Annotated in this window: 99 protein-coding genes and 1 tRNA gene (2 of these 100 running past the window's edge); 43 read left to right on the forward strand and 57 right to left on the reverse strand. The window is 69.8% G+C overall.

Features of this window, described 5'->3' with window-relative positions; genetic code table 11:
- From qcrB to ctaE, 4 genes are all read right to left on the reverse strand, one after another.
- Positions 1-34: the 5' portion of a cytochrome bc1 complex cytochrome b subunit gene (gene qcrB / locus O2L52_RS13145; RefSeq protein WP_270115989.1), read on the reverse strand. The gene continues 1553 nt to the left of window position 1, outside the view; only the first 34 of its 1587 coding nucleotides appear in the window; it begins with the start codon at positions 32-34; its stop codon lies off the left edge, out of view.
- Complete coding sequence (qcrA, locus tag O2L52_RS13150; protein ID WP_270115990.1) at positions 31-1146, reverse strand: cytochrome bc1 complex Rieske iron-sulfur subunit; 1116 nt, start codon at positions 1144-1146, stop codon at positions 31-33. Before qcrA ends, qcrB begins: the two co-directional genes overlap by 4 nt.
- Positions 1143-1952 carry a cytochrome bc1 complex diheme cytochrome c subunit gene (qcrC, locus tag O2L52_RS13155; RefSeq protein WP_270115991.1) on the reverse strand — a complete coding sequence of 270 codons (810 nt, stop codon included), beginning with the start codon at positions 1950-1952 and terminating at the stop codon, positions 1143-1145. Before qcrC ends, qcrA begins: the two co-directional genes overlap by 4 nt.
- Before the next feature lie 197 nt (positions 1953-2149).
- Complete coding sequence (ctaE, locus tag O2L52_RS13160) at positions 2150-2764, reverse strand: aa3-type cytochrome oxidase subunit III (protein WP_270115992.1); 615 nt, start codon at positions 2762-2764, stop codon at positions 2150-2152.
- Positions 2765-3028: 264 nt separating this feature from the next.
- Between ctaE and O2L52_RS13165 the strand changes: the two genes are divergently transcribed.
- Complete coding sequence (locus tag O2L52_RS13165; protein WP_344473138.1) at positions 3029-3388, forward strand: hypothetical protein; 360 nt, start codon at positions 3029-3031, stop codon at positions 3386-3388.
- Between the two features lie 21 nt (positions 3389-3409).
- Positions 3410-4471, forward strand: a complete 1062-nt coding sequence (gene trpD / locus O2L52_RS13170) for an anthranilate phosphoribosyltransferase (RefSeq protein ID WP_270115994.1) — start codon at positions 3410-3412, stop codon at positions 4469-4471.
- A gap of 181 nt (positions 4472-4652) precedes the next feature.
- On the opposite strand, the gene O2L52_RS13175 is transcribed toward trpD, so the two are convergent.
- The 3 genes from O2L52_RS13175 to O2L52_RS13185 all read right to left on the reverse strand — a co-directional run bounded on the left by O2L52_RS13175 (position 4653) and on the right by O2L52_RS13185 (position 7749).
- Positions 4653-5435, reverse strand: a complete 783-nt coding sequence (locus O2L52_RS13175; RefSeq protein ID WP_270115996.1) for a zinc ribbon domain-containing protein — start codon at positions 5433-5435, stop codon at positions 4653-4655.
- A gap of 1 nt (position 5436) precedes the next feature.
- Complete coding sequence (locus O2L52_RS13180) at positions 5437-6261, reverse strand: Nif3-like dinuclear metal center hexameric protein (RefSeq protein WP_270115997.1); 825 nt, start codon at positions 6259-6261, stop codon at positions 5437-5439.
- A gap of 177 nt (positions 6262-6438) precedes the next feature.
- On the reverse strand, positions 6439-7749 hold the full coding sequence (locus tag O2L52_RS13185) for a helix-turn-helix domain-containing protein (RefSeq protein WP_309299875.1): 1311 nt from the start codon (positions 7747-7749) through the stop codon (positions 6439-6441).
- A gap of 422 nt (positions 7750-8171) precedes the next feature.
- On the opposite strand from O2L52_RS13185, the gene O2L52_RS13190 reads away from it, so the two are divergent.
- The gene (locus O2L52_RS13190) at positions 8172-8417 is read left to right on the forward strand and encodes a hypothetical protein (protein ID WP_270115999.1); all 246 of its coding nucleotides are present in this window, start codon (positions 8172-8174) and stop codon (positions 8415-8417) included.
- 61 nt (positions 8418-8478) lie between these two features.
- Here O2L52_RS13190 and O2L52_RS13195 read toward each other — a convergent pair whose 3' ends face one another.
- Entirely contained in the window at positions 8479-9273 is a 795-nt protein-coding gene (locus O2L52_RS13195) for a metallophosphoesterase (RefSeq protein ID WP_270116000.1), read from the reverse strand.
- 222 nt (positions 9274-9495) lie between these two features.
- Here O2L52_RS13195 and O2L52_RS13200 point away from each other — a divergent pair, with 222 nt between their 5' ends.
- On the forward strand, positions 9496-11535 hold the full coding sequence (locus O2L52_RS13200) for a M3 family metallopeptidase (protein WP_270116002.1): 2040 nt from the start codon (positions 9496-9498) through the stop codon (positions 11533-11535).
- A gap of 226 nt (positions 11536-11761) precedes the next feature.
- On the opposite strand, the gene O2L52_RS13205 is transcribed toward O2L52_RS13200, so the two are convergent.
- The 6 genes from O2L52_RS13205 to O2L52_RS13230 all read right to left on the reverse strand — a co-directional run bounded on the left by O2L52_RS13205 (position 11762) and on the right by O2L52_RS13230 (position 20345).
- Positions 11762-13465 (reverse strand): stealth family protein, encoded by a 1704-nt coding sequence (locus O2L52_RS13205; protein ID WP_270116003.1) that lies wholly within the window; start codon positions 13463-13465, stop codon positions 11762-11764.
- A gap of 233 nt (positions 13466-13698) precedes the next feature.
- Positions 13699-14340 carry a 2'-5' RNA ligase family protein gene (locus O2L52_RS13210; RefSeq protein WP_270116004.1) on the reverse strand — a complete coding sequence of 214 codons (642 nt, stop codon included), beginning with the start codon at positions 14338-14340 and terminating at the stop codon, positions 13699-13701.
- A 116-nt stretch (positions 14341-14456) separates the two neighbouring features.
- Positions 14457-16151, reverse strand: coding sequence for a thiol reductant ABC exporter subunit CydC (gene cydC, locus O2L52_RS13215; RefSeq protein ID WP_270116005.1), 1695 nt, complete (start codon positions 16149-16151; stop codon positions 14457-14459).
- Positions 16148-17908, reverse strand: a complete 1761-nt coding sequence (gene cydD / locus O2L52_RS13220; RefSeq protein ID WP_270116007.1) for a thiol reductant ABC exporter subunit CydD — start codon at positions 17906-17908, stop codon at positions 16148-16150. Before cydD ends, cydC begins: the two co-directional genes overlap by 4 nt.
- Complete coding sequence (gene cydB, locus O2L52_RS13225) at positions 17905-18903, reverse strand: cytochrome d ubiquinol oxidase subunit II (protein WP_270116009.1); 999 nt, start codon at positions 18901-18903, stop codon at positions 17905-17907. Before cydB ends, cydD begins: the two co-directional genes overlap by 4 nt.
- Before the next feature lie 35 nt (positions 18904-18938).
- A complete protein-coding gene (locus O2L52_RS13230) occupies positions 18939-20345 on the reverse strand; it encodes a cytochrome ubiquinol oxidase subunit I (RefSeq protein ID WP_270116011.1) in 1407 nt (468 codons plus the stop codon).
- Positions 20346-20492: 147 nt separating this feature from the next.
- On the opposite strand from O2L52_RS13230, the gene proC reads away from it, so the two are divergent.
- A complete protein-coding gene (gene proC / locus O2L52_RS13235) occupies positions 20493-21299 on the forward strand; it encodes a pyrroline-5-carboxylate reductase (protein ID WP_270116013.1) in 807 nt (268 codons plus the stop codon).
- Positions 21300-21329: 30 nt separating this feature from the next.
- Positions 21330-21809: a GNAT family N-acetyltransferase gene (locus tag O2L52_RS13240; RefSeq protein ID WP_270116014.1), complete on the forward strand. Its 480-nt coding sequence runs from the start codon at positions 21330-21332 to the stop codon at positions 21807-21809.
- 179 nt (positions 21810-21988) lie between these two features.
- Here O2L52_RS13240 and O2L52_RS13245 read toward each other — a convergent pair whose 3' ends face one another.
- The 5 genes from O2L52_RS13245 to O2L52_RS13265 form a co-directional block, all read right to left on the reverse strand.
- Positions 21989-23590: an endo-1,4-beta-xylanase gene (locus tag O2L52_RS13245; RefSeq protein WP_270116015.1), complete on the reverse strand. Its 1602-nt coding sequence runs from the start codon at positions 23588-23590 to the stop codon at positions 21989-21991.
- Between the two features lie 290 nt (positions 23591-23880).
- On the reverse strand, positions 23881-24363 hold the full coding sequence (gene bfr, locus O2L52_RS13250; protein ID WP_270116017.1) for a bacterioferritin: 483 nt from the start codon (positions 24361-24363) through the stop codon (positions 23881-23883).
- A 191-nt stretch (positions 24364-24554) separates the two neighbouring features.
- Positions 24555-24740 carry a (2Fe-2S)-binding protein gene (locus tag O2L52_RS13255; RefSeq protein ID WP_270116018.1) on the reverse strand — a complete coding sequence of 62 codons (186 nt, stop codon included), beginning with the start codon at positions 24738-24740 and terminating at the stop codon, positions 24555-24557.
- A gap of 123 nt (positions 24741-24863) precedes the next feature.
- Positions 24864-25871 (reverse strand): threonine aldolase family protein, encoded by a 1008-nt coding sequence (locus tag O2L52_RS13260; RefSeq protein WP_344473140.1) that lies wholly within the window; start codon positions 25869-25871, stop codon positions 24864-24866.
- A gap of 39 nt (positions 25872-25910) precedes the next feature.
- The gene (locus tag O2L52_RS13265; protein ID WP_270116021.1) at positions 25911-26465 is read right to left on the reverse strand and encodes a TetR/AcrR family transcriptional regulator; all 555 of its coding nucleotides are present in this window, start codon (positions 26463-26465) and stop codon (positions 25911-25913) included.
- An 83-nt stretch (positions 26466-26548) separates the two neighbouring features.
- Here O2L52_RS13265 and O2L52_RS13270 point away from each other — a divergent pair, with 83 nt between their 5' ends.
- The gene (locus O2L52_RS13270) at positions 26549-27811 is read left to right on the forward strand and encodes an MFS transporter (protein WP_270116023.1); all 1263 of its coding nucleotides are present in this window, start codon (positions 26549-26551) and stop codon (positions 27809-27811) included.
- Between the two features lie 42 nt (positions 27812-27853).
- On the opposite strand, the gene O2L52_RS13275 is transcribed toward O2L52_RS13270, so the two are convergent.
- The gene (locus O2L52_RS13275; RefSeq protein WP_270116025.1) at positions 27854-28864 is read right to left on the reverse strand and encodes a TY-Chap domain-containing protein; all 1011 of its coding nucleotides are present in this window, start codon (positions 28862-28864) and stop codon (positions 27854-27856) included.
- Positions 28865-28975: 111 nt separating this feature from the next.
- Between O2L52_RS13275 and O2L52_RS13280 the strand changes: the two genes are divergently transcribed.
- The 4 genes from O2L52_RS13280 (at position 28976) to O2L52_RS13295 (ending at position 31153) form a co-directional block, all read left to right on the forward strand.
- Positions 28976-29659, forward strand: a complete 684-nt coding sequence (locus tag O2L52_RS13280) for a DUF3159 domain-containing protein (protein ID WP_344472999.1) — start codon at positions 28976-28978, stop codon at positions 29657-29659.
- A 103-nt stretch (positions 29660-29762) separates the two neighbouring features.
- Complete coding sequence (locus tag O2L52_RS13285) at positions 29763-30443, forward strand: Crp/Fnr family transcriptional regulator (protein ID WP_270116027.1); 681 nt, start codon at positions 29763-29765, stop codon at positions 30441-30443.
- A gap of 21 nt (positions 30444-30464) precedes the next feature.
- Positions 30465-30656, forward strand: a complete 192-nt coding sequence (locus O2L52_RS13290) for a hypothetical protein (protein ID WP_270116029.1) — start codon at positions 30465-30467, stop codon at positions 30654-30656.
- Positions 30653-31153 (forward strand): hypothetical protein, encoded by a 501-nt coding sequence (locus tag O2L52_RS13295; protein WP_270116031.1) that lies wholly within the window; start codon positions 30653-30655, stop codon positions 31151-31153. Before O2L52_RS13290 ends, O2L52_RS13295 begins: the two co-directional genes overlap by 4 nt.
- An 11-nt stretch (positions 31154-31164) precedes the next feature.
- On the opposite strand, the gene O2L52_RS13300 is transcribed toward O2L52_RS13295, so the two are convergent.
- Both O2L52_RS13300 and O2L52_RS13305 read right to left on the reverse strand, forming a co-directional pair.
- Positions 31165-33150: a beta-galactosidase gene (locus tag O2L52_RS13300; RefSeq protein ID WP_270116032.1), complete on the reverse strand. Its 1986-nt coding sequence runs from the start codon at positions 33148-33150 to the stop codon at positions 31165-31167.
- Between the two features lie 117 nt (positions 33151-33267).
- The gene (locus O2L52_RS13305) at positions 33268-33780 is read right to left on the reverse strand and encodes a hypothetical protein (protein WP_270116033.1); all 513 of its coding nucleotides are present in this window, start codon (positions 33778-33780) and stop codon (positions 33268-33270) included.
- A gap of 130 nt (positions 33781-33910) precedes the next feature.
- Here O2L52_RS13305 and O2L52_RS13310 point away from each other — a divergent pair, with 130 nt between their 5' ends.
- On the forward strand, positions 33911-34366 hold the full coding sequence (locus tag O2L52_RS13310; RefSeq protein ID WP_270116034.1) for a hypothetical protein: 456 nt from the start codon (positions 33911-33913) through the stop codon (positions 34364-34366).
- On the opposite strand, the gene O2L52_RS13315 is transcribed toward O2L52_RS13310, so the two are convergent.
- Positions 34363-35274 carry a 2-hydroxyacid dehydrogenase gene (locus O2L52_RS13315; RefSeq protein WP_344473142.1) on the reverse strand — a complete coding sequence of 304 codons (912 nt, stop codon included), beginning with the start codon at positions 35272-35274 and terminating at the stop codon, positions 34363-34365. The genes O2L52_RS13310 and O2L52_RS13315 overlap by 4 nt on opposite strands.
- Positions 35275-35427: 153 nt before the next feature.
- Here O2L52_RS13315 and O2L52_RS13320 point away from each other — a divergent pair, with 153 nt between their 5' ends.
- From O2L52_RS13320 to O2L52_RS13340, 5 genes are all read left to right on the forward strand, one after another.
- Complete coding sequence (locus O2L52_RS13320; RefSeq protein ID WP_270116037.1) at positions 35428-36579, forward strand: PQQ-dependent sugar dehydrogenase; 1152 nt, start codon at positions 35428-35430, stop codon at positions 36577-36579.
- A gap of 42 nt (positions 36580-36621) precedes the next feature.
- Positions 36622-38199, forward strand: a complete 1578-nt coding sequence (locus O2L52_RS13325; protein ID WP_270116038.1) for a metallophosphoesterase family protein — start codon at positions 36622-36624, stop codon at positions 38197-38199.
- Positions 38200-38307: 108 nt separating this feature from the next.
- Positions 38308-39159 (forward strand): polyphosphate polymerase domain-containing protein, encoded by an 852-nt coding sequence (locus tag O2L52_RS13330; protein ID WP_270116039.1) that lies wholly within the window; start codon positions 38308-38310, stop codon positions 39157-39159.
- Positions 39160-39178: 19 nt separating this feature from the next.
- A complete protein-coding gene (locus tag O2L52_RS13335; protein ID WP_270116040.1) occupies positions 39179-39862 on the forward strand; it encodes a DUF4956 domain-containing protein in 684 nt (227 codons plus the stop codon).
- Between the two features lie 2 nt (positions 39863-39864).
- On the forward strand, positions 39865-41463 hold the full coding sequence (locus O2L52_RS13340; protein ID WP_270116041.1) for a CotH kinase family protein: 1599 nt from the start codon (positions 39865-39867) through the stop codon (positions 41461-41463).
- 130 nt (positions 41464-41593) lie between these two features.
- On the opposite strand, the gene mgtE is transcribed toward O2L52_RS13340, so the two are convergent.
- The 6 genes from mgtE to O2L52_RS13370 all read right to left on the reverse strand — a co-directional run bounded on the left by mgtE (position 41594) and on the right by O2L52_RS13370 (position 50592).
- Entirely contained in the window at positions 41594-42940 is a 1347-nt protein-coding gene (gene mgtE / locus O2L52_RS13345; RefSeq protein WP_270116042.1) for a magnesium transporter, read from the reverse strand.
- Positions 42941-43280: 340 nt separating this feature from the next.
- Positions 43281-44768: an Asp-tRNA(Asn)/Glu-tRNA(Gln) amidotransferase subunit GatB gene (gene gatB / locus O2L52_RS13350; RefSeq protein ID WP_270116043.1), complete on the reverse strand. Its 1488-nt coding sequence runs from the start codon at positions 44766-44768 to the stop codon at positions 43281-43283.
- Positions 44769-44772: 4 nt separating this feature from the next.
- The gene (gene gatA, locus O2L52_RS13355) at positions 44773-46239 is read right to left on the reverse strand and encodes an Asp-tRNA(Asn)/Glu-tRNA(Gln) amidotransferase subunit GatA (RefSeq protein WP_373897071.1); all 1467 of its coding nucleotides are present in this window, start codon (positions 46237-46239) and stop codon (positions 44773-44775) included.
- A gap of 41 nt (positions 46240-46280) precedes the next feature.
- Complete coding sequence (gene gatC / locus O2L52_RS13360) at positions 46281-46580, reverse strand: Asp-tRNA(Asn)/Glu-tRNA(Gln) amidotransferase subunit GatC (RefSeq protein WP_270116045.1); 300 nt, start codon at positions 46578-46580, stop codon at positions 46281-46283.
- 353 nt (positions 46581-46933) lie between these two features.
- Positions 46934-48841 (reverse strand): ABC transporter ATP-binding protein, encoded by a 1908-nt coding sequence (locus tag O2L52_RS13365; protein ID WP_270116047.1) that lies wholly within the window; start codon positions 48839-48841, stop codon positions 46934-46936.
- Entirely contained in the window at positions 48838-50592 is a 1755-nt protein-coding gene (locus O2L52_RS13370; RefSeq protein WP_270116048.1) for an ABC transporter ATP-binding protein, read from the reverse strand. Before O2L52_RS13370 ends, O2L52_RS13365 begins: the two co-directional genes overlap by 4 nt.
- 378 nt (positions 50593-50970) lie before the next feature.
- Between O2L52_RS13370 and O2L52_RS13375 the strand changes: the two genes are divergently transcribed.
- Positions 50971-51558, forward strand: a complete 588-nt coding sequence (locus O2L52_RS13375; protein ID WP_270116050.1) for an alpha/beta fold hydrolase — start codon at positions 50971-50973, stop codon at positions 51556-51558.
- A gap of 12 nt (positions 51559-51570) precedes the next feature.
- Here the strand turns inward: O2L52_RS13375 and O2L52_RS13380 are convergent, their stop codons facing one another.
- A complete protein-coding gene (locus O2L52_RS13380) occupies positions 51571-52356 on the reverse strand; it encodes a helix-turn-helix domain-containing protein (RefSeq protein ID WP_270116052.1) in 786 nt (261 codons plus the stop codon).
- Positions 52357-52482: 126 nt separating this feature from the next.
- Here O2L52_RS13380 and O2L52_RS13385 point away from each other — a divergent pair, with 126 nt between their 5' ends.
- A complete protein-coding gene (locus tag O2L52_RS13385) occupies positions 52483-52848 on the forward strand; it encodes a nuclear transport factor 2 family protein (RefSeq protein ID WP_270116054.1) in 366 nt (121 codons plus the stop codon).
- 38 nt (positions 52849-52886) lie between these two features.
- Here the strand turns inward: O2L52_RS13385 and O2L52_RS13390 are convergent, their stop codons facing one another.
- From O2L52_RS13390 to O2L52_RS13440, 11 genes are all read right to left on the reverse strand, one after another.
- On the reverse strand, positions 52887-53660 hold the full coding sequence (locus O2L52_RS13390; protein ID WP_270116055.1) for a protein phosphatase 2C domain-containing protein: 774 nt from the start codon (positions 53658-53660) through the stop codon (positions 52887-52889).
- Positions 53661-53684: 24 nt separating this feature from the next.
- Positions 53685-55475: an ABC transporter ATP-binding protein gene (locus O2L52_RS13395; RefSeq protein ID WP_270116056.1), complete on the reverse strand. Its 1791-nt coding sequence runs from the start codon at positions 55473-55475 to the stop codon at positions 53685-53687.
- Entirely contained in the window at positions 55472-57163 is a 1692-nt protein-coding gene (locus tag O2L52_RS13400) for an ABC transporter transmembrane domain-containing protein (protein WP_270116058.1), read from the reverse strand. The genes O2L52_RS13395 and O2L52_RS13400 overlap by 4 nt, the downstream gene beginning before the upstream one ends.
- Before the next feature lie 105 nt (positions 57164-57268).
- A complete protein-coding gene (locus O2L52_RS13405) occupies positions 57269-58357 on the reverse strand; it encodes a DNA-binding transcriptional response regulator (protein ID WP_270116060.1) in 1089 nt (362 codons plus the stop codon).
- An 84-nt stretch (positions 58358-58441) separates the two neighbouring features.
- A complete protein-coding gene (erm, locus tag O2L52_RS13410) occupies positions 58442-59260 on the reverse strand; it encodes an ErmE/ErmH/ErmO/ErmR family 23S rRNA (adenine(2058)-N(6))-methyltransferase (RefSeq protein WP_270116061.1) in 819 nt (272 codons plus the stop codon).
- Between the two features lie 196 nt (positions 59261-59456).
- On the reverse strand, positions 59457-61001 hold the full coding sequence (locus O2L52_RS13415; RefSeq protein ID WP_270116062.1) for a sodium/solute symporter: 1545 nt from the start codon (positions 60999-61001) through the stop codon (positions 59457-59459).
- Positions 61001-61351 carry a hypothetical protein gene (locus O2L52_RS13420; protein ID WP_270116064.1) on the reverse strand — a complete coding sequence of 117 codons (351 nt, stop codon included), beginning with the start codon at positions 61349-61351 and terminating at the stop codon, positions 61001-61003. Before O2L52_RS13420 ends, O2L52_RS13415 begins: the two co-directional genes overlap by 1 nt.
- A complete protein-coding gene (locus O2L52_RS13425; protein ID WP_270116065.1) occupies positions 61348-62097 on the reverse strand; it encodes a LytR/AlgR family response regulator transcription factor in 750 nt (249 codons plus the stop codon). Before O2L52_RS13425 ends, O2L52_RS13420 begins: the two co-directional genes overlap by 4 nt.
- 355 nt (positions 62098-62452) lie before the next feature.
- Entirely contained in the window at positions 62453-63448 is a 996-nt protein-coding gene (locus O2L52_RS13430; protein WP_344473148.1) for a sensor histidine kinase, read from the reverse strand.
- 161 nt (positions 63449-63609) lie between these two features.
- A complete protein-coding gene (locus tag O2L52_RS13435; protein ID WP_270116068.1) occupies positions 63610-65289 on the reverse strand; it encodes a solute symporter family protein in 1680 nt (559 codons plus the stop codon).
- Positions 65289-65645, reverse strand: coding sequence for a DUF485 domain-containing protein (locus O2L52_RS13440; RefSeq protein WP_270116069.1), 357 nt, complete (start codon positions 65643-65645; stop codon positions 65289-65291). Before O2L52_RS13440 ends, O2L52_RS13435 begins: the two co-directional genes overlap by 1 nt.
- Before the next feature lie 303 nt (positions 65646-65948).
- Here O2L52_RS13440 and O2L52_RS13445 point away from each other — a divergent pair, with 303 nt between their 5' ends.
- A complete protein-coding gene (locus O2L52_RS13445; RefSeq protein WP_270116070.1) occupies positions 65949-66365 on the forward strand; it encodes a VOC family protein in 417 nt (138 codons plus the stop codon).
- A gap of 130 nt (positions 66366-66495) precedes the next feature.
- Here O2L52_RS13445 and O2L52_RS13450 read toward each other — a convergent pair whose 3' ends face one another.
- From O2L52_RS13450 to O2L52_RS13470, 5 genes are all read right to left on the reverse strand, one after another.
- Positions 66496-68037: an MFS transporter gene (locus O2L52_RS13450; protein ID WP_270116072.1), complete on the reverse strand. Its 1542-nt coding sequence runs from the start codon at positions 68035-68037 to the stop codon at positions 66496-66498.
- A 392-nt stretch (positions 68038-68429) separates the two neighbouring features.
- A complete protein-coding gene (locus O2L52_RS13455; RefSeq protein WP_270116073.1) occupies positions 68430-68894 on the reverse strand; it encodes a MarR family winged helix-turn-helix transcriptional regulator in 465 nt (154 codons plus the stop codon).
- 60 nt (positions 68895-68954) lie between these two features.
- The gene (locus O2L52_RS13460; RefSeq protein WP_270116075.1) at positions 68955-70520 is read right to left on the reverse strand and encodes an FAD-dependent monooxygenase; all 1566 of its coding nucleotides are present in this window, start codon (positions 70518-70520) and stop codon (positions 68955-68957) included.
- A gap of 53 nt (positions 70521-70573) precedes the next feature.
- Entirely contained in the window at positions 70574-71893 is a 1320-nt protein-coding gene (locus tag O2L52_RS13465; protein WP_270116077.1) for a DMT family transporter, read from the reverse strand.
- Positions 71890-72729 (reverse strand): SDR family NAD(P)-dependent oxidoreductase, encoded by an 840-nt coding sequence (locus tag O2L52_RS13470; RefSeq protein WP_270116078.1) that lies wholly within the window; start codon positions 72727-72729, stop codon positions 71890-71892. Before O2L52_RS13470 ends, O2L52_RS13465 begins: the two co-directional genes overlap by 4 nt.
- Before the next feature lie 135 nt (positions 72730-72864).
- On the opposite strand from O2L52_RS13470, the gene O2L52_RS13475 reads away from it, so the two are divergent.
- Positions 72865-73440, forward strand: a complete 576-nt coding sequence (locus O2L52_RS13475; protein ID WP_270116079.1) for a TetR/AcrR family transcriptional regulator — start codon at positions 72865-72867, stop codon at positions 73438-73440.
- Positions 73441-73604: 164 nt separating this feature from the next.
- On the opposite strand, the gene O2L52_RS13480 is transcribed toward O2L52_RS13475, so the two are convergent.
- Positions 73605-74009, reverse strand: a complete 405-nt coding sequence (locus O2L52_RS13480) for a hypothetical protein (protein WP_270116080.1) — start codon at positions 74007-74009, stop codon at positions 73605-73607.
- Between the two features lie 176 nt (positions 74010-74185).
- Complete coding sequence (locus tag O2L52_RS13485; protein WP_270116082.1) at positions 74186-74941, reverse strand: SDR family NAD(P)-dependent oxidoreductase; 756 nt, start codon at positions 74939-74941, stop codon at positions 74186-74188.
- A gap of 85 nt (positions 74942-75026) precedes the next feature.
- Here O2L52_RS13485 and O2L52_RS13490 point away from each other — a divergent pair, with 85 nt between their 5' ends.
- On the forward strand, positions 75027-75620 hold the full coding sequence (locus tag O2L52_RS13490; RefSeq protein WP_270116083.1) for a TetR/AcrR family transcriptional regulator: 594 nt from the start codon (positions 75027-75029) through the stop codon (positions 75618-75620).
- A 100-nt stretch (positions 75621-75720) separates the two neighbouring features.
- Here the strand turns inward: O2L52_RS13490 and O2L52_RS13495 are convergent, their stop codons facing one another.
- Together O2L52_RS13495 and O2L52_RS13500 are read right to left on the reverse strand one after the other, a co-directional pair.
- Positions 75721-76365: a dihydrofolate reductase family protein gene (locus O2L52_RS13495; protein ID WP_270116084.1), complete on the reverse strand. Its 645-nt coding sequence runs from the start codon at positions 76363-76365 to the stop codon at positions 75721-75723.
- Positions 76366-76545: 180 nt separating this feature from the next.
- Positions 76546-76989, reverse strand: coding sequence for a GNAT family N-acetyltransferase (locus O2L52_RS13500; protein WP_270116085.1), 444 nt, complete (start codon positions 76987-76989; stop codon positions 76546-76548).
- 184 nt (positions 76990-77173) lie between these two features.
- On the opposite strand from O2L52_RS13500, the gene O2L52_RS13505 reads away from it, so the two are divergent.
- Together O2L52_RS13505 and O2L52_RS13510 are read left to right on the forward strand one after the other, a co-directional pair.
- Positions 77174-78238, forward strand: coding sequence for a patatin-like phospholipase family protein (locus tag O2L52_RS13505; RefSeq protein ID WP_270116086.1), 1065 nt, complete (start codon positions 77174-77176; stop codon positions 78236-78238).
- Positions 78219-80603, forward strand: a complete 2385-nt coding sequence (locus O2L52_RS13510; protein WP_270116088.1) for a protein kinase domain-containing protein — start codon at positions 78219-78221, stop codon at positions 80601-80603. Before O2L52_RS13505 ends, O2L52_RS13510 begins: the two co-directional genes overlap by 20 nt.
- Before the next feature lie 17 nt (positions 80604-80620).
- Here O2L52_RS13510 and O2L52_RS13515 read toward each other — a convergent pair whose 3' ends face one another.
- Positions 80621-80992, reverse strand: a complete 372-nt coding sequence (locus O2L52_RS13515; protein WP_270116089.1) for a DUF5319 family protein — start codon at positions 80990-80992, stop codon at positions 80621-80623.
- 160 nt (positions 80993-81152) lie between these two features.
- Between O2L52_RS13515 and O2L52_RS13520 the strand changes: the two genes are divergently transcribed.
- The 3 genes from O2L52_RS13520 to O2L52_RS13530 all read left to right on the forward strand — a co-directional run bounded on the left by O2L52_RS13520 (position 81153) and on the right by O2L52_RS13530 (position 84269).
- Positions 81153-81344 (forward strand): hypothetical protein, encoded by a 192-nt coding sequence (locus tag O2L52_RS13520; RefSeq protein WP_270116090.1) that lies wholly within the window; start codon positions 81153-81155, stop codon positions 81342-81344.
- 288 nt (positions 81345-81632) lie between these two features.
- Positions 81633-83123, forward strand: a complete 1491-nt coding sequence (gene guaB / locus O2L52_RS13525; protein ID WP_270116091.1) for an IMP dehydrogenase — start codon at positions 81633-81635, stop codon at positions 83121-83123.
- Between the two features lie 24 nt (positions 83124-83147).
- Positions 83148-84269 carry a GuaB3 family IMP dehydrogenase-related protein gene (locus O2L52_RS13530; protein ID WP_270116093.1) on the forward strand — a complete coding sequence of 374 codons (1122 nt, stop codon included), beginning with the start codon at positions 83148-83150 and terminating at the stop codon, positions 84267-84269.
- A gap of 64 nt (positions 84270-84333) precedes the next feature.
- Here the strand turns inward: O2L52_RS13530 and O2L52_RS13535 are convergent, their stop codons facing one another.
- From O2L52_RS13535 to O2L52_RS13545, 3 genes are all read right to left on the reverse strand, one after another.
- A complete protein-coding gene (locus O2L52_RS13535) occupies positions 84334-85596 on the reverse strand; it encodes an ATP-binding protein (protein WP_270116095.1) in 1263 nt (420 codons plus the stop codon).
- Positions 85597-85692: 96 nt separating this feature from the next.
- A complete protein-coding gene (locus O2L52_RS13540; RefSeq protein ID WP_270116097.1) occupies positions 85693-86262 on the reverse strand; it encodes a hypothetical protein in 570 nt (189 codons plus the stop codon).
- Entirely contained in the window at positions 86259-87326 is a 1068-nt protein-coding gene (locus O2L52_RS13545; protein WP_270116099.1) for a hypothetical protein, read from the reverse strand. The genes O2L52_RS13540 and O2L52_RS13545 overlap by 4 nt, the downstream gene beginning before the upstream one ends.
- A gap of 298 nt (positions 87327-87624) precedes the next feature.
- On the opposite strand from O2L52_RS13545, the gene O2L52_RS13550 reads away from it, so the two are divergent.
- Both O2L52_RS13550 and O2L52_RS13555 read left to right on the forward strand, forming a co-directional pair.
- Complete coding sequence (locus tag O2L52_RS13550; RefSeq protein ID WP_425554169.1) at positions 87625-91026, forward strand: adenylate/guanylate cyclase domain-containing protein; 3402 nt, start codon at positions 87625-87627, stop codon at positions 91024-91026.
- 551 nt (positions 91027-91577) lie between these two features.
- Positions 91578-93467 carry a serine/threonine-protein kinase gene (locus O2L52_RS13555; RefSeq protein WP_270116102.1) on the forward strand — a complete coding sequence of 630 codons (1890 nt, stop codon included), beginning with the start codon at positions 91578-91580 and terminating at the stop codon, positions 93465-93467.
- 109 nt (positions 93468-93576) lie between these two features.
- Here O2L52_RS13555 and O2L52_RS13560 read toward each other — a convergent pair whose 3' ends face one another.
- Together O2L52_RS13560 and O2L52_RS13565 are read right to left on the reverse strand one after the other, a co-directional pair.
- On the reverse strand, positions 93577-94572 hold the full coding sequence (locus tag O2L52_RS13560; protein WP_270116103.1) for a ribonucleotide-diphosphate reductase subunit beta: 996 nt from the start codon (positions 94570-94572) through the stop codon (positions 93577-93579).
- Between the two features lie 103 nt (positions 94573-94675).
- Positions 94676-97042: a ribonucleoside-diphosphate reductase subunit alpha gene (locus O2L52_RS13565; protein WP_270116106.1), complete on the reverse strand. Its 2367-nt coding sequence runs from the start codon at positions 97040-97042 to the stop codon at positions 94676-94678.
- A 362-nt stretch (positions 97043-97404) separates the two neighbouring features.
- Between O2L52_RS13565 and O2L52_RS13570 the strand changes: the two genes are divergently transcribed.
- Positions 97405-97477 (forward strand) — tRNA-Arg (locus tag O2L52_RS13570).
- A 54-nt stretch (positions 97478-97531) separates the two neighbouring features.
- Here the strand turns inward: O2L52_RS13570 and O2L52_RS13575 are convergent.
- Positions 97532-97849 (reverse strand): DUF3817 domain-containing protein, encoded by a 318-nt coding sequence (locus tag O2L52_RS13575; protein WP_270116107.1) that lies wholly within the window; start codon positions 97847-97849, stop codon positions 97532-97534.
- Between the two features lie 211 nt (positions 97850-98060).
- On the opposite strand from O2L52_RS13575, the gene O2L52_RS13580 reads away from it, so the two are divergent.
- The 13 genes from O2L52_RS13580 to O2L52_RS13640 all read left to right on the forward strand — a co-directional run.
- Positions 98061-98717 carry an LppX_LprAFG lipoprotein gene (locus O2L52_RS13580; protein ID WP_270116108.1) on the forward strand — a complete coding sequence of 219 codons (657 nt, stop codon included), beginning with the start codon at positions 98061-98063 and terminating at the stop codon, positions 98715-98717.
- A 4-nt stretch (positions 98718-98721) separates the two neighbouring features.
- Positions 98722-100209 (forward strand): MFS transporter, encoded by a 1488-nt coding sequence (locus O2L52_RS13585; protein WP_270116109.1) that lies wholly within the window; start codon positions 98722-98724, stop codon positions 100207-100209.
- A 10-nt stretch (positions 100210-100219) separates the two neighbouring features.
- On the forward strand, positions 100220-100510 hold the full coding sequence (locus O2L52_RS13590) for a GNAT family N-acetyltransferase (protein WP_270116110.1): 291 nt from the start codon (positions 100220-100222) through the stop codon (positions 100508-100510).
- A gap of 155 nt (positions 100511-100665) precedes the next feature.
- On the forward strand, positions 100666-101172 hold the full coding sequence (locus O2L52_RS13595) for a histidine phosphatase family protein (protein ID WP_270116111.1): 507 nt from the start codon (positions 100666-100668) through the stop codon (positions 101170-101172).
- A 92-nt stretch (positions 101173-101264) separates the two neighbouring features.
- Entirely contained in the window at positions 101265-103286 is a 2022-nt protein-coding gene (locus O2L52_RS13600; RefSeq protein WP_270116112.1) for a HelD family protein, read from the forward strand.
- A gap of 124 nt (positions 103287-103410) precedes the next feature.
- Positions 103411-105099 carry an ABC transporter family substrate-binding protein gene (locus tag O2L52_RS13605; protein WP_270116113.1) on the forward strand — a complete coding sequence of 563 codons (1689 nt, stop codon included), beginning with the start codon at positions 103411-103413 and terminating at the stop codon, positions 105097-105099.
- Between the two features lie 241 nt (positions 105100-105340).
- Positions 105341-107041, forward strand: coding sequence for an ABC transporter substrate-binding protein (locus O2L52_RS13610; RefSeq protein ID WP_270116114.1), 1701 nt, complete (start codon positions 105341-105343; stop codon positions 107039-107041).
- A 360-nt stretch (positions 107042-107401) separates the two neighbouring features.
- Positions 107402-109099 (forward strand): ABC transporter substrate-binding protein, encoded by a 1698-nt coding sequence (locus O2L52_RS13615; RefSeq protein ID WP_270116115.1) that lies wholly within the window; start codon positions 107402-107404, stop codon positions 109097-109099.
- A gap of 453 nt (positions 109100-109552) precedes the next feature.
- Positions 109553-111286, forward strand: a complete 1734-nt coding sequence (locus O2L52_RS13620) for an ABC transporter family substrate-binding protein (protein WP_270116116.1) — start codon at positions 109553-109555, stop codon at positions 111284-111286.
- Positions 111287-111483: 197 nt separating this feature from the next.
- Positions 111484-112509: an ABC transporter permease gene (locus tag O2L52_RS13625; RefSeq protein WP_270116117.1), complete on the forward strand. Its 1026-nt coding sequence runs from the start codon at positions 111484-111486 to the stop codon at positions 112507-112509.
- Positions 112502-113413 carry an ABC transporter permease gene (locus O2L52_RS13630; protein WP_270116118.1) on the forward strand — a complete coding sequence of 304 codons (912 nt, stop codon included), beginning with the start codon at positions 112502-112504 and terminating at the stop codon, positions 113411-113413. Before O2L52_RS13625 ends, O2L52_RS13630 begins: the two co-directional genes overlap by 8 nt.
- Positions 113414-113415: 2 nt before the next feature.
- Positions 113416-114561, forward strand: a complete 1146-nt coding sequence (locus O2L52_RS13635; RefSeq protein WP_270116119.1) for an ABC transporter ATP-binding protein — start codon at positions 113416-113418, stop codon at positions 114559-114561.
- Between the two features lie 5 nt (positions 114562-114566).
- Positions 114567-115343 carry the 5' portion of an ABC transporter ATP-binding protein gene (locus O2L52_RS13640; protein ID WP_270116322.1) on the forward strand. The gene runs 258 nt beyond the window's last position, so 777 of the gene's 1035 nt are visible here — the first part of the coding sequence; the start codon lies at positions 114567-114569; its stop codon lies beyond the right edge, outside the window.

Genomic DNA, 115343 nt, shown 5'->3' on the forward strand with positions numbered 1-115343 from the left:
GCAGGCTGTCACTCGTGCCTTTGCGGCGTTTCACTTCTCATCCTCCTCGGGGAGGGACGGGCGGTTCCAGAACGCCGGCCCCGGGGGCACCAGGAAGTCCGACTTCGCGATGAAGAAGCCTTCTTCGTCAACCGTGAACGGCAGCATGGGCAGGTGCCGGGTCGCCGGTCCGAAGACCGGGGCGGCGTTGTCCACCACGTTGAACTGCGACTGGTGGCACGGGCACAGCAGGCGCTGGCTCTGCTGCTCGTAGAGGCTGGTCGGGCAGCCGACGTGGGTGCAGATCTTCGAGTAGGCCACGAAGTTGCCCCACAGCGCGTCGACGTCCTGGTACATCGGGTACAGGTTCTTGCGCAGGATCTCGGCGTCCGCGTCGCGCAGGTGGATCAGCAGGACGGGCGAGGTCGGGTACTGGTTCGTCGCGCCGTGGTCGATGGCCGGGTAGACGGTGATCTGACCGCCGACCGAGACCATGTCCGGGCGCACCATGGCGCCGTCCCGCATCATGAAGCGGATCGGCTCGCCGTCGTTGTGCCGCTCGGCGTTCCACCCGGTGACGGTGAGCATGTCGCCCGGGTCCTTGATGAGCGCGCCCAGCGGGGCGATCGCGGCCAGGCCCAGCGGTGCGGCGCCCAGGAGGGCGGCCTTCACCAGGAACGGCCGGCGCTTGAGGCCGATGTCCTCGACCATGTTGTCCACCGTGGCCTCGGCGATCTTGCGGTCGTCCGAAGAGGACCCGCCGTCGTGGCGGTCCTGCACGAGCTCCTCGACCGGCAAGAGCTTCTTCGCCCAGGTGAGCACGCCCACGGCGAAGAAGAGCAGCGAGAGGCCCAGGCAGGTGCCGAGCACCGGCGTGTACCAGGTCTGGAGGTCGCGCCAGGTGGCGGCGCCCTCGTACTCCCAGGGCCACCAGATGTACGCCACCACGAACGCGGTCGCGAACAGGCCAGAGAACAGGAACAGGCCGCCGACGATGCGCTCCATGCGCTTCTCGGCCTTCGTCCCCGGCTTGGCGAAGCGCGGCTCGTAGTGAATGATCTCGATGTCGTCGCGACGCAGGCCCTCGGTGTAGACCTCGAAGCGGCTGAGCTTCGGGTTGCTCAGGTCGACCGGTTCGGGCGGGTTGCTGTCGTTGTGGGCACTCACGATTTACCTGCAATCCAGAGCGTGGTCAGCAGGAGCGCGGTCATGCCGACCAGGAAGATGGCCAGTCCTTCGGTGGCCGGTCCGAAACGGCCGAGAGTGAACACCCCGCCCGGGTCCTTGTCGTCGTTCACCAGGTACTGGGCGTACGCGATGAGCTCGGCCTTCTGCTCCGGCGTGAGCTCGTTGTCGGCGAAGACCGGCATGTTCTGCGGACCGGTGAGCATCGCCTGGTAGATCTCCTCGTTGCTGACGCCTTCCAGGGACGGCGCGTGCGCGCCCGAGGAGAGGGCGCCGCCGCCGCCGGCGTAGCCGTGGCAGGAGGAGCAGTTCACGCGGTAGAGCTCGCCGCCCGCGGCCACGTCGGCCTCTTCGACCATCGCGTCGAGGTCGTCGGGAGTGCCGGCACCGCCGCCGAGGTACTCGATGTAGGCACCGAGCCACTCGGCCTCTTCCTCGGTGAAGACCGGGTACTCCGTGCTGGGGGCCTGCGCGCCCTGCGCGGCCATCGGCATGCGGCCGGTGTTCACCTGGAACTCGACGGCTGCGGAGCCGACGCCGATGAGGCTCGGTCCGCGCCCTTCGACGCCCTCGCCGTTATCGCCGTGGCAGGAGATGCAGCTGGTGTCGTAGAGCTCCTGGCCCTTGACGGCCTCGGAGTCGATCGCGTTGGACTCGGCCTCCTGCGCGTACAGGCTCGGGGAGAACGCCGAGTAGAGCCCTCCGACGATGACCAGTGCGCCGGTGAACCTGGCCAGCGCGCCGAGGCGCTTGCGCCAGCCTCGCCGGCGTTTCGCTGATGCAGCCACGGTTGTTGCCTCACCTTTATCTAGCTCTCGGACCGGACCGGGCCCGTTGTGGTCCCGGTTCGGCCGGCGGCCGCCTCCGGGGGGCGGCCGTCGCATTTCTCGGATGCGGCTCCGGTAGGACCGGAGCCTGACTTGCCTTGGGTCGGTTCAAATGCCGCTTTTGTTCGCGGGAGTGAACCGGCCGGAGTGTTTCAGTTTCAGTACTGGGCCATCGGAAGGAAGTAGATCACGGCGAACAGCGCGATCCAGACCACGTCGACGAAGTGCCAGTAGTAGGACACCACGATGGACGCGGTGGCCTGGGCGGGGCTGAAGCGTCCCATCGTCGTGCGGATCAGGTAGACGATGAACGCGATGAGGCCGCCGGTCACGTGGAGTCCGTGGAAGCCGGTGGTCAGGAAGAACATCGTCCAGTAGCCGTCGGCCGAGATCGAGTGGCCTTCGGTGACCAGGTTCCGGTACTCGTTCACCTGGCCGAGGACGAAGACGAGTCCCATCACGAACGTGACCGCGAACCAGAGTCGCAGCTTGTAGACGTCGCCCCGCTCAGCGGCGAAGACGCCCAGCTGGCAGGTGACCGACGAGGCCACGAGGATCACGGTGAACACCAGCGCGTACGGGATCTCGAGGTGGTGGTAGCCCTCCTCGTACATCGCGGGCGCGGCGGCCTGGATGGAGAAGTACATCGCGAACAGGCCCGCAAAGAACATCAGTTCGCTGCTCAACCACACGATGGTGCCGACACTGACGACGTTGGGCCGCGTCAGTGAGTGGATACGGCTGGGGTCGATAGTTGCTTCGGCGGCAGTCACGCGCACATTATTACGGTCCGGCGGGCCCAAGCTGCGCATGGGGTGTGTTTTTCGCGCGTGTCGCGCGGTTGTAGGCTCCCAGCCTTCTCACACCGTGTGCCCAGGTCATTCGCGGTTGGGCCAATGTGGGCACTCGCTTCAGGGGAAGTGGCCGCGCCGCTCTTCCCATTTCAGTGTGGCCGGTTTAATATGCGAGGCGTGACTACCTCAACGTCTGAGTACGCGGTCCTGCTGTACAGCCATCGACCCGCGGTCATCGAGCAGATGCGCTCGGCGATCGGCGAGGAGCCGGTGGAGGGGGTGAAGATCGAGTACGCCGTCGCGGGCGAGTACGACGAGGCGGTGGCGCTGATCGACAAGTTCGCCGTGGACCTGGTGCTGCTCGACGGCGAGGCGCAGCCCGCGGGGGGGCTGGGGATCGCCCGGCAGCTGCGGGACGAGTTCGACGAGCCGCCGACGCTGGCGGTCGTGGTGGCGCGGGCCGCGGACCGGTGGCTGGCGGCGTGGTCGCGGGCGGATGCGGTGCTCATGCACCCCCTCAACCCCGTGACGACAGGGCAGACGGTAGTAGACTTGCTGGTCAGCCGCGCAGCAGGCGTGGCACCGGCGCAGCGCGCCGCCTGACCTCCCTCTCCTGGAGTCCTTATGTCTAGTGCGACCTGGCCTGACGTCCTCGGGCGCCTTTCCAACGGCGACCACCTCGATGAGGCCAGCGCGGACTGGGCGATGGCCGAGATCATGGCGGGCAACGCCGATCCGGCCCAGTTGGCGGCGTTCGCGGTGCTCCTGCGCTCAAAGGGTGAGACGCCCGAGGAGATCGGGGCCATTGCGGGCCGGATGCTGGCGGAGACGACCCGGCTGGACCTCTCGGACCTGGGCGTGGCGGTCGACATCGTGGGCACCGGCGGCGACGGCTCGAACTCGGTGAACATCTCGACGATGGCGGCGATCGTGGTCGCGGCCGCGGGTGTGCCCGTGATCAAGCACGGGAACCGCTCGGCGTCGTCGAACGTGGGTTCGGCGGATCTGCTCGAGGCGCTGGGCGTGGACCTGGAGGCGACGGCCGAGCGGGTCGAGGCCTCGGTGCGGGAGATCGGGATCGGGTTCGCCTTCGCGCGGACCTTCCACCCCGGGATGCGGCACGCGGGACCGGTGCGCGCGGCGCTAGGCATTCCCACGGTGTTCAACCTGCTGGGGCCGCTGACGAACCCGGGCCAGCCGGCGGCGGGCCTGATCGGCTGCGCGGACCCGGTGAAGGCGCCGCTCATGGCGCAGGTGTTCGCGGCGCGGGGCGCTTCGGTGTTCGTGGTGCGCGGGGACGACGGCCTGGACGAGATCTCGACGTCGGCGACGACCTCGGAGTGGATCGTGTCGGGCGGGCGGGTCTCGCAGGGTTCGATCGACATCGAGGAGTTCGGTCTGGTGCAGGCCGGGCCGGAGGCGCTGCGCGGCGGCGACATCGTGTTCAACACGGCGGTGGCGCGCGAGGTGTTCGCGGGCGGGAACCGGCCGGTGCGCGACGCGGTGCTCATCAACGCGGCGGCGGCCTTGGCGTCGCGGCAGGGTTTGATCGACGGCGTCGACCTGCACGACATCAAGACCCGCAAGGGCCTCCTGGAGTCGAACCTCGTCCTGGCCGCGAAGGCCATCGACGAGGGCAAGGCGACCGAGCTGATCGAGCGCTGGGCCGAGTTCAGCAAGTCGTGATGTGAACAGGTTCCCTCTGAAGGCGTGAGCCGGGAGGGGCTTGTTCTGTCGGACCCGTTGCGTAGGTTCAAGACAAGGGGTCCCCCTGGGGGGACATATCGGTTATTTCCGAAATGTAGTGAATTGCAAACGTCAAGGGCGGGAGGCGCATTGCGCCTCCCGCCCTTTCGCATGCCTGGGGCTACGTGTACTTCTTGAGCTCTTCCTCGGAGCCGAGGGTGGTCGGCTTCGATTGGGGCAGTTCGGTTCTGATGAGGATGCAGTTGCACTCCTCGCAGCGGATGACCTCGTCGATCGGGGCGGACTTGATCGGGATCATGTCCGCCGGCGACTTCTCGAGCCGGCAGGAGCCGCAGCGGCGGCCGACGAGTTCGGCGGCCGCGATCGGCTGCTTGGCGTGGATGCGCTCGTAGAGCTCCACGAGCCGGTCGGGGATGTTGATCGCGAGGGCCTCGCGCGTGGAGGTCGCGTCCGCGGTCTCGGCGTCGATCTCGCCGAGCTGGCGTCCGCGGTCGGCCTCGGCGTCGGCGAGGACCTGGCGCGACTCCTCGACCTGGCGGCGGACCTCGCCGAGTTCGGATTCGAGGACCTCGCGGCGCTCCATGAGCTCGAGCTGGTCGTCCTCGAGGGTCCCCTGGCGCCGGGCCAGCGACTCGAGTTCGCTCTGCAGCCCTTCGAGCTCCTTGGACGTGGCGGCCCCGGAGGCCATGCGGGTGCGGTCGGAGTCGGCGCGCTTGGTCACGAGCTCGACTTCGCGTTCGACGCGCTCGATGTCGCGGTCGAGGTCGGCGAGGTCGCCCGTCAGGTTCGCGGCCTTGTCGGCGAGGGCGCGCTGGCGCTGCACGGCGGTCGCGTAGACCGGGTCGGCGTCGAGCTTCTTGCGGCGCTGGCCCAGCTGGGTGAGCTGGGTGTCGACCGCCTGGAGTTCGAGCAGTCGGCGCTGATCGAAAAGGTCGGCTTTCAACCTAGTTCACCCCGGTTTTCTGGTGGATGGTCCACGGATCGGTGTCGAGGTCGGAGACGAGGACGTCGTCGACCAGACGGGACAGTTGCTCGGCAACGATATCGAGCCACGGTCGCTCGGTGGCCCAGTGGGCGGCGTCGATGAGTGCCGGGCCGCTCCGGGCGAGGTGCTCGCTGGCCGGATGGTGGCGCAGATCGGCGGTCAGGTAGGCGTTCGCGCCGGCCGCGGCGGCGTCCGCGAGGTACGAGTCGCCCGCGCCGCCGCAGACGGCGACGGTGCTGATGAGCTGCCCGCCCTCCCCTGCGGCGCGGACCCCGCTGACAGTGGGCGGCAGGGTCTTCGCGGCGTGCGCGACCAGCGCGTCGAGGGTGAGCGGTGCGGGCAGGCGGCCGATGCGGCCGATGCCGCGGCCGGAGCCCTCGTGCTCGGCGGCGGTGAGGGCGCGGAGGGGCCTGAGGTCGACGAGGCCGAGCCGGTCGGCGAGGGCGTCCGAGACCCCGGGGTTGGCGACGTCCGCGTTCGTGTGGGCCACGTAGAGGCCCATGCCGGATTCGATGAGGGTGTGGACGAGGTCGCCCTTGTAGTCGGCGGCGGGGTCGAGGCTGGAGACGCCGCGCAGGAGGAGGGGGTGGTGGGCGACGATGAGGTCGCAGTCGTTCTCGATGGCCTCGATGACGGTGGCGGGCACGACGTCCACGACGCACAGGATCCGGCGGACAGAGTTGCCGCCGCGGCCGCAGACGAGTCCCACCCGGTCCCAGTCCTCGGCCCAGCGGCGCGGGTACAGGTCGTCGAGTGCAGCGGTGATCTCGCTGAGCGTGCGCATCTTTGGAGTTTAGGACGGTGTCCGGAGCTCGAGCAGCGTGGCTCCGGACACCGCCTCAACACACCTTTCGGGTGCGGCCGATAGCGGAGGGGGTGTTGGCGGGCCCCGGGCGAGTCGGTATCCGAGTCCGTTCGCTTGCTCGCAAGGCGGAAGGGGCTCTGAATACCGGTGTTGTATTCAGAGGTCCGACAACGCAGCGAGCGGGCGAACGGGCCGGATAGCGGCCGCCTGGGGCCCGCCAGGGCCCCCTAAGTTGAGGGCGCCGACCTCCTCCGCGAGGCGGCGCAGGTCCTGGGCGGGTTCGCCCTTCGTGCGGTGCAGGATCTGGTCGATGAGCTCGATCGCGACCGGGCGGCACCGGACCTCGGCCGGGGCGTGGCGGTCGGCCGTCACCAGGTGGCGGCTCGCCCGTTCCATGTCCCCCACCTGGACGCACGCCCGCGTCATGTCGAGGTGGTGGTGCGCGCGCCGCTCGGCCACGAGGTCGGCCAGCGCGGCGGGCGGGATGCGGTCGTGGACGGCGAGGGCGTCGCTGCCTTCGCCGAGTTCGACGAACGCGGCGGCGCGGTGGAGCAGGACGTTGGTCGGTCCGAAGGACGTGTAGTAGTAGTTGGCGTCGCGGCCGAGGATGTTGGCGGCGCGGGAGGCGCTGTCGAGCAGGTCCTCGCTGGTGGTGCTGTCGCCGGCGAGTGCGGCGGCCATGGCGCCTTGGAGCAGGAGCGCGCCGTAGACGCTGATCTGCGCGGGTGTGGAGTTCTCGCCGCCGGTCTCGGAGATGAGGCCGTGGGCGACTTGGACGTTGAGGTCGAGTGCGGCCTGGTGGCGTCCGAGTGCCCTGAGCGCGTTGGAGACCCGGGTCGTGGCGATGCCGGCGAGGAGCGGGTCGTTGCCGCGGTTGGCGGCGGAGATGGCGCGGTCGGCGGCGAGCCAGGCGAGCTGGGCCTCCCCGAGTTTGCGCAGGACGGTGGAGGCGATCTGGTAGACCTGCGTCATGAGTTCGGCGGCGTCGGCGCTGGTGCCGCCGACGGGCCGGTCCTCGGCGACGGGCGTGTCGCGCAGGAGCTGGATGAGGGAGCGGGCGACGACCGGGTAGTGGCCTTTCTCGAAGGCGAGCCAGCAGTAGTTGACGGATCCGCGGAGTTCGGGGATCGGGGTGGATTCGATCGGGGCGGCTTCGAGGAAGCGGCCGAGTCGTTCGTAGCGTTCGAGGGACTGGCGGATGGATTCGACCTCGACCTGGTCGAGGCAGCCGCCGAGTCCGGGCCGGCGTTTGGGTTCGCGGCCGAGCAGCTGCCCGGCATCGATGCTGAGGGCTTCGGCGAGTTCGGTGATGACCGAGTACTTGTCGAGGCGGCGGACGCCGCGTTCGATCTTGTCGACCCAGCTCTTGGACTTGCCGATGCGGTCGGCGAAGACCTGCTGGGACATGCCTCGGCGTTGTCGCCAGTAGGCGACGCGCCGCCCCATGGGTTGCGTTTCGGACTCCATGTCAGACCCCACCGTCTATAGGAGTTGGTGTGCGGATTGTCGTGTCGTGCGGTGCAATGCGGTTGTGGCGGCCGTTCCTCCGGCCATGAGTCACGGCCGCCGTGTCGGAGCGCTGCGGGCGGTCGTCAGCTGTGCTCGGTTGTCTTGACCCCGCACGTCCGGTCCTCTTGGAGCGGTGCTCTGTGGAGGCTCGGGTTTGTCGCCTTTGGCGTTCCGACACTAACTGTTTACCGTCTTTTCCCTTCCGGCACAACGGCCGCCAGCTGCCAAGATGACGCTGCGCTTGAAGCCGCTTACAGTCTTGCTCGGTCGCGGCGGTCACTAGCCGGTTATCTGGGGTTATGCCGGGTTTCGGTCGCCCGAACGCGGGAAATCTGCACATGCAACGTGTCGATTCAAGGGCCTGCATCGTTGTGTCAGATATGAGACACAACCGAGTCATCGCGCGCCGCGAACATCGGCGCGCCTTCCGCAGGGCATTCCTGACGGCCGCCTTCGCCACCGCGGCGGCGGCCGCACTGGGGTACGCGATCGCCTTCTCACCGCTCGCCGGGTGGGTGACGATGGGCCTCGCGGCCGCCGTCGCCGCGACCCTCTGGGCGGAGTCGCGCGCCGGCCGGGCCGCCACGGCCCCGCCGGTCACTCCCATCTACTTCATCAAGGAATAGGCCGGGCGCACGGGCAGCGGCGGCCGCACCACCAGGCGGCCGCCGCGTCCCGGTCCATGCACTAGTTGAGCCGGACCACCAGGCACTTGCCGCCCTGGTAGACGCCGCCGTCGACGTTGAGCACCAGCCCGTCGCAGTAGCGGCGGGCCTGCGTCACCTGGCTGGGCGCGAGATCGGTCGTGTCGGGGATCGTCGAATGGCCGTGCACGAGCTCCTCGCCGCCGAACGAGCGGAGCATCCCGCGCACCCGCGCGGGCCCGTCGGGGCCCATGAACTCGTGGCGGCGGGTCAGCTCCCGGAACAGCTGCCACCACTCCTCGGGCTCGTCGGCGGCCATGATCGCGCGGACGGCCGCGTTCACCGCCTCCTCGCTGCGGCCGTAGCCCAGGTACGACTCGGTGTCGGCGTGCACGAGGAGCACGTTCCCGGCGACGTGGACGACGCGCCGCGTCTCGAGCCACTTCACCTCGTCGTCGGTGAGGTCGCCCAGCTCGTCCTCGAAGCCGCCGTTGAGGACCCACCAGTGGAGGAACTGGCGGTCCTGGCCGTCCACGTCGGTGAAGGCGACGTCGCCGAAGCGGCGCGAGCCGAGCAGCAGCACCTCGTGGTTGCCTATGAGGGTGTCCACGTGGCCGCCCTCGGCGGCCGCCTGCCCGGCGAGCCGGCGCAGCAGCCGCACGACCGCCACGCCCTCCTCACCGCGGTCGAAGAGGTCGCCGAGTATCCACAGGCGAGCATCGCCGCCGGTCCACTTGGCGTCCTCGTCCACCAGTCCCCGGCCTCGCAGCGACTCGACGAGCGCGTCGTAATGGCCGTGGATGTCGCTGGCCACGTATAGCGGACTGGTTTCAGACATGGGCTCGATATTAATCCTGCGGGGGGACGTTCGGTGAAGTTGCGGGCCGCTCTGTTCGCGGAACTCCGCCGCCCGGCGGGCCGCCGGCCCTATCGCGCTTGCCGGACGGCTAGTGCCCGGAATAGGATTCGGCCACCGCCATTCGTTCGGCGGCACCGCCGGTGCGCCCGCCAACGGGCGCGCCGTCCGCCGCTACACCCAGCGCCGCAGCGAGGAGCCTCAGTGACCGAGAACCCGTTCCTGTCCCCATCCGACCTCCCCTACCAGCTCCCGCCGTTCGCGGCGGTCGCGAACGAGCACTACCTGCCCGCGTTCGAGCAGGGCATGGCCGAGCAGCTCGAGGCCGTCGACGCCATCGCCAACGACGCGGAGGCGCCGACCTTCGCGAACACCGTGGTGGCCCTGGAGCGGTCCGGCCTCGGCACGCTCAAGCGGGTCGCCCTCGTGTTCTTCAACAAGAACTCCTCGGACACCGACGACGACCTGAACGCGATCGAGTCCGAGATCAGCCCGAAGCTCGCCGCGCACGCGGACAAGATCCTGCTGAACCCGGCGCTGTTCGCGCGCATCGAGGCGGTCTGGGAGCAGCGCGGGCAGCTCGGCCTGGACGAGCAGGACGAGCGGCTGCTGGAGCGGTACAGGACCGAGTTCGTGCGCGGCGGCGCCGCGCTCGACGCCGACGGGAAGGCGCGGCTCTCGGCGATCAACACCGAACTGGCCGAACTCGCCTCCAAGTTCAACCAGCAGATCCTCAGCGACATCAACGACGCGGCCGTGCACGTCACCGACCGTGCGGAGCTCGACGGGCTCGGCGAGGACCAGATCGGGGCCGCCGCGTCGGCCGCGAAGGAGCGCGGCATCGAGGGCTGGCTCATCACGCAGTCGAACTTCTCGCGCCACCCGCTCCTGGAGGACCTCAAGGACCGGGGCCTGCGCGAGCGGCTGTACAAGGCCACGATCGGGCGCGGCGCCGGGAACGCCGAGACGCTGCTGCGGATGGTGCGCCTGCGCGCCGAGAAGGCGCAGCTGCTCGGCTTCGAGCACTTCGCCGCGTACATCGCCGCGGACCAGACCGCCGGGAACGCCGGGATCATCGCCGAGCGCCTCGCCGGGCTCGCCGAGGCCTCGGTGCGCAACGCGCGCCGCGAGGCCGCGGAGCTGCAGGAGGTCATCGACGCCGACGGCGGCGGCTTCGAGCTGGCCGCGTGGGACTGGTCGTTCTATGCGAAGCAGGTGCGCCAGGCCAAGTTCGGCTTCGACGCCGAAGCGCTGAAGCCGTACCTCGAACTCGACCGGGTCCTCGTCGACGGCGTCTTCCACGCCGCCGAGAAGGAGTTCGGGCTGACCTTCGAGGAGCGGAAGGACCTGGAGGGCTACCACCCCGAGGCCCGTGTCTGGGAGGTCTTCGACAGCGGAGAACCGCTCGGCCTGTTCGTGGGCGACTTCTTCACCCGCGACTCGAAGAAGGGCGGCGCGTGGATGAACCCGCTCGTCGTCCAGTCCGAGCTCACCGGCGACAAGCCCGTGGTGGTCAACAACCTCAACATCGTCAAGCCCTCCGAAGGGCAGCCCGCGCTGGTCACCGTCGACAACGTGACGACGCTGTTCCACGAGTTCGGGCACGCCCTCCACGGCCTGCTCTCGGCCTGCCGCTACCCGAAGACCTCGATGACCTCGACGCCGCGCGACTTCGTGGAGTACCCGTCGCAGGTCAACGAGATGTGGGAGGACTGGCCGGAGGTCACCGCGAACTACATGCGCCACTACGAGACCGGTGAGGCCGCCCCGGCCGAGCTGATCGCGCAGTGGAAGGCCGCCGGGAAGTTCGGCGAGGGCTTCGCGTCGACCGAGTACCTGGGCGCGGCCCTGCTCGACCAGGCCTGGCACCGGCTCACTCCCGATGAGGTGCCGGACGGCGGCGACGACCCGTTCGCGGTCGTGGAGGCGTTCGAGCGCAAGGCGCTCGAGGACGCCGGGATCTACATGCCCGAGATCGCCCCGCGCTACCGCTCGGGCTACTTCGCGCACATCTCGATCGGCTACGCCGCCGGGTACTACTCGTACATCTGGTCCGAGATCCTCGACGCCGACACGGTGGAGTGGTTCAAGGAGCAGGGCGGCCTGACCCGCGAGAACGGCGACCACTTCCGCGCGACCCTGCTCAGCAAGGGCGGTTCGATCGACCCGATGGAGTCCTACCGCCGCTTCCGCGGCCGCGACGCCGTGATCGACCCGCTGCTGGAGCGGCGCGGGCTGCGCTGAGCGGCGGACTCGTAAGTGCGGCGGAGCCGTGCTCACCGGTCCAAAAGCGGCACGCGAAGGGCCCGAAGCAATCCGCTTCGGGCCCTTCGCATTTCCGACTTATCCGATATATCCCCTTAGGGGACCCCTGATTGACCTGTACGCGACGGGTACCACACGCACCGTTCGCGAGCGGTCTTCACTAACCCGCACGACCACCCCCGTGGTCGTGCGGGTCTTTGCCCGCCTAGAACGCCATGGCCTTCTCCCAAGGCGAGGGCACCGGGAAGTACGCCTCGAGGAAGCGCCGCATCATGTTCGAGCGCTCCTCCGCCAGGCCCTCGGGCAGGCCGGCGTCGTTGATGCAGAACGTGTCGCGGTCTCGCCGCTCCAGGAGCAGCTCGAGCCGCTCCGCCACGTCGGGCATCCCCAGCTCCACGTAGGCATCCTGCGCCTCGCCGTGGACCGCGCGGCCGGTGAAGCACGCGTAGTAGTGCTGGAGGGTCACCGTCGAGACGTCCGTGACGTTCCGGAAGGCGCTCTGCGCGGTCCGCGCCAGGTCCTCCTCGAACTCCTTCTCGACCTCCGCGAGCACGCTGCGCTGCAGCGGGTACGGCACGTGCTTCATCATCCGCGAGATGGTCCGCCCGAAGGCCCGCTCCAGCAGCGCCCGGTCGTTCTTGAACGCCGCGTTCGGGGGCGAGTCGGCCGTGCTCACCGGGTCCATCCCGATGAACGTCTGCGCCGGGAAGAACCGCGCGATCCCGCTCGGCTCGAAGAACAGGCGCGGGTCGACCGGCTTGCCGACGAACATGTCGTCGTTGAAGTACAGGAAGTGCTCCGAGAGCCCCTCGATGCGGTGCAGCTGCGTCTCGATCGCGTGCGAGTTGAAGGTGGGCAGGCAGTCCGGGTCGTCGAAGAGGTCCCGGTGGTCCACCACGGTGATCCCCGGGGCGTCCGCGTCGAGCCAGTGCGGGCGCTGCCGGTCGGTCACCAGGTACACGTGCCGCACCCACGGCGCGTTGAGGTGCAGGGAGCGCAGCGAGAACCGCAGCTCCTCGCGGTCGTGGAAGCGGGCCGCGTTCGCCGACTCGGCGTGGTACGGCGACTGGTCGGCCTCGGCGCGGCGGCGCAGCCACGCGTGGTCGGCGCCGTCCACCCAGGTGTACACGACGTCGATCGGGAACTCGACGAGGTCGAGCCCGGGCCGGGAGAACTCCGGCCGGGTCGAGACGCGCGGCAGGTCGGCGCGCGGCCCGGCCGCCAGCGCCGTGAAGAGGCGCCCGGGTGCTGAGACCCGGGCGCCGTCGTCGCGGACGACGGGACTGATGCGGTTGTGCCTGGGGGCCAGGAGGTGGCCGTCGCCGGTGCCGGTCCAGAACTCGACGTCGCAGCCGCTGTCGGCGCCGAAGAGGAGGTCGCGCCCGGCGTCGGTCCACAGCCAGGAGGCGCGGACGAGCGGCACGTCGCCCATGTCGGCGCTGCGGGCCCACTGCGGGCGGTTGAGCCCGAGCTCTGATTCGCGGAAGGCCGGTTCGGGCACCGAGAGGCGCCCGCCGGTGGCGTCGCAGAGGATCGCGAGGGCGGTGCACACGCGCTGCCGGTCGGCGGCGTTGACGGCGAGGACGGGGCGGGTGAGGCTGAAGCCGGGCACGGCGAAGTGGTCGACGCCGGCGGCGGTGAGGATCGCGGTGACGATCTCGAGGTTGCGGCGCCAGACTTCGAGCGGCGTGGGTTCGGCGAGCGTGTACGCGGGGCGGATCTCGCCCTGGTGCAGGAGGTGGGCGACGTCGAGGTCGGTGAAGTACCCGTACGGTTCGGTGGCCTCGGTGCGGGCCTTCCCGAACGGGGGTTCGACTGGTCGGGGGTGGGTGAGTTCCGCCGCTTCGTCAAACGGGGGAAGGAATTCCGTAGCTCGGGTTGCGATGCGACGGTCATTGTCTGCGAACAAATCGACACCTCCTGACACGTACGGCGTGCGCCGTTGCGGGGTGGACCGGGACTGGTACCGGCAGGGTGAAGGCAGGTCGTCGCTGACCACGCCTGAACGTCACGTGGCCGGACATTGACACTGTTACCAACAGTAGGCCACATGCCAGTGACAGAATGGTGTCAGATTCGCTTCCGGTGCGTCAACCGCAACGGGCGCCGCCTGAGGCGACGCCCGTTCACAGATTGAGTTCCTTACTCCCCCAAGGGGATTCGGGCGATGTGTTCCCAGGTGTAGGTGGAGGCGTCCTCGGATTGGATGACTCGGACGAGATCCACTGCACTGACGGTGATTTCGGTCCTACCTGGTCGAACGTCGCGAAGCTTGTTCTGGATGGCGCCGCGGCGCGGGTGGACCTCGACGTCGGCGGACCGGTAGGAGAGCGAGACGTGCCCGGGGCCGCCGCAGGGGCGGCCGTGGTCGCCCTCGACGATGTCGTTGACGGCGTCCACGCAGGCGTCGACCAGCCTGCGGAACGAGGTGTCGGGGAACGTGTCGAGCATGATCGCGCCGGTCGCGGCGAGCGCCGGGCCGATGGTCAGGGGGAAGGGCCCGATCTCGGCGGTCTTCTCGCGGAGCCGGTTGACGAGCTTCTCGCGGGTGGAGTCGTCGATCGTCGCGGCGTCGCACTCGACGGAGGCGATGGTGGCGTGGAGCCATTCGAGCGGGACGTGGCGGTCGCCGTCGGCCCGGTCGATGACCTCGCGGTAGGACTCGGCGACGGCCTTGACCTGGTCGAGGTCGGTCAGGTACACGTGGAGTTTGGTCCAACCCTCGGGCCAGCGCTGCCCCGAGTGCGGGGGCTTGGGTCCGGTTGCGGGTGCAGATGTGTTCACTGCTGCATCAATGCCTTAGCGCGAATCAGGTGTGACGGCGCCCGGGCGGGCGCCGTCGGTCGTTTCCACCGGCACGTCGTTCGAAGCACGCATCCTGGTAGCACCGTTCCGGGAGTCTACCCAGGGGGAGCCACGCCCAATAGCCGGTTGTCCGGCGCGTCACGTCGCGGAGTCGGGACCGGGCCGCGCAGGTGCACGACGCGGTCGACGACGCCTTCGGGCAGCGGCCGGTGGGTGATGATGATCGTGGTCTTGCCTTCAAGAGCGGCGGCGGCCGTGCGGAGTACGCGTTCGGCGGTGGCGGCGTCGAGGTGCGCGTCGGGTTCGTCGAGGACGAGCACTTCGCGGTCGGCGAGGAGGCAGCGGGCCAGGGCGATGCGGCCGCGTTCGCCGCCGGAGACGGCGCGGCCGTGCTCGCCCAGGCGGGTCTGGAGGCCGTCGGGCAGGGCCTCGAGCCAGTCGCGGAGGCCGGCCCAGCGGAGGGCGCGGGCGAGGTCCCCGTCGTCGGCGCCGGGCCGGGCGAGGCGCAGGTTCTCGGCGAGCGTGGTGTCGAAGACGTGGGCGTCCTGCGAGCACAGGCCGACGGTGCGGCGGATGTCGTCGCCGTCGTACTCGGCGAGTTCGACGCCGCCGAAGCGGAGGGTCCCCTCGTAGGGCAGGAAGCCCATGAGGGCGGCGGCGAGCGTTGACTTGCCGGAGCCGGACGGGCCCATGACGGCGACGCGCTCGCCGGGCTGGACGGTGAGGTCGAAGCCATGGAGTGCGGGCTCCTCGGCGCCGGGCCAGGTGACGGAGAGCCGCTTGATCTCGATGAACGGCGGCCCGCCGAGCGGGTTCGGTTCGTACTCCATGGGTTCGGCCGGGTCGGGGCGCGGCTCCGGAGCCTGGGTGATCTCCAGGAGGCGGCGGCCGCAGGCCTTGGCGACGGCGGTCTGCTGGGCGGCGGCGGGCAGTGCGAGCACGGGCTCGAACGCGGCGAGCGGGACGAGCGCGACGACGGCGAGCAGGACGCCGTCGAGGGTGCCCGCGGCGACGGCCGGGATGCCGGTGGCGAGCGCGCCGGTGACGGCGGCCGCGAGGGCGAGGAGCCCGGCGGCCTCGCCGAGTCCGGCGGTCCAGGCGATGCGGGCGTGGGCGCGGCGCAGCCGGTCGTCGCCTTCCAGGACGTGCTCGAGCGCCGCGGCGTCGGTGCCGGCGGCGACGAGCTCTTCGCGGCCGTGCAGGAGGGCGCGCACGCCTTCGGTGAGGTCGCCGCGGGCGCTCGCGGTGGCGCGCACCGCGTACCGGGAGGTCCAGGTCGCCAGCGCGGGGCCGGCGAGTGCGGCGGCGAGCAGGCAGGCGGCGAGGACGGCCCCGGCGGCGGGCAGGAGCGCGGTCTGCAGGACGACCGCGCAGACGGCGACGATGACCGCGGAGGCCAGCGGCAGCGCGCCGCGCAGCCACCGGTCCCCCACGCCGTCCACGTCGTCGACGAGGCGGGCCTGGAGGTCGCCGGAGCGCCACACGGGGACGCCGGCGGGGGCGAGGCGCACGAGCTTGCGCCACACGGCGATCCGCAGCCGTTCGAGGCCGCGGAAGGCCGCATCGTGCGAGACGAGGCGTTCGGTGTAGCGGAGCACGCCGCGGCTGATGCCGAAGAGCCGCACCGAGGTGATGGCGACCATCAGGTACAGGATCGGCGGCTGCTCCCAGGCGCGCGAGATCAGGTAGCCGGAGACGGCCAGGAGCGCGAGGGCGCTGAGCTGCGCCAGGGCGCCGAGTGTCGCGCCGAGGCCGAGCCTCAGGGCGATCGTGTTGCGTACGAAGCTCACCAGTCCACCTCTCTGTCGGCGATCGCGCGCACCGCGGGGCGGTGGGAGGCGATCAGGACGGTCCGCTGGTCGCGGTAGGGCGCGAAGGAGTCGAGGACGGCCTGCTCGGTGTCGGAGTCGAGGTGCGCGGTCGGCTCGTCGAGGAGGAGCACCGGCGGGTCGAGCAGGTCGACGCGGAGCAGGAAGCGGGCCAGGCCGACCCGGGCGGCCTCGCCGGCGGAGAGCCCGGAGCCGTCGGCGGCGACGGTGCGGGTAGCGGCGGGCGCGTGGGCGGCCGCGATCGCCTTGGCCACGGCGGGATCAGAGGCCCCATCGGGAACGGCGAGGCGCACGTTCTCGGCGACCGTGCCGTCGATGAGGACCGGCCGCTGCGGGAGCCACGCGATCGAGCGGCGCACTGCGGCGAGGTCGAGGTCGGTCAGTTCGGCGTCGTCGAACGCGATCGAACCGGAGACGGGCTGCCGGAAGCCGACGAGCGCCGCCATGAGGGTCGACTTCCCGGCGCCGGAGCGCGCGGTAAGGACCGTGGTCTGCCCGGCCGGGACCGTCAGGCTCAGCTCGGGGAGGGGCTGGCGTCCCGGGTACGCGAAGACGGTGCGGCGGAACATGATCGTGGGGGCGCGGCCCAGCGGCGTCCGCATGGTGCGGGACGCGGTGATCGCGGCGGAGCCGGGCTTGGTCTCCGGGCCGGGCGTGCTGCCCCGGCCGGACCAGCGTGCCAGTGCCGAGGCGGCCGTACCGGTCGTGTCCGGTTCGGAGGCGGTCTCGGCGTGCTCGGGGGTGTCGCCGAGGATCGCGAAGACCTGCTCCGCTGCGGCGAGCCCTTCGGCGCTGGCGTGGTAGTGCGCGCCCACATTGCGCAGCGGCAGGTACGCCTCGGGGGCGAGGATGAGGACCAGCAGTGCGGTCTTGAGCCCGGCTTCGCCGGTGAGGCCGCCTTCGACGAGGTCGACGCCCACGGTGACGGCCACGACCGCGACGGACAGGCTCGCGGCGAGTTCGAGGACGAGCGCCGAGCAGAACGCCACGCGCAGCAGCGACATCGAGCGGCGCCGGTACGAGCCGGTCGTGACCTCGATGGCCCCCGCCTGCTTGGCGGCGCGGCCGAAGGCCTTGAGCGTCGGGAGTCCGGCCACGAGGTCCGCGAAGTGGTGCGCGAGGTGGGAGGTGGCCTCCCACTGGCGTTCGGCGCGCGAGCGCGTGTACAGGCCGATGAGGATGCCGAACAGGGGGATCAGCGGCAGGGTGAGCAGCACGATGAGCGCGGCGGGCGGGTAGGCGATGAGCATGACCGCGAGCACGCCGACCGGTACGACCACGGCGAGCACGAGCTGCGGCAGGTAGCGCGCGAAGTAGCCGTCGAGCGCGTCGATCCCGCGCACCAGCAGCGCGGCGGTCCGGCCGGTGTGGTGCTTGCCCGAGGGCAGTCGCATGAGCTGCTCGAGCGCTTGGCGGCGCAGCCCGGACTTGACGCCCGCGCTCGCGCGGTGCGCGGCGGCCTCCTGCACGGAGGCCAGGAGCGCCCGCAGGGCGAGCACGATCGCGAGGGCGATGAGCTGCGGCGCCAGGGAATCGAGGCTGCGGCCGCCGGCGAACGCGCCCGCGATGAGGCTCGCGGTGAGCCAGGCGCCGGCGACGACACACGCGGTGCGGGCGGCCCCGAGCGCGGCGCAGACGCCGATGAAGACCGCGGCCCCGCGGGCGCGGTGGAGGAGGCGCCGGTCGACGCCTGCGGGTTTCGGTGCGAGGGTCGTCATGCGACCGGGATCCTCTCGACGATGACGCGCTGGCGGAAGACCCAGTAGGTCCACCCCTGGTACAGCAGGATGAGCGGCAGGAATATGACGGCGGCCCAGGTCATGATCCCGAGCGTCTTGTGCGTCGCGGCGGCGTTCTCGTGCGTGAGGCTGTTCGCCGTATCCGAAGTGGACGGCAGCACGTTCGGCCACAGGGCGCAGAACAGCGCCGTCGAGGCGAGCGCGATCGTCAGGGCGGTGGCCGCGAACGCCCAGCCGCCGCGGCCGGTGAAGTCGAGCGCGAGGCCCGCCGCCAGCGCGATCACCGCCAGGACGATGAGCACCAGCGTGGTCCAGTTCCCGTGCGCGACCTGCGTCCACACCAGGAACGCCAGCGCCGGGACCGCCGTCGCGGCCCCGAGCTTCAGGCCGAGCGCGCGGGCGCGTTCGGCGAGGTCCCCGGTGGTGCGCAGGTGCAGGAAGTACGCGCCGTGCGTGGCGAAGAGCAGCAGCGTGGTCAGGCCCCCGAGGAGCGCGTACCCGTTGAGCAGGCCCCAGATCGAGCCGGTGTAGTCGAAGTTCGCGTCCAGCGGCACGCCGTGCACGAGGTTGGCGACCACGACGCCCCAGCAGAACGCGGGGATCGTCGAGCCGATGATGAGGCAGAGGTCCCAGTTGCGCCGCCACCGGTCGGTGTCGCCCTTGCCGCGGTACTCGAAGGCGGTGCCGCGGATGATGAGGCCGACGAGGATCGCGAAGAGCAGCAGGTAGAACCCGGAGAAGAGGCTCGCGTACCAGTGCGGGAACGCCGCGAACATGGCTCCGCCGGCGGTGATGACCCAGACCTCGTTGCCGTCCCAGACCGGGCCGATCGTGTTGATGAGCGCGCGCCGCTCCCGCTCCTCGCGGCCGAGCACCGGCAGGAGCATCCCCACCCCGAAGTCGAAGCCCTCGAGGATGAAGTACCCGGTGAACAGGACCGCGATGGCGATGAACCAGATCGTCGTCAAATCCATGCTGTGTTCCCCAAAACAATGCCCTCAGTGGACGGTCAGTAGGCGAAGGCCATCGGCTGGTCGGGGTCGTCGGAGGGGCTGGAGGTCGCCAGCGCGCCCTCCTCGTCCGGCGGTCCCGCCTTGGCGTACTTCAGGAACAGCTTCAACGCGACCACCGCCAGCACCAGGTAGACGAGGGTGAAGCCGATGAACGAGACCGCGACCGTGGGCACGCCGACGCGCGGCGAGACCGCCTCGCTCGTCTCGTAGAGGCTGAACACCACCCATGGCTGGCGGCCCATCTCGGTGAAGATCCAACCCGCGGAGTTCGCGAGGAACGGCGTCACGGCCATCCACATCGCCACCGGCCAGAACAGGCGGTGCTGCGGCATGCGCCCGCGGCGCGTGCACCACCAGACGATGATCGCCATGGCGACCGCGAGCATCCCGAAGCCGATCATCGCCCGGAAGGACCAGTACGTGAGCGGGATGTACGGCGCGTACTCCCCCGGCCCGTACAGGGCCTGGTACTGGGCGTTCAGGTCGTTGATGCCCTGCACCTCGCCGTTGAACGAGCCGGTGGCGAGGAACGAGAGGAGGCCGGGGATCTCGATGATCGGCGTGCCGTGGCTGCCGTCGAGCGAGCCGATGGTGAGCACGGAGAACGGCGCGTTGTACGTGGTCTGGTAGAGCGCTTCGGCGGCGGCCATCTTCATCGGCTGCGTCGCGGTCATGACCTTCCCGAGCGAGTCGCCCGAGAGCACCAGGCCGAGCCCGCCCACGAGCGTGGTGAGGATGCCCAGGCGCATCGCGGGCCGGTGCACGTCCAGGTCGCGGCGGTGCATGAAGTGGTAGCCGGAGACGGCGACGACGATGGTGCCGGCGGTGAGCCAGGAGGCGAAGATCGTGTGCGGGAACGCGGCGAGCGCCACCGGGTTGGTGAGGACGGCGCCGAAGTCGGTGAGCTCGGCGCGGCCGGCGGTCTCGTTGAGCTGGTAGCCGACCGGGTTCTGCATGAACGCGTTCGCGGCGAGGATGAAGTAGGCGCTGGCGAGGGTGCCGAAGGCGACGAGCCAGATGCAGGCGAGGTGGAGGCCGGGCTTGAGGCGGTCCCAGCCGAAGATCCACACGCCGATGAACGTCGACTCGAGGAAGAACGCCACGAGGGCCTCGAACGCGAGCGGCGCGCCGAAGACGTCGCCGACGAACCGCGAGTAGGCCGACCAGTTCATGCCGAACTGGAACTCCTGGACGATGCCGGTGACCACGCCCATCGCGATGTTGATGAGGAAGAGCTTGCCCCAGAACTTGGTCGCGCGCAGGTAGGTGCTCTTGCCGGTGGCGCGCCAGAGCGTCTGGAGGATGGCGACGAGCAGCGAGAGGCCGATGGTGACGGGCACGAAGAGGAAGTGGTAGACGGTGGTGACCCCGAACTGCATCCGGGCCAGGTCCAGTACGTCCATATCGCCCCAATCGTGCATTGAGTGCCTGAGTGTGATTATCGTGGCAGCTCGACTGGTCCCAGGGGTTGAAACGCGCGAGTGCACGGGTTTTCGGGGCCCGGACCCGCGAGGGACAATTGCCGGGGCAGTCGAACGGGAGGAGTGCTGATGCGCAACGTCGCAGTGCTGGGTGCGGGCAAGATGGGGCAGGCGATCGTGTCGGGCCTGCTGCGGGCCGGCTGGTCGGGCGAGTCGGTGGTCGCGACGGCGCGCAGCGCCGAGCGGGCCGCCGAGCTGCGCGAGTCGTACGGGATCCGGGTGGAACCGAACATCGAGGCCGTGCGCCACGCCGACGTCGTGGTGGTCGCGGTGAAACCGCAGGACGCCGGGGCGCTCCTGGAGGAGCTCGCCGGGGTGTTCGACGGCGGCGCGCCCGTCGTGAGCATCTGCGCGGGCCTGCCGGTGGCGTTCTTCGAGAAGCGGCTGCCCGACGAGACCCCGGTGATCCGGGCGATGCCGAACACGCCCGCGCTCGTCGACGAGGCGATGACCGTGCTCTCCCCTGGGACGCATGCGAGTGCCGCGCACCTGGCCGCGGTCGAAGAGCTGTTCAAGCCGCTCGGCCGCACCCTCGTGGTCGACGAGAAGCACCAGGACGCGGTCACGGCGATCTCCGGTTCGGGGCCCGCGTACTTCTACTACCTGGCCGAGGCGATGACCGAGGCGGGCGTCCTCATGGGACTGCCGCGGGCGATCGCGAAGGAGCTGGTGACGCAGACGTCGCTCGGCGCGGCGCGGATGCTGCGCGAGAGCGGCCAGTCGCCGGTGGACCTGCGCGAGGCGGTCGAGTCCCCGGCGGGGACGACGATCAGCGCGGTGCGGCAGCTGGAGAACCACCGGGCGCGGTCGGCGGTGACCGACGCGATCGAGGCCGCCAGAGACCGGGCGAGGGAGATCGCGGAGGAATATGCGTAGTCGGCGAAGCATTTCGGGAAGGACAGGCAGGTGAGCCGAATCAAGCGGGGGAAGTTCGCGGAACTGGACGGCACGACGGTGTTCGCGCTGGCGCGGCTGCGGCAGGAAGTGTTCATCGTCGAGCAGGAGTGCGCCTACCCGGACCTCGACGAGTACGACCTCGACGCCGAGACCGTCCACTTCTGGGTCGAGGGCGAGGACCCGACCGAGGCGGTCGCGTGTCTGCGGGTCCTGCGCAACCGTGCTCCGAACAGTGAGGGAGCCTGGAAGATCGGCCGGGTCTGCACCGCGCTACCGGCGCGCGGCACCGGCTTGAGCGCCAAGCTCTTCGGCGAAGCAATGGACTTCCTCGGCCCGGATGCGGAGGTGACTCTCGGCGCCCAGACGTACGCGACGGGCTTCTACCGCAAGTTCGGGTTCACCGAAGAGGGTGACGAGTACGACGAGGACGGCATCATGCACATCGAGATGCGCCGCCCCGCAATGCGAAACCCATCAGGTCCGGAATAACGGATATATCCCCCCTTAGGGACCCGGTCTCGGCGAAGCTTGCGAGCCGTAAATTTGCAGGGCACAACTGTATGCGCTGAGTACGACAATTTCTCCGGCGTGTCACTCACTCTTTCGAGTGACAAGTCCGGGAGCGGAATCCCGGATCTAACATTCCGCTCCCGGACGCCTCGTCGCCGTTATGCCTCGGGCATCGGCTCGAGCTTGGTCGGGTCGACCACGCCCCAGTACGCGGCCTTCGCCTGGAGGCGGTCGTCGAAGAACAGCGGCGCCTCGTGCGGGCGCGACACCGGCCAGGACCGCAGCCACGAGACCGCGTCGTACAGGCCCCACATCGTCACCGACTCGAGGTCGTCGGCGCGCTCGCGCAGCACGTCGAAGAGCTCCTTGTAGTACCAGCCCTGCGCGATCAGCCGCTCGGGCGGCGTCGCGGGGAGGCTCTCGGTCATCTCGTTCGAGACCGAGACGTCGAGCTCGGTGATCGTCTGGAGCACCCGCAGCTCCCGGAACAGGTCGATCGACTCGCCCAGCAGGGCCGGGTCGCGCCGGTAGTCCACGTGCGCCTGGTGCCCGATGCCGTCGACCGGCACCCCCTCGCATTTGAGGTGCTGCACCAGGTTGAACATCGCCTCCCGCTTGTCCGGGAACTCGGTGTTGTAGTCGTTGATGAAGAGCTTCACCTTGCGCGGGAAGGCCTTCCGGGCGATCTTGAACGCCTTCTCGATGTACTTGGGGCCGCCGAAGACCTCGTACCAGCGCGAGTGGCGCAGCCCGTCGGGCTGCTCGGGGTCGACCACCTCGTTCACGACGTCCCACGCCCAGATGCGGGAGCCGTAGTGCGCCGCGATCGCCTTGACGTGGGTCTCCAAGCGCTGCAGCAGCAGTGCCTGGTGCGCGCGGCTCTTCACGAGCGGCTCGCCGTTCTCGTCGAGGAACCACCAGGCCGGGGTCTGGTTGTGCCACAGCAGCGTGTGGCCCCAGATCTTCATGCCGTTGGCCTCGGCGAAGTCCACGATCTGGTCGGCCTTGCTGAAGTCGAAGACGCCCTCGGTGGGCTGGATCGATTCAGGCTTCATCTGGTTGCCCGTGGTGACCTGCGCGAAGTGCTTCGCGAGGAGTTCGGCGGGCTTGCCGACCACCTCGGGGGGCTCGACGGCGCAGCCGAAGACGAAGTCGTCGGCGAGGAAGTCCTTGAGCGGCAGCAAGTCTTGGATCTCCGGTTCTGCGATGCGGGTGAGCGTGAAGGCGTCGAGGAGGACCGGAGCGAGGCTCGAGGCGGATTCGACGTAGAACTGCAGTCGGTCGGCGGCCTGGCTGATCGAGTACGTGCCGGAGAACTCGGTCCAGGCGGCGTCGGTGACCGCGGTGTTCCACTTGACGCCCTCGTAGTTCGAGACGCCGCCGACGTCCCGCTGCACCGTGGTGCGCAGGTCCGCGGCGGCCTCGCCTTCGGGCAGGCGCAGGTAGACCTTGAGCTGGTATCGGACGCCGACTTCGATGTGCGTGGTGATGTCGATGGCGGCGCCGTTCCAGGTGGCGGTGCGGCCGGTGATGAGGAGCCGCTGCTCGGGGTCGACGGCGACGGTCGCGGCGCCGCGGCCGGCCCAGCCTTCGGTGGTGCCGGACGAGAAGTCGGTGGAGAGCAGCAGGTCGTCGGCGTGCGCGGGACTCGCGGCGAGGGTGATGAACCCGGCCGGGAGGAGTGCCGCGCCGCCGGCGGCGGCAGCGGCCGAGAGCACCGTACGGCGGCTCGCGGCAGGCGTGGAGGAGGTGGTCGTCATTGAGGGCGCTCCTTCTGGAGTGAGGGGTCCGGCCGCTCCATCACGGGGTCGAACAGAGCAGCGGACTTGTGAGCGCGGCGAAGCCGTGCTTACCGGTCCGCAGCGGCCGGAGGCTGCTTTGAATTCCGAAACTCTCGGAAACTTTCATTCAAAGTATTGATATGTTACGATCCTCTCGTCGGGGCTGTCAAGGCGCCGACCCACCACTGTGGCGGAGATGTGAGGGGCTCTGCCGCAATGAAGAAAGGGGACCGGCCGCAAGGCCGGTCCCCTCATCACTGTAGTGCTCCCTAAGCGCCTTCAGGCTGCTCGATGAGCGTCTGGATGTACAGCGACTCGCCGATCTTCTCGATGATCTCGAGCTGCGTGTCCAGGTAGTCGATGTGGTGCTCCTCGTCCTCGAGGATGCCCTTGAAGAGGTCCCGCGAGACGTAGTCCTTGACCGACTCCATGTGCTCGATGCCGCGCTTGAGGCGGTCGATCGCCTCCACCTCGATGAGGCGGTCGCACTCGAAGATCTCCTTGACCGACTGGCCGATGCGCAGCGGGAAGAGCCGCTGGTAGTTCGGCATGCCGTCGAGGAAGAGAATCCGGTCGGTCAGGACCTCGGCGTGGCGCATCTCGTCGATCGACTCGGACTTGGTGTACTTCGCGAGCTTGGTGTAGCCCCAGTTCTCCTGCATCTTCGCGTGCAGGAAGTACTGGTTGATCGCGGTCAGCTCCGCCGTCAGCTGCTCGTTGAGGAATTCGATGACCTGCTTGTCGCCCTGCATTGCAATCCGTCCTTCGCGGTCCGCCAAGTGCCGGCTCCGTGTCCGACGGTCTCAGACTAGGACCAGGTGGGGGCCCATTTCCAGCCAGGAATGCCTAAAATAGGACAACCTATCCTAACGGAGGACAACCTAAAGCGTCCGTCATTTCCGTAGAATCCGGCGATTCAGGCCGGGCTTTTCTGGAGCCGCGCTCAGGCCGCGGCGGGCACCGAGGACGTGAAATAGCTCTCGATCATGTCGACCAGGCGTTCATGGCAGGTGCCGCAGCTCGTGCCGGCGTCGCAGGCCTCGCCGATGGCCTCTTCGGTGTGCGCGCCCGCGGTGATGCAGTCACGGACTTCGTTCTCGTGGACTGCATGGCAGATGCAGGCGTACATGCACCGACCTCCGGGCAGGTAAGGCTTGACTAATGAAGGCATGCCTAACCTACCCTGCGCTTCCGACGATCGGCAACCCCCGACCGGTGGATCACCCGCACCCGAACGGGCGACCCGCCGCGGTCAGCGGACGAGGGTGCCGAGGACCTTCACGGCGTGCTCGATGCCGGCGTCGTCCACGTCGAGGTGGGTGACCATCCGGCCCCAGTCGGGCCCGAGCACGGAGACCAGCACGCCCTGCTCGGCCGCGGCGCGCGCGACCTGGGCGATGTCGCGGACGCGCAGCAGCACGATGTTGGTCTCGACCTGCGCGGCCTCGCAGACCCCGAAGGGCTCGAGCGAGCGCGCGAGGTGCCGCGCCCGGACGTGGTCGTCCGCGAGGCGCTCGATGTTGTTGGCGAGCGCGTACCGGCCGGCCGCGGCGAGGAACCCGGCCTGGCGCATGCCGCCGCCCAGGCGCTTGCGGATGACGCGGGCGCGTTCGATGCGTTCGGCGTCGGCGATGAGGAGCGAGCCGACGGGGGCGCCGAGGCCCTTGGAGAGGCAGACCGAGACGGTGTCGAAGAGGGCGCCGTACTCGCTGAGCGGGACACCGCTGGCGGCGTGGGCGTTCCAGATGCGGGCGCCGTCCAAGTGCAGGCCCAGGTCGTGGGCGTCCGCGAGGGCCCGGAGGGCGCGCAGTTCCTCGATGGGCTGGACGGTGCCGCCGCCCATGTTGTGGGTGTTCTCGACGGCGATCGCGCGCGTGGTGGTCGAGTAGGGGTGCGGGCGGTTGATCATCGGCTCGACGAGCGCGGTGTCGAGGCGGCCGTTCGCGGAGGTCCAGGTGCGCGAGCTGATGCCGCCGAGCGCGGCGGCGGCGCCCATCTCGAAGTTGACGACATGGGCCTTGACGTCGCAGAGGAGTTCGTCGCCGGGCCGGACCAGGAGCTGCAGGCCGATCTGGTTGGCCATGGAGCCGGTCGGGGTGAAGACCGCGGCCTCCTTGCCGAAGAGCGCGGCGGCCTCGGCCTCGAGGGCGTTGACGGACGGGTCCTCGCCGTACACGTCGTCGCCGACGTCGGCGCTGGTCATGGCCTCGAGCATGGCCGCGGTCGGCCGGGTCACGGTGTCGGAGCGGAGATCGACGATCATGGGCCGACCCTACTGCGGCCAGTGTTCGGGACGCGGTCAGGCGGGTTCGGTGGACATCCCGTCGAGCACGAGGTCGAGCAGGAGGCCTTGGGCGCGTTCGGGTTCCCAGTCGTGGTGGCGTCGCAGGTGCACGTACGGCCAGCAGACGGTGTTGAAGACCAGGTCGCCCGCCTCCTCGGCGTCGGCCTGCGGCGCGAGCGAGCCGTCGGCGGCCCCGTCGAGGAGGAGCCGCACGAGCGGGGCGACGACGTCCTCGAGAGGCTCTTCGAACAGGCCGGTCTCATGAAAGGCCGTGTCGAACGCCGACAGCAGCGCGAGATGGCGATCGAAGACCCCGCACATCGCCTCGAGCGCCTGCCGGAGCCGCACGCGGCCGGTCCCCGTGGCGGTGAGCACGGGCCAGAGTGAGTCCCGGTAGTCGAGGAGGAGGCGCCGGATGAGCTCCCGCCGCAGCTCTTCCTTGCCGCCGACCTGGCGCCAGAGGGTCGCGCGGGAGACGCCGGCGCGGTCGGCCACGTCGCCCATGGTGAGCCGGTCCCAGCCGGTCGACCCGAGCACGTCGGTGGCGGCGGCCAGCAGCTTCTCGTCCATCGTGGTCCTTCCGTGTGCGTCGCGCGCCATCATCCCATGAAACACCGTGTTGCACCGATTGGAACGGTCGGTATCATCAGCGCATGTCCCTTCGGAACCACCTCGTCGACACCACCCCCCTGCGGATCAGCCGCGACTTCCGCTGGCTCTACATCGGCCGCACCGGCCTCCTGGTCGGCGCCATGCTCACCGAGACCGCCCTGATCTGGCAGATCTACCAGCTCAGCGGCTCGAACCTGGCCGTCGGCGCGGCCGCCGCATCGGGCGGCATCGGCATCGTCGCCGGACTCCTCGTCGGCGGCGTCCTCGCCGACCGCTTCGACCGGCGCCGCATCCTCGTCACCGTGCGCGTCCCGGGACTCCTCGTCGCGCTGGCGCTCTTGGTGAACGCCCTCCAGGACGAGCCGCTGCTGTGGTTTCTGTTCGCGGCCGTCATCGCCGACACGTTCCTCGCCGGCCTCAGCATCCCCGCCTCCTTCGCGGCCGTGCCCTCTCTCGTCGGCCAGGAGAACGTCGCCAGCGCCTCGGCCCTGAACGGCCTCACGGGCCAGCTCGCCGGCATCGCCGGGCCGGCCCTCGCGGGCGTGGTGATCGCGGCTGGCGGCACCGAGTGGTGCTACGGCCTCAACGTGGTCGGGTTCGTGGTCTTCGCGGTGGCGATGACCTTCGTCGGGCCGATGCCGCCGGACCACGGCGGCGAAGACGAGGAGGCGTCGAGCTCGTACTCGCTCAAGGACGCGTTCGCGTTCGTGCGGCGCAACAAGATCGTGGCCGGGGTGCTGCTCATCGACATCATGCCGATGCTGTTCGCGTATCCGAAGGGCCTGTTCCCGGCGCTGGCGACCGAGCAGTTCCACGGCGGGGCGGTGGCGTTCGGGCTGCTCTCGGCGGCCGCCGGCGTCGGCGCGTTCCTCGCCGCCGCGTTCAGCGGGAAGGTCACCAAGGCCGCCAGGCCCGGTTTCGTCGTCATCATCGCGGCGAGCATGTGGGGCGCGGCCATGGTGGGTCTGGCGCTGTCGCCCTGGCTCGCACTGGGGCTCGTGTTCCTGGCGATCTCCGGGGCGAGCGACCTCGTCTCCGAGGTGCTGCGCACGGGGTTGCTGCAGAACCACACGCCGGACCGGCTGCGCGGACGCGTCACCAGCCTGTGGCTGGCCCAGGCGACGGTGTCGCCGGCGCTCGGCAACCTGCAGGCCGGGGCGCTCGCGGGGCCGCTGGGACTCGGCGGCGCGATCCTGGCGGGCGGCGTCGCGTGCGTCGCCGGCGTGGCGGTCGTGGGCTGGAAGCTCCCGGCGTTCCGGCGGGCGAGCATGCTGCCCTTGGCGACGCTTGCGAGCCGTAACTGAGTTGAGCCCCGCAGCCGGAGGCCGCGGCGGTCTAGCGGCCTCTTAGTACGGGTTGTCGCCGTTGCCGATGCCGAGCACCGGCAGGTACATCCGCTCGCCGTCGGCGGTGAAGCCGTCGTAGACGATGTCGAACAGGTCCTGGATGCCGAAGGCGCGCAGGGCGTCCACCATCATGTGCGCGGCCTGGTTGGTGGCGGTGCGGTCGGTGGAGTTGAAGCTGCGCGACCAGTTCGGCTGGGTGCCGCTGGGGGCGCGGAAGCCCATGCTCGGCAGGTTCGAGAGGCCGGAGCGCCAGGAGCCGCTCACGGCGGCGCTGGCCTCGACGCGCAGGCCTCCGTCGACGAACGCGGCGACGTACCGCGCCGACCAGTCGCCGGTGCGCAGGAGCACGGTGCCGGCGGTGTCGACCACGGGCACGTCGGCGGCCATGTCGGCCAGCAGGGACGAGAGCCGCTCGGTGAACTCGCCCATGTCCTGGCAGGCGGGCTCGGGCGGGCGCTGGCCGGTGCGGGCGTAGGCGGCCCAGCCGGAGACGTCGCCCTTGCCGACGGCGTGCGCCTCCAGCTGCTCGAAGAGCTCGGGCGAGAGGAGGCGGAGGGTGACGCCGCCGTGGAAGCGGCGCAGGTGCAGTTCGAAGATGAGGCCGTCGCGGTACCAGCGGATCCAGGGGCCGCCGTCGCCGCCGCGGATCTCGGGGGCGCCGAGTTCGCTCATCATGGTGCGCAGCACTTCGCGGAAGATGAGGGTGCGGTGCTGCTCGCCCTGGCGGCCGCGTTCGGCGGAGCGCAGGACCATGACCTCGATGGAGTAGAAGTCGGCGCGTCCGGCGACCGGGGTCTGGGGCGGGACGGAGTCGGCGATGGCGTTGCCGGTGTCGTAGCCGGTCTCCGCGCGCCACATGCCGATGTCGACCTCGGCGGAGCGCACCTGCCAGCCGAGGTCGGTCATGGCACGCTGCAGGTCCGCCTTGTTCCAGCGCCCGAAGTCGGTCTTTCTGGCCCGGCGGAGCAGGTCTACAAGCTGCGCTTCACTGATCCGGTGTGTGCCGAGCATCCGTTACCGTGCCAATCCGTCCGTAGGTGGGGCTGCGGGCGAAGCCCGGCGTGCCACTGCGGTTAGGGTAGCCTTGCCTGCGGTAGCGGGTCGAGAGGTGAGGGTTGGCAGTTGTCCGATACTGTGCGGCAAGACACGCTTGTCAGCCTACTAGGCGGCAGGCGCGGAGCCTTCGACGCCACCGCTCCGGTGGTGGTGTTCATCCTCACTTGGATGGTCTCCGGTAACTCGATCGCTTGGGCCGCAGGGGCTTCGCTCCTTTCGGCAGGAGTCATCGCATTCGTCCGGTTCAAGCAGCGCCAGAAGCCGCGGGCGGTGGTCCTCGGCCTCTTGAGCGTCGCGGTCGCATGCCTGATCGTCCTCTACACCGGACGCGCGCAGGACATCCTCCTCCCCCGCATCGTCTCCAACGCCGCCAGCGCCCTCGTCTGGGCGGGCTTCATCGTCTTCCGCCGCCCGCTCCTCGGCCTCATCGTCGGCGGCCTCCTGGGCCAGAAGACCCGCTGGCGCCGCGACCCGCACCTCCTCCGCGCCTACAGCGCGGCGTCCTGGGTGTGGGTGGCGATGTACGCGCTCCGCGTGGCGATCCTGACCCCGTTCTGGAACAGCGACGAGGAGCGCCTCGCCGTCGTCGCCGGCGGCGTCGCCCAGGTCGCGCTCTCCTGGCCCCTCCTCGTCCTCTGCCTCATCGCGAGCGGCTGGGTCATCCGCGCGGTCCTCCCCGACGACCACCCGGGCATCCGCCACCCCCTGGATCCGGCCGAGTCCCCCGCCCCGGAGAAGACCGCACCGTAACGCGATCCCCTTCCGCCCCAAGCGAAACGAATTCCGGTCGGTTTTCCGACAGTGCGCGTTTCGCTGACCCGATCTCCTTGTGTGCAGCCATACACTCAACAACATGGAACGCAGCACTCAAGCTCTGTGGGATCCGCTACTGAGCGATGAGGACCAGGACGCACTCAAGCCGGAGGCGCACACGGTCTCGTACCCGAAGGGCGCGACGCTCATGAAGATCAACGAGCACTCGGACTACGTGGTCTACCTCCGTTCGGGCCATGTGAAGTCCTGTACGAGCGACCCGCGGGCGATTTTCGGCATCCACGGCCCCGGCTCGGTCCTCGGCGACCTGGCCCCGCTCACCGGCGAGCCCCGCTCGGCGGACCTGGTCGCGTTGACGCCGATCGACGTGCTGCACATCCCCGGCGACAGGTTCATCAAGTTCCTCCTCGTGAATCCGCAGACCCACCTCGCGGTGACGCAGCGGCTCGCGAAGCGGGTGCGCGAGATGAGCGAGGTCCAGGAGGAGTCGTTCATGACGAGCGAACGCCGTCTCGCCCGGGCGATGCTCCGGATCATCGATTCGGGCATCGGCAAGGAAGGCGAGAACGGACTGGTGATCGCCGGATTCACCCAGGACGACCTGGCCGATCTCGCCCGCATCTCGCGGGAGTCGGTCTCCGCGGTGATCCGGCAGTTCAAGACCCGCGGCACCATCGCGACCGGACGCGTCAGATTCACCATCCGCGACACTGCAGCGATCGAGGCGCTGGCCATGCGCCGGGACCGCTCCCTCATCTAGCCCCGGAATGGAATGATCGCCATGTCGGACTTCAACGTCATCGAGCTCATGACCGCGATCGTCGGCTCTGTCGCGGCGGGGGCCGCCGTGACCAGTGCCGTGATCCAGCTCAAGGCGGTGAAGCTCGAACTGGAGACGAAGCAGAAGGATCAGGCCGTCCAGGAACCCTCGAACCACCCGAAGCAATCGGCAGATGGGAAACCACCGCAGTGAACCGAGTCCGGGGCGAGATCTTCAACGGGTTCAAGTTGATAGAACTGCTCCGCAACCATGTTCCGCAGGATTTCAATCCGGACGACTTCGTGATCGCGGGCAGCGCGCGACTGTGGGTCGGCGGCGTGACCAGGCATCTGTCCGATCTCGACCTCCTGGCCCGGCCCGGGAGCGACACCTGGCGGCGGGCCAAGGAACTCGCGTTCATCCACGCACCGGTGTTCCTGGACGAGCCGCTGCGCGTGAGCGACTACTCGGGAGACAAGATCGCCCGGCTCTACGCGGGGGTCGTCGAGGTGTGCGACAAGTGGGTGCTGCCCGGCAGCGACACGCACGAGCTCATCGACCACGCCGACGTCTTCGACGGCTTCCGCTACCTGACGGTCGCGGATGTCGTGGCGTACAAGCGGTACCTGAACCGCCCGAAGGACCATGCGGACCTGCGGGTGCTCGCTGGTTTCGGCTACGGCACCGGGTTCGAGCCGGTCAGGCGGTGAACTCCTTACGTTCAGTCTTCGCGGATCACCGCGCATTCGCCGGGTTCGAGGGGGCGGGTCGGGGCCCATGGGTTGCCGGTGAGGAGGTCGCGGCCGGCGGCGGGGACGTTGGCGGGGGCGTCGCTGTGGTTGATGGCGAAGAGGTAGCTGCGGCCGTCCTCATGGGAGCGGCGTACCAGTTCCAGGTTCTCGGGGGCTTCCGGGAACTCGCCCGTGACGCCGACGGCCGCTAGGAGCGGGTCGAGGTCGGTGATGCGGGTGGCGAGGTACCAGACCTCGCCGTCGCCGAGCCGGCGGCGGAAGACGGCGCCGGTTCCGGGGTAGTCCTTGAAGTCGGCGACGACCTCGGCGTCGAGGGCGTGGGTCACCTCGGACCAGGTCTCGCCTTCCCAGCCGTTGTCGAGGGCGACCTTGTCGCCCTTGGGGACCGGGACGAACTCCTCGACGCGGATGCCCATGAGGCCGCCGAGGGCGCCCGGCAGGCCGGGGTGGACGTGGTCGTTGCTGTCGACGATGCCCGAGTAGGGGCCGACGACGAGGGTGCCTCCGCGTTCCACGTAGGCGCGCAGGTTCGCGTCGTCGTCGAGGAGGTACAGGTGCGGCGCGAAGACGTGCGTGTAGCGGCTCAGGTCCCATTCGGGGTTCACCAGGTCCGTGGTGACGCCGCGCCGCCAGAGGGCGGCGTGCCAGCGCCGCAGTTCCGGGTAGGTGGTCATGTCGGAGGAGGGCTGACCGGGCGTGTCGGCGGCCCAGCAGGAGTTGAAGTCGAGGAGGATCGCGGCGCGGGAGTCCACTGTCGAGCCTTTGACCTCGCCGAGGAGCTTGAGCCAGGCGCCGAGTTGCTTGACCTCGCGGAAGACCCGAGAGTCGGGTCCGCCGTGGGGCAGCATCGCGGAGTGGTAGCGCTCGGCGCCGTAGCGGGAGGCGCGCCATTGGAAGAACATGGCGCCTTCGGAGCCGCGGGCCACATAGGACAGGGAGTGGCGCAGGAGGTCGCCGGGGCGCTTGGCGAAGTAGCCGCGGCGCCAGGCGGAGGAGTTCGTGGACTGCTCCATGAGGAGCCAGGGGTCGCCGTCGGCGAGGCCGCGGGTGGCGTCGGCGCCGAACGCGGCCTGCGCGGGCCAGCCGATCGGGTCGTCCGGGAGGAGGTAGTGGTCGGAGGCGACGAGCCGGTTCGGGCCCGTCGTGTGCTCGCGCCAGCGGTGGTAGTCGGCGCCGGTGAAGTTGCCGGTGACCATGAAGTTGGTGGTGATCGGCTTGCCGGGGCTGTGGGCTTCGATCGCTTCGGCTTCGGAGCGGAAGAGCGCGAGGAGCGCGTCGGAGGAGAAGCGGCGGAAGTCGAGGAGCAGTCCGGGGTTGGGGGTCTCGGCGCAGATGCGCGGGGGCAGGACCTGGGACCAGTCGCTGTAGGTCTGGGACCAGAACGTGGTGCCCCACGCGCGGTTGAGGCCGTCGAGGTCGCCGTGCCGCTCGGTGAGCCAGGCGCGGAAGGCTTCTGCGGCGAAGTCGCAGGTGCAGGAGCGGTAGTACTCGTTGCCGACGTGCCACATGGCGAGCGCGGGGTGGTCCGCGTACCGCTCGGCGAGGCGGGAGGCCATGTCGACCACGGCCGCCCGGTAGACCGGCGCGTGCGGGCAGTACTCGGCGCGTGCGCCGGAGTTGAGCCTGACGCCCTCCGGGTTGACGGGGAGGGTCTCGGGGTGGGCCTGGGAGAACCAGGGCGGGGGTGAGGCGGTGGACGTGGCGAGGTCGGCCTGCACGCCGCCCGCGGCGAGGAGGTCCATGATGGCGTCGAGCTGGGTGAAGTCCCACTCCCCCGGGCCGGGATTGATGCCGGCCCAGGCGAAGATGTTGACGCTGACCAGGTTGACCCCGGCCTCGCGCATGAGTCGGAGGTCCTCGTCCCAGGTCTCGCGGGGCCACTGCTCGGGGTTGTAGTCGCCGCCGAAGGCGAGGCCCTCGACCGTGGGGATGATGTCGGTGTTCCTTGGTGCCACGAGTGGTCCTTCGGGGTTCGCCGCGTTCGGGAGGGTCGCCGCCGATGTGACAGCGCTTTCCAAGGGGCGATTCTGCCCTTCGTGGCTCCGCAAGTCAAGGGCGGCTTCAGTGACCGGTCAAGGGGCCTGGCGGTACGGCGGCAGGCCGCGCTTGTACGCGTCCCAGATGCTGCGCATCACGAAGATCTTCTCGTCGAGCTCGTCGTCGGTCGAGAGCACGCGGCCCGAGTAGGGGGCCTGCAGGCGCCACGGCTTCTGCTCGGGGTCGAGGAGGTACACCACGGGCACGGTGCGGCTGGCCCGCCGCTCGGCCCGGATGTCCGCGATGTCCGTCCACGCGGCGAAGCGCTCAGTGTGCTTCTGGGAGGCAACGGCTTTGAGCGGGTGGATGCCGCGCTCGTCGAGCACGACGCCGCGGCCGCGCGCCCCCGCGTACGCCGCTCCCAGCGCGACGCCGATCGCGAAGAGGAACAGCGCCAGCAGCGTGTAGTGGTACCAGTGGCCGACGGCGAGCATGTACGCCACGGCCGGGACGAGGGCGGCGAACAGCGAGAGGCCGGAGAGGAACAGCGCCCGACCGAGCACCTGGCGCGTCGTCGGTCGAAATGTGATCTTGACGGCCACGTCCACCCCCACCAGGCTTGTGCCGCTCCTGTACAGCTGATCGTGCCACGTTCCGCGGGCACGTCAAGCGACAATCCGACAGAAACCGGACCGGCCACTTTGCGTACCCCGGGCCCGGGTGTGTCAGGCTGGTGCCATGACGAGTACCGATGCCTCCACCGGTCCGATCCTCGCCGGCCCGCGCAGCGGCCGCAGGCTGCGGGTCCGCCGCCCGGCGGCGGTCACCGGCGCGGCCTTCGTGGCCTGGCTGACGGTGCTGCCGCTGTCCGTGTCCCTCATCGTCGAGCGGCCGTTCTGGGGCGCGTTCTCGGTGGCGGCGGGCCTCGCGCTCATGCTCGTGCCGGTCGCGGTCTCCATGTGGGCGTGGCGCTCGGGGATCGACGTCACCCGCGAAGGCATCGCGATCCGCGGCCTGTTCTCCAGCCGCACGATCGCCTGGAAGCACATCGACGGGTTCGCGCACGGCAACGAGGGCGTGGCGGCCATATTGGACGACCAGTCCCAGGTGCGCCTCGACCCGCTCAAGCCCGAGAACCTGCCCCAGGTGCTCGCCATCGGCGGCCAGGAGCTCCGGAAGGGCGAAGCCGGCTAGTAGCCGTCGCTGACCACGTTCTCCAGCGGCTCGCCCGCCGCGAAGCGGCGGATCTGCGCGCCGATCGGCGCATAGGCGCGGTCGAGGGTGCCGTCCACCGAAGCGCCCGCGTGCGGGGTGATGAGCGCGCCCTCGAGGTCCCAGAGCGGGTGGTCCGCCGGGAGCGGCTCGGGGTCCACGACGTCGACGGCGCAGCGCAGCCGCCCGGACGCGACCTCCGCGACGAGGGCGTCCGTGTCCACGATCGGGCCGCGGGCGGCGTTGACCAAGAGCGCGCCGTCCTTCATGCGGGACAGGAACTTCGCGTCCACGAGGCCGCGTGTGGCGTCGGTCAGCGGCAGGATCAGGACCACCACGTCGAACTCGGGCAGCAGCGTCTCGATCGCGTCGATCGGGTGCACGCCCGGCCGTCCGCGACGGGCCACCTTCTCGACCTCGACGCCGAGCACGGTGAGCACCTCGGCGACCTTCTCGCCGATGTCCCCCGCGCCCACGACGAGCGCGCGCTTCCCGACGACGGTGGTCGTCCACTCGACCTTCCACTCGTGGCGGGACTGCTTGCGCGCGAACACGTCGAAGCCGCGCATGGAGGCGATGACCGCGCCGATCGTCCACTCGGCGGTCACGCCGGTGTGCACACCGCGCGCGTCGCAGAGCTGCACGCCGGGCGGGACGGCCGGGACCCAGACCTCGGCCCCGGCGCTCAGGAGCTGGATCGCCTTGAGCGAGGCCATGTCCCGCAGCGGGGTCGTGACCTTCGACTGGGCCAGGAACGGCGGCACCCAGAAGTCGAGCGACGCCGGATCGGAGGGGTAGTCGCCGCGCCCGTCGTAGACCTCGACCTCGACGCCTTCGGGAAGCGGGCCGAGCAGCGCGCGGCCCTCCTCGTGTGCGATCCAAACCTTCACGGCCACAGTCACGTCCTCCCGATCGACCGTCCGTATCCTATAGGATATAGGTCTCAGGCCTGAAAGCGGTTAGCCGCGCCCCCGATCGGGGAACCGTGGGGCGTGGAAAACTGCGCCGCCGCCCCGCCGGCACCGACCTATACTCTTGGGGCCATGCGCAGGTTGCTCTCGGCCGCGGCGGCTGCGGCCGCCGCCCTCACGCTCGCCTCATGCTCCTTCGGCGAGCCCCCCGAGCCCGAGACCGGCGAGCCCCCGAACCTCCCCACCCCCACCGGCGAACCGCAGGAGCAGACCTCGTTCATGGACGTCGTCGCCGAAGACCTCGAAGCCCCCTGGGGCCTCGACTTCCTCCCCGACGGCACCGCCATCGTCGGCGAGCGCACCACCGGACGCCTCCTCACCATCCCCCTCGCCGAGGACGGCACCGCCGGCGAACCCGAGGAACTGCGCACCGTCGACATCGACGACCTCGGCGAAGGCGGCCTCCTCGGCCTCGCCGTCTCCCCCGAGTACGACACCGACACCACCGTCTACGCCTACTACACCACCCCCACCGACAACCGCATCGCCAAGATCGACACCAGCACCGACGCCGCCCCCGAACCGATCCTCACCGGCATCCCCGCCGGACCCGACCAGAACGGCGGCGCCCTCGAGTTCGGCCCCGACGGCTTCCTCTACGCCGCCACCGGCGACGCCGGCGACGGCATGGCCGCCCAGGACCCGGAGTCCTTGAGCGGCAAGATCCTCCGCATCACCCCCGAAGGCGAACCCGCCCCCGGCAACCCCTTCCCCGACTCCCCCGTCTACACCCTCGGCCACCGCACCGTCGAAGGCCTCGCCTGGAACGCCGCCGGCCGGCTCTACGCCACCGAGATCGGCCTGGACGTCGCCGACGAGGTCAACCTCATCGAACCCGGCGGCAACTACGGCTGGCCCCACTTCGAAGGCGCCGACACCGAAGACGCCTACACCGACCCCGTCCTCACCTGGGAGCCCTTCGAGGCCTCCTGCGCCGGCGCGGTCTTCCTCGACGACACCCTCGTCACCGCCTGCCTGCGCGGCCAGCGCCTCTGGACCGTCCAGTTCGACGCCTCCGGCACGCCCGCAGGCGAGCCGCAAGCCGTCGCCGTCAACGAATTCGGTCGACTACGATCGGTCACCATGGGTCCGGACGGGATGCTCTGGGTGACCACCTCGAACCGCGACGGCCAATGCACCGAAGAACGCGGCTGCACCCCCCACGACACCGACGACCGGATCATCCGGTTCGCCACCGGCTACGCGGCCCAGGGAAGGGTCTGAGCCGCAACCCACCCGACCAGCCCACCGCCAGGAAGGCACTAGATGAACGACCGGCTCGCCGCCGCACTGCACCGCACCGAGGACGCCGCCCGATCCGCCGGGAGGCGCGTCAAGTCCTTGTGGGGCAGATCGAGAGCGGGCTGGTCGCGACTGCGGCGCTCCGACCGTGCCAGGCAGTTCGCCGTCGTCGCCGCGATCCTCCTCGTCGGCACCGGCGCCGCCGCCGGCGGCCTCGCCCTCGTGGGCGGCACCAAGGCCGACATCGGGCCGTTCGACACCACCGTCTCGCTCCACCCCGACCTCTCCGGCGAGACCGTCGTGACCATCCCGCCCCTCGGCGACGTCATCTTCGACAGCCACGACGGGCCCGTCGGCCTCAACCTCAGCCTCGACTCCGTCGACCCCAACGAGGCGCAGGACATCATCAACACCCCCGGCGGCGTCACCAGCGCCTCCAAGAGCCTCGCCTCCGACGTCACCGACGCCGTGGTGCGGGTCGTCGTCGAAGCCCTGGCCATCGTCACCCTCTGCGGCCTCCTCGTCGGCGCACTCGCGTTCCGCACCATGCGGCGCACGCTCCTCACCGGCGTCACCTCGCTCGCGGTCACGGCCTCGCTCATGGGGTACGCGGCCACGACCCTGCGCACCGAGTCGATCTCGCAGCCCCGCTACGAAGGCCTGCTCGCCTACGCGCCCAGCGTGGTCGGCAACGCCGAGGACATCGCCGTGAACTACGAGGAGTACGTGGCGAACCTGCAGAAGTTCGTCACGAACATCTCCGAGTTCTACGCGCTGGCGATGGACATGCCGCAGCTGGGCATCCAGGACGACTCGATCCGGGTGCTGCACGTCTCCGACATCCACCTGAACCCCTCGGCCTGGCACCTCATGGAGTCGGTCGTCGACCAGTTCGACATCAACGCGGTGGCCGACACCGGCGACATGAACGACTGGGGCTCGGAGCAGGAGGCCGAGATCTTCTCGCAGGGCGTGGAGCAGATCAACGTGCCGTACGTGTTCGTGAAGGGCAACCACGACTCGGTGACGACCGTGGCGGCGCTCTCGGCCTACGACAACGTGGTCGTGCTCGACGGCGAGGTGCGGGAGATCGCGGGCTTGAACTTCGGCGGGGTCGCCGACCCGCGGTTCACGCCGGACAAGGGCGCGCAGCCCTCGAGCGAGTACGCGCAGCAGATGCTCACCGAGTCCGGAGAGCGCCTGGCGCAGACGATCACCGACGCGGGCGGGGCCGACGTGGCGATGGTGCACGAACCGGCGATGGCCGACCCGCTCGCCGGAGTGGTGCCGCTGGTCCTGGCCGGGCACACGCACGAGCGGGCGGTGCACGACCTCGGCGACGGCACCACGCTCATGGTCGAGGGCTCCACGGGCGCGGCCGGGCTGCGGAACTTCCAGTCCGACGACCCGATGCGCATGGAGATGGACGTCCTCTACTTCGACCCGGTCACCAAGGCGCTCACCGCGTACGACTCGATCTCGGTCGGGTCGGGCACGGAGACGGACGTGACCCTCGACCGCACGGTGATCCCGACCGAGGACCAGGTCAACGAGGCCGAGATACAGGGCAGCACGGAACCCGCTGCGCCGCAGCGGGACTGAGCACTGCTCCGGCCCCGGCGACACTTTGAGGTCTTCTTGAGTTAACTCGGGGTTCAGTTCGAGCCGCCCCGGTTTCACTCATCGCGTTCCCTACGAATAGGAGCGCCGATGAGCGAAACGGGCATGCCGCCTGGCACCGCATCGGGTCAGCTGCGCCGCACCGCGAGCGCACTGCACTCGTTCAACAGGTTCGAGATCAAGTACCTCCTCTCGTACGAGGAGGTGCCGCGGCTGCGCGAGGAGCTGGCCGCGCGCATGGTGGCCGACCCGTTCACGACGCGCGGCGGGTACCCGGTCACGAGCCTCTACTACGACTCGGCGTCGTTGCGGTACTACTGGGAGAAGATCGAGGGCCTGCGGTTCCGCCGCAAGCTGCGGGTGCGCGCCTACGGTGAGCGGCACGAGCTGCGCGACGACTCCCCGGTGTTCGTCGAGATCAAGCAGCGGGTCAACCGGGTGACCCAGAAGCGGCGCATGAAGATCCCGTACGGCGCGGCGCGCCGGCTGTGCGACGGCGCCGAACTGGTCGACCACTCCCCCGAGCAGCGGCCGTTCCTCGAGGAGGTCGCAGGCCTGGTCGACGGGCACGGGCTGCGGCCCACCGCGATCACCGCGTACAACCGCGAGGCCTACTTGGGAGCGGACGCCGACCTCGGACTGCGCGTCACCATCGACCACCGGGTGCGCGGACGCGACCGCGACTTCCACCTCGGCGCCGAGGTCGAGAACCGGCTCATCATCCCGCCCCACAAGGCGGTCGTCGAGGTCAAGGCCAACGAGCGGGTCCCGTACTGGGTCACCGACACCGCCGCGCGCCTCGGCATGTCCGTCGTGCGCATCTCCAAGTACTGCCAGAGCATCGAGGCGCACGGCCTGGCCCCGCGCTCGGTGTTCCACCTGCCCGTCGCGGACGACTACCGCGTCCGCGCGAACCCCGCACCCCGCACCGCCTCCGTCTGAACACTCTGAGAAAGCAGCCATGGACTTCCTGACGAACTTCAACGACCTCTCGGCCGAGTTCAGCGTGGCGGACATCGCCATCTCGCTGACCCTGTCGTTCCTGCTCAGCTGCGTGATCGGCATCGTCTACCGCCGCACGCACCAGAACGTCTCGTACAGCCAGTCGTACGTGCAGACGCTCATCATCATGGGCGTGGTCATCGCGGTGATCATGCTCATCGTCGGCTCCAACGTGGCGCGCGCGTTCGCACTCGTCGGCGCCCTCTCCATCATCCGGTTCCGCAACGCCCTCAAGGAGACCCGCGACGTCGGGTACATCTTCCTGGTGATGGGCGTGGGCATGGCCTGCGGGACCCGCTTCTACCTGCTGGCGGTCATCGCCACCGTCGTGGTCTGCCTGGTGCTGCTCATCATGCACCGCTTCGACTGGTTCGCGCACAACGTGCAGCGCCAGGTCGTCAAGGTCCACGTCCCGGCGGACGAGGACTACACCGACCGCATCGACGACGTGCTCATCCGCAACACCGACGAGTTCGAGCAGGTCAGCATCGAGACCATCCGCGGCGGCGCCCTGATCGAGATGACGTACACCGTGCGGCTCAAGAAGGGCAGGAACCCGTCCGGGCTGCTCGGCGAGTTGCGCGACGTGACCTCGGGCCAGCAGGTGACGGTCCTGACCGGTTACGACCAGACGGACCTGTAGCCATGGCGGCCAGAAGCATCCGTCACCGGATCCCGGTGAGCCTCCGGCACCATTGGAAGCTCATCGCCGGCTCGGTCGGGCTCATCGCGGTGCTCACCCTCGTGGTCGGCACGGTGCGGGCCACGGCCCTGGTGTACTCGGACGCGAACGAGGGATTCGTGGTCACCAACGACATCCAGGGCACGGTCGACCTGTTCGACACCGCGGTCGCGCACGAGATCAGCCTCTCCTACAGCGACGCGGACTTCGCGGAGATGCGGGAGGCCTTCGAGGACTCGGGCGAGAAGTCGTGGATCAAAGCCGACATCACCATCGACGGCGTCACGATCTCGGACGTGGGAATCCGGTTGAAGGGCAACTCGACGCTCTCGGCGCTCGGCGGCGGCACGTCGAACGGTGAAGGGGCCGAAGGCGGGCGGATGCCCGGCGGCGGTGAGATGCCCGAGGGTTTGGAACTTCCTGAGGGCATGGAGATGCCTGCGGACGCGGGCGGGATGGAGATGCCCGGCGGCATGGGCGGCGGCTCCGGAAGCTCGATCAGCTTCGACTCCCCCGAGGGCCTGCCGTGGCTCATCGACTTCTCGCAGTACGTCGACGGCCAGGTCTACCAGGGCAACCAGCAGATCAGCCTGCGCGTCGAATCCGGGATGGGCGGCGGGTCGACGTTGAACGAGGCCGTCGCGCTGGAGCTCATCGAGGCCAGCGGCGAGGCGGCCTACGACTGGAACTACGCCACGGTGTCGGTCAACGGCTCCGAGGGCGTCACCCGCCGGGTCGTGGACATCATGGACGTCACCTGGGCCGGGGAGGAGTACGGCGCGGACTCCGGCGTGCTCTACAAGGCCCTCTCCACCGGGACCTTCGCGTACCAGGGCGAGGACCCGGACGACTACGAGGACGACTTCAAGCAGGTCACCATGGAGGGCTCGGCCGACGTGCAGCCGCTCGTGGACTTCCTGGAGTGGCTCGGCGAGGCCGATGACGCGACCTTCGACGCCGAACTCGGCGACTGGGTCGACATCGCGTCCTTCGCGAACTACACCGCACTGCAGAACCTGCTCGCCAACGGCGACGACATGGCGGGCCCAGGGAAGAACTACTACCTCTGGTACGACTACGAAACCGGCCTCATCAGTGTCGTGACCTGGGACGTCGATCTGACGCTCCAGACCGCGGACCTCGCCCCGGACGAGACCGCCTCGATCGGCGGCGGCATGGGCGGCGGCGGCACGGCTCCCGAGCAGGAGGCGGCCGGCGAGACCGGGGAAGCGCAGCCGCCGGGCCAGACGCCCGGCGGCGGCGAGATGCCCGAAGGCATGGAGATGCCGGAGGGCATGGGAGGCGGCATGGGCGGCAACGAGCTCAAGGAGCGCTTCCTGGCGTCCGAGGCCTTCCAGGACGAGTACATGGCGGCGTACAACGAGCTCTACGAGACGCTGTTCGCCTCCGGTGCCGCCCTCGAAGCGGTCGACACCGCGCAGACCGCGGCCGAGCTGAACGGCGCCGACGTCGCCGATGCGGCCGAGTCGCTCAAAGCGGTCATTCAGCAGCGGACCGAGTTCCTCGCCGAGGAGCTCGACGAAGCCTCCACTGCGGAGTGATCACACGGGGAGCGGGCGGTTCCCACCGTTCTGCCCGTTCCCCGTGCGGGCCCGCGCCTTGGGGGAGGCGCGGGCTCCGGCAAGCCGAAGGCCCCGAAACGGCGCGGTTTCGGGGCCTTTTCCTTGGGAATCAACCGGTCAACGCAGGGCCCAGGACCAGGGCCGCGACCGAGAAGTAGATGAGCAGGCCGGTCGCATCGCACAGGGTGGAGACCATCGGCGCGGAGACGAGGGCCGGGTCGATGCCGACCTTCTTCGCCAGGAGCGGCAGCAGCGAGCCGACGAACGTCGACCAGGTGCAGATGACCAGGAGCGTCACCGCGATGATGAGCCCGATGTCCCACCCGTACACGAAGCCGACGACCGGTCCGCCGACGGCCGCGAGCATCGAGCCGAGCAGGAAGCCCACCCGCGATTCGCGCCAGGTGATCCTGAAGGCGTCCGAGAACCGGACCTCGCCGACCGCCATGGCGCGGATGATCGTCACCGACGCCTGCGAACCGGAGTTGCCGCCGGTGCCCGTGAGCAGCGAGATGAACACCGCGAGCACGGTGACGTTCGCGAGGTAGGCCTCGTAGTAGTTGAGGACCGTAACGGTGAGCGAGGCGGAGACGGCCAGGATGAGCAGCCACACGGCGCGGCTGCGCGCCAGCATGAACACGCCGGCCGAGAGGTACGGCCGCTCGAGCGGCTCGGCCGCACCGGCGCGGGCGGCGTCCTCAGTGTCCTCGGCCTCGAGGATCTCCATGGCGTCGTCCCAGGTGATCAGCCCGACGAGGCGGTCCTCGTGGTCGACCACCGAGAGCGCGATGAGGTTGGCCTCCTGGATGAGGCGGGCGGCCTCTTCCTGGTCGGTGTCGGTGGAGACCTGGTAGTGCTCGTCCGCGATGAGGTCGCTGACGGGGAGGTCGGGGTCGGCGCTCACGAGGTCGGCGAGCGTGACGGTGCCGAGGAGCTTGCGGTGCCCGTCGGTCACCGGCAGCACGTCGATGTTCCGGGGGCGTTCGCGCAGGTGCCGGATGCGCTCGATCGCGGCGGCCGCGGACATCGAGGCGCGCAGCGACACGTAGTCGGGCGTCATGATGCGCCCGGCCGACTCGGGCTCGTACCCGAGGAGCTGCGCGGTGATCCGCCGGTCGGCGGCGTTCAGCTGGGACTGGAACCGGGTGGCGACCTTCGCGGGCATCTCGTCGAAGAGCTTGGCCCGGTCGTCGGCCTCCATCGAGTCGAGCAGCTCGCGGACCGTGTCGGTCTTGAGCCCGTCGATGAGCTCCTGCTGGTGGACGGTGTCGAGCTCTTCGAAGACGGCGAGCGCGCGGTCTTTGGGGAGGAGCCGGAACCGCAGGGCCTGTTCGGCCAGGTCCATGCGGGGCAGCTCTTCGGCGAGCACGACGGTCGAGGTGTCGGCGAGTTCCAGTCGGAGCGCCGCGAGCTCGTCTACCGCCGCGGGCGAAATGGGCTGAATGATCTGAGCCATAGCAGCCACCTCCATTACATGAGGAAAGGGCCGTGCCCCGACCTCATGCAGCGGCGCGTTCGCCGCAGGTCAGGCTGCCCGCTTCAATGTAAGAGGACGCGGAGCACGGTAAAAGGGAAATGGGAAGAACACGTCGGTATCTCGACTAGATCCGGGGTCGTCGCCCATGGCCCTCACCTCCTCCGGTCGCGGGTGAGCCTTGCGCGGTCAAGGGTAGCAATCATCTGTGAACAACATCGCTTACTGGGGTGCCCAAAGACTCGCGGCTCACACCGGTACTGAACGGACAGTGAACGCGAAAGGGCCGGACGTGCTCGTCCGGCCCTTTGCTCGTTCGGTGTTAGCTCAGCTTGTCCAGGATGATCTGGCGGACCGTGCCGGCGTCGGCCTGGCCCTTGGTGGCCTTCATGACCGCGCCGATGAGGACGCCGGCGGCGGCGTGGGTGCCGCCGCGGATCTTGTCGGCGACCGCCGGGTTGGCGGCGATGGCCTCCTCGACGGCGGTCTCGAGCGCGCCGGTGTCGGAGACGACCTCGAGGCCGCGCTTGGCGGCGACGTCGGCCGGGTCGCCTTCACCGGCGATGACGCCGTCGATGACCTGGCGGGCCAGCTTGTCGTTCAGGCGTCCGTCGTCGACCATGCCCTGGAGCTGCGCGACCTGGGCGGGCGTGATCGCCAGCGCGGCGAGTTCCTCGCCTGATTCGTTGGCGCGGCGCGAGAGTTCACCGAGCCACCACTTGACGGCGCCGGACGGCGTGGTGCCGGCGGCGACGGTGGCATCGATGAGTTCGATGGCGTCGGCGTTGACGACCGACTGCATCTCCTTGTCGCCCAGGGACCATTCGGCCTGGAGGCGTTCGCGGCGCTTGCGCGGGGGCTCGGGGAGCTCGGAGCGGAGCTGCTCGACCCATTCGCGGGACGGCTCCATGACGGCGAGGTCGGGTTCGGGGAAGTACCGGTAGTCGGTGGCTTCCTCTTTGGAGCGTCCGGCGCGGGTCTCGCCGGTGGTCTCCTGGAAGTGGCGGGTCTCCTGGAAGATCCGCTCGCCGGCGTCGAGGAGCGCGGACTGGCGGCGGACCTCGTAGCGGACGGCGCGTTCGACCGAGCGGAGGGAGTTGACGTTCTTCGTCTCGGTGCGGGTGCCCCATTCGGCGCCCGGCAGGTTGAGCGAGAGGTTGACGTCGCAGCGGAGCGACCCCTGCTCCATGCGGACGTCGGAGACGCCGAGTGAGCGGACGATGTCGCGCAGTTCGGCGGTGTAGGCGCGGGCGACCTCGGGGGCGAGGGCGCCGGTGCCGGGCACGGGGCGGGTGACGATCTCCACGAGCGGGATGCCGGCGCGGTTGTAGTCCACGAGGGACTCGGTGGCGCCGTGGATGCGGCCGGTGGCGCCGCCGACGTGGAGGGTCTTGCCGGTGTCCTCTTCGAGGTGCACGCGCTCGATCTCGATGCGGTACTCCTTGCCCTCCACGACCACGTCGACGTAGCCGTTCTCGCAGAGCGGCTCCTCGTACTGGCTGGTCTGGAAGTTCTTCGGCATGTCCGGGTAGAAGTAGTTCTTCCGGGCGAAGCGGGTCCACTCGGCGATGTGGCAGTTGAGGGCCAGGCCGATCTTGATGGTGGCCTCGATGGCGGCCTTGTTGGCGACCGGGAGGGCGCCGGGCAGGGCCAGGCAGACCGGGCAGGTCTGCGTGTTGGGCTCGGCGCCGAAGGTGGTGGAGCAGCCGCAGAACATCTTGGTGTTCGTGTCGAGTTCGATGTGGGTCTCGAGGCCGAGGACGGGCTCGTAGGTCTCGACGGCCTTGTCGTAGTCGTTCAGCTTCGTCATGACGCTAGTTCCCTTCGATCTCGGGCGCGGTGTCGGCGAGCAGGGTGTCCTGGGTGGACTCCAGGGCGGCCGCGACGCGGTAGGTGATGTCGTCGCCCATGACCGGGCCCATGACCTGCAGGCCGACGGGCATGCCCTCGGAGAGGCCGACGGGGACCGAGACGCCCGGGCCGCCGTAGAGGTTGGTCGGGATCGTGTAGAGGTCGGCGAGGTACATCTGGTACGGGTCGCCGGTGCGCTCGCCGAACTTGAAGGCGATGAACGGCGTGGTGGGGCTGATGATGGCGTCGACCTGCTCGAAGGCCTTCTCGAAGTCCTGCTTGATGAGGGTGCGCACGAGCTGGGCCTTGCCGTAGAACGCGTCCACGTACCCGGCGCTGAGCGCGTAGGTGCCGAGGATGATGCGGCGCTTGACCTCCGGGCCGAAGCCGGCTTCGCGGGTGAGGCTCATGACCTCTTCGAGCGAGTGCTTGCCGTCGTCGCCGGCGCGGAGGCCGTAGCGGACGCCGTCGTAGCGGGCCAGGTTCGAGGAGGCCTCGGACGGGGCGATGAGGTAGTAGGTGGGCAGCGCGTAGGAGAAGGACGGGCAGGAGACCTCCCTGATCTCTGCCCCGAGCTTCACGAGCTGCTCCACGCCGGCCTCGTAGGCGGCGATGACGCCGGCTTCGGCGGCGTCGGCGCCTTCGGCGAACTCCTTGACGACGCCGAGCTTGAGGCCCGAGAGGTCGCCGGTGGCGCCGGCCTTGGCGGCGGCGACCACGGGCGGTACGGGCGCGTCGATCGCGGTGGAGTCGCGCGGGTCGTACCCGGAGATGACCTCGTGGAGCAGCGCGGCGTCGAGGGCGTTGCGGGCCACGGGACCCGGGGTGTCAAGCGAGGAGGAGAAGGCGATGAGGCCGTACCGGGAGTTGGACCCGTAGGTGGGCTTGGCGCCGAACGTGCCGGTCACCGCGCCGGGCTGGCGGATGGAGCCGCCGGTGTCGGTGCCGATCGCGAGGGGGGCCATCTTCGCGGCGACGGCCGCGGCCGAGCCGCCGCCGGAGCCGCCGGGGATGCGCCCGGTGTCCCACGGGTTCAGGGTCGCGCCGAAGGCGGAGTACTCGGTGGAGGAGCCCATGGCGAACTCGTCCATGTTCGTCTTGCCGAGGATCGGCATCTTCGCGGCCTTGATGCGCTCGACGATGGTCGCGTCGTACGGCGGGATCCAGCCTTCGAGGATCTTGGAGGCAGCGGTGGTCGGCATGCCCTTGGTGACCACGACGTCCTTGACGGCGATCGGGACGCCGGCGAGCGGGCCGAGTTTCTCGCCGCGGGCGATGGCCTCGTCCACCTCGCGCGCGGTGGCGAGGGCGCCTTCGCGGTCGACGTGCAGGAAGGCCTTGACGGTGCCGTCGATCGCATCGATGCGGTCGAGGTGGGCCTCGGTGATCTCGTAGGAGGTGGCGCGGCCTTCGCGGATGGCCTCGGCCATGTGGGCGGCGGTCTGATCGACGGCGCGGTGTCCGGTCATGGCTAGGCCTCCTCGTCCAGGATGCGCGGAACGCGGAAGCGGTCCTCGTACGTGTCGGGTCCGCCCGCGAGTGCGGCGTCGCGGGGCAGGGACGGCTGGGGCTGGTCTTCCCGGAAGACGTTCACCAGCGGCACCGCGTGCGAGGTCGGCTGGACGCCGTCCGTGTTCACTTCGGCGAGCGTCTTCATCGATTCGAGGATGACGTCCAGCTGGCCCGCGAAGGCGTCGAGCTCGTCATCGGTGACTTCGAGGCGGGCCAGTCGCGCCAAGTGCGCGACTTCCTCGCGTGAAATCGTACTCACGACAGGTGTTTCCTAACGGTTACTAGCTGCGGGAAGACCTGTCGAGTCTAGGCTGTGCGCGGTCGGCGCCCGAGGCGGGCACCGCCCAGTGTGGGGCGATCTGCTCAGCGGTTGCCGATGGGTGTGACGGACGGATCGCGAAAATCGATCGACACCGGGGGTGTGAGCCTGAAACAGCCCCCTAGCCACTGGAGATGTGACGTGATACTCTTTCGTCACTGGTTCGGAACGGGTTTCCTGGTTTCCTTTCTGTTTCCTTGCTAAGAACGAGTCGGTGGGTGTTCCGACTTGTGGTGGTGTTCTCGAGCCAGTACAGGCCCCGGGCGGAAGCCCGGGGCCTGGTTCTTTTTGTGCTACAAGGTCTTCGTTGCAGCGGCGAACTCGCCCTCCGAAGCCGACTCAGCCGCATTCCCATCAGATTTACGGCTCGTGTCGTGCTCTGCAGACTTACGGCTCGTGTCCTCGCCGTGCTCTGCAAATTTACGGCTCGTGTCCTCGCCGTGCCAGGCCCGCCACAGCGCGGCGTAGTGGCCGTCGAGCGCGATCAGCTCGTCGTGGCTGCCCAACTCGGCGACCCGGCCGTCTTCCACGACCGCGATGCGGTCCGCGTCGTGCGCGGTGTGGAGCCGGTGCGCGATCGCGATCACGGTGCGGCCCTCCAGGACGGCGCCGAGCGCGCGCTCGGTGTCGCGGGCGGCGCGCGGGTCGAGCATCGCCGTCGCCTCGTCGAGGATCACCACATCGGGGTCGGCCAGGATGATCCGCGCGAGCGCGATCTGCTGGGCGCTCGCCGCGTCCAGCTCCCTGTTCTTGCCGCCCAACGGCGTGTCGAGGCCTTCGGGCAGATCGAAGGCCCAGTCGGCGCCGACCGCGGCCAAGGCGCTCTGCAGCTCGTCGTCCTGGGCCTCGGCTTTGGCGAGGATCAGGTTGTCGCGCAAGGTGGCCGTGAAGACGTGATGCTCCTGGGTAACCAGGGTGACGCGCTTGCGGCGCTCGTCGAGAGGCAGCGCGGCGACGTCGACGCCGCCGATCGCGGCGCGGCCCTCGCGGGGCACGTCGGAGCCGGAGATGAGTCGCGCGAGCGTCGACTTGCCTGCGCCGGAAGGACCCACGACGGCGAGGCGCTGCCCGGCGGGGACGCTCAGGGTGACGCCGTGGAGCACGTCGCGGGGGCTGGTCGGGTAGGCGTAGCGGACCTCGGTGAGGTCCACGGTGCCGTCGGCCGGGCGCTCGGTGGTGGCGTCCGCTTCCGCGTCCTCGGCTTCGGCGACGCCCTCGATGCGGGACATGGCCGCGAAGCCGCGCTGGACCTTCTCGACCCACATGAGGATGTGGTCGATCGGGAACATGATCTGGCGGGTCAGGACCGCGCAGGACGCGACGGTGCCGAGGGAGACCGTGCCGTCGAAGTAGAACGCGCCGCCCACCAGGAGCACGGCCGCGGTCGGGAGGGCGTACGCGCCGTCGAGGAACGGGAAGTAGACGCTGCGCAGGAAGAGCGTGTAGCGGGCGGCCTTCCAGTGCTTGGCCACGGTCGCGTCGCCGGCGGCGTCGCGCTGCCCGCGCAGCCGGTAGGCCTCGGTGGTGCGGGCGCCGTCGGCGGAGGCGCCGATCGTGTCGCCGATGGCCGACTCGGCGGCGCGCTCGGCGAGGTAGCCGTCGCGGCCGCGCTTGAGGTACCAGCGGGTGCCGATCCACAGCGGGGGCACGACGACGAGCATGCACAGGCCCAGCAGCGGGCTCGCGATGAGCATGGCGCCGAAGAAGACCAGGACCTTCAGGATCGAGACGGTGACCTGCGGGAGGCCGTCGCGGAAGAGGACGCCGGCCTCGGGGACGTCGGCCGAGGAGCGGGTCATGAGGTCGCCGGAGCCGGCCTGCTCGACCACCGGCATCGGGAGGCGCAGGGCGCGTTCGACGAACTGGACGCGCATGCGCGCCGAGAGGCGTTCGCCAAGGCGGTAGGACACGTACGTGCCGGCCCAGGTGAAGGCGACTACCACGACGATCGCGGCCACGATGCCGAGCGCGAGCCGGTCGATCTCGGCCGCGCCGGAGCCGGTGGTCAGCTCGTCGAGCATGTCCCCCAGCAGGATCGGCGCGACGGCCGCGGCGACGGCGGCCACCAGGTGGAGGCTGACCGCGACGATCGCGCGGCGCCGCTCGGAGGCGAGGAGCCGGAAGAAGGCGCGGCGGACCGTCCGGGTGTCGGCGATCGGCAGCTGGTTCGTCCGCTTTTCGGACGTGGCAGTGGTGCTCATTCGGTTCCCCGGGTGACGAGTGCGCGGTAGTCGGAGTGCGCGGCGACCAGTTCGCGGTGCGTGCCGCGGGCGACGACCTTGCCGCCCTGGACGAACGCGACCGTGTCGGCGCGGCCGAGCCACAGCGGCGAGGTGGTCGCGATGGCGGTGGCGCGGCCGCCGCGGGTCTCGGCGAGGCGCTCGACGATGCGGGCCTCGGTGTGGGAGTCGACCGCGGAGGTCGGCTCGTGCAGGAGCAGGGCTTCGGGGTCGGCCGCGATGGCGCGGGCGAGCCGCAGGCGCTGGCGCTGGCCGCCGGAGAGGGTGCGGGCCTGGTTCTCGACCTCGGTGTCGAGGCCTTCGGGGAGGGCTTCGACGACGTCGTGCGCCGAGGCGGCCTCGATGGCGGCCTCCACGCGGTCGATCCCCTCGCGGGCGGCGACCGCGGCGGCGACGGTGCCCGCGAAGAGGTAGGCGTCGTGGTCGGCGACGAGCACGCGGCGGCGCAGTTCGTCCCGGTCCAGTTGCGCCACAGGCACACTGCCGAAGCGGGCTTCGGACTCGGTGAACCCGCCGAGCCGGTCGAAGACGGCGGCGACCTGCTCGGAGTCGGAGGAGGCGACGGCGAGGAGCTCGCCGCCGGCGACGGTGAGACCGGACTCGGGGTCGTGGAGCTCGGCGCCTTCGCGGGGTCCGGGCAGGATCTCAGCGGCGGTCTCGCGCTCGGGGGTGTTGAGCAGTTCGCAGACCTTGCCGGCGGCGACGCGGCCCTCGATGATCCGGTAGGTGCAGCCGATGAGCCAGTGCACGGGCAGCAGCAGCGCGCCGGTGTAGCCGAACGCGGCGACCATCTGGCCCGGCGTCAGGTCCCCGGAGGCGACCTGGCGTCCGGCGATCCAGATGACGACGCCGAGGAGGATCGCGGGCGTGCCCTCGCCGAGAGAGTTGAGCCAGGCGGTGGGGCCGGCGACCTTGTATCCGGCGGAGCGCAGGGCGTCCGAGTCGCGGCGGTACGAGGCGTTGAAGCGGGCCTCGCCGCCGATGCCGCGCAGCACGCGCAGGCCCGAGACGATGTCGGAGGCGCGCTCGGTGATGTCGCCGACGCGTTCGCGGTACTGCTCCTGGCGGTCCTGGAGGCGGGTGAGGAGCGGGCCGGTGACGAGGCCGACGGCGAACACGCCGATGAAGATGGTGAGGCCCAGGGCGACCGAGGTGTTGAACAGGAGCACGCCGACCGCGATGAGGCCGACGAGGCAGCCCGCGGTGGGGGCGAGCGAGTCGACGGCCCACGAGATGCGGTTGATGTCCGTGGCGCCGACGCTCACGACCTCGCCGGTGGTGACCTTCTTCCGCAGGTCGTCGCCGAGCCGGTTGACCTTCCTGGTGGCGAGCTGCAGGACCCGGTAGGAGGCGTCGGCGCGCCAGAACACGGTGAGCCGGTGCGACCAGACGATCATCGCGGCGGTGGCGAACCCGGCGAGGACCATGCCGAGCGACCAGAACGCGAGCGCGTTCCAGTCGCGTTCGCGCAGACCGTGGTCGACGGCGCCGGTCAGGAAGAACGGGAGCACGGGCAGGGAGCCGAGCGCGATCCCGGAGGTGATGAGCGCCGCGAGCATGAGGCCCTTGCGGCGGGTGGCGAGCCAGATGAGGAGCCGCCAGGGCGTGCCCGGTGGCGGCTCGGCTGTTCCTGGGGACGACGGGTCGCCCCTCGTCCCTTCCGGGAGCAACGGGTCGTCCAATGGCAGTTCGGGGGCGCGGAGGAACCTCACTAGCCGAGCGTAAAGGGAGGGTCCGACATCCGGCAATCGATTAACCCCCCGAACGGGTGCCTACCAGCCGTTTTCACCGTGCGTCGCGGCTCGTGGGAGACCGAGATCTCCCAGCGCGAGGGACGAATCGGACCCACCGGGAAATTGCCTCACATCGACTCGTAGACTCTCGGCGTCGCACCGGTACCGGCTACCGACGAGGAGGACCGCCATCCTGCATCAGCCCGGCCCCCACGGACCGCTGACGGCGGACCGCCGATCGCGACATCGCTCCCTTTCGCTTGCACCGCAACACCTGCGGTGCGATTGACCCTGCCCTGCCCGGCCGACGACACCGCCCAGGACCTTTTCGCCGACCATCCGACAGGAGCCTCCGCCATGCCGGCGCTGCGTTTCGAAGACCTCCTCCAAGACCCCGACCGCGAGCACGACGGCGACCGCTGGGGCGCCGAAGGCCGCCCGGTACTCCTCCTCAACGAGGAGGGCGCCGACCGCTCGGCCTGGTGGCCCGTCGCCGCCCGCCTCGCCGACGAGCACGCCGTCGCGGTCCTGGACCTCTCCCCGAGCCGCTCGCTCACCTCCCGCGCCGAGACCCTCGCCGCCTACGTCGCCGCCATGGGCACCCGCGCCCCGGTCATCGCCGGCCACGGCCCCGCGGCCCTCGTCGCCTCCCTGTTCGCGGCCCGCTACCTCGCGCACGCCGTGGTCAACATCGAACAGCGCCTTGACGAACCGCACCACGACCCCGACACCGAGCGCGCCCTCCACGAGATCACCGCGGGCCCTCGCCTACTCCGATGCCGCTACCTGGCGATCTTCGCCGGCGACCCGCAGCCGCACTACCCGGACTGGCTCGGCGAGCGCATCCCCGGGGCCGCCTGCACCAGCTACCGGACCGAAGGCGCCCACCCGCACCTGAGCGACCCCGACCGCTTCACCGACGACATCAGGGCCATCGCCGCCTGACGCGGGAACGGGCTAGGCGGCCAGAGCCGCGGCGGTCTCGGGGTCGGCGGGGAAGAAGGACTCGATGGCGAGTTCGGCGACCGTGACGTCCATGGGGGTGCCGAAAACGGTTGTGGCGCTGAAGAAGGAGAGGACACCGCTGCCGGTGTCGATCCGCAGCGGGATGACGAGGCTGTGCTTCGGGGCGGGGTCGATGCCGCCCGGGTAGCCCCGCAGCTCCTCGCGCAGACGCACCAGTTCGGGGTCGCCCGTGGCCCGGATCTGGTGGTCGAGGCGGGAGAAGAGGTGGGCGCGCCATTGCGAGAGGTTCCGGATGCGGGGGGCGACCCCTTGCGGGTGCAGGCTCAGCCGCAGCACGTTGACGGGCGGTTCGAGCAGTTCGGGCGCGCTGCCGGCGATGAGCTTGTCGATCGCGGTGTTCGCGTCGACCATGTTCCACTGCCGGTCGACCACGACGGCGGGGTAGGGCATGTGGCCGTCGAGGATCTGGATGAGGGCCTGCCCGATGCTCGCCATCGAAGGCTGGTCCAGTGTGGACTCGGTGTAGGCCGGGGCGTGGCCCGCGGCCATGAGGATGTCGTTGCGGTCGCGCAGGGGAACGTCGAGTTCCTCGCAGATCTTGAGGACCATCGCGGAGGTCGGCTTGGAGCGGCCGGTCTCGATGAAGCTCAGGTGGCGCGCGGAGATGCGGCACTGGATCGCGAGCTCCTGCTGCGTCAGGTGGCGCTGCGCGCGCCAGTGCCGGACGAGGTCGCCCGGGGTCCGGCGGGCTGCGGTGTCGGAGAGCGGTACTGCCATGCGGCCCAGCCTAAACCCACAGGTAGCGCCGCTCATTACCTCCAAGGTAATCGACGGGCGGCGCGAACCGGGCGAAGCTGGTGTCGTTCCCGGGAGACGCCGGGACACCGAGAGACAGGGAACGACATGACCGACTTCAACGCCATCGCCGCCGCTTACCTCGACGCCTTCAACGCGACCGACGAGACCGAGCGCAAGCGCCTCGTGGCCGACCTGTTCACCGCCGACGTCAGCTACATCGACCCCATGGCGGACGTCGAGGGCCACGAGGGCGTGAACGCCTTCATCGCCGGCGCCCACCAGCAGTTCCCCGGCTGGGTCTTCACCCTCATCGGCCCGGTCGACGGCCACGGCCAGCAGGCCCGCTTCAGCTGGGGCCTCGGCCCCGAGGGCGTGGAGCCGCCGGTCGTGGGCTTCGACGTGGTCGTGGTCGACGGCGAGGGCCGCATCGGCCAGGTGCTCGGCTTCCTCGACAAAGTGCCCGCCGCTTAGCCGGTGCCCGGGGGCGGGCGCCGACCCGCCCCCGCGAGCTAGTGCAGGTCGACGACGACGGCGGTGGCGTCGTCGTGCCGCTTGCCTTCCCACCGTTGCGGGTCGGGGTCGGTGAGTTCGGCGCCGCGCACGGCGTCGATGAGCGCTTCGGGACCGCGGTTGGTGGTCGCGAGGGTCATCAGGTCCGCGTCGCGGTAGTCGTACCGGCCGGTCAGGCGCGTGATGCCGTTGGTGCACAGCAGGATCCGCCGAAGTTCGGCGATCGGCTGCCGACCGGTGAAGGCGTGATCGGCCGCTTCGGGCACCGCGCCGGCGAACCAGGCCCCGCCGGGCTGGTTGCGGTACCGGGCGATGAACGCCTCGAGGCCTTCGGCGGTGTCCGGCGGCTCGGGGAGCTCGTTGACGCGCAGGTCGGTCTCGACCGCAACGCGGCCGGTCGTGTCCTCGAAGAGGATCGCGGCATCGCCGAGTACCAGCCATTCCAGGTCGTCGCCGACCAGGCGGGCGAGGGCGACCGTGGCGCCGGGCGAACGCGGATGCGCGGTGTCGCAACCCGGTCCGTGGTCGGCGACCGTGGCGATGACGGCCTCGCGCAGGATCGCCGCGAGCGTGCCTGCGCCGTCCAGGCCGGCGCCGAGGTGGGCGCCGAGGCGGTCGACGATCCAGGCGACGCCGTGCGAGCACCCGGTGTCGACGCCCGCAGGCGGGTTCGCGCCGTCGAGGACCAAGGCCCAGTCCGCGCCGGTCAGCGCCAGGTCCTGGTTCTCCGCTCCGGACCCGATCGCGGTGCCGTGCTTCGCTTCGAAGGTCATGCCGGACGCTGCTCCCTCATGTTGTCAGACACCGGTGCCGTGCCAGGTGTTCCAGAGGCGAGCATAGGGCCCGTTCGCTTGCAGGAGTGCGTCATGGCTGCCGAGCTCGGCGAGGACGCCGTCCTCGATGACCGCGATGCGGTCGGCGTCGTGCGCGGTGTGCAGGCGGTGGGCGATGCCGATGACGGTGCGGCCCTCCAGGACCGCCGCGAGGGCGCGCTCGGTGTCGCGCGCGGCGCGGGGGTCGAGCATCGCCGTGGCCTCGTCGAGGATCACCACGTCGGGGTCGGCCAGGATGATGCGGGCCAGGGCGATCTGCTGCGCGGCGGCCGGGTCGAGTTCCTTCGCGGTGCCGCCGAGTTCGGTGTCGAGGTCGTCGGCCCAGGCGGCGCCGACCGTGGCGAGCGCCTCGCGCAGTTCCGCGTCGTCGGCGTCCGGTTTGGCGAGGGTGAGGTTGTCCCGCAGCGTCGCGGTGAAAACGTGGTGCTCCTGGGTCACGAGGGTGACGTGGCCGCGTCGCTCGCCCAGCGGGAGCGACGCCACGTCCACTCCCCCGACAGTGACGCGACCCGAGTCCGGGGCGTCGACGCCGGAGACGAGCCGCGCGATGGTGGACTTGCCCGCGCCACTGGGTCCGACGACCGCGAGGCGTTCGCCCGCGGGGATCACAAGGTCGACGCCGTGGAGCACTTCGGGACCGGTCGGGTACGAGAAGTGGACCGCGCGCAGTGCCACCGTGCCGTCGGCGGGGACGGCCGCGGCGGTGGCCGCCTCGTCCGTGTCGATGGCCGCGACGCCTTCGACCCGGGCGAACGACGCGAAGCCGCGCTGGAGCCATTCGACCATCATGAGCAGGAAGTTCATCGGGGTCATGATCTGGCGCGAGAGCACCGCGCACGCGGCGACCTCGCCGAGGCTCACCGTCCCGTGGAAGTACATCGCGCCGCCGAGGACGAGCACGGCCGAAGCGGGGAGCACATAGGAGCTCTCGAGCGTCAGGAAGTAGACGCTGCGCAGGTACAGCGTGTACCTGCTGGCGGCCCAGTGCTCACCGATCGTGTTGTCGCCGTGAGCGATCCGGTCGGCTTCGAGGCGGTACAGCTCGGCGGTGCGGGCGCCGTCGGCGGTCGCCGCAAGGGCCTCGCCCGAGCGGGACTCGGTGCGGGCCTGCGTCAGGTACCCCTCGCGGGCGCGCTTGAGGTACCAGCGCGCGCCCACCGCGATGAGCGGGACGGCGAGGACCATGCACAGCGCGAGGAGCGCGTTGACCCAGACCATCGCTCCGATGTAGACGATCGCGGTCAGGATCGCGACGGCCGCGCGCGGGAGCGAGTCGCGGATGAGGTTGCCCGACTGCGGGACGTCCACGGAGGCGCGGGTCATGAGGTCGCCCGCGCCGGCCCGCTCGGCGGTGTGGAGCGGCAGGCGCAGGCACTGCTCGACGAAGCGCTCGCGCAGCCGCGCCGAGAGGCGTTCGCCCACGCGGTTCGCGGTGAAGCTCGCGAGCCAGGTGAGCGCCACCGCGGCGGCGATCGCGGCGGCCATGCCGGCGGCGAGGAGGTCGATGTCGGCGATGCCCTCGCCCGCGGTGAGGGCGTCGATCATGCGGCCCATCAGGAGCGGTGCGGCGGTCGAGGCCCCCGCGGCGGCCACGCGCAGCGCGACGGCGACCCCGACGCGGGAGCGCTCGGAGGCCAGGAGTGCGACGAAGGCCCGGCGGACCCGGTCGGGCTCGGCCACCGGCAGCTCGGTCGAGTCCGCCTCGGCGCCTTGGGTCTTCGAGTCCGGGGATGTCGTGCGGAGGCCGGTGGTCATGAGAGCTCCCGGTTCACTAGGGCCCGGTAGTCGGGGCGGGACGCGGTGAGTTCGGCGTGGGTGCCGGTGGCGGCGACCTTGCGGTCCTGGACGAAGGCCACCCGGTCGGCGCGGCCGAGCCAGAGCGGGGAGGCGCTCACGACCGCGGTCGTGCGGCCGTGCCGGAACCCGGTGAGCCGCTCCGTGATGCGGGCTTCGGTATGGGAGTCCACTGCGGACGTCGGTTCGAGGAGGAGCAGGACCTCGGGGTCGGCCGCGAGGGCCCGCGCGAGGCGCAGGCGCTGGCGCTGGCCGCCGGAGAGGGTGCGGGCCTGGTCGTCCATCTCGGCGTCGAGGCCGCCGGGGAGGGCGTCCACGACGTCGTCCGCGGCGGCCGTGGTGACGGCGGCCTTCGCGTCGCGTCCGCCGATGACGGCGGTGAGGGTGCCGGCGAAGAGGTACGCGTCGTGGTCGCCGGGGAGGATGCGGCGGCGCAGTTCCTCGGATGCCATGCGGGCCACGGGGACCTGGCCGAACACGGCTTCGGAGGGTGCGAGGCCGGCGAGGCGGTCGAAGATCGCGGCGGCGGTGTCGGTGTCGGCGGTGGCGACGGCGGTCAGGCCGGGCGTGAGGGTGAGTCCGGATTCGGGGTCGTGGAGTTCGGCGCCGCGCTCGGGCCCCTGCAGGGGGTCCCGCGGTGCCTCGCGCTCGGGCAGGGCGAGGAGTTCGCAGACCTTCGCGCAGGCGACCTCGCCCTGGATGATGGTCATGGCGGTGCCCAGGAGCCAGCGCACCGGCATGAGCAGCGCGGCGGTGTACCCGAAGGCGGCGACCATCTGGCCGACGGTGATCTCGTCGGCGGCCACGAGGCGGGCGGCGATCCAGACGACCGCGCCGAGCAGGATCGCCGGGGCGCCTTCGGAGATCGCGTCGATCCAGGCGCCCGGGGCGGCGAGGCCGAAGCCGGAGCGCTTGAGGTGCTGGGAGTCGCGGCGGTAGGCGGCGTTGAAGCGCGCTTCGCCGCCGACGCCGCGCAGGACGCGGAGTCCGGCGACGATGTCGGCGGCGCGCTCGGTGACGGCGCCGATGTCGCGGCGGTAGGAGCCGTACCGGGCATGGAGGTGGCGGAGCATCGGGCCGGTGATCGCGGCGACGGCGGTGACGCCGATGAAGACGGTGAGGCCGAGGGACGCGGACATGCCGAAGAGCAGCACGGCGACCGCGACGATCCCGGTCACGCAGCCGACGGTGGGCGCGAGCGATTCGATGGCGCGGCCGATGGAGACCACGTCGGTGACGCCGACGCTGACGACCGAGCCGGTGGTGGTCTGGCCGCGCAGGCGCGAGCCGAGGCGGGCGGTCTTGCGGGTGGCGAGCTGGAGGACCCGGTACTGGGCGTCGTGGCGCCACCAGACGGTGAGGCGGTGGTGGAGCACGATGCTCACGGCCGCAACGGATCCGGCGAGGGTGAGGGCGCCGGCCCAGGCGAGGAGCGCGCCCCAGTCGCGGCCGCGGATGCCGTCGTCGACGGCGCCGGTGAGGAAGATCGGCATGACGGGGACGAGGCCGAGGGAGAAGACCGCGGAGACGAGGACGGCCGCGGCGAGGCCCTTGCGGCGGGTGGCGAGCCAGGTGAAGAGGCGCCAGGAGGTGGTCGGGGGTTCGCCGGGGTCGTCTACGGGCAGTTCGGGTGCGCGGAGGAGTGACACAGGGCCAAGGTAGCCACGCCCGCTGCAGATCGGCAAGCGTTTAACAGCGTGCAGTCGACATGAGACGACAGCAGCGGTGCGGCGGTGGCGCTCGGCGAGCGGGGTTCAGTTGCCGGTCAGGCGTTCGAGCCAGCCCGGGGACTGCCGCTCGCGGCGGTCGCCGACGTACTCGACCACCACGTCCACCAGTTGCTCCGGGCTGTCCGTGGCGGCGACCGCGCGCGGGTGGAGCGCGGCGTGCGCGCTCGGGTGCTCGGAGAAGAGCACGGCGGGCGTGGGAATGCCCGAGGCGACCATGCGGTCGAGGAGGCGGCTCCCGGCGGCGTCGCCGTCGGGTTCGGACTCGCGGCGCATGTCGGTGATGACGAGGTCGTAGGGGTGCTTCGCCAAGGCGCGCATGGCTTCATCGGTGGAGAGCACCGGCTCCACGGTGATGCCGACAGCGCGGAAGAGCCCGCTCAGTATGTCGTTCCCGTCCGGATTGTCGTCGACCCACAGGATCGAGCCGCCCCGCAGTTCGAAGGCGGCGAGCACGAGTTTCGTGGCGGCGCGCAGGCTCTGGGTCCGGGACTGGTGCCCGAGCGGATGCCGGTACGCCGGCTGGACGGGCTGGGCCCAGTAGGGGGCGGGCCGGTTCGGGTAGTAGGCGCCACCCTCGCCGGGCCGGCCCGCGGGAACGGGATAGGTGGGCGGGATGTTGGGGATCTGCTGGTTGGGGGCGGTCACCGTGGCGTAGGGGTCGGGCTCGGGCTGCGCGGTGTCGGCGGGCCCGTCGACGGGTGGGGTGGCGAGGAGGTCCGGCTTCGCCTCGGCGGGCGGTTCGGTGTGGACGGTCTCGTCGTCGTCCGCCGGTTCGTCGTCCGTGGCGTCCTTCGCGGGTGGCGACTGCGGGTCGGTGCCGATCTTGTAGACCACGCCGTTGCCGGGCCGGACCTGCTGGGTCGGCAGCGGGTAGAGCGCGGTCCAGTCCGTCTCGGCGGGCGGCGGCTGGAGCTGCACGGCGTCGCGCACGGCCGCCTGTTCGATGGCCTGCTGGGCGAGTTCCACTGTGACCCAAGGGGTCTCGACCTTGGTCATGCGCGGCGCCTGGGCGGTGAAGAGCCGCTTGGCGATGGCCAGCGCGATGAAGCCGAAGCCGACCCAGAGGAAGGCCGGGAGCACCTTGATCAGTTCGATCCAGATGGCTTCGCTCATCGTGGGCTCCAAAGAAGGGGGTACCGGGGCCGGGCATCTCTACCTTAAACGGCCGACGCCATGGCCCCGGTACCGCAAGGCGTCTCACCGGGTGAGGGCGTGGAACAGGGAGATCCAGCGGTCAGGCGGGACGAGTCCGACGACTTGGTCGCGGGCGATGCCGGCTTCGGCGCAGGCCTGGTGCGCGACGCGCCTGGGGACGACGCGGCACAGGGACGCGGCGAGCGCGCCGCCGATGCCGGAGAAGCCGAGGTCCACGAGGTCGCGGTAGTCGACCATGGCGTCGGGCGGCAGCAGGGGCCTGGTGCGGCGGTGCAGGTGCAGCACGGCGGCGTCGACCTGCGGGACGGGCCGGAACTCGCGGCGGTCGAGGCGCATGCCGAGTTCGAAGTCGAACTCGGGCCAGTGCGCGACGGTGAGGCGGCTCCAGCGGCCGTAGTCGCCGGTGTGCTTGCGGGCGAACTCGAGCTGGGTGATCAGTGCGGCCGAGGTGAGGGTGCGGGCGCGCAGGCACCACCGGACGATGTCGGTGGTGATTCCGAAGGGCGCGTTGGCGACGACGCTGAAGGGTGCTTGCGGTGGTGTGACGTCGCGGAAGTCGGCCTGGTGGCAGCGGAAGTGCTCGTGGTGGCCGAGGCGCGAGTGGAGTCGTTCGACGAAGTGGCGGTCCTTCTCGTAGGCGGTGACGCGGCGGGCGCGGTCGAGCAGCGCTCTTGTGACCATGCCGTCGCCGGGGCCGACTTCGATCACGTGGTCGTTCGGGCGGACGTCGGCGGCGTCGACGAAGGCGCGGGCGGTGTGCGCGTCGCGCAGGAAGTTCTGGGACAGGGCTTTGCGGTTCGAGAGGTCGCGTGCGCTTTTGGTGTGCGGAGCTCGGGCACGCGGGAATTGGCTGCGGGACATGGGAGTACTCCATGAGGACGAGTCGAATCAGGACGATCGATTCGCCTAGGCCCGCGCAGGGGCGCAGCCGCTGCGAGACGCAGCGGTCGGATAGGAGCGCTTGCGGGAGGCCTAGGCCGCCGCGCGCAGCCGCATGAAGCACGGGCAGGACGCGGTGGACGCGAACTGCCCCGGTGACCCGTACATGCCCGCGAGGCTATCCGGTTTCGCCCGGGGCGTCCACCCGGTTCTCGCGCCGCGCGCGCGGGATCGCACCGGTGTCGTTGTGGGCGCCGCCGCCCGAGGAGTAGCGGCCGGGCACGTGGAGTCGCAGGACCGCTTCGCTGGCCCAGTCGGGGACGGATCCGGGGCGGGACGCGGCGATCATGACGGCGAACGCGAGCGGCACCGTCCACAGTGCTGGCTGGGCGAGGAGGACTGAGACGATGCCGGGTTCGAGGTCGAGGACCACGGAGGCCAGCGCCGCGCCGGTGGAGGTGGCGGCGCCGACGAGCAGGCCCGCCGTCGCCCCGGTCGCGGTGAGGCCGCGCCACCAGATGCCGAGGGTCAGCAGCGGGCAGAACGTGGAGGCCGCCACCGCGAAGGCCCAGCCGACGAGCACGTTGATGTCCACATCGGCCGCCGGGAGCGAGAGCGCGACCGCGAGGGCCGTGCCGACGACGACGCCGAGGCGCAGCCGTGAGAGCGAGCCGCCGAACAGGTCGTGCGAGAGGCCCCCGGCCAGCGCGAGGAGCAGCCCGGACGAGGTGGAGAGGAATGCGGCGAACGCGCCGGCGGCGACCAGTGCGGTGAGGACCGCGCCGGCCGTGCCGGGGACGATCGCGCCCGGGACGAGGAGCGGGACGACGTCGGTCTCCTCGGGTTCGGGCGTGGTGACGCGGCCGAGGAGGCCGTAGACGACCGGCCACAGGTAGAACAGGCTGAGCAGAACGATGACCGAGACGGCGACCCGGCGGGCCGCGCGGGCCCCGGCGACGGTGTGGAAGCGCATCACGACGTGCGGGAGCCCCATGGCGCCCAAGGTGGTCGCGACCAGGACCGAGATGGTGGCCAGCAGCGGGTGCCCGGAGCCGTCGAGGTCCAGGAGCGGGCGGGACCAGTCCGCGTCGGCGCTCGGGTCGAGGGCCGCCTCGCGCCGTTCGGGCCCGGCGAGGGCGATGAGGAAGACCGCGGGGCCGGCGATGAACACGAGCTTCACCAGGTAATGGAAGGCCTGCACGTAGGTCGCCGAGCGCATCCCGCCGACGGCGATGGTGGAGGAGACCACGAGCCCGGCGCCGACGACGCCGACCCAGTAGGGGATGCCGGAGACGAGTTCGAGCACGACGCCGGCCGCTTTGAACTGCGGCAGCAGGTAGAGCAGCATGATGACGAGCACGACGAGGCCGCACATGCGGCGGATGCGCGGCGAGCCCAGGCGGTACTCGGCGAAGTCGGGCACCGTGTAGGCGCCGCTGCGGCGCATCGGCCCGGCCGCGAGCGCGGCGACGAGCACGTACCCGGCGGTGAAGCCCACGGCGTACCACATCGCGCCCACGCCGTTCTTGACGATCAGCCCGGCGAGGCCCAGTACCGAAGCGGCGGAGACGTACTCGCCCGCGATGGCGAGGGCGTTCCAGCCGGGCACGATGCTGCGGGAGGCCACCAGGAAGTCCGGTGTGGACCGTGCGGCGCGCACGCCCCAGACGCCGATGACGACGCTGGAGGCGAGCACCAGGCTGATGGCGGCCAGGCCGAGCATCAGCTGCCTTCCCGGTAGTCGGCTTCGATGGCCTCGGCCCGGCGCACGTGGACGGCGGCCAGGAGCAGCAGGACCGGGTAGGGCGCGAAGAAGAGCACGGCCCAGCCGAGGCGGCCCGGAGTGATCGCGGCGGCGGTGAGCAGGGCGGCGAGGGCGAGCAGGAGCAGGGTCGCGGTGCGGGCGGCGAGGCGGCGCTGGCGGCGGAGGGCGCGTTCGGCGTCGTCGAGGTCGATCGCGCTGCGGCCCACCGGCGGGCGGCCCGCGAGGCGGCTGAGGCGGCGTGTGGCGTCGGACCGGCGGCGCAGGGCGAGCCGGGTCTGGGGGCTGGTGACGCGCACGCGCTGGTTCACCGGTGCGCGCCGCCTTCCCTGGCGGCCTGGAGGAGCCGTTCGCGCAGGAGCCGGGAGTGGCGGCGGCTGACTGGCACCTCGCCGGGTTCGGTGACGGCGACGAGGCCGGCCGTGGAGGTCACGCGCAGTTCCGTGACATGGGCGAGGTTGATGAGGAAGGAGCGGTGCGCGCGCACGAAACCCGCTGCGTCCCATACCTGTTCGAGGTAGGTGAGGGACTGGCGGAGGAGGTGCGAGCCCTGGCTGGAGTGGAGGCGCACGTAGTCGCCGTGGGCTTCGGCGTAGGCGATGTCGTCACGGCGCACGAACACGGTGCGCCCGGCGAGCTCGACCTGGACGACGGCGAGGTCGTCGGACTTGTCCCCCACCACGGGTCCGGAGCGGCGGCCGCCGATGCGGGCCACGGCCTCGGCGAGGCGCTCCGGCCGGAAGGGCTTGAGAAGGTAGTCGGCGGCGCCGAGGCCGAAGGCCTCCACCGCGTGGTTGTCGTAGGCGGTGACGAACACGATCTCGGGCGGGTCCGAGAGGCGCCGGAGGATCCGGGCCACGTCCATGCCGGTGAGGCCGGGCATCGCGATGTCGAGGAACGCGGCGTCGAACGAGCCGGAGCCGAGGAGGCGCACGGCCTCGTCGCCGCCGGCGGCGGCCACGACCTCGCCGACGGCGGGCAGCTCGGCGAGCTGCCCGGCCAGTTCGACGCGGGTGGAGGGCTCGTCTTCGACGACGAGCACGCGCAGCAGGCTCATCAGCGCCTCCGGTTCAGGAGCAGGGTCGCAGTGCGGACCGGGCGGGAGGGAAGGGCCGCAATGCGAACGAGGCGGGAGTGATTAGTGCGGTCCCCCGCCCACTGAGCACGAATCGCGTTCGCGTTCGCGTTCGCGTTCGCGTTCGCGTTCGCGTTCGCGTTCGCGTTCGCGTTCGCGTTCGCGTTCGCGTTCGCGTTCGACGAAATGATGCGGTCGCCCGCCCACTGAGCGCGAATGCCATTCGCATTCAGGGGGATGTCGGACCCGTGTGGGAGAGTCGTCCTATTTCCCTGGTTGGTCGGAGGTGGATGCGGGTGGGAAGGGGCACGCCCTATGGCCGCGTCAAGGAGCCGGGTCATACGTGCACCCCTCTCGCATATCGCGGGATCCGCACCGTGGCCTTGGTCCCCTCCCCCGGGGCGGTGTCGAGCCACAGGCCGTACTCGGGTCCGTAGACCGCGCGCAGCCGTCGGTCCACATTGGCCAGTCCGATGCGGCCCGCGCCCTGGCGGCTGCCGGTGAGGATCGCCTTCGCCGTCTCCGGTTCCATGCCCGCGCCGTCGTCCTCGACCTCGATGACGCACAGCGCGCCCTCGGAGAACCCGCGCACGGCGATGTGCCCGGTGCCGGGCTTGGACTCGAAGCCGTGGCGCACGGCGTTCTCCACGATCGGCTGCACCACCAGGAACGGGATGGGCACGGGCAGGACCTCCGGGGCGATGCGGACGGTGATGTCGAGGCGGTCGTCGAACCGGGCCCGCTGCAGCTCGAGGTAGGTCTGCACCGCCTGCAGCTCGTCCGCCACGGTGGCGTAGTCGCCGGTGTTCGCGAACGAGTAGCGCAGGTAGTCCGAGAAGTCGGTGAGCAGTTCGCGGGCCCGCTCGGGGTCGGTGCGGGTGTGGGCGCTGATCGCGGCGAGCGCGTTGTGCATGAAGTGCGGCGAGATCTGGGCCCGCAGCGTGCGAAGGTCCGCCGCCGCGATCCGCTCGCGGGCCCGGTCCAGGTCCGCGTGGTCGAGCGCGGTCGCCACGAGGTGCGCGGCCTCGGCGACCTCCGCGTCGCTCACGTCCCCCGCCACGAGCAGGCACCCCGCCAGGTCTCCCGAGACGATCAGCGGCGAGGACCGCAGCGGCGGCGCCGTGACCGGCTCGAGCACGTCCAGGGTCTCGACGAGCAGGCCCTGGGCCGCGGCCGGGTCGAGGCTCCCGGCGACCGCGATGACCCGCTCGCAGTCGGCCAGCGCGACCGCGTCGGCCGCGAGGAGCTTGGCGAGGCGGCGGGCCGCGAGCGGCGCGCCCTTGCCGTTCAGGCCGTCCGCGAGGGACTCGCCGACCTGGCGGGAGAGGCGCAGCGCCGCGAGCGCCCCGGAGCCCAGCGCGCGCCGGCGCGTCGAGGCGAGCCTCGAAGCGCGGAGCGAGGCGGAAAGGCGACCGGGGATCACCTGTTCACTGTAACGGGGCCCACAGAAAAGTGCGGGGAGGGCCGCCCGGCCCTCCCCGCCTCTGGGGCGGCTCAGTGCTCCGCGGCCCGCTCAGAGCCCGCGCCGGTCAGCGCCCTCACCTGGAGGGTCGCGAATCGATCGGGGCGGGACTCGTCGCTCATCAGCGTGCCGACCACGGCGCAGATGAGACCGAGCGGGATGGAGACCAAGCCAGGGTTCGACATCGGGAACCATGCGATGTCGACCCCTTCGCCGAGCAGCGAGGTTTCGGTTCCGGAGAAGACCGGAGAGAAGACCACCAGGGCGAGCGAGGCGACCAGGCCGCCGTAGATGCCCCAGAGGGCGCCGCTGGTGTTGAACCGCTTCCAGAACAGGCTCAGGAGCAGCGTCGGCAGGTTCGCCGAGGCCGCGACCGCGAAGGCCAGGCCCACCAGGAAGGCGACGTTGAGGTTCTGGGCGAAGATCGCCAGGACGATCGCGACGATGCCGATGCCGATCGAAGCGAGCTTCGCGACGCCGACCTCCTCGCGCTCGGTCGCCTTGCCGTGGCGGATGACGCTGTTGTACAGGTCGTGCGCCAGCGAGGACGACGAGGCGATCACCAGGCCCGAGACCGTGGAGAGGATCGCCGCGAAGGCCGCGGAGGCGATGACCGCGAGCATGACCGCGCCGAGCGTGGACCCGCCGACTTCGCCGCCGACCACTTCGGCCAGCTGCGGTGCGGCGGTGTTCCCGGCCGGGTTCTGAGCGGTGATCGCCTCGACCCCGACGATCGCGGCCGCGCCGAAGCCCAGCACGAGCGTCATCAGGTAGAAGGCGCCGATCAGGCCGATGCCCCAGTTGATGGAGCGGCGGGCGACCCGGGCGTCCGGGACCGTGTAGAAGCGGATGAGGACGTGCGGGAGGCCCGCGGTGCCGAGGACCAGCGCGAGCCCGAGGCTCACCAGGTCGAGCTTGTTCCACATGGTCTGGACCGCGTCGCCCGGCACCTCGACCCCGTAGCGCAGCCCCGGTTCGAGGAAGGCCGCGCCCTGGCCCGAGGCGGTGGCGGCGTCGCCGAGCAGGTCGGAGACGTTGAAGCCGTACTGGCCGAGGACCATGAGCGTCAGGACGGCCGCGCCGCCGACCAGGACCATCGCCTGGAAGATCTGGACCCAGGTGTTGCCCTTCATGCCGCCGAGGGCGACGTAGAGGGTCATGATCAGCCCGACCAGGACGATGCCGGCGATCTTGGCGGTCTCGGCGTCCATGCCGAGGTAGGTCTCGCCTTCCTTGATGCCGAGGAGCAGCGCGATGAGCGCGCCCGCGCCGACCATCTGGGCGAGCAGGTAGAAGATCGAGACGCTGAGGGTCGAGACGGCGGCGGCGGTGCGGACCGGGCGCTGGCGCATCCGGAACGACAGCACGTCGGCCATGGTGAACCGGCCGGTGTTGCGGAGCATCTCGGCGACCAGCAGGAGCGCCACCAGCCAGGCGACGAGGAAGCCGATCGAGTAGAGGAACCCGTCGTAGCCGAACAGGGCGATCGTCCCGGCGATGCCGAGGAAGGAGGCGGCCGACATGTAGTCGGAGGCGATCGCGAAGCCGTTCTGCCACGCCGAGAAGCTGCGTCCGCCGGAGTGGAAGTCGGTGGCGGTGCGGGTGTAGCGGTGGCCCCAGATGGAGATCACGATGGTGACGGCCACCGTGAGCAGGAACAGGACCATGGTCAGGGTGCGGCCGGTGCCTTCGGCCTGGGCGAGGAGGTCCATCAGCGGTCCTCTCCGTAATGGATGGCGTCGTGGAGTTCGATCGCCTTCGGGTCGTAATTGCGGGCGGCGTAACGCGAATAGCCCCAGGCGATCCCGAACGTGGAGAGGAACTGGCCGAGGCCCAGGACCAGCGCGACGTTCACGTTGCCGAAGAGGACGGTGCCCATGAAGTCGCGGGCGTACGCGGAGAGGAGCACATAGAGCAGGTACCAGGCGAGGAACGCGACCGTCGCGGGCACGATGAAGCGGAAGAGGCGGCGCTTGAGGTCGAGGAACCGGGGGTCGTCGTGCATCGCGGCGAGCTGCTCCTCGGTGACCTCGGGCGGGGGGCCGTCGCGGGTGGGGGTCGTAGCCATCGGGCCGTTCCTCCTTGAAGGGCTTGATGCTGGGCTTGTCCCAGTCCTCCCGGGCCGGCGTTGCTGGCGCGAGTCGGTCCGGTGACGGGTTTACATGCAACCTAAGAGGCCGGAGCGGCCGAGTGAAGCATTGGTGTGACGCGTGTCGCTAGGGGGTCGGCTTCCTGCGTTGAGGGCGCCGACGAACGGTCGGCGAACGGTCCGCGAACGGTCGCGCCGGGTTTCTCGCACGCGAACGATGAATTGCGCGTTGGGATCTCGTCTGCACTGGTGAAGGCAATGGGACACCGAAAGGACCGCACGATGGCGAGCAAGATGATCTTCCTGAACCTGCCCGTGAGCGACCTGGACGCCGCGAAGGCGTTCTACGAGGCGCTGGGCTGGAGCATCAACCCCGACTTCACCGATGAGAACGCGGCCTGCGTCGTCGTCGACGACAACATCTGCCTGATGCTGCTGACCAAGGCGTTCTACGCGACGTTCGCCGAGCGCCCGATCGCCGACACCGCCGCGTACTCGGCGGCGGCGTACGCGGTGGCGCTGCCGAGCCGCGAGGCCGTCGACGAGCTCACCGACGCCGCGCTCAAGGCCGGCGGCACCGAGGAGAACTCCAAGCAGGACCGCCGCGCCCAGGAGGCCGAGGTCGGCATGTACGGCCGCACCTTCCTCGACCTCGACGGCCACCAGTGGGAGCCGTTCTACATGCCCTACCCGCAGTAGCCGGGTCTCCGGGAGGGCCGCTTCCCGGCGGACCGGGCGGGACTGGAACCGCTCGGTCCACCGGAGTTCGGGGGTCATGTCCGGCCTTCCTTGCCGTGGTTGCTGAGTTCGGTTGCGCGGGTCGCGGGGGTCAGTCCTTCGAGAGGTCGTGGTCCCGCATGAAGGCGAAGGTCGAGATGGCGCCGACGATCGCGAGCACCGCCAGCAGGATCAGCGTCACGTGCATGGCTGAGGTGAGGGCGGCCGAGGTCGCCTGCATCGCGACCTCCCGCTGGTCCTCGGGGACGGCGTCCAGGGACTGCGCCAGCCGGCCCTGCACGGCGTCGCCCGCGAGCAGGGTGGGGTCGTCGAGGACGGGCGCGCGGTCCCGGAGGTCGTTCAGGGTCAGGCTCGACAGCAGTGCGGCGGCGCCGGCGATCGCGATCGTCTCGCCGGTGATCCGCATCGTGTTGAACATCCCCGAGGCCATGCCCGCCCGTTCCACGGGGACGGAGCCGACCGCGGCGTTGTCCATGACGCCGAAGGCGCTGCCGACCCCGATGCCGAACAGGGCCAGCGGCCCGATCAGCTCGGCCAGCGAGCCGCCCGGCTGCAGGGTGGTCAGCCACAGGGAGCCCGCCGCGATGAGGCTGGAGCTCGCGGCCAGCATGACCCGCAGCGGGATCCGGGCCGCCAGGCGGCCGGCGACGAGCGGGAGCGAGAGCACCGGCAGCGTGAGCGGCAGGAGCAGGGCGCCCGAGGCGAGGGCGCTGTGCCCGCTCACTCCTTGGAAGTACGGGGGCAGGTAGACCAGCAGCACCACGAACCCGAAGGTGACCGTGAACGGCTGGCACATGACCACGATGAACGAGGGCTTGGCGAGCAGCGACAGGTCGAACACCGGTCGGGCCTGCCGCAGTTCGACCACCACGAACGCCAGCAGCAGCAGCACTGAGCCGGCCGCCGCCGAGAGGGTGCCGGTGCTCGTCCAGCCGTTCACCGGCCCTTCCACGAAGACCAGCGTCAGCAGCGCGAGGCTGCCGCTGAAGGTGGCCAGTCCGGCCCAGTCGACGCTCGTCGCGTCCGGGTCGCGGGACTCCGGAAGGTGCCGGGCGAGGAAGAGCAGCACGAACAGCGCGATGGCGACGTTCAACAGGAACACCAGCCGCCAGCTGCCGAGGTTGACGAGCATGCCCGCGGTGAGCGGGCCCAACGCGAGGCCGCAGCCGAAGGACGCGCCCAGCACGCCGAAGGCCTTGGCGCGGGCGGCCCCGGTGAAGGATGCCGCCAGCACCGCCGCGCCGCTGGTGAGCACCCCGGCGGCACCGATCCCCTGCAGCGCCCTGGCGATGTCGACCAGGATCATGTTCTGCGCGACGGCGCAGAGGGCGGACATGGCTGCGAACAGCCAGAGGCCCGAGATCATCACCCGGCGGCGCCCGTGCCTGTCGGCCAGGGCGCCGGCCGCGAGCAGGCAGGCGGCGAACGTGACGCCGTAGGCGTTCTGCACCCACTGCGTCTCGGCGATCCCGGCCCTGAGGTCGACGGCCATATCGGTCAGCGCGACCGCGGGTCCGGTCACGGCGAGCGGCAGGGTCAGGCTGGACAGCGCCACGGCCAGAATGGCGAGTGGGCTTGCGGTGCGGTTCACCGCCTTGGGCGCAGTGCCTTGCTGGTCAATCACAGAAGTCATGGGAATGGCGCCTCTCGAATTCGCTGTGTATCAGAGATCGATTTACCATAAGAGATCTTATGCTTGAGATATTATGAGGCGCAGAATTTCCGGTCAAGAATACGTGATCCGAATCACATGTTATTTTGCAACGGTATTAATAGCGGTTAACAAAGGCGCAACTGAAAGCCGTCGCCCGAAACAAATCGATTCCAAGCCGAGAAGAGAAAAAGGGGTCGCTTGCAATGCGGCCGGCCTTATTCTCGGCCTTGCCGCGTCAGCATTTTCCACAGGCGCACGACATCCACGGCGAGCGCGATCATCGCCGGGCCGTCAGGACGGCACCGGCGTGCAACCTCGAGTGATGGACGGCCGCCCTTCTCCTGACTCTCCAGTCCGCGAAGGGCGACCGGTCAGCCGCGCATCCGCGTCCGCTGCTCGGCGGTGATCTCGGTCAGCGTCGCCGTGCACCGGCCGAGCAGGTCGAGCAGCAGTCGCGACTCCTCTTCCGAGAACGCGGCACCGAGCCGGAGTTCGACCTCGCAGGCCGCTCGGTCGGCGTCGTTGAGCAGTTCCCGGGCCTTGCGCGTCAGACGGACTTCATGGACGTGGCTGTGGACGGGGTGCGGTTCCCGTTTGACGAGTTCGCGCGATTCCAAGGTGCGGAGGACCGACGACATGGTCTGCGGCGTCACCAGGCACCGCCTGGCCAGTTCCGCCCCGGAAAGACCCGGTTCCTGCGCGACCACGAGTAGCAATGTGTACTGCGGGACATTGAGGTCGAAAGGCCTGAGCGCCGCCGTCTTCGCGGCCATGAGTTCCTGTTCGGCCCTTTTCAGATGGTTGCCGATTCGCTGGTCGATCGCAAGGAGAGTCATGTGCCCGATGTTATCCGAACGCTCGGCGACCGGATGGGCGCCGCCATATGGGTCGTTCACCTAAGCACTCCGGTCCATCTCCAAGGCGACCGCTTTCGTGAAATTCGCGGTCAGCTCGGCCTCGAGCCGGTCGAGGTCGCCGATGTGTCCGTGTGCCGCGACGTGCCCGTCCGGCCGGAACAGGTAGTACGCCCTCCGGCCGCAGGCCCAGGGGGCCCCGGCCAGGGAGTCGAAGGTGATCTGCGGCCAGGCCGCCGCCGCCGCCTGGACCGACTCCGCCCATGCCTCGTCGCCGTTGGCGAAGCAGGCCAGGTACCACCCGCTGAGCGGGCTCGGCACTCCGGCCGCGATCATCTGGTCGCGCCCGGGGGTTTCGCCGGGCCGGATGCTCCCCCGCCGGCAGCGGTGCTCGCTCGCGGGGCTCTGGGTGCTGCGCACCGGCGGGTACCGCAGCCGCCGGCCCGCCATCACCGGCAGGTAGTGGCGGGCGATGACACCGGTGCGGTCCAGGAGGCGGAACGCGCCGTCCCTCGCCGCGACCTGCAGCCGGCCCTTCAGCATCCAGCCGCGCGTCTGCACGTCCGTGTCGCGGACGACCTGGCGGGCCACCGCCTTCCGTTCGCTCTCATAGGTGTTCAGGAGCTCGGGCGGCGCTTCGCCCTTCAGTACGGCGGCGATCTTCCAGGCGAGGTTGTGGGCGTCCTGGATGCCCGTGTTCAGCCCCTGCCCGCCCGCCGGACTGTGGACGTGCGCGGCGTCGCCGGCGATGAAGGCCCGGCCCTGCCGGAAGGCCTCCGCGTGCCGCCGGTGCACGCGGAACGTGGTCTCCCAGACCGTGGTGCCGATCTTCACGCCCTGCGGGCCCTGCTCGTCCACGATGCGCTGCATGGCGGGCACGTTCACCCTCTCGCCCGGGCGCAGGCTCGAGAAGAACCGGAACACGCCGCCGGGCAGGGCCACGATCACGAGCGCGCCGGCCCGCGACTGGTAGTAGAGCGCCTTGTCGGTCGGCAGATCGCCTTCGATGTAGGCGTCGACGAGCGCGAAGGCGCTCTCGTACGTCGCCCCGGTGAACGCCGACCCCATCTGGGCCCTGACGGCGCTGCCCGCCCCATCGGTGCCGAGGACGAACGGCGCCCTGAACCGCTCGAAGGAGCCGTCACTGTGCTCGAGGATCGACGTCAGGCCCGTGGTGCGGGACAGGTCGTCGGAGTGGGTCAGGTCGTCGAAGGCGAGCAGCCGCACCCCTCGTTCGATCCGGCCGCCCAACGCGTGCAGGCGCTCGGTCAGCACCCGCTCCGTGTCGCACTGGGGCAGGCACAGCGGGGCGAGGTCCTCTGGGAATTCGAAGGTCGCCAGCGGCTTCCCGTCCGAGAAGTAGCTGAACGCGTTGATCGCCAGGCCCGCCTCGCGCGCCTGCCCAAGCACGCCGTTGTCCGCCAGCAGATCGAGGCTGCGGGGCCAGAGCAGGAGCGCCTTCGGGAACGGGGACGGCTCGGGGTTGCGGTCGATCAGGCGGACGTCGATGCCGTGCCGGAGCAGCTCGCACGCCGCCGTCAACCCGGTCGGCCCGGCTCCGACGACCAGTACGCGATCGCTGTCCGACGTCGGTCCCTGCGCTGTCATCCATCAGCTCCCTAACAGATATAAGATATCAGTTGGTCATCAGATCTCGAATATCAACTCTCTCTGAGGATACGCAGATTCCTCGCGACTTTGCAAGACCTACGGAAGGGGGGCGGGGGACTCACCCAACGAGCCCGCCCGCGTCGGGGCGTTTGGGTGGGGTGGGGGGGGGGGGGGGCGGGGCCCCGGCCCCCCCCCCGCCGCCCCCCCCCCGCCCCGCCGCCCGGCGCCGGTCCGGGCCGGTCGGCGTCCCGCCGCCCGCCCGACTTCCGGAGACCGAACGCGATGCCGGCACCGACGATCACGGCCCCCGCGATATCCGCGACGGTCACCGGCGCGATGCCGAGCACCGCGGTCGTGAGGAGCGCACCGACCGGCACGAGCCCGGCCAGCAGGCCGCTGCGGTCGGCCCCGATGCGGCGAAGCGCGTTGTACCACAACAGGAACGCTACGGCCGTGACCAGCACACCGAGGTAGACGTAGGCCGCGCCTTCGGCGAGCGTCGGCATTCGCAGTGCGTCCGCCCCTTCGAGCCCCAGCCCCGCAACGAGCAGCATCGGTACGGCGAGCGTTGCGGCGTAAGCGGACACCCGCGTGGGTCCCAGTTTCGGCAGCAACGGGATCGCGAGCAGGGAGAACAGCACCTCGCATCCGAGCGCGCCGATGGCCAGCAGCAGGCCCGCGACACTGCCGGAGCCGAGCCCGGCGGCGACGGCCGTGCCGCCTGCGACCACCATCGCCGCGATCACCGTCCTGCGTGAAGGCTTGCGCCGCTGCAGGACCGGGGCGAGCAGCGCCAGCGCCACCGGCACGGCCCCAACGACAGAGCCGATCATCGCAGGGCTCGCGTGCCGGGTCGCCTCGATGAGGAAGAGATTGAACCCGGCGAGGCCGGTGGCAGCGAGGGCCACGAGCAGCAGGACGTCGCGCACGGTGAGCCGGACGCGGGGGAGCCGCTGCGCCCGGACCACGGCCAGCAGGATCACGGCGGCAAGCGCGAAGCGGATCGACTGTCCGATCAGGACCGGATAGTCCGCAATCGTCGCCGCCACCGCGGTCGAGGTGCCGACGAGCAGCATCGCGACTCCGCCGCCGATGATCGCGAGGCGTTGGGCGGCAGCGCGATTGAGGATGCCGGACCGCTGTACTACGCCGTCGCCGTCGCCGTCGCCGTCGCCGTCGCCGCCGTCGCCGCCGTGGACGCTAGAGCGCTGAACCGCACTGTGGGCGCTGGACCGTTGAGCCACGCCGTTGCCGTGGTCAGCGGATCGCTCAACCGCCCCCTGGGCGCTGGATCGCTGCACCGCGCCGTCACCGCCGCCGTGGTCGCCCGATCGCTGTACTGCGGCACCGTCGAGAGGTTGGTGGCTCACGGCGCGACCGCTGCCGTTGCCGCCCCGGCCCCAGCCGAAGCCCCGTCCTTTGCGCCGCCGTCGAGCACGGTCCGGGTGACCCGTTCGCTGATGGCGGCAACGAGCGCCCGGGGCCGACGCGGCATGAGGTGCGCATTCAAGGCGTTGCCGAGGCCCGGCGTCACATAGGCCCGGTCGCGGTCGAGGGCACGCAACGCGGTGCGCACCACCCGGTCCGCCGGGATCAGGGCGCCGAACGAGGCGGCCTTCTCGTTGCCGATGGCCTCGACGAACCCGGTCGGCACCGGCCCGGGGCAGACGGCGAGGACCTTCACGCCGCGTCCGCGGTACTCGTTCCGCAGCGCGAGGCTGAAGTTGAGCACGAAGGTCTTGGCCGCGCTGTAGACCGCGAAGTACGGGGAGGGCTGGAACGCGGCGGTCGAAGCGATGTTCACGACCGCGCCGCCGCCGTTCGCGAGCATCCCGGGCAGCAGCTCATGGCTGAGATCGACCAGGGCGACGACGTTGACCATCAGCTGATCGTGGTCGCGCGCCCCGGAGATCTCCTCGAACCGGCCGCACGTGCCGAACCCGGCGTTGTTCACGAGCAGGCCGACCTGCAGGCCGCGGGCGTCCAGCTTGATCTTGATGCGCTGCGCCGCATCGGGTTCGACGAGGTCCTGCACGATGACCTCGGCCTTCACGCCGTGCTCGGCGCGGATGCGGCGGGCCTCGGCCTCGAGCCGGTCGCCGCTGCGGGCCACCAGGACCACATCGTGGCCGCGTGCGGCGAGCTGCGATGCGAACTCCGCGCCGAGCCCGGAGGAGGCGCCGGTGATGAGGGCTGTGCTTGACATGGTCGTGCTCCGTTCCATCGGTATCTGAGACAGAACAGTACGCGAAAATCCAAAAAACGCAACAGTGAAGTTCCATTTAATTCGATTACGCCGACGTTCGTGTATCGTTTGTGCAGCACGAGGGACGGGAGCGACATGGAACCGACGACGAAGCGGCCGCTGCGGGCCGACGCCGAGCGCAGCGTGCGCGCGATCCTGGAGGCCGCCGAGCGGGTGCTCGCCGCCGATCCAGGCGCGTCGATGGAGCAGATCGCGACCGCCGCGGGCCTCGCCCGCACCACGGTCCACCGCCGCTTCGCCAACCGCCAGGCCGTCCTCGACGCCCTCGCGGTCTCGGCCGCCCGCCAGCTCCTCGACGCCGTCGACGACGGCCGCCCCGACACCGCGCCGCCGCTCGTCGCGATTCACCGGATCACCGCGAACGTGCTACAGGTCAAGTACTCCTGGACCTACGCCCTCGGCCTCCCCCCGGAACCCGGCAGCGAGGCGGCCCGCCTCCACGCCGAAGTCCAGGCCCGCTGCATGGCCGTCTTCCAACGCGCCCAACGCGACGGCCTTCTCAGCCCGGACGCCGACCTCGACTGGGCCCGGCGCGTCTACTACGCGCTCGTCGGCGAATCCCTCCACGGCAACGACGCGAACGCCGACCCCGACACCATCGCCGCCCGCCTCGTCGATACCTTCCTCCACGGCTTCGCCGCCGCGAGATAACCCCATCACGCTGCCCCGGAACGAGTTACGCCACCGCGAAATGGCCGCATCCCCATAGGCGGGACACGCATCAAGCCCATCACCCTGGGCGGGAACGAGTTTCGCCGCCGCGCGGTGAGGCTGATGCCTCGTTGCGCGGCGGCGTGGGTCGAGCCTTCGTCTCCTTAGGCGTCGAGCGCCTCGGTGATCTTCTGCGCCATCGCGGCCATGCTCGGGCCCGGCTCGCCCTTGTGCGCACGGGTGGCCGCTCCGACCGCAGTGACCACAGTGGTCCGGAAGTTCGCCGCCTCCGCCGCGTCCTGCGCCTTGAGCAGCTGCACGGACTCAGTGAGCGCGGGCAGGACCTGGTCGGCCAGGGCCGCAGCCGACTTCGCCTTCAGCTTGAAGTCGTTCTTCTTCGAGGCCAGCACGTGCCCGACGGCGCCGGTCGCGGAGGCGTAGGACAGCGTCCCATCCGTCGCGACCCGGTGGGCCGACCCGGAGATCCCGGCGAACGACATGAGCGTGACGGCGCCGAAAGCGGCGGTGCGGATGGTGGTGGTGTCCTGGGCGGTGAGGTTGACGTTCATGACTTGCTCCGTTTTCGTTTCGGTCTTGCTTGCTGATGAAGCAACTATCGACCGCCCGCCTTGCACCGCCCTGACATCGCCCTGACACCTCCGCTGACAAGGACCGGCGGGCCCCGCGCGTCCGCAAAGGGCAAGGCCCGCAACGACACTCAGAACCCGCGCAGCACTCGTCCCGGTCAGAGGTGAGAGCCGCCGGTGGCGTCGATGACCTGGCCGGTGGTCCAGCGGCCCGCCGCCGAGGCGAGGAACAGGACCGGTCCGGTGAGGTCCTGCGGCCGGCCGACCCGGCCGAGGGCGGACCTGGACGCGGCGGCGGCCTGCGCTTCGGCGTTGCCGCGCAGCCAGGAGGCGTTGATGTCGGTGTCGACGATGCCCGGCGCGACCGTGTTCACCGTGATGCCGCGGGGCCCGAGCTCGGCGGCGAGCGCCAGCGTGAACGTGTCGACCGCGCCCTTGGCCATCGCGTAGGCGATGCCCTCGGGGAAGGCGATGCGGGTGACCCCGGAGCCGATGTTGATGATGCGGCCGCCGTCGGGGATGAGCTCCAGGGCCCTGCGGGTGATGAAGAACGGCGACTTGGTGTTCACGGCGAAGACGCGGTCGTAGTCGGCCTCGCTGACTGCGCCAATGCCGCCGGGCGCGCCGATGCCGGCGTTGTTGACGAGGATGTCGAGCGGGTCGCCGCGCAGTTCGGAGGCGAGGGCGTCGATGAGCGTGTCGGCCGCGCCGGGCTCCGCGAGATCGGCTTGGACGCTGAAGGCACTGCCCCCTGCGGCTTCGATCGCCGCGACGGTCTCCTTCGCGGCCTGCGCGTTCGCGTTGTAGTGGACGGCCACGCGGGCGCCCGCCCCGGCCATCTCGACGGCGATGGCGCGGCCGATGCCACGGCTGGCGCCGGTGACGAGTGCGGTCTTTCCCGAGAGGGTGAACATGGCGGCTCCTTTATTGATCGATCGCTCAAGAATGCGACCGGCATGACGCTACCAGATTCTTGAGCGATCGCTATATAATGGGTTCGTGACAAGAGGAAGGCCCAGGTCATTCGACCGAGACGCGGCACTCGAGCAGGCCCTGCGCGTGTTCTGGCAGTACGGGTACGAGCCCGCCTCCATCGCCGTGCTCACCGACGTGATGGGCATCCGGCCCGCCAGCCTCTACGCCGCCTTCGGCGACAAGCGCCGCCTCTTCAGCGAAGCGGTCGCCCGCTACCAGGCCACCTACGGCGCCTTCACCACTGCGGCCCTCACCGAGGAACCCACCGCGCGCGGCGCGATCGAGCGAATGCTCCGCGAGATCGCGGCCAACTACACCGACCCCAGCCACCCGCCCGGGTGCCTCGTCATCTCCGGCGCGGTCAATCACGGCCCCGACGCCGCCGACGTCGAAGCGGAACTGAAGGAGATCCGGGCCCGAGGCCGGGAGGCCGTCGCCGAACGCCTCCGTGCCGGCATCGCGAGCCGCGAACTTCCCCAGGACGCCGACCCCGAAGCACTCGCCGAGTTCGTCGCGGCCGTCGTCCGCGGCATGTCGCGCTCCGCCCAGGACGGCGCCACCACCGAAGAGCTCCTCGCCGTCGCCGAACTGGCCATGAAAGCCTGCCCCCAGGCCTGAAGTGCCGCAAGGAATCCGACCGCAGGGAGTCGCCACCTCCGGTGCTGTGAACGCGTAAGCGGCCCTCCCCGATCCGGGGAGGGCCGCTCTCTGTCAGGGGCTACTTCTTCCAGAAGATGTGGTGCGTGACGCCGCTGGCGCTGGGGACGATCTCGAGGTTGAAGCGGTCGGTGAGCTCTTCCGGGGACTTCCAGAGCGGGACGCCAGAACCGAGTTCGACCGGGGCGACGACGACGTGCAGGGTGTCGACGAGGTCGGCCTCGATGAACTCGCGGATCACGGTGGCGCCGCCGCCGAGGCGGACGTCCTTGCCCTGCGCCGCTTCCTTGGCCGCTTCGAGGACCGCGGCGGGTTCGTCGTCGGTGAAGTGGAACGTGGTGTCCGACAGCGTGAACGAGGGCCGCAGGTGGTGGGTCAGGACGAACACGGGCGTGTGGAACGGCGGCTCATCGCCCCACCAGCCCTGCCAGTCCAGGTTCTCCCAGGGACCGCGGTGCGGGCTGAACTTGTGGGCGCCCATGATCTCCGCGCCGATGTTGTTCTTGAAGTCGCGCGTGAAGTAGTCGTCCAGGCCGCGGGTCCCGCCGGGGTCGGTGCGGTTGGGCCAGCTCGCTGTGGCGCCGGCCCAGTACATCAACTCGCCGGGGTTGGCGTGGCCGAACGGCCGCTCGAGACTCTGGCCGTCACCCGCGCCGAACCCATCCAGCGAGACGACGAAGTTCTGGACTCGGAGAAGCTGACTCATGTGGTTGACCTTCCCTGGTGACTGCCATTGATGCTGTTGAGACTTCGCGAGCCCCGCGGATTCATCGTCGCAAATGAACGTGGACAGTGTGTCTTGTGTCACTATAAGAGGAGCATTGAAGTTCGCGCGGCCGCGCGAAGCGCGCTGTGCCTGTGCCGGGTCTCGTGCTCGACCTGCAGGTCAGGACGGGCGGGCGAGGTAGGCCGTTTTGGCGTCGCCGGCGAAGCCGCATGCTCGGTAGAACCCGTGCGTGGCGGGATCGCGCGAGCCGGTCATCAGCATTGCCTTGTAGCAGCCCGCGTTCCAAGCGGCTTGCAGTGTGGAGGCCATGAGCCGCTTGCCGAACCCGGATCCGCGGAACGCTTGGTCGACGATGACGTTCTCGATGACCGCGTAGGGCGCCGCTGAGCGGGTGAGGTTGGGGATGACGTTCAGGTAGGCGGAGGCGACGACGGTCCCGCGGTCTTCGAGCACGAACAGGCTCAGGCCGGGTGAGTCGAGGATCTGCTTGAACGCGGCGGCGTCGGTGCCGTCGTCGAGCACGGGGTCCGTCGGATTGAGTTGCCGGTAGAGCCTCAGGATCTGGTCGAAGTCGCCTGGCCCGGCGACACGGAAGACGGTCATGGTCCGAGGTTAGCCAGCCCTCCACTCGATGGCTGAGAACGTGAAGGCGCGCTTCCCTAAGGGTGCATCCCGTGAGGGTGAACGCGGCGCGCACGCAGCGCGTTTTGGGGACTGCGCATTGTGGCCGTTAGCGGTATCCTGAGGACAATCCGATTCCGCCGCTTCACCCCCGAGCGAGGCCGAATTGTTCGATGCATATGCCCACGACGCCGACAGGTACTGGAACGACGACCATCCCGTCCTCGAACTGATCCGGGCGCGCCAGGCCGCCAGTTCCGCGCCCGGTTCGCGCGTCGACGGGTTCAAGCTCGGCCTGGCCGTCGAGGGCGGCGGCATGCGCGGGGTCACCTCCGCCGCCATGCTCGTCGCCCTCGACGACCTGGGCCTGCGCGGCGTGTTCGACGCCGTGTACAGCACTTCGTCGGGTTCGATCAACGCCGCCTACTTCCTGTCGGGCGATGACTGCTGGTACCCGTTGACGATCTACTTCGACGACCTGTGCACGCGCAAGTTCGTCAACATGCGCAACATGTTCAACAACCGCCCGATGCTCAATCTCGACTACGCCTTCGACGAGGTCCTCGAGGTCATCAAGCCGCTCGACTTCGAGAAGGTCCTGAAGAGCCCGGCCGAGTTCCACGTGACGATCAGCCTGGTGGACAGCCTGACCGCGATCAACCCGCACGAATTCGAGTCTAGAGAGGACCTGAAGTCGGCCTTGAAGGCGAGCTGCTGGATGCCCGTCGCCGTCCCCGGCACCGGCATGTTCCGCGGCGAGCGCGCGCTCGACGGCGGCGTGCTCACCGCCCACCCGCACCTCCTCGCCCTGGAAGACGGCTGCACCCATGTGCTCTCCCTCAGCACCAAGCCGCTGAAGGCCCCGCCCGTCCGCCTCACGCCCGGCCGCCGCTGGTCCGTCGCCTACCTGGAGCGGATCCAGAAGGGACTCGGCAAGGCCTACGCCGCCTCCCAGTTCCAGTACCGCTCGCAGCGGAAGCAGTTGCAGCGCTGGATGACCGATCCGAGCCCCGGGCCGCAGGTGCTCGACCTCGCCCCGCTGCCGTGGATGAAGGAGGTCGGGAACCAGACCAGGGACCGGGACGCGCTCATCGAGGCCGCCCGCCACGCGCACGCCGTCATGGCCGCCGCGATCCAGGGGATTCCCGTCTCCGAACTCCGCGACGGGTCCTTCCGGTCCGTGCCCCGCATCGTCACCGTGAGGACCGCCGATGGCAAGCGCATCAGTTGACGTCCTGAGCACCGCCTGCGCTTACCTCACCCGCAGCCCCGAGGCCCCCGAAGCCGACGACCGCGGTGCCGAAAGCCGCGACGCCGCAATCGAACTCGACACCTGGGACGAGGCGGACTGGCGCGCGGCCCTGCTCGACGTGCCCCTCGACGAGCGGGCCTACGCCGACCGGCTCGGCATCGACCGGTCCACGGAGATCGACAAGCTGTGGACCTGGTGGTCCGACCCCGAACCCGACGAGCGGGTGACGCACGCGACCGCCGGTTACCTGGGGATCTTCCTGCTCACCCTCGTCGCGATGCACCGCTCCGACCGGATGCGCTACCACGGCGAGGCCTACGAGAGCGGCAAGATCGCCGGTGCGTCGCCGATCGCGCTGTGCCGCAAGCTCGTCGCCGATCATCATGTGCAGCAGGCGATCAAGGGCGTCTACGCGCCGACCGGCGAGGTCGGGCAGGTGGCGGCCGTCTGGGACACCATCGACTTCACCACCATGGAGTTCCACCGCCACGGCACCACGTCGATCATCATCTCCGTGTACGCGAAGGCCCCCGCGGTCGGCCGCGCCGAGCGCCACGCCCTCAAGTGCCTCATCTACCCGCACCTGCGCACCCCCGCGATGGCCAAGGCCACCAAGGACTACCAGCGCGACTTCGGCGGGGTCCGCCCCAAGGAGTCGCCGCTGGTGACGGTCTGGGCGAGCCATGACAGCTGGGTGTTCATGGACTTCGTCGACGGTCCGACCCTCACCGACTACCTCCGCGCGCTCGCCGAGGCTCGCACGAAGCGCAAGGGCTACAAGGAACCGAAGTCCGAGATCCTGCGCGTCATCGACGTCCAGCAACTGCGCGTCCTCGGCACCGCGCTGCTGGACGCCATGTCGGTGCTCGCGGAGAAGGTCGGGCACCACAACGACCTGACCCCGTCGAACATCATCGTCCAGGCGGCGAACGAGACCACCGTCAATCTCAAACTCATCGACCTCGGCGTGAACTTCCTCCACACCCGCATACTGCCGGGCGCCGAACCCGGCGAGACCGGGTTCGTCGCCCCGGAGGTCAAGGCCAACGGCGTCGGCGGGCCGCGGGCCGACCTCTACTCGCTCGGCATGGTGCTCATCGCGATCGGGGGAATCCCGCGCACGGCCGACGGCACGGTGCCGGACCAGTTCTACGTCGCCTCAGTCGGTCTCGCGCGGCTTTTCGAGGACCTGCTCGACGCCGATCCGGATCGGCGCCTGATCGTCTCCGGCATCAAGCCGGGGCCCGCGTCCTTCAAGGAGATCCGCGACCTGTTCGTGCGCGAGATCGAGGTGCTCGAGGCGGCCGAGTACGGGAAGTCGAAGACGTGGGTGCAGCGGGCGAAGGGCATCGTGCCCGGCGCCCTGGAGGTCGGCCGGCAGCGCGCCATCGCGAAGGTCCGCAGAAAGCAGGCGAAGGCGACCGACAAGCAGACGCATCCGATGCAGGCCCACCACCTGCGGCAGGAGAAGGCCCTCAAACGCTGGGCGATCGTCTGCGCGTTCATCGGGTGGGTGACGATCGCACTGGTGCTGACCTGGTGGTCGCGGGATCTCGACCTCTTCTGGCAGGCGAAGTACGTGGAGTACGCGAACTTCCTGTTCAACCGCTCGGGCCAGGGCATCCCGTTCCTCGACGACATCCGCGCCGCCGACTACCCGATTCCGGACGCCTGGGACAACCTGCCGGCGCGGATCGTGGCTCTCACCTACGCCCTCACCGGTGTGCGGCTGTACTTGAACATCTTCGCCGACATGACGCCCCATTCGGCGCTGCGCCGGACCGGCAAGGTCGCCGTGCGCACGGCTGCGGCCTCGTTCATGATGCGGGCCACCGTGATCTACCCGTACATCTACATCCTGATGCCGACCCTGGTGCAGCGGAAGTGGTGGGTGATCTTCTGTCCGCTGGGGATCATCACAGTGGCCGTGCTGATCTCGGCGTGCCTGTGGTTCGCGCGGGACGCGAACGCGCGGGCCCGCAAGGCCGGGCTCTCCACTGTCCCCAAGGGAGAGATCATCACGCTGCAGCGCCTCGAGTCCTGGGCGCCCGCCGCCTGGCTCTACGCCTTTCCGGCGGTCATCATCGGGGTGTTCCTCTACTTCGACCGTCTTCAGGACGAGCTCATGTACGCCATCGCGATCGGCCTGATCAACATGGGCATCCAGTACGTCAAGAACACCGGTTCCGACGCGCCCTACGTGCGGGCCGGCCTGACGCGGGCGGTCCTCGCCGCCGAGCGGCTCGACGTGCTGGAGAAGCACCTCGACGAGAAGGCCGAGGCCGCGAAGCGGCGGGCCCCGGAGCCGCACGCGGACGAGCCCCTGCGGGAGGCGGTCGCCTGAGCGGCCGGGGCGCCGCCCTAGGCGGCGTCCTCGCCGTGCGTCATGAGCCAGCAGTCGGAGAACCCGCGGGCGTAGTCCCAGGTCACGTAATGCGCCGGATCGGGGTCGAAGGCCGGTTCGTGGACCTGCGCGCAGTTGGCCTCCAGGAGGCCGCGCAGGTTGGCCATGAGCAGGCCCCACGTGAAGTAGTGCGGCTCGTCGCAGTCGGCGCAGTCGACCACGACCCCCCGGTAGCCCTGCGGATGCAGGACCTTCTCGAACAGCTCCAGTTCGTGGAGGTCTTCGAGGAGGTCCGCGCGGTCGTCGTCGTCCAGTTCGGGTTCGAACGGGGCGAGCGCCTCCGCGTGGTCGGGATCGTCGGCGAACGGGTCGCGTGGCTCCTCATACACGTCTACCAGCCTAACCCTTGGCAACGACCTTGCCAGGCGGCCGCGGTGCGCGGGCCCTGACTACCGGATGCGTGCCAGCCTCCGCGCCGCGTGGTGACACGGGGCTCCAGGCTGGTTAGCATGGGCCGCAAGTCAACCCGCTAACACTGAGGAGACGGCCATGGACGGCTTCGGCGAGAACGTAGAAGAGATCTTCGACGACGTGGTGGACGGCGTCGCCGACGCCGTGACCGACATCGACGCCACGGAGGTCTGGGAGGACGTCAGCGACGGCGCGGGCGACGCGTGGGAGGCCGTGTCGGAGTCCGACACGTTCGAGACCGTCTCCGAGGAAGTCGGCGACCTTTTCTAGACAAAACCGGCTCTAGGGCAAATCGGTTCAAACCGGAACGGGCCTGGCGAAAGCGGCGGGTAAGCGAGGCTTCGCCCCGTTTGCAAATCCGCCGCTCTTCCCGGGCCCGTCCGGTCATCCCCCCAATAGGCGGTGTTTCCGCTGCGAATCACACCTCAAGGGGACGTGTGCGCTTCGGAGCGACGCAGGTTACGGCTCTACGATTGACCCATGGCGTTCTCAGGGGATTTCGGAATTCAGGGGCACGAGGGTGCCGCCGGTGAGCGAGTCGGGGGCACCACGGTGCCGATGGGCGCTGCCAGCGCCATTCCACTCGGCCTGACCTTCGACGACGTACTGCTCCTGCCCGGCGAATCCGACGTGGTCCCGGCCAAGGTCGACACGTCCTCGCAGCTCACCCGCAACATCCGCATCTCGCTCCCGCTGCTGACGGCCGCGATGGACACCGTCACCGAGGCCCGCATGGCCATCGCCATGGCCCGTCTCGGCGGCTTCGGGATCCTGCACCGGAACATGTCCGCCGAGGACCAGGCCCAGCATGTCGACCTCGTGAAGCGCTCCGAGTCCGGCATGGTCGCCGACCCGGTCACGTGCTCGCCCGAGGACACGCTGGAGCAGGTCGACAAGCTCTGCGGCAAGTACCGCATCTCCGGCCTCCCCGTCACCGACGAGGACGGCAAGCTCGTCGGCATCATCACCAACCGGGACATGCGCTTCGAGAACGACCAGTCGGTCAAGGTCGCGAACGTCATGACCTCCCGCAACCTCGTCACCGCCGCTGAGGGCGTCTCCCAGGACGAGGCCCTGCAGCTGCTCAAGCAGCACAAGATCGAGAAGCTCCCGATCGTCGACGGTGACGGCTTCCTGCGCGGCCTCATCACCGTGAAGGACTTCGCCAAGCGCGAGGAGTTCCCGAACGCCTCCAAGGACGACTCGGGCCGGCTCCGCGTCGGCGGCGCGATCGGCGTCGGCGAGGAGCAGTACGCCCGGGCCGGGCAGCTCGTCGAGGCCGGCATCGACGTTCTCTCCGTCGACTCCTCGCACGGCCACGCGCGCGCCGTGCTCGACATGATCGCGCTCCTCCACAAGGACTTCGGCCACAAGGTCGACATCATCGGAGGCAACATCGTCACCGCCGAAGCGGCGCACGCCATGATCGAAGCGGGCGCTGACGCCATCAAGGTCGGCGTCGGCCCGGGCGCCATCTGCACCACCCGCGTCGTCTCCGGCGTCGGCGCCCCGCAGATCTCCGCGATCATGGACACCGTCCGCGTCGCCCGTGAACGCGGCGTCCCGGTCATCGCCGACGGCGGCATCCAGTACTCGGGCGATATCGCCAAGGCGATCGTCGCCGGTGCTTCCACCGTCATGATGGGACAGCTGTTCGCCGGCTGCGCCGAGAGCCCCGGCGAACTGATCTACATGAACGGCAAGCAGTTCAAGTCGTACCGCGGCATGGGCTCGCTCGGCGCGATGCAGTCGCGCGGCGAGGCCAAGTCGTACTCCAAGGACCGGTACTTCCAGGGCGGCGTCGAGTCCAACGACAAGCTCGTCCCCGAGGGCGTCGAAGGCCAGGTTCCCTACCGCGGGACCCTCGCACAGGTGGTCTACCAGCTGGTCGGCGGACTGCGCAGTGCCATGGGCTACACGGGGGCCGGTACGATCGAGGGGATGCATGAGCGTGGACGGCTGGTCCGGATCACCGCTGCGGGCCTCAAGGAGAGCCACCCGCACGACATCCAGATGACTGTTGAAGCACCCAACTACCACACGCGGTAGTCGGGCCCTGTAGGAGGAGTGACTGTGCGGGAATTGGTCGAGATCGGCCCCGGCAAGATCGTGGCGCGGGGCTGGCGGCTGTCCGAAGTGGCGCTCGTGCCGACCCGGCGTACCCGGGACATCGACGACGTCTCCACCGAATGGCAGCTCGACGCCTACCGGTTCGAGATCCCGGCCGTGGGGCACCCGTCCGATGCGACGATGAGCCCGACGTCCGTGATCGAGATGGGCCGCCTCGGCGGCCTGGGCGTGCTCAACGGCGAAGGGCTGTGGTGTCGCTACGTCGACCCCAACTCGCTGCTGAAGGAGCTGGCGGACACGCCGGCCGAGACCGCCATCGAGCGGCTCCAGGAGATCTACGCGGAGCCGGTGAAGCCCGAGCTCATCGCGGAGCGGATCGCCGAGCTGCGCGCCGGCGGCATCACCACCGCCATCCGCTTCAGCCCGCAGCACACCGCCGAACTCGCGCCGCTCGCGGTCGAGGCCGGGGTGGACCTGCTGGTCATCCAGGGCACCATCGTCTCGGCGGAGCACGTCTCCTCCGGCGGCGACGTCCTGAACCTGAAGCAGTTCATCGCTGACCTGGACGTTCCGGTCGTCGTGGGCGGGGCCACCAACTACAAGACGGCGATGCACCTGATGCGCACCGGCGCTGCCGGCGTCATCGTCGGTGTCGGCTCCGACGACTGGTCCACCACGGACACGGTCCTCGGCATCGACGTCCCGATGGCCTCGGCTGTCGTGGAGGCCGCGGCCGCCCGCCGCGACTACCTCGACGAGACCGGCGGGCGCTACGTGCACCTGATCGCGGACGGGGAGATGACGAACTCGGGCGCGATCGCCAAGGCCATCGCGTGCGGTGCCGACTCGGTCATGCTCGGCTCGATCCTCGCGGACGCGGCCGAGTCCCCGGCCGCCGGCGCCTGGTGGCACTCCGCCGCCTCGCACCCGAAGCTCCCGCGCGGCCGCTTCCGCCCGGGCGACTCCGGCGACGTCGAGGTTCCCGACCTGGAGGCCATCCTCTACGGGCCCTCCAACTCCTCCGACGGCAGCCAGAACCTCTTCGGAGGCCTGCGCCGCGCCATGGCCAAGACCGGCTACACCACGGTCAAGGAGTTCCAGAAGGCCAGCCTGGTCACCGCATAACAAGCAACAAGCCAATCGAGGCCCGGTCCGCTTTCGCGGACCGGGCCTCGGCGTGTCTCCGCTGTCAGTCACTGCGCCACAACGCCGACACCGGCACCGCCCAGATGCGGTCGCCCAGCAGGAGCGTGTTGGCACCGCCATGGACTACCAGACCGAGTTTGAAGCGGTCGCCGAGCTTGTCCCGCAGCCACATGAGGTGCTTGGCGTGCTTGCGATGCGGCGTCGACGACAGTTTCACCTCGATCGCGGCGATCTCGCCCGTCCGGCGCTCCTCCACGATCAGGTCGATCTCGCCGCCGTGCCGGTCCCGGTAGTGCCTGAGATCGATGCTGTGCTCGCTCCAGACCGTCTGCTTGAGCACCTCGGTGATCACGAGGCTTTCGAACAGCGCGCCCGCCAGCGCGGGGTTGCCGTTGGGGGTGAAGGTCTTCTCTCCAGCGCCGCAGAGGTCGGCGGCCAGCCCGGTGTCGACGAGCACTGACTTGGGACGCTGCTTGACCGAGGAAGCGACATTGGTCGACCACGCCGGAATCGTGACCACCAGATGCAGGGCTTCCAGGAGCGCCAGGTGCTTTGTGACGGTCGTGCGCTGCTGTTGGGCGTCATTGGCGATATCGGAGATCTGCACCTCGGAAGCGGTGCGGGCGGCCATGAGCCTGAACAGCATTCGGAGGTTTTCCTCGCTGCGGATCTGCGCGATCGGTCGCAGTTCTTCTCGCGAGATCACGTCATGGGTGTACGCCTCGAACCAGTCCCGCCGGTCGCGTCCGGTCAGCTGCTCGGTGACGACTTCCGGGAAGCCGCCCTCAAGGATGAGATCGGCGATCTCCGCCCGCGAGACCGGTTCGACCCGCGGCGGCCACGCGTCGGGGTTGAAAAGCGTGTCGACGAACGTTTCTCGGACGGAGCGTCGTTCTCCCACCGACAACGGCCACAATGCGATCCGGCCGACCCGGCCGGCCAGCGTCTCGGAGACTCCGCGAGCGGCGAGATAGTTCGCGGATCCGGTGAGCAGGAGCTGGCCGCGGTCGCCGCGGCGGTCGGCCGCCATCTTTATCGCGAGGATGAGCCCTTGGCCAGCCCGCTGGACCTCGTCGATGGCTGCGGGGACTGGAAGCGTGTCGATGAAGCCGACGGGGTCGTTCACGGCCTGGTTCAGCACGGCTTCGTTGTCGAGGCTGAACCAGGCGTCATCAGGCAGGTTCAACAGATCCCGCGCAAGAGTGGTCTTCCCGGTTTGCCGAGCGCCCTCGAGGAGCACGACCCGGAAGGATTTGAGCATGGATTCGAGTCGTGACCTGGAATTTCGTTGGAGCAACGACGTCATGGAGACAGTCTAATGGACAAAATGCCGGTATCGTAGTGAGCAAAACGCCGAACTTTTAGTGATCAGAACGCCGGAATCGCGAGTCCTGGATAAGGTTCAGGGCCCGGCGCCATCCGGCGGCAACGCAGGGCCACGGGGGTCGAGGGGCGCCGTCCGCAGGGCTTTCGCTGCGGGAGCCTGCGGAGACCGACTCGTCGGAGCGGGTTGCTTCGCTGCAAGCAGCAGATCGACGAGAGCGCGCCAGTCCTGCTGGTCCGCGAGCCAGCGCCGGACCGGCAGTCGGCGTCGCTTGCCGTCGGCGCGGACCTCGTAGATCCGGGCGTCGTACACCGAGTACTCGATCCTGTCGAACCGGCGTGAGGGGTAAGTTCCTCTTGCCTTCCACCTGCCAGAAGCCGTCACCGCTCGGTTTCGCGCGTCGAAAGTGAAGTACCAGCGGCGAAAGAGCAGTACGAGGCACCAGAACGCCAGGTTGAAGGACGCGAACCCGGCGGCTCGTGTCAGATCATCGGCCGTCGAATTGATGCCCCCGGGGTCGAACATGATGAGCACGAAGGTCGACGGGAGACCGATGGCCGCGACCGATATGCAGAGGAATCGGTTCGCGCGGACCACGAGGCGGATCTGCGGACGAACCGGCTCAGGCGAACCCGTGGGTGCGGTCATGACCGTGGCCCGGTCGGGTTGTGGTCTTCGAGGAACCGGTCGACGAAGGTCTTCCAGGCAACCTGCTCGCGCGCCCAGCCCGTGGCGACGCGCCGCCGCTTGCCGTCGAGGCGGATTTCGTAGAGGGCCCCGTTGTAGATCGAGTACTCGATTCGCTCACCGCCAGGTCGGGGGAACTCCCGCGCCGGGAGGCCACGAGGTTTGACGCTGACCCGGCCCTTGCCGGGTTCGTAAGTGACTACCGGGTTGCAGACGAGCGGGACGGTCCCGAAGAGCGCGCATCCGCCGCCTGTGAGCATCAAGGTCCCGAAGAAGTCAAACTCCGCTCCTCTGCGGTCGGCGTCGGCCAGGAGGGCGAGATCAGCCGCGATATAGGCGAGTCCGATCAGCAAGATGATGCCGAAGAACCTCCAGCGGACGCCGACGTTGATCATGGCCCCCGGCTTCCCCGGTGGTGCGGCGGGCATGCGGACCTCGGGGATGGACTCGGTGCCTTCGCTTTCCTTCCAGGCGTTCTGGTGCGCCAGGTAGACGTCGACGAACGCCGTCCATGACCGTTGGTCGATCGTGAATGCATTCCGGACGACATTTCGCCGCCTGCCGTTCGGGCGGACGATCTCCAGCCGACCGCGATGGATCGAGTATTCGAGGCGGTCGCCGTCGCGCCACTGTTTGAGCGCCGAATTCACCTGCAGCACTCCGCCTGCGACCCGCCTCCGGCGCAGGTCGTAGGTGAGGCAGTGCCGCTGAGTGAGAAGGTAGGTCGCGACGATCGCGGAGTGCAGCGGCAGAAACTGTACGAGGAAGATGAAGCCGCCAGCGCTGATGTCGGAGGACGCCATGAGGTAGAACGTGAGCGCATACATCAAGGCGGTCAGCGACCACCCGACCGAAACCGCCCACCCGAGCAGTCGGCGGTTGAAGCGGACCACGACGAGGTATCGGTTCGACTCGTCCTGAGCAGTGGCTGCGGCTCCCTGGCGCCGCGACGGGTTCAGCTCGTCATCCGGGACCGGGGGCATGGGAGGCAGGTCGGAGAGCGGCGCCATATTCGGGGCTTTCATGTGCGGAGCCTTGAGGGGGTCGGCTCGTGTCAGGGGATTTTATCGGGATGGGCGGGGTTGGTGGGTTCTGCCGGGGCGTCCGGTTCGGGGGCGACGGGGTGGGCCTTTTGGGTGATCGAGTGGTCCGCCTCTACGGTATTTGTGCCGGCCTCGGCGAGCTTGCGAGCCATAAATGAGCGCTTGCACACAGGTATCTGTCAGCTAGGCCACGTATCCTTGCGAGCGTGAAGCGCAAGAACCACCCCATTCCCACAAGGAGTGGGGAACAACACACCCTGCCCACGGCGTTGGTGCTGCTGTGACCTGCCCATTCTGCTCCGTGCCGACCGTGCCCGGCGCGCGCTACTGCCATAACTGCGGTGCGCCCCTCTCGCCGGAGGCGACCGCCCCGCAGACGGAGCGCCGGTACGTCACGGTGCTGTTCGCCGACCTCTCCGACTTCACGACCTGGTCCGAGAGCCTCGACCCCGAGCGGGTCTCGTCCGTCACCGACCGGCTGCTAGCGGAGTGCGTCTCCGCGGTGAACGAGTTCGGCGGGCACGTCGACAAGCTCATGGGCGACGGCCTCATGGCCGTCTTCGGCGCGCCGCTGTCGCACGAGGACGACGCCGAGCGGGCCGTGCGCGCCGCTCAGGCCATGCAGAAACGGGTGCGTCGTCTCCTCAAAGCCGAGTCCGGTGGTGGTCTTCCCATCGGACTTCGCATTGGGCTGCGCTCCGGCCTCGTCGTCGCCGGCATGCAGGCGAACCTCGAGTACACGGTCATCGGCGACACGGTGAACACCGCGTCCCGCATCTGCGCGATCGCCTCCGTCGGCACCATCTGGGCCGGCGAGGAGACGATGCGCTCCACCAAGCACGCCGCCGCCTGGCGCCGCCTCACCCCCGTGCGGCTCAAGGGCAAGCGCGAACCGGTGGACGTCTACCAGCTGCTCGGCCTCGAGGACGAGCCCGGGACGCGCGCCAGCCTCGGCGACACCGCCCCGTTCATCGGCCGCGACGCCGAGATCGGGCGGGTCAACGGCCGGCTCGAAGCGGTCATCGACCGCGGCGAGCCCCTGGTGCTCATCCACACCGCCGAAGCCGGCATGGGCAAGACCCGCTTCGCCCGCGAAGTGCGCACGGTCGCCACCCAGCGCGGCGCCCGGGTCCTCACGGTCCGCGTCGCCCCCTACGGGGAGGGCCGCCGCTTCGGGCCGCTCGCGGACCTCGTCCGCAAGGCCGCGGGCCTGCGGTTCGACGACGACCGGGCGACCGCCGAGGCGAAGCTCCGGCGCATCGCGGACGGGCACGCCGACCACGGCGAGTGCCGCCTGAACATCACGCTGCTGCTCGGCCTGCTCGGCCACGGCCGCCCCGGCGCGGCCGACCGCGTCGGCGGGTTCACCGGCCAGCAGTCCGACGCGTACACGATCCCCGAGGCCGTCGCCGAGCTCATCACGCACATGGCGACCCAAGGGCCGCTCGTGCTGAACATCGACGATCTTCATACCGCTTCGGCGGCGGGCATCGACGCGCTCGGCGTCGCGCTCTCGAAGATCCACGGGCCCGTGCTCGTGCTGCTCTACGGCCGCCCCGAACTCACCCGCTCTTCGGGCGTCCTCACCCGGATCTCCGAGGCCGAGGTGCACCCGCTGCCGCCGCTCGCCGGCGCCGACGCGGCCCGCCTGCTCCGCGAGTTCCTCGGCGGCGGGCGCATGCCCAAGCCCGATGAGGACCGCCTCCTCGGCTTCGCCCAGGGCAACCCGTACTACCTGGCCGAGCTCGTCACGCTCCTCACCGAGCAGGGCCTGCTGTCGGGGGACGGCGACCACTGGCGGCTCGCCGCCGGCTCGCTCACCGGCCGGGTGCTCTCCCGCGACCTCGCGCAGGTCCTCGGCGCCCGCATCGACGCCCTCACACCGGCGGCCCGCGCGCTGCTGCGCGCCGCCTCGATCTTCGGCGACGCCGTGCCCCCCGAGGCCGCGCAGCTGCTGGAGAAGGAGGTCCCCGGCGAGTTCGAGGCCGCGCTCCAGGAGCTCCTGGACCGCCGCATGCTGCGCCGCCGCTCCTACGGCGGCTACCGCTTCGTCACCCCGCTGCTGCGCCAGGCCGCCTACGCGCCCATCGGGAAGGCCGACGCCGCGCACGCGCACGCCGAGATCGCCCGCTGGGCCGCCGACACCGAGCTCGAGGGCCAGAGCGCCGACGACCTCGTGGTCTACCACGCCGAGCAGGCCGTGACCCTCGCCAAAGAGGTCGAGATCGAAGCGCTCGACGAGGTCTGGAACGTGCTCCCGCTCGCCGTCGAGGCCGTCCGCAAGCAGGCGGCCCGCGCGATGGACGCCTCCGAGCCCGAGCGGGCCGTGGCCCTCCTCAACGGCGTGGAGCGCCTCGCGCCCCTGTCCTTCGACGACCGCCTCCTGCGCGGCCGGGCCCTCACCCGCCTGGGCCGCAGCGAGGAAGCCGAGTCCGAGATCGAGGGCCTCGCCATCGACATCGGCCTCATCGTCCCCGCCGACGAGAACGACCACGCCGACCAGGAGGAGCACCCGTCCGGGCGGCTCTTCGGCGACGACTTCGCCGAGGACGAGGCGGAACTCGTGGCGCAGCTGCTGCTGCTCCGCGGCCGCCTGCACCGGTACAAGGGCGAACTCCAGGACGCCCGCACCGCTTGGACTGCGGCCCTTGCACTCTCGCGGCGCGAAGGCCTCGCCGGACCGCGCTGCGACGCGCAGTGCCGCATCGGCCTGCTCGACTTCCTCGCCGGGCACCTGAACGAGGCCGAGGCCCGCTTCCTCGACGCGTACGACACCGCGTTCGGCGTCGGCGACGACAAGCGCCTCGCCTGGGCCCTGCAGCACCGCGCGTGGGTGCTGGTGGCCCGCGGCGACTTCGACGGCGCCGACGACGTGCTCCGCGAAGCGGCGAAAGCCTTTGCGCGCCAGATGGACCTAGTCGGCCGGGCGTGGGTGCGCGGCGTGTCCGCGTTCGCCCTCCTCATGGCCGGGCGCTTCACCGAGGCGAAGCGACTGTCCGATGTGTTCATGCCGATCGGCGAGCGCTCGGGCGACGTGTTCGCCGTCGGGCTCCTGCGCGCCATCGGCGCCGCCGCCCAGGTCTCGCTCGGCCACCCCGAAGGCGCCGACGCCGCCGCCCGCAAGTCGTTCCGCGACTTCGAGCGCATCGACGACGACTGGGGCCGCGGCTTCGCGAAGTACGTGCGGGCCCTCGCGGCCCGCTCGATCGGCGCGCTCGACCACGCCCTCGACCTCGCCCAAGGCGCGGAGGAGTACGGCGCGAAAACCGGCCACCCGCTCCTGATCTCCTTGGCGCACAACCTCAGAGGCCAGTGCGCCCTCGAACTCGGGGACGCCGCCACGGCCGAGGCCGCCGCCGAGGAGGCGCTGGCGCTCGTCACTGACGACGTGCTCGAACCGGGCCGCGCGGCCAACACCGCGCTCCTGGCCGACGTGCGCGCCGCGAAGGGCGACCGCGCCGGGGCGCTGCGGATGCTCGAACCCCTTGCGGCGCATCATGACGAGCCCGCGCTGGGCCGGGCGCGCCGGGCGATCGTGGCCCGCTACGCCCGCCTTCTCGACGAGGACGGCCAGGTCGAAGCGGCCCGCGAATGGGCGCAGACGACCTTGAAGTCCTTCGGCGAGGACCCGGCGTCGACCGCCTGGGCCGAGGAGTACCTCGAGGCCGCCAAAGTCTCCTGAACGTGACCGAGACGGCTCTCAGGGCGCTCGTCCCTGAGGGCCGCCGGCTCGCGTTTGCCGGGTGCCGCGGGCACGCTCACCTGAGGGGATCGTCTCCTGTAGGGACGCACACCTTGTACGCCGAACCGGGCGTTGTTGCTGCCATGCTTGACGCGGTGGGGGAGACGCAGCGGGTGGACGGGCGGTCCTTTCGGGCCGGGGCCTTGCGGCACGGGGCCCGTTTCCAGTCGGACCGCCCGTCCTCCCGCGCGCTACACGGGGATGCATTCACTATGAGTCACACGGCTCTTCCGTAGTGGAAGCGACATATCAACCGTTCGGCCAGTTATCGCTGGCTCTTCGTCCAGGGGTATACAGAATCGTGGGCGCGTTGCCGTAACGTTATGCGTCAAAGGTCCCATGACTCGGTTCCCCCAGGCCCGAGTGCCGCGACCTGAGGTCCGGAACAACCCCACGCGCCGATCACACGATCGGCGCACCGACCTGCACCAGGCACGATGCCAGCACGGTTCACACCCGTGCGCGTCGCCGAGAACGGAGGCTGTATCACAGTGGACACCATCTCGTCCTACGGTGCTCCAACCGATCCCCACCTCGCCCCGTCCACCCCCGCCTCACCCCCTGGTCAGCGTCCCGAAGCCGACCCGGAAGCCCTCTTCCAGGGCATCGAGCGCCTCACCGGCTTCCGCGAGATCGACCGCGGCGCCTTCTCGATCGTCTACAGCGCCACCCGGTACGACGACGGCTCCGAAGTCGCCGTCAAGGTCGAGGCCCGGCCGCTCACCGACGACGACGCCCGCGAGCGCTTCCGCCGCGAGGTCCAGACCGCCGGGCGCCTCTCCGACCACCCGTGCGTGGTCAAGATGCTCTCCGCCGGCCTCACCCACCAGGCGAACCCGTACGTCGTCATGGAGCGCTGCCGCGGCACCGTGGCCGACCTCCTCGACCGCCACACGGTGATCCCGCCGCACCGGACCATCGAGATCGGCATCCGCATCGCGGACGCCCTCGCCGCCGCCCACGAGGCCGGCATCGTCCACCGCGACGTCAAGCCCGCGAACCTCCTCGTCGACCACCACGGCCACGCCGTGCTCGGCGACTTCGGCCTCTCGAGCCTCATCGCCGCGCCCCGCCCGGGCGAGCCCGTCTCGACCATGGCCACGCCCGCGTACGCGCCTCTGGAGGTCTTCCAGATGCGCGAGGTCGGTCCCAGCGCCGACGTCTACTCGCTCGCCGCGACGCTCTACACGATGCTCTCCGGCATGCCGCCGCGCTTCCCCGCCGACGGGGTGCTCGACATCAACGACGTGGCGGCCCTGTTCGATCAGCCGATCCCGGCGATCCCCGGTATATCGCCGCTGCTCCTGGAGATGCTGCGCACGGCCCTGATCAACAACCCCGGCGGGCGCCCGACCGCGGTCGAGTTCCGCGAGTTCCTCGCGAGCATCCCCGAGGCCTCCACCGGGATCATCTCCCGCGTCACGGACGACCTGCCGCCGAGTTCCCCTGCGCCGCAAGGCGTCGGCGTCTTCGGCGCGTACTCCTCGCCGCCGAAGGTCGAGGCCCGCCCGGTCTCGCCCCCCGGCTACGCCCAGCTCGACCCGAGCGCGTTCCCCGACGCGCCCTCGACGCTGCGGCTCGCCCCGGGCAAGCGCCGCGGCCGAGTCCCCGAACCGCAGGCGGCGCGCGCCGCCGCGCCCGTCATCGAGGCGCCGTTCACGTCGCCGGTCGTCCCGGACCTGAACTCGCGCCTCCCGGCCCCGCCGGTCAGCCCTCCCGTGAGCCCCGCGGCCCTGGAGGAGGACTTCGGCAACGAGACCACCGCGTGGAAGTCGTTCGCTTCCGGCGGGAACCGCGACGACCACGACTCGCGCCTGCCGGTCCCCGTGCCGCGCAACGAGACCGGCCTCACCCGCCGGGAGCGGCGCCTGAAGGAGGGCGGCAACGACTCGAACGTCGGCCGCCTCGTCGGCATGGGCGCGGGCGCCCTCGTCATCCTGGCCCTGCTCATCTTCGGCGGCATCAAGCTCTTCGGCACGGAGGAGACCCCCGACCTCGCCGAGCAGTCCAAGGCGGGCGACTACGTCAGCGCCTGCACGCTCGAGACCGAAGGGGTCGGCTGCGTCTCGGAGCCCGCGTGCTTCGACGGCGCGTTCGCCGCGACCGACTGCGACGCCGCGCACCAGTGGGAGGCCTACGCGACCGGCCGGCTCCCCGAGGGCGTCACCGACGCCGACGGGGCCCGCGCCGATGCCACGGTGGCCGCGGCCTGCGTCGACGCGCAGGCCGAAGGCGGACCGCTCTCGCAGCTCATCGGCGGCGACTCCCTCGACTGGACCACGGACGTCTACGTCTCCGGCAACGGCACGTTCCAGTGCGTCGCCCAGCTGAAGGACGGCGCCCCGGCCACGGGCACCATGTTCGCCCGCGAGGCGGCCTAGACCGCACAGCGAAGAGCAAGACAGCGAAGAAGGGCCCGGTACCTCGCGGTACCGGGCCCTTCGCCGCGGCGGGACACATCACGGCACGCCGTGCCGCCGCGGCCTCAGATCAGAACTCCTCGTCGAGGTCGACCTTGCCCTCCACGGCCACTTGGTAGGCGGTCGCACGGCGTTCGAAGAAGTTCGTCAGCTCTTGCACGTCCTGAAGCGCCATGAAGGGGAACGGGTTCTCCGAGCCCCACTGCTTCGGCATGCCGAGGCGCACGAGGCGCTGGTCGGCGGCGTACTCCAGGTACGACTTCATGTCCTTGACGGTCATGCCGGGCATGCCGTCGCCGATGAGGTCCTCCGCGAACTGGAGCTCGGCCTCGACGGCCTCCTCCATCATCGCGACGACCTCGCGGTGCATCTGCTCGTCGAACAGCTCCGGCTCCTCCTGGCGCACCTGGTCGACCACGCTGAACGCGAAGTTCATGTGGCAGGACTCGTCGCGGAAGACCCAGTTCGTGCCGGTGGCGAGCCCGTCGAGCAGGCCCCGGCTGCGCAGCCAGTACACGTACGCGAAGGCGCCGTAGAAGAACAGGCCCTCGATGCACGCGGCGAAGCAGATGAGGTTGAGCAGGAACGTGCGGCGGTCCGCGGCGGTCTTCAGCTCCTGCATGTCGAAGGCCGAGTCGATCCACTTGAAGCAGAAGTCGGCCTTGCGCTTGATCGACGGGATGTTGTTGACCGCGTCGAACGCCTTCGTGCGCTCCTCCGGGTCGGGCAGGTAGGTGTCGAGCAGCGTCAGGTAGAACTGGACGTGCACGGCCTCCTCGAAGAGCTGGCGCGACAGGTACAGGCGCCCCTCGGGGGAGTTGATGTGCTGGTACAGGTTGAGCACCAGGTTGTTCGCGACGATCGTGTCGCCGGTGGCGAAGAACGCCACGAGGCGGTGGATGAGGTGCTGCTCCTGGGGCGTGAACGCGTTCAGGTCGGTGAGGTCGGACGCGAGGTCGACCTCCTCCACGTGCCAGGTGTTCTTGATGGCGTCCTTGTACTGCTCGTAGAAGTCCGGGTACTTCATCGGTCGCAGTGTCAGGTTCATGCCCGGGTCGAGCAGCATCGGCTGGTCCTCTCTCGTTTGCGGTGGGCGGGGTGGGGCGGGGGCTTGGTGCGGGCGGGACCCGAAGGGCCCCGCCCGGTCTGATTGTGCGAGCCGGCGGCTCCTACTGGCAGGCCTCGCAGCTCTCCGGGTTCTCCAGGGAGCACGCGATGTCGGCCGGGATGACCTCGAGCTCGGTCGGCTTCTCGGCGGCGGGCGCGCTCACCGTCGTCTGGTTGATGCGCGTGGCCGGGCGGCTGCGCAGGTAGTACGTGGTCTTCAGACCCGACTTCCAGGCGTACCGGTACATCGAGGAGAGCTTGCCGATGGTCGGCGCGGCCTGGAACAGGTTGAGCGACTGGGCCTGGTCGATGAACGGCGTGCGGGCCGCGGCCAGGTCGATGAGCGCGCGCTGCGGCAGCTCCCAGGCGGTGCGGTACCGCTCCTGCAGGTCCGCCGGGATCTCGGCGATGCCCTGCACGGAGCCTTCGGCGACGATGATCGCCTGGCGCACCTTCTCGCTCCAGATCCCGCGCTCCTTGAGCTCGGTGATCAGGTGGCGGTTGACCTGCAGGAACTCGCCCGACAGGGTCTCGCGCTTGAAGACGTTCGAGACGACCGGCTCGATGCACTCGGCGCAGCCGGCGATCGAGGCGATCGTCGCGGTCGGCGCGATCGCGATCATCAGCGAGTTGCGCAGGCCGTGCTCGCCGATCTGCGCGCGCACCGCGTCCCAGCGCGCGCCCAGGGTCAGCCTGGCGTCCGCGTAGTGGTCGATGTGCAGCACGCCGTCGTGGGCGCGGGTCTCCTCGAAGTTCGGGTGCGCCCCGAGCTCGGCGGCGAGCTTCGCGGAGGTCTCGTACGCGACGATCGCGATGCGCTCGGCGATCGCGGTCGAGAGCGCCAGCGCCTCCTCGGAGTCGAACGCGAGCTTCAGCTTGAAGAACACGTCGGCCAGGCCCATGCAGCCCAGGCCGATCGGGCGCCACTTGCGGTTGGCCTTCTCGGCCTCCGCGGTCGGGTAGAAGCCGAGGTCGATGGTGCGGTCGAGGAACTTGACCGCGGTGCGCACGGTCTCCTCGAGCCGCTCGAAGTCGAAGCCCGCCACCGTGGTGTGCTCGGAGAGGTTCACCGAACCGAGGTTGCACACGGCCGTCTCGGAGTCGTTGGTGACCTCGAGGATCTCGGTGCACAGGTTCGAGAGGTGGATGACGTTCTGCTTGCGCGCCGTCTGGTTCGAGGTGCGGTTCGCGGTGTCGGAGAAGGTCATCCAGCCGTTGCCGGTCTGGGCCAGCGTGCGCATCATGCGCCCGTACAGCTCCCGCGCGGAGACGGCCTTCTTGGCCTTGCCCGCGGCCTCGGCGGCCCGGTACGCCTGGTCGAAGTCGTCGCCCCACAGGTCGACCAGCTCAGGGGTCTCCTTGGGGTCGAACAGGGACCACTGGCCGTCGTCCTCGACGCGGCGCATGAACTCGTCGGGGATCCAGTTGGCGAGGTTCAGGTTGTGCGTGCGGCGCTCGTTGTCGCCGGTGTTGTCGCGCAGCTCGAGGAACTCCTCGATGTCGGCGTGCCAGGAGGCGAGGTACACGCACGCGGCGCCCTTGCGGCGCCCGCCCTGGTTCACGGCGGCGACGGACGAGTCGAGGGTCCGCAGCCACGGCACGATGCCGTTCGAGTGCCCGTTGGTGCCCCGGATCAGGGAGCCGCGCGAACGCACCCGCGACCAGGCGATGCCGATGCCGCCGGCGTACTTGGAGAGGCGCGCGACCTGGCTGTACCGCTCGTAGATCGAGTCGAGCTCGTCCTTCGGCGAGTCCAGCAGGAAGCACGAGGAGAGCTGCGCACGGCGCGTGCCCGAGTTGAACAGGGTCGGCGACGACGGCAGGTACGACAGCGTCGACAGCAGGCGGTAGAGTTCGGCGGCCTCCTCGACCGACTGGCTCAGCCCGCACGCGACGCGGAGCATGAAGTACTGGGGGCGCTCGAGCACGGTGCGGTGCTCGGGGTGGCGCAGCAGGTAGCGGTCGTAGACCGTGCGCAGGCCGAAGTACTCGAACCGGTCGTCCGCGGACTCGTCGATGACGGCGTCCAGCGCCGCGGCGTTCGCGTTCACGAACGCCACCAGGTCGTCCGCGAGCAGGCCGTTCGCGTTCGAGGCCGCGATGGAGGACGTGAACGAGGTGACGCCCTCGCCCGCCGTCTCGTCGGCGATGTGCTCGGCGAGGAGCCGGGCCGCGAGCTTGGAGTAGGTGGGCTCGGAGGCGACGGTGGCCGAGGTGATCTCGATGGCGCGCTCGCGCAGGGCCGCCTCGGTCGCGCCGGGCCACAGGCCCGCCTCGATCTGGGCGACGACCTTCTCGGCGTCCACATCGGGCAGTCCCGCGGCGTGCACGCGGAGGCGCTCGGCGATGCGGGCGGCGGGACCCTGCTCGGGTTCCCGCTGCTGCGGTGCGGTCGTGGTGGCGGATGGCGTGGTGGCGAGCCCGGTCATCTCTGCATCCCCTCGATGATGTGCGATCTGCTGCGGATCGCGCTGACGGCGCGGCGGCGCCGCCCTCCCCACGCAGTGGGAACGGGAGATGACAGCACCGACCTGACAGAGCAGAATCATACATGTAGTGGTCGGTGCTTGGGGTGGCCCCAAGATGTTGCGGTTTTCCGGAGTTTCGAACACCGAACCCCCAGCGTGTCAGCTAGGCTCGGAGGTTTCCGCCGGGTCAGCCTAGACCCGCCGTCCGACATTCCTCCCGCGAAACCGCCGCACTCACCCGGGTGTGATCCTCACCGGCCAAACCGCCTGCGACCCCGCCCCCGCCGACTGGTAGCATCGTGGCGGCCTGTTCAAGCGGGCATGCCTCCGTAGCTCAGTGGATAGAGCACTGGTTTCCGGGACCAGGTGTCGCAGGTTCGAATCCTGCCGGGGGCACAGCGAAGATCCGCCCGAGTCGAAAGACTCGGGCGGATCTTTTTGCGTGCGGGCCTAGGCGGGCTGGGCGGTGCGCTCCGCGGCGAGGAACTCGTCCTTCTTCCAGTGGTGGAAGACGAACGGCGCCAGGGGGACCACCGAGCAGACCAGGGCGATCAGGGTCGTGCCGAAGCCCCAGCCGAGGCGGCGGCGGATCAGGAGGGTTCCGAGGACCAGGAGCACGAACAGTGCGCCGTGGAGGGCGCCGAGAGGCATCACGAGGTCGATCTCCGAGATGCGGCTCAGGAGCGAGCCGAAGACGAGGAGGAGGACGAACGACCACCCCTCGGCCAGCGTCAGCATGCGGTAGCGGAAGACGGGGTTCGCGAGCACGGCAGGGAGTCCTTTCGACAGCGCAGTCTTTCGACCGCGTTCCACGGGGTGTCACATGGGGTTTCCTGCGGCCGACACTAACACCGGGAACCTGAACTGCCGCTGTGGTCTTCAACGGCCTGCCGCAGGTCACGCCCAGGGGAGCGGGGCCCGGCCCGGCCGCGGTACTCGAGGGCTCCGGCCGATGCCCGCCACGGCATAGGATCGGCCCATGCGATCGATACCCCTCGTGGTCACCGCCGGTCTCGCCCTCGTCGCGGCCGCCGCCTGCTCGGGCGGCGGGGACCTGCCGCCCGCCGACGAGATGCTCCCCGACGCCGCCACCGCCATGCGCGGCGTCGAGACCGTCCGCTTCGACCTCACCGTCGACGGCGAGGTCCCCGGTCTCGACATCAAAGCCGCCGACGGGGTGATCACCGCCGACGGCTCCGCGCAGGGCACCGGCACCCTCACGGCCTTCGGCATGGACATCGAAGCCGAGTACGTGATCATCGGCGAGGACGCCTGGGTCAAGGGCCCCACCGGCGGGTTCCAGCAGATCCCCGTCGGTGACGACATGCTCCCCTACGACCCGACCCTGCTGCTGGACCCCGACGCCGGCGTCGCCACGCTCCTGGAGTCGGCCGAATCGGCCGAACCCGAAGACACCGAGGACGTCGAGGGCACCGACACCTACCGGTACGCCGTCGAGTTCGACCCCGCCGCGTTCGCCACCCTCATCCCCGCGGAAGGCGACTGGAACACCGCCACCGTCTGGTTCGACCAGGAGACCTCCCGCGTCCTCAAAGCCGAGTTCTCCCAAGGGGACGCCACGGTGACACTGCTCCTCTCCGACTACGACGAACCGGTCCAGATTGAAGCGCCCTGAACCGATGAGCCGTGAGGCGGGCCGCCGCAGACTCGCCATCAGCGCCGCCGGCGCCGCCGTCCTCATCGGCTCCATCGACGCCTACGTCCTGGTCACCGTGCTCGTCGACATGATCGGCGAGTTCGACATCCCCGTCAACCACCTCGAACGCGCCACCCCGCTCGTCACCGGCTACCTCCTCGGCTACACCGCCGGCATGCCCCTCCTCGGACGCCTCTCCGACCGGCTCGGACGCGCCCCCGTCATCCACGCCTGTCTCGCCGCCTTCGCCATCGGATCGGTCGTCAGCGCGACCGCCACCGACCTCTGGCCCCTCGTCGCCGGACGCGCCCTCCAAGGCCTCGCCGGCGGCGCGCTCCTGCCCGTCACCATGGCGCTCGCCGCCGACCTCTTCGCCGCCCGCCGCCGCCCCGCCGTCCTCGGCTGGGTCGGCGCCGCACAGGAACTCGGGGCCGTCATCGGCCCGCTCTTCGGCGCGGGCGTCGCCGCCCTCGTCGGCTGGCGCGGCATCTTCTGGATCAACGTCCCCCTCGCCGTGCTCGCCGCGCTGGCGATCCACTACGCCCTGCCGAAGGCCGAGCAGCGGCCCAGCGCCGGGCGGGTCGACTACCTCGGCGGGCTCCTGCTCGCCATCGCGTTGGGGCTCTTCACCGTCGGGCTCTACAACCCCGACCCCGAGCACGCGGTCCTGCCGTCCTGGGGGCTGCCCACCGTCCTCGCGGGCGTCGCCGTCCTCATCGCCTTCGGGCTGCAGCAGTGGCGGTCCTCGACGCGGCTCCTCGACCCCGCCGGAGTCTCGTGGCGGCCGTTCACGGCCGGGCTCGCCGCGAGCCTCGCCGCCGGGGCCGTCCTCATGGTCACCCTCGTCGACGTGCAGCTCCTCGCCCAGACCCTCCGCGGCCTCGACGCCGCGGGCGGCGCGCTGCTGCTGCTCTGGTTCCTCATCGGCCTCCCGGCCGGGGCCCTCTTCGGCGGGTTCCTCGCGTCCCGCTTCGGCGAACGGATCCCCGCGGTGGCCGGCTTCGCCGCCGCGGCGGCCGCCTACTGGTGGATCAGCACTGCGGTTCCCGACATCGAACCGGGCCTCGCGCTCGCCGGGGCGGCGCTCGGCGCGACCATCGCGCCGCTCTCCTCGGCCGCGCTGCGCACCACCCCCGAGGACAGCCACGGCACGGCGTCCGCGGCGGTCGTCGTCGCCCGCATGATGGGGATGCTCGTCGGCGTCGCGGCCCTCACCTCGTGGAGCCTCCACCGCTTCCAGGAGGCCACGGCCGACCTCGACACGCCCCTGCCGTTCGGCATTTCTGAGGCTGAATACCTTGCGGCCCAAGCGGATTACCTCAAGGCTTTCAACGCGGCCCTCGCTGACCAGTACGCCGAGGTCTTCACCGCCGCCGCCTGCATCTGCGCCGCCGCCGCGCTCGTGTCGCTGGCTATTCCCGGACGTGTGCGAGCCCGCACATCCTCGCTGACAGGACCCGTGTCTGGATAAGGTTGGCCGCATGGCGGATCTTTCTGTGGTCGAGAATGTCGACGAGCACCGGTACGAGCTGCGCGACGACGCCGGGACCGTGCTCGGCTACCTCGAATACCTCCCGCGCGAGGACTTCTTCGTGCTGCCCCACACCGAGGTCGACCGCTCGCTCCGCGGGCAGGGCTGGGGCGACCGGCTCGTGCGCCACGCCCTCGACGACCTGCGCGCCAAGGGCACCAAGGCCTACCCGACCTGCCCGTTCGTGGACCGCTGGATCCAGCGCCACGACGAGTACGAAGACCTCCGCTACCAGCCTTAGGGCCAGGCCCTAGACGGCACTGCCGCGGACTGTTCACCTCCGCTTCAACTACGGGTTCATCCACAGTTCACTTGTGGATGAAGCATCTTCAATATGCGTCTCCCGGTTGCCGAGCCCCGGCCCTCGTCCCGCCTCCGCGCGAACGGGGGCCGCTGATGCTGTCCGCGCTCATCCTCCTGCGCCACGTCGCCCTCCCCGCAGCCGAACCGGCCCCCCTCACCGACGCCGAGTCCCGCCGCGCCTGGGCCCTCGCCGACTTCCTGCAGCTCTACAACCCCACCGCACTCCTCAGCGGCCCCGCCCGCGCCTGCACCGACACCCTCGCCCCCCTCGCCAGCCGCCTCGACCTCCGCGTCACCGCGACCGACGACCTCAGCGCCGCCGCCCCCAAGCTCCCCGGCGCCCCCCACACCGCGGTCTGGCTGGCCGCCAAGGCACTGCGCACCCTCCCCGACCCCCGCCGCACCACCGTCGTCTGCGCCGAAGGCATCGTCCTCGCCGCCCTCCTCGTCGCCGTCGCCGCCTGCGACGGCCACGACCTCGCCGGCCACGACCTCACCCTCCCGCTCGACGGCCCCGACACCGCCCCGCCCGGCACCGGCTGGGTCCTCCACCGCGACGACGGCCGCCTCGTCGACGTCAAACCCCTCGCCGCCCGATAGCGCCGTAAATCAATTGCTCCCGCAGGTCAGGAGACAGTAGGCTCGACCGTTCGTCTGCTTCAATCCTGTACAAATCCACCGGGAGACAAGCCGTGTCCGAAAGCGAACTCCAAGCCGAACTCGAACACCACGAACACGCCCGCGCCCAAATGGCCGCCATGCGCGACCTCACCGAAGGCATCCACCGCATCTACTCCGGCGACTTCAACGAGTCCACCAAGAACCTCGGCCTCGGCGACGTCCGCTCCGACCACCTCTTCGGCTGGGCCATGGCCAACTACACCGTGCCCCGCCTCGCCGACCTCACCGACCGCGACATCGCCCTCTTCTTCGGCCGCATCTGGATGGACGACGGCGAGGACTTCCACATCGGCCGCCGCCACATCCGCGACGAGCACGGCGACCCCACCGTCCTCGACTGGCGCGCCCCGCTCTCCGAGCAGTACTACCGCGCCTCCGCCCACCACCGCCAGGACGTCGCCAAACGCCGCCGCTTCGGCTTCCAAGGCGCCCGCATCACCGGCTTCGAGGACGAGAACCTCCTCCTCGGCGAAGAAGTCGCCTCCGACATCCTCACCGAGGAGATCGAACGCCCCCGCACCGGCCCGATGCGCGACATCGTCGCCACCATCCAGCCCGAGCAGGACGAGCTCATCCGCCGCGAAGCCGCCGTCAACCTCTGCGTCCAAGGCGCCCCCGGCACCGGCAAGACCGCCGTCGGCCTCCACCGCGCCGCCTGGCTCCTCTACAACTACACCGAGAAGCTCGACAAGGCAGGCGTCCTCGTCGTCGGCCCCAACGAAGGCTTCCTCTCCTACATCTCCGGCGTCCTCCCCACCCTCGGCGAATCCTCCGTCTGGCAGGTCACCGTCCAGCAGCTCACCGGCGCCCACACCGCCCTCGCCGCCGACACCCACGAAGCCGCGCTCGTCAAGCACGACGCCCGCATGGCCCTCGTCTGCGAACGCGCCGTCTGGGGCCGCGTCGGCACCGCAGTCGACGGCGGCGTCACCCCCGACGACGGCCTCCTCATCGCCGACGGCGGCTGGCGCTGGCGGCTCGGCCAGCGCTACCTGGACGAGGCGATCAGCAACGCCCGCAAGCACACCCGCACGTACTCGGCTGGGCGCGCGGCCGTGGAGGACGCGATCGTGCAGGGCGCCCGCCGCCAGGCCGAGATCCGCTCCGGCCACTCCCCGGACGGCAAATGGGCGACGAAACTCAAGCGCACCGACTCGGTGCGGGCGTTCATGGAGGCGGTGTGGCCGAAGCTCAACACCAAGACCGTGATGAAGCAGCTCTACGGCGACGCGGCCTTCCGCGCCGACGCCACCCGCGGCATCCTCACCGAGGACGAGGCGGCCCTCCTCGCCGGGAAGCCCGCGAAGCCGACCCCGGGCGACCTGCTCATCTTCGACGAGATCGAGTCGCACCTGAAGATCCGGGAGCCCTCGGAGTCCTTCGGCCACATCGTGATCGACGAGGCTCAGGACCTCTCGCCGATGCAGTGCCGGGTGATCGCCCGCCGCTCCGGCAAGGGCTCGGTCACCGTGCTCGGCGACCTCGCCCAGGGCACCACCCCCTGGGCCGCCTCGTCCTGGCACGACCAGATGCGCCACCTCGGCAAGGAGCAGGTCGAGCACACGGAGCTGACGACCGGCTTCCGCGTCCCGGCGGTGATCATCGCGCTCGCCAACCGGGTCCTGCCGCACCTCGGGGTGGACGTCGCTCCCGCCCGCTCGATCCGCTCCGACGGCTCGCTCGACACGGTGGCGACCGCCGACCTCGAAGCGGGCGTGCGGGACGCGGTCGAAAGGGCCCTCGCGGAGGAGGGCCTGGTCGGCGTCATCGCCGCCGATGAGCGCGCCGCCGCACTGCGGCCCCTGCTGGAGGGCACCGAGCGGGTCGAGCTCGTCGCCGCGAGCCTCGCGAAGGGCCTCGAGTACGACCACGTCGTGGTGGTCGAACCGGCCGAGATCATCGAGGCACCTGCGACGGGTGGGGCCACGATCGAGGGCGTCGGCCTGCGGCACCTCTATGTCGCATTGACTCGGGCCGTCTCGCGGCTCACCGTCGTCCACTCGCGAGCGCTGCCGCCCGAGATGGAGGCGTGAGGCTCCGCCACCTCAGGTTGTTTGTCCGAAACTTCCCGAAACCGGCCCTTCCAGGTGTAACGATGATCCAATTGCGGGCTTTTTGCAGCCCACAGTGGATCCACACACACGGGGGAGTGGTCATATGCGACCTGCACAAGCGAGGGCCAGCGCCCTCGCCGGAGCGGCGGTGCTCGCCGCCGCGGCGCTCGGCGCCTGCGGCGGCGGCAGCGATTCGGGAGGCGGCGACACCGACGTGACCTGGGCGGTCAGCTCGGGCTGGGAGTCGTGGAACGAGAACACGGCCGACGGCAACACCTCATACCTGCACCAGGCCCTGTCTCCGGGGACGACGGCGCTCGGCGACTTCGACCAGGACGCCCAGTGGGTGTTCAACGACGCGCTCCTCGCGAAGGCCCCGGAGCTCACCTCCGAGTCGCCGATGACGGTGGCGTACACGCTCAACGAGAACGCCCAGTGGTCCGACGGCGACCCCTTCGACGTGGACGACTTCATCTACATCTGGCACCAGATGTCAGGCAAGGCCGAGCACTGCGACCAGACCCAGTGCCTCCCCGCCTCCACCGACTGGGGCGCGAACGTCGCCTCGATCGAGCAGGAGGGCGACGTCGTCACCATGACCTATGTGGACGGCTACCTGGACCCCGAGTGGCAGTACTTCCAGACGCCGATGTACCCGGCCCACATCGCCGAGGCCAACGGCTTCCCGGACTGGGCCACCGACCCGGCCCAGATGGGCGGCAGCGCCACCTGGTTCACCCAGAACGCGCCGACCTGGTCGACCGGGCCGTACAAGCCGGTCGACGCGTCCCCGGGCGAGTTCGTCGCGTTCGAGCCGAACGAGAACTACCAGGGCTCGACCAAGCCGGGCCTGGACAAGCTGACGATGAAGGTCGTCGAGGGCACCGAGGCGATCATCACCGAGCTGCGGCAGGGCTCGATCGACGGCGCGTGGCCCTCGGAGTTCAGCCAGGAGGAGCTCGACAAGGTCGCCGACGACGAGGCGGTGACCACCGAGGTCTACGAGGGCTCGATCTGGCTCCACATCGACACGAACATGAACAACACGTTTCTGGCCGACCAGGCGCTGCGCCAGGCGGTGTTCACGGCGATCGACAACAAGGACATCATCGCGAAGGCCTACCCGGACACCGAGGTGGAGCCCCGGCTGAACCACTTCTTCAACCAGCAGTCGGAGTTCTTCGTGGACGCGCTCGGCGCGACCGACCCGTTGCAGGGCAGTGGCGACGAGGCCGCGGCCAATGAGGCGCTGGAGGCCGCGGGCTACACCACCGGCGACACGCTGATGACACCCGAGGGCGAGCCGGTCACGCTGAACTTCCGGTACGGCGAGGGCGATGCGACCCGCACGCTGGCCGGTGAGCTCGTGCAGTCCTATCTGGCGGAGATCGGCATCGACGTGAAGCTGGAGGCGATCCCCGACGGGCAGCTCGGCACGGTGCTCTCCGAGGGCGACTTCGACCTGGTCATCTTCGGCTGGTCGGGCACGCCCGCGTTCACGACCGCGCCGCAGCAGTACTTCGGTTCGGACTCGTCGTCGAACTTCGGCCAGTTCCGGCTCGACGGCCTGGACGAGGCGATCGCGAAGGTGCGCTCGACCACTGACATCGCCGAGGCCGCGCAGTTCGCGAACGACGTCGAGGCGATGGTCGTGCCGCAGGCGTTCACGCTGCCGGTCTTCGACGAGCCGCAGTCGACCGTGTACCTCAACGGGGCCCTCGCCGGGATCGTCGCCAACGGCAACAGCCAGGCGGGCCCGATGTGGAACATCCAGGAGTGGAAGCCCGCGTAGCGCGCGGATGCGAGTGCGGGGGCGGCCTGAACGGGCCGCCCCCGTCGCGTATCGGGGAGGTAACAATGCTCAGGCAACTTCGTACCGATGCGTGGCCTTCGCCCGTGATACATGGCACTGTGGCACCCAGCACTGCCGAGCGGCCGCCTGGCCCCTCCGCGACCCCCGTGACGGCGACGAAGCCCCCAGCGGCGCATCAGGCGAACCCCCTCGGCCGGACACCCTATGGAGGAGAACACTCATGGCTCTGACTCGTAGAGCATTCGGCGGCCTCACGATCGGCGGTTCCTCCGCTCTCATGCTGGCCGCATGCGGCGGCAACGACGGGGACGGCGGCAGCGAAGGCGGCGGCGAACTCGTCTGGGCGGTCTCGTCCGGCTGGTCGGCCTGGAACCAGAACACCGGTACCGGCAACGCCTCCGCCACGAACATCGCCACCGCCCCGATGAACCCGGTCGGCCAGCTCGGCTACGACTGGGACCCCGAGGGCAACGTCTTCTACGACGACGCGCTCTTCGAGGGCGAGCCGGAGCTGGTCTCCGAGGCGCCGATGCAGGTCCAGCTCACCCTGAAAGAGGGAGCCCAGTGGTCGGACGGCAAGCCGGTCCGCCTGGAGGACTTCATCTTCCAGTGGTACTCCACCTCCGGCGACCCGCTGCACGCCAACCAGGAGAAGGCGCTGCCCGCCGGCACCGCCATGGCGAACGTCGCGAGCATCGAGGAGCCCGAGCCGGGCAAGATCCTCATCTCCTACAAGGAAGGCACGACCGACCCCGAGTGGATCTTCACCGGCGGCGTCTACCTCCCGAGCCACGTGGCCGAGGCGAACGGCTTCGCCGACTGGGCGACCAACCCCGAGACCATGGGCGACGCGATCAACTTCTTCAACGACGACCTGTGGGACGTCGTGGTCGGCGCTTACAAGCCGGTCGAGTGGAAGGTCGGCGAGTACGTCATCTACGAGCCCAACGACAAGTTCCAGGGCTCGGCGAAGGCCTCGTACGACAAGCTCACCCTGCAGGCCATCGAAGGCATCGAAGCGCAGGTGACGGAGCTCCGTCAGGGCACCATCGCGGGCTGCTGGCCCAACGACTTCAGCTCCGAGGAGCTGCAGAAGCTCGACGACCAGCCCGAGCTGAAGTACGTGACCTACGCGGGCGCGACCTGGTCGCACTTCGACATGAACGTCAACAACTCGTTCCTCAAGGACGTGGCGCTGCGCCAGGCGGTGTTCACCGCCATCGACATCGAGGAGATCAAGTCGCGGGCCTTCCCCGGGACCGAGGCCCCGTGGCTGGGCAATCACTTCTTCACCGAGGAAAGCCCGTACTACGTGGACTACACGGGCCCGGCCAACTACGGCAAGGGCGACCTCGACGCGGCCAAGACGATCCTCACCGGCGCCGGCTACACCGTGAACGGCGACGGCAAGCTTGTGAACTCGGAGGGCGAGCAGGTGCTGTTCAACTTCCGCTTCGCCTCCTCGAACGAGATCCGCAAGCTCACCGGCGAGATCATTCAGGCCCAGCTCGTCGAGCTCGGCATCGACCTGGAGCTCAAGGGCTTCGGCGACGACGAGCTCTCCACGACCCTCTCCGAGGGAGACTTCGACCTGGTCGTCTACTCGTGGGTGGCGAACCCGTCGTTCACCACCTCGCCCGACCAGTACTTCTCGCCGGACTCGGACTCGAACCACGGCAGCTACGACGACCCGGTCATCAACGAGCTGCTGCCGCAGGTCCGCGGGACCCTGGACCTCGACGTGGCCGCCGAGGTCGCCAACCAGATCAGCGCCCAGGCGGTCGCGCAGGCGTACACCCTGCCGCTGTACAACAGCCCCATGGCGATCTTCTGGAACACCGAGATGATCGAGGGCGTCGAGGTGAACGGGGCCAGCCAGGCCTCGGCACTGTGGAACGTCCGCGAGTGGAAGCGTCCTTAATCCGACCCTCTAGTACCACATTCCGGGATGGGCGGCCGCTCGAAGCCGTATTGGATTCGCCACCATCCGTCCCGTTAATTCAGTGAATTCCCCCGTGGGGCCGATGCCACATCGGCCCCACGGTCCATGTCGGGCACCGGCTTCGCGGCGCAAAGTCACGAATACATCACGAATAAACTCCAGTTGGGGCCGCGCCCATGTCAATCCCCTCACGTCTGTGCAAGTGTTTGTCACAACATCGCCGAGGGCGCCTCTGACGCCTTCCCCCAACCCGATCCCCTCGGGGATCGGGAATCCGGACGCGAGGCATCGGCGCCTTCGCGAAGGCCCCTCGGCATCGATACCTGGAGGAGAACACTCATGGCTCTGACCCGTAGAGCTCTCGGCGGCCTGACCATCGGCGGTACGGCCGCCTTCACCCTCGCCGCCTGCGGCGGCAACGAAGGCAACGGCGGCTCCGGTTCCAAGGAGCTCATCTGGGCGATCCCCTCGGCGTGGGAGTCCTGGAACGAGAACACCGGCGCGGGCAACAACTCGTACGGCCACCAGGCCATGTTCCCGAAGACCTTCGGCCTCGACGGCAACTCCTCGGGCGACTTCGACGAGAACGGCGACTTCCACCTCAACGACGCCGTCTTCGCCGACGCCAAGGTGATCAACGAGGCCCCGTTCCAGGTGGAGTACACCCTCCAGGAGAACGCGCAGTGGTCGGACGGCGAGCCGATCCGCGTGGAGGACTTCATCTTCCAGTGGTACAGCATCTCCGGCAACCCGGAGCACGCCAACCAGGAGCAGGCCCAGCCGGCCTCCACCACCTACGGCTCCAAGATCGCCTCCATCGAGGCCTCTGACGCCGGCGTGGTCGTGACCTTCGTCGAGGGCCACCTCGACCCCGAGTGGCTGTACAGCCCCACCGTGTACCTGCCCTCGCACGTCCTCGAGGCCGAGGGCTTCGCCGACTGGCAGACCGACCCGGCCGTCATGGGCAACGCCATCGAGTGGTCCGAGGCCAACCTCATCGACGTCGTGACCGGCCCCTGGAAGCCCGTCGACTCGAAGATGGGCGAGTACGTCGTCTACGAGATCAACGACAAGTACCAGGGTTCCGTGAAGCCCACCGTCGAGAAGCTCACCATGCGCGTGGTCGAGGGCACCGAGGCGATCGTGACCGAGCTCCGCCAGGGCACCATCGCCGGCGCGTGGCCGAGCGAGTTCATGCAGGAGGAGTTCGCCAAGGTCGCCGACGACCCGAACCTGGAGCAGGCCGTCTACGAGGGCGGTGTCTGGATCCACCTCGACACCAACGTCCTCTCGGAGTTCCTGAAGGACCAGGCCCTGCGCCAGGCCGTCTTCACGGCCGTCAACGTGGCCGACTCGATCGAGCGCATCTTCCCGGAGACTGAGGTCTCCCAGCGCCTCAACCACTTCTTCGGCCAGAAGAGCGACTACTTCGTCGACCTCCTGACCGAGACCGGCCAGGGCTCTGGCGACGTCGTGAAGGCCGCCGAGATCCTGACGACCGCCGGCTACACTGGTGCAGCCGAGGGCGAGACGCTGAAGACCCCGGAGGGCAAGGACGTCAAGCTCGTCATCCGCTACGGCGAAGGCGACGCGGCCCGCACCACCATCGCCGAGCTCGCGCAGGCGCAGCTGGCGAAGATCGGCATCGCGCTCGAGCTCAAGGCCATCCCCGACGGCGAGCTCGGCACCGTCCTCTCCGAGAGCGACTTCGACCTGGTCGTCTTCGGCTGGTCCGGCAGCCCGACCTTCGGCTCGGCCCCCGGCCAGTACTTCCTGACCGACGTCGCCTACGGCAACTACTCGTTCCCCGAGGTCGACGAGGCCATCGCCAAGGTGCAGAGCACGATCGACGTCGCGGAGTCCGCGGCCTTCGCCAACGAGGTCGAGGCCATCGTGGTCCCGCTCGCGCTGACCCTCCCGTTCTACGACGAGCCCCAGGGCATCGTGTGGAACCCGAGCGTCATCGACGGCATCAAGGCCAACGGCAACTCGCAGGCCGGCCCGATCTTCAACGTCGTCGAGTGGAAGAACGCGTAAGCGCTCGTTGATGTGAGCGGCGGGGCCCCCGGGCCTCGCCGCTTCCCGCTTTCAATGACCGTGTTTCGGCCGTGTCGCCCGCACGTGAACGGCCGCCGACACCCCTCGCGAACCCCTCGCCGCAACCGGCCGCACCGCAGCGGCCGCCCCGCCGCCCTCGGCGGGGAATGCGGATCCCGCTGTGATCCGGCGATGCCTGCGACGCATGAGTTCATGCAGGCAGACAGTGAATTTTCACTTATCGCCGCCATTCAGGGAATGAACGTCACGGGAACATAACGAACGAAACTCATCTCGTGTTCGGTTGTCCGAAACCCGGGATTCCCGTGGAAGGCTGTACCTCGCGTCACTGACCGCCGCCGATCCGAACAGGAGTCCGGCGGCCGGCCCGGAGCCACCGAACCCACCACGGTGCCCCCCGCCTGTCAGTGGCGCAAACCTTCGAGAGGAACCATGAAGCGACACCACACGGCGGCCGTCGCCGCCCTCGCCTGCACCGCCCTGGTGCTGGCCGGTTGCGGACAGGACGGCGAGTCCGACTCGGCCAGCCTCGAGGCCTGCCTCACCGACCCCGCCGGCTGCAACTCCGGCGAACGGGCCGACGGCGGCGAAGTCACCTGGGCCCTCGACGGCTCGTGGGGCACCTGGAACCAGAACACCTCCGAAGGCAACAACGCGTACGTGAGCGCCGCGCTCGTCGGCATGTGGCCCTACACCGGCCAGTTCGACCCCGGCGGCGAGTACCTCTTCAACGAGGGCATCCTCGCCTCCGCCCCGGAACTCGTCAAAGAGGACCCGGTCACCGTCGAGTACACCCTCCAGGACGGCGCGAACTGGGGCGACGGCACCGACATCACCGTCGACGACTTCATCTACCACTGGTACGCCACCTCCGGCGACGAGTCGCGCTGCGAGGGCTGCGACCCCGCCAACATCACCCGCGGCTCCCAGGTCGAGTCCATCACCGGCGACGGCGCCCAGGTCACCGTGACCTACAAGGACACCTACCACTCCGCGGAATGGCAGTACGAGGAGATCCTCTCCTCGCCCGCCCACGTCGCCGAGGCCGAGGGCTTCGACTGGCAGAACGACCCCGCGGACATGAAGGCCGCCGAGGACTTCTTCTCGACCACGGTCCCCACCTGGTCCACCGGGCCCTTCAAGATCGACGACGCCAAGGTCGGCGAGCACGTCATCTACGTGCCGAACGACGACTGGGCCGGCGAGACCGAGGTGACCCTCGACAAGGTCACCTTCCGCGTCATCGACGGCCTGGAGAACATCGTCACCGCCCTGCGCAACGGCGAGATCGACGGCGCCTCCCCGTTCTCGGTCACCGCCGAGACCATCACGCAGCTCCAAGGCGCGGAAGGCCTCGAGTACGCGGTCGCGGGCGGGCCCTCCTTCGAGCACATCGACCTGAACACGAAGAACGAGTTCCTCGAGGACCCGGTGCTGCGCCAGGCGATCTTCACCGCGATCGACATCGAGAACATCATCGCGCGCACCTACGCGTACGTGCAGTCCGACATCGAGCGCAAGGGCAACCACCTCTTCCGCAACGGCTCGGACTACTACACGGACTACCTCTCGGCCACCGGCCAGGGCACCGGCGACGTCGAACTCGCCTACGACCTGCTCGAAGAGGCCGGCTACGAACTCGACGCCGGCGTGCTGCGCGACCCCGACGGCAAGGCCGTCGAGCTCGACTTCCGCTACTCCGAGTCCAAGGAGAACCGCCGCATCACCGGCGAGCTCGTCCAGGCCAACCTCGCCGACCTCGGCATCAAGGTCGAACTGGAGTCCATCCCCGACGCCGACCTCGGCACGGTCCTCGGCGAAGGCGACTTCGACATGATCGACTTCGGCTGGAGCTCCGAGCCCACATTCGTCGCCGCCGCCTCCCAGTACTGGGAGACCGGTTCGGGTTCGAACTTCGGCGCGCTCTCCGACCCCGACCTCGACGCGCTCATCGCCGAGGTCAACGGCACCCTCGACATCGACGAGGCCGCCGTGCGCGCCAACGCCGCCGTCGAGCAGGTCGTCCAGAACGCCTACTCGCTGCCTATCGTGGACACACCGGTCGCGGTCATGGTCTCCGATAGGTTGGTCAACGTCCGCGACAATTGGGCGTCGCAGCAGCGAGCCGCGTACAACATTGCAGAGTGGGGCGTGGCCGCTGAGTGATCGCGAAGAGGGACCCGAGCGGCGCCGCAGGCGCACCGCGAACCGGGAGTAGTGAATTTGGAAAGAGTGCCAGGGGCTCACGGACCCGGCTGCAGTTCGGAGAGTCAGTGAGCCAGAGGAGAGGCCGCGTCGCTGCGCGGCCGGGCCGGTCGGCAGGCGAACCGGTCCACCACCAGAGAAACCGTTAACGAGGCATTATGGTTGTATTCATAATCCGGCGCACCCTGCTGATGATCCCGGTGCTGCTGGGAGCCACTATCTTGTGCTTTGTCCTGGTCGACGCTGTCAACGACCCCGTCCAGGACATGGTGTTCGAGATCCAGCAGTCCACCGGCGAGCCGGTGCCGCAGTCGACCGTCGACGCGCTCGAGGCGTCGCTCTACTACGACCGGTCCATCCCCGAGCGCTACTGGCTCTGGCTCACCGGCATCGGTGACACCAACGGCGACATCGGCCTCCTCAAGGGCGAATGGGGCCCCTCCATCGAGGGCTCCGCGATGGACATCGGCTACGAGATCTCCACCCGCTTCTGGATCACCCTCCGGCTGGTCCTGTTCGCGACCCTCGCGTCCATCGGCCTCGCCATTCTCTCCGGTGTCGTCAGCGCGGTCAAGCAGTATTCGCGCACCGACTACACCCTGACGTTCCTGGGCTTCCTGTTCCTGGCCATGCCGGTCTTCTGGCTCGGCTCGCTGTTCAAGGAAGGCGCGGTGCAGCTGAACAAGCTCCTCGGCTCCACGATCTTCCAGACCTACGGCTCCGGCTCCACCGGCTTCCAGGGGAACGGGTGGGAGGTCTTCCTCAACTCGATCCCCTACCTCATCGTGCCGACCCTGGTGCTCATGCTCGGCGGCTACGCCGCGATCTCGCGGTACCAGCGCGCCTCCATGCTCGAGGTCATGAACTCCGACTACGTGCGGCTCGCCCGCGCCAAGGGCGTGCGCAACCGCACGGTCATGCGCCGGCACGCCCTGCGGACCGCGCTCATCCCGGTCGCGACCTTCGCGCCCCTCGCCCTCTCCGGCGCGATGGGCGGCGCCATGGTCACCGAGAGCATCTTCGGCTGGCGCGGCCTGGGCGTGTACTCCCTGGACGCCATCCGGGCCGGCGACACGTTCGTCGTCATGGCCTACGTGCTCATCTCAGGTCTCGTCGTCCTCGTCGGCGTCCTGATCTCCGACATCCTGTACGGCGTGCTCGACCCGAGGATCCGCTATGAGTAACACTGCATCGCCCCGCCTCGACGCCGAGGCGCTCACCAGCAAGGAACGCGGCCAGTGGGAGATGGTGGGCCGCCGCTTCTTCCGCCACCGTGCCGCCGTGGTCAGCCTCGTCATCTTCCTGCTGATCGTGCTGTTCGCGTACCTCGGCCCGTTCCTGTGGAAATGGGACTACAAGATCCACTCGGAGATCCCCTCGTGGGCCGCCCCGAGCCTGGAGCACCCGTTCGGCACCGACAAGGCCGGGCGCGACATGCTCGGCGCGATGATGCAGGCGACCAAGCAGTCGCTCAACGTCTCGCTCGTCGTGGCCATCGGCTCCACGGTGCTCGGCGCGCTCTACGGCGCCGTCGCCGGCTTCTACCGCGGCTGGGTCGACTCGGTCATGATGCGCTTCCTCGACATCATGTTCGTGATCCCGTTCCTGGTCATCACCGGTGCGATCGCCGGCGCCATCGACTCCAGCGTCCGCTGGTACCACATGGCGTTCATCCTCGCGATCTTCGGTTGGACCTCGATCGCCCGCGCCGTGCGCGCCGAAGTGCTCTCATTGAGGGAGAAGGAGTTCATCGAGGCCGCCCGCTCCGCGGGGGGCTCGGACTGGCACATCATCGTGAAGCACCTGATCCCGAACACGATGAGCGTCATCATCGTGTCGGTGACGCTGCAGATCGCCTTCGCCATCCTGTCGGAGACGACCCTGTCCTTCCTCGGTCTGGGCATCCAGAGCCCCGACACGTCGCTGGGCCTCCTCATCGAGGCGGCGGGCGCGTCGGCGTTCAACGAGCACTGGTACCTGTTCTACATCCCGGGTCTCATGATCATTCTCATCGCGCTCACCATCAACTTCATCGGTGACGGCCTGCGCGACGCCATGGACCCGCGGCAGACGATGGTGAGGCGATAGCGATGTCGAACATCTCAGTGAGCACCAACGGCGCCAAGCGCTCCACCGGCACCAAGGGCGACGTCGTCCTGGAGGTGAACGACCTCAACGTGTCGTTCCCGACCGACGACGGACTCGTGCACGCCGTCCGCGGCGTCACCTACGAGCTGCGCCGCGGCCAGAGCCTCGGCATCGTCGGCGAGTCCGGCTCCGGCAAGTCGGTGACCTCCATGGCGATCATGGGCCTCCTGCCCAAGACCGCCCAGATCACCGGCTCCGCCCGGCTCGAGGGCGACGAGCTCCTCGGCCTCGGCGACGCCGAGCTCTCCCGCATCCGCGGCAAGAAGATCTCCATGATCTTCCAGGACCCGCTGACCAGCCTCAACCCGGTCTACACGGTCGGCTTCCAGCTGGCCGAGGCCGTCCGCGTCCACTACCCGGACGTGAGCAAGTCCGAGGCCCGCACCCGCTGCATCGACCTGCTCGACTCGGTCGGCATCCCGAACCCGCAGCAGCGGGTCGACGCCTACCCGCACGAGCTCTCCGGCGGCATGCGCCAGCGCGTGGTCATCGCCATCGCCATGGCGAACAACCCGGACGTGATCATCGCCGACGAGCCCACCACGGCCCTCGACGTCACGGTCCAGGCCCAGGTCCTCGAGGCCCTGGAGAAGGCCCGCGAAGAGGTCAACGCCGCGCTCATCCTCATCACCCACGACCTCGGGGTCATCGCCGGGCACACCGACGACGTCCTCGTCATGTACGCGGGCAAGCCGGTCGAGCAGGGCACCGTCGACGAGATCTTCTACGAGCCGCGCATGCCCTACACGCTGGGCCTGATCGGTTCGCTCCCGCGCATGGACGAGGACCGCAACCAGCGGCTCACCCCCGTCCACGGGACGCCGCCGTCCATGCTCAACCTGCCGCCGGGCTGCCCGTTCCGCCCGCGCTGCCCGATGCACCAGGACATCTGCGCGGAGGTCGAGCCGGACCTCATGCCGATCGGCCCGACCGGGCACGTCTCGGCCTGCCACTTCTCGGACCAGCTCGAGGGCAAGGCCCCCGACGACGTGTTCGCGGCCGTGGCCACCGACCTGTCGGTCGAAGCCGAGGTCGAAGCCGCCGAGGCCGAGGCCGCGGCGCTGCACGCTCAGGAGGAGGAGAAGTGAACGCCATGCTCGACACTCCGCAGACCGCGGCGAACCCCGTCATCGCCGGGAGGAACCTGGTCAAGGAGTTCCCCGTGCGCGCCAAGGGGATCCTCCGGCGCAAGGTCGGCGCGGTCCACGCCGTCTCGGGCGTGAGCCTGGAGATCGGCCAGACCGAGACGCTCGCGCTCGTCGGCGAGTCCGGCTGCGGCAAGTCCACGACCGCGCGGCTGATGATGAACCTGATCCCGCCGACGTCGGGCGAGATCCTCTACGAGGGCCGCGACCTGACGAAGCTCTCGCGCAACCAGATGCGGCCGATCCGCCGGGACCTCCAGCTGGTGTTCCAGGACCCGATGGCCTCGCTGGACCCGCGCATGACGGTCTTCGAGATCATCGCCGAGCCGCTGCGCGTGCACAACCTGTTCAAGAACGGCGGCCGCGACCGGGTCAACAGCCTGATCGAGATCGTCGGCCTGAACCCGGAGCACCGCAACCGGTACCCGCACGAGTTCTCCGGCGGTCAGCGCCAGCGCATCGGCATCGCCCGCGCGCTCGCCCTGCAGCCGCGCGTGCTCATGCTCGACGAGCCGGTGTCGGCGCTCGACGTGTCGATCCAGGCGGGCGTCATCAACCTGCTGGAGGACCTGCAGGACGAACTGGGGCTGTCGTACCTGTTCGTCTCGCACGACCTCTCGGTGGTGCGGCACATCGCCGACAAGGTCGCGGTCATGTACCTCGGCAAGATCGTCGAGGAGGGGACGACCGACCAGCTCTTCGCCGGTCCGGCCCACCCGTACACG

The organism is Glycomyces algeriensis, from assembly GCF_027622855.1.
Classification (GTDB): Bacteria; Actinomycetota; Actinomycetes; order Mycobacteriales; family Micromonosporaceae; genus Glycomyces; species Glycomyces algeriensis.

Excerpts from the sequence above, each read along its gene's own strand:
- O2L52_RS13325 (WP_270116038.1), top strand. The coding sequence starts at position 36,622 with ATGAACGACCGGCTCGCCGCCGCACTGCACCGCACCGAGGACGCCGCC.
- O2L52_RS13385 (WP_270116054.1), top strand. The coding sequence starts at position 52,483 with ATGACCGACTTCAACGCCATCGCCGCCGCTTACCTCGACGCCTTCAAC.
- O2L52_RS13390 (WP_270116055.1), bottom strand. The coding sequence starts at position 53,660 with ATGACCTTCGAAGCGAAGCACGGCACCGCGATCGGGTCCGGAGCGGAG.
- O2L52_RS13520 (WP_270116090.1), top strand. The coding sequence starts at position 81,153 with ATGGACGGCTTCGGCGAGAACGTAGAAGAGATCTTCGACGACGTGGTG.
- O2L52_RS13585 (WP_270116109.1), top strand. The coding sequence starts at position 98,722 with ATGAGCCGTGAGGCGGGCCGCCGCAGACTCGCCATCAGCGCCGCCGGC.
- gatB (WP_270116043.1), bottom strand. The coding sequence starts at position 44,768 with ATGACGAAGCTGAACGACTACGACAAGGCCGTCGAGACCTACGAGCCC.
- cydD (WP_270116007.1), bottom strand. The coding sequence starts at position 17,908 with ATGACGACCCTCGCACCGAAACCCGCAGGCGTCGACCGGCGCCTCCTC.
- O2L52_RS13165 (WP_344473138.1), top strand. The coding sequence starts at position 3,029 with ATGCGCTCGGCGATCGGCGAGGAGCCGGTGGAGGGGGTGAAGATCGAG.
- O2L52_RS13560 (WP_270116103.1), bottom strand. The coding sequence starts at position 94,572 with ATGCTGCTCGACCCGGGCATGAACCTGACACTGCGACCGATGAAGTAC.
- O2L52_RS13480 (WP_270116080.1), bottom strand. The coding sequence starts at position 74,009 with ATGAACGTCAACCTCACCGCCCAGGACACCACCACCATCCGCACCGCC.
- O2L52_RS13340 (WP_270116041.1), top strand. The coding sequence starts at position 39,865 with ATGGCGGCCAGAAGCATCCGTCACCGGATCCCGGTGAGCCTCCGGCAC.
- O2L52_RS13475 (WP_270116079.1), top strand. The coding sequence starts at position 72,865 with ATGGAACCGACGACGAAGCGGCCGCTGCGGGCCGACGCCGAGCGCAGC.
- mgtE (WP_270116042.1), bottom strand. The coding sequence starts at position 42,940 with ATGGCTCAGATCATTCAGCCCATTTCGCCCGCGGCGGTAGACGAGCTC.
- O2L52_RS13485 (WP_270116082.1), bottom strand. The coding sequence starts at position 74,941 with ATGTTCACCCTCTCGGGAAAGACCGCACTCGTCACCGGCGCCAGCCGT.
- gatA (WP_373897071.1), bottom strand. The coding sequence starts at position 46,239 with ATGGCCGAGGCCATCCGCGAAGGCCGCGCCACCTCCTACGAGATCACC.
- proC (WP_270116013.1), top strand. The coding sequence starts at position 20,493 with ATGCGCAACGTCGCAGTGCTGGGTGCGGGCAAGATGGGGCAGGCGATC.
- O2L52_RS13565 (WP_270116106.1), bottom strand. The coding sequence starts at position 97,042 with ATGACCGGGCTCGCCACCACGCCATCCGCCACCACGACCGCACCGCAG.
- O2L52_RS13535 (WP_270116095.1), bottom strand. The coding sequence starts at position 85,596 with ATGACGTCGTTGCTCCAACGAAATTCCAGGTCACGACTCGAATCCATG.
- O2L52_RS13605 (WP_270116113.1), top strand. The coding sequence starts at position 103,411 with ATGCGACCTGCACAAGCGAGGGCCAGCGCCCTCGCCGGAGCGGCGGTG.
- O2L52_RS13435 (WP_270116068.1), bottom strand. The coding sequence starts at position 65,289 with ATGGACCTCCTCGCCCAGGCCGAAGGCACCGGCCGCACCCTGACCATG.
- O2L52_RS13290 (WP_270116029.1), top strand. The coding sequence starts at position 30,465 with ATGTCGGACTTCAACGTCATCGAGCTCATGACCGCGATCGTCGGCTCT.
- O2L52_RS13425 (WP_270116065.1), bottom strand. The coding sequence starts at position 62,097 with ATGAGCCTGCTGCGCGTGCTCGTCGTCGAAGACGAGCCCTCCACCCGC.
- O2L52_RS13470 (WP_270116078.1), bottom strand. The coding sequence starts at position 72,729 with ATGTCAAGCACAGCCCTCATCACCGGCGCCTCCTCCGGGCTCGGCGCG.
- O2L52_RS13190 (WP_270115999.1), top strand. The coding sequence starts at position 8,172 with ATGAGACACAACCGAGTCATCGCGCGCCGCGAACATCGGCGCGCCTTC.
- O2L52_RS13320 (WP_270116037.1), top strand. The coding sequence starts at position 35,428 with ATGCGCAGGTTGCTCTCGGCCGCGGCGGCTGCGGCCGCCGCCCTCACG.
- O2L52_RS13380 (WP_270116052.1), bottom strand. The coding sequence starts at position 52,356 with ATGGCAGTACCGCTCTCCGACACCGCAGCCCGCCGGACCCCGGGCGAC.
- O2L52_RS13440 (WP_270116069.1), bottom strand. The coding sequence starts at position 65,645 with ATGGCTACGACCCCCACCCGCGACGGCCCCCCGCCCGAGGTCACCGAG.
- bfr (WP_270116017.1), bottom strand. The coding sequence starts at position 24,363 with ATGCAGGGCGACAAGCAGGTCATCGAATTCCTCAACGAGCAGCTGACG.
- O2L52_RS13185 (WP_309299875.1), bottom strand. The coding sequence starts at position 7,749 with ATGGAGTCCGAAACGCAACCCATGGGGCGGCGCGTCGCCTACTGGCGA.
- O2L52_RS13510 (WP_270116088.1), top strand. The coding sequence starts at position 78,219 with ATGGCAAGCGCATCAGTTGACGTCCTGAGCACCGCCTGCGCTTACCTC.
- O2L52_RS13545 (WP_270116099.1), bottom strand. The coding sequence starts at position 87,326 with ATGAAAGCCCCGAATATGGCGCCGCTCTCCGACCTGCCTCCCATGCCC.
- O2L52_RS13415 (WP_270116062.1), bottom strand. The coding sequence starts at position 61,001 with ATGCTCGGCCTGGCCGCCATCAGCCTGGTGCTCGCCTCCAGCGTCGTC.
- guaB (WP_270116091.1), top strand. The coding sequence starts at position 81,633 with ATGGGCGCTGCCAGCGCCATTCCACTCGGCCTGACCTTCGACGACGTA.
- O2L52_RS13335 (WP_270116040.1), top strand. The coding sequence starts at position 39,179 with ATGGACTTCCTGACGAACTTCAACGACCTCTCGGCCGAGTTCAGCGTG.
- O2L52_RS13595 (WP_270116111.1), top strand. The coding sequence starts at position 100,666 with ATGCTGTCCGCGCTCATCCTCCTGCGCCACGTCGCCCTCCCCGCAGCC.
- O2L52_RS13405 (WP_270116060.1), bottom strand. The coding sequence starts at position 58,357 with ATGAGCGAAGCCATCTGGATCGAACTGATCAAGGTGCTCCCGGCCTTC.
- O2L52_RS13625 (WP_270116117.1), top strand. The coding sequence starts at position 111,484 with ATGGTTGTATTCATAATCCGGCGCACCCTGCTGATGATCCCGGTGCTG.
- O2L52_RS13495 (WP_270116084.1), bottom strand. The coding sequence starts at position 76,365 with ATGAGTCAGCTTCTCCGAGTCCAGAACTTCGTCGTCTCGCTGGATGGG.
- O2L52_RS13365 (WP_270116047.1), bottom strand. The coding sequence starts at position 48,841 with ATGAGCACCACTGCCACGTCCGAAAAGCGGACGAACCAGCTGCCGATC.
- O2L52_RS13195 (WP_270116000.1), bottom strand. The coding sequence starts at position 9,273 with ATGTCTGAAACCAGTCCGCTATACGTGGCCAGCGACATCCACGGCCAT.
- O2L52_RS13450 (WP_270116072.1), bottom strand. The coding sequence starts at position 68,037 with ATGACTTCTGTGATTGACCAGCAAGGCACTGCGCCCAAGGCGGTGAAC.
- O2L52_RS13395 (WP_270116056.1), bottom strand. The coding sequence starts at position 55,475 with ATGACCACCGGCCTCCGCACGACATCCCCGGACTCGAAGACCCAAGGC.
- O2L52_RS13265 (WP_270116021.1), bottom strand. The coding sequence starts at position 26,465 with ATGGACGAGAAGCTGCTGGCCGCCGCCACCGACGTGCTCGGGTCGACC.
- O2L52_RS13310 (WP_270116034.1), top strand. The coding sequence starts at position 33,911 with ATGACGAGTACCGATGCCTCCACCGGTCCGATCCTCGCCGGCCCGCGC.
- O2L52_RS13635 (WP_270116119.1), top strand. The coding sequence starts at position 113,416 with ATGTCGAACATCTCAGTGAGCACCAACGGCGCCAAGCGCTCCACCGGC.
- O2L52_RS13330 (WP_270116039.1), top strand. The coding sequence starts at position 38,308 with ATGAGCGAAACGGGCATGCCGCCTGGCACCGCATCGGGTCAGCTGCGC.
- trpD (WP_270115994.1), top strand. The coding sequence starts at position 3,410 with ATGTCTAGTGCGACCTGGCCTGACGTCCTCGGGCGCCTTTCCAACGGC.
- cydB (WP_270116009.1), bottom strand. The coding sequence starts at position 18,903 with ATGGATTTGACGACGATCTGGTTCATCGCCATCGCGGTCCTGTTCACC.
- erm (WP_270116061.1), bottom strand. The coding sequence starts at position 59,260 with ATGTCCCGCAGCCAATTCCCGCGTGCCCGAGCTCCGCACACCAAAAGC.
- O2L52_RS13270 (WP_270116023.1), top strand. The coding sequence starts at position 26,549 with ATGTCCCTTCGGAACCACCTCGTCGACACCACCCCCCTGCGGATCAGC.
- O2L52_RS13615 (WP_270116115.1), top strand. The coding sequence starts at position 107,402 with ATGGCTCTGACCCGTAGAGCTCTCGGCGGCCTGACCATCGGCGGTACG.
- O2L52_RS13500 (WP_270116085.1), bottom strand. The coding sequence starts at position 76,989 with ATGACCGTCTTCCGTGTCGCCGGGCCAGGCGACTTCGACCAGATCCTG.
- O2L52_RS13590 (WP_270116110.1), top strand. The coding sequence starts at position 100,220 with ATGGCGGATCTTTCTGTGGTCGAGAATGTCGACGAGCACCGGTACGAG.
- O2L52_RS13455 (WP_270116073.1), bottom strand. The coding sequence starts at position 68,894 with ATGACTCTCCTTGCGATCGACCAGCGAATCGGCAACCATCTGAAAAGG.
- O2L52_RS13540 (WP_270116097.1), bottom strand. The coding sequence starts at position 86,262 with ATGACCGCACCCACGGGTTCGCCTGAGCCGGTTCGTCCGCAGATCCGC.
- O2L52_RS13255 (WP_270116018.1), bottom strand. The coding sequence starts at position 24,740 with ATGTACGCCTGCATCTGCCATGCAGTCCACGAGAACGAAGTCCGTGAC.
- O2L52_RS13285 (WP_270116027.1), top strand. The coding sequence starts at position 29,763 with ATGGAACGCAGCACTCAAGCTCTGTGGGATCCGCTACTGAGCGATGAG.
- O2L52_RS13610 (WP_270116114.1), top strand. The coding sequence starts at position 105,341 with ATGGCTCTGACTCGTAGAGCATTCGGCGGCCTCACGATCGGCGGTTCC.
- O2L52_RS13180 (WP_270115997.1), bottom strand. The coding sequence starts at position 6,261 with ATGCGCACGCTCAGCGAGATCACCGCTGCACTCGACGACCTGTACCCG.
- O2L52_RS13375 (WP_270116050.1), top strand. The coding sequence starts at position 50,971 with ATGCCGGCGCTGCGTTTCGAAGACCTCCTCCAAGACCCCGACCGCGAG.
- O2L52_RS13630 (WP_270116118.1), top strand. The coding sequence starts at position 112,502 with ATGAGTAACACTGCATCGCCCCGCCTCGACGCCGAGGCGCTCACCAGC.
- O2L52_RS13620 (WP_270116116.1), top strand. The coding sequence starts at position 109,553 with ATGAAGCGACACCACACGGCGGCCGTCGCCGCCCTCGCCTGCACCGCC.
- O2L52_RS13580 (WP_270116108.1), top strand. The coding sequence starts at position 98,061 with ATGCGATCGATACCCCTCGTGGTCACCGCCGGTCTCGCCCTCGTCGCG.
- O2L52_RS13275 (WP_270116025.1), bottom strand. The coding sequence starts at position 28,864 with ATGCTCGGCACACACCGGATCAGTGAAGCGCAGCTTGTAGACCTGCTC.
- O2L52_RS13445 (WP_270116070.1), top strand. The coding sequence starts at position 65,949 with ATGGCGAGCAAGATGATCTTCCTGAACCTGCCCGTGAGCGACCTGGAC.
- O2L52_RS13460 (WP_270116075.1), bottom strand. The coding sequence starts at position 70,520 with ATGACAGCGCAGGGACCGACGTCGGACAGCGATCGCGTACTGGTCGTC.
- O2L52_RS13245 (WP_270116015.1), bottom strand. The coding sequence starts at position 23,590 with ATGACGACCACCTCCTCCACGCCTGCCGCGAGCCGCCGTACGGTGCTC.
- O2L52_RS13230 (WP_270116011.1), bottom strand. The coding sequence starts at position 20,345 with ATGGACGTACTGGACCTGGCCCGGATGCAGTTCGGGGTCACCACCGTC.